Source organism: Paractinoplanes durhamensis, assembly GCF_016862175.1.
Lineage (GTDB): Bacteria > Actinomycetota > Actinomycetes > Mycobacteriales > Micromonosporaceae > Actinoplanes > Actinoplanes durhamensis.
In genome coordinates this window covers 1-111,404 of sequence record NZ_BOML01000010.1, presented here as the reverse complement: position 1 = coordinate 111,404, position 111,404 = coordinate 1, and the positions used below count along the sequence as shown (strand labels likewise).

Genomic DNA, 111,404 nt, shown 5'->3' with positions numbered 1-111,404 from the left:
CCACCTACCGCCGCGCGGGGGCGACCGAGGAGACGTCGTTCACGCTGCTCAACTGGGATCTGATCGAGGGAAGCGCCGATGACTAGCCCGACCCGCAACTGGCTCGTGCCGATGCGCGCCCGGCCCACCGACGAGCCGCATCGCGTCTCCACGCCGCTCGAGCTGTTCTTCGACCTGTGTTTCGTGGTGGCGGTGGCGCAGGCGGCCGCGCCGCTGCACCACAGCATCGCCGAGCATCACGTGCTGGACGGCCTGCGCGGCTACCTGATGGTCTTCTTCGCCATCTGGTGGGCGTGGATGAACTTCACCTGGTTCGCCTCGGCCTACGACACCGACGACGACGTCTACCGGATCACCACGTTCGTCCAGATCGCCGGTGCCCTGGTGCTGGCGGCCGGCGTCGGGCCGGCCGTCGAGGACAACGACTTCCGGGTCATCACCATCGGGTACGTCATCATGCGCCTGGCCCTGGTCGCCCAGTGGTTGCGCGCGGCCCGCTCCGATCCGCCGCGCCGCAACGTCGCGGTGCGCTACGCGATCGGCGTCACGGTGGTGCAGATCCTCTGGATCCTGCGCCTGTGGCTGCCCGAGTCCTGGCCGATCGTGCCGATCTTCGTGCTCCTGGTCCTGCTCGACGTGGCCGTCCCGGTCTGGGCCGAGCGGGCCGCCGGCGGCCCGACCACCTACCACCCGCACCACATCGCCGAGCGCTACGGCCTGTTCACCATCATCGTGCTGGGCGAGTCGATCGCGGCCGCGACGGTGGCCTTCCGCGGCGCCCTGGATGAGGGCAGCGACCACAACGGGGTGCTGTTGCGCCTGGCGGTGGCCGGTCTGGTGGTCGTCTTCGCGCTGTGGTGGCTCTACTTCGACCGCTCGGCGCACGCCCTGCTGACCACGCTGCGCACGTCCATCCTCTGGGGCTACGGCCACTACTTCATCTTCGCCGCCGCGGCCGCGGTCGGGGCCGGCCTGGGCGTGGCGGTCGACCACGCCACCCATCACGCCGAGATCTCCTCGACCCTGGCCGGCTACGCGATCGCCGTCCCGGTGGCGGTCTACCTCTTCTTCGTCTGGCTGCTGCACATCCGGCCGCACCAGTCCGGCCCGATGCTCCTGGCCTTCCCGGTCGCCGCCGTCCTGGCCCTGCTGACCCCGCTCACGCACGCTTCGCTGGAGTTGCTGGCCGTGATCCTGGTCGCCCTGGTCGCGGTGAACGTCACCCTGGGTCGCCGGGTCCCGGACCGCGTCGGCTGACCCGCGGAACGGCGAATGCCCGCCCGTGGCGCCGGGCGGGCATTCGTGGTGCGGCTGTCTGTCCTACTTGTACTGCTGGTCGACGCCGGCGACCGGGCGGCCGTCCGGGGAGAACGCGCGCTTGGCGGCCTCGCCGTCCACCGGCTCCTCGTGCAGGCGCGGGTCGTCGTCGGCGGCCGACGAGGTCGACGGGTCCGGAGCGGACGGGCTCTGGTCCGGGGCCGCCGAAGAGGCCGACTGGTCGGGCTGCACGGCCGGGTCCTCATCGAGCGCGGGCGTGGTGTCGTCGTCCGCGACCACGGCGGGGAGGACGGCCATGCCGCCGGCCGGGAGGCCGGACAGGTCGGGGCCGTCGTCGTCCGGCGTCGCCGTCGAGATGCGGTTCACCGGAAGCATGCCGCCGAGGCCGCCGAGCAGCGGAAGCCCGCCGTCGAAGGACTCCGTCTGGTCCGGGGTCGCGACCTGGCGTGCACTCGGCACCCCGCCGTTGGGCAGCAGGCCGCTGAAGACCGGCAGCCCGCCGAACATGCCGCTGAACGGCGAACCGGCCATCTGGGTGTTGGTGAACGGGAACTGCGGCCCGCCCGCGTTGTTCAGCTGCATCGCGTCACCGACCACGTCGGCGGCAGGCAGGCTGGGACGCGCTTTCCGGGCCGATTCGCCGGCCAGGGTGGGCTTGAGGTCGGCGCCGATGCGGCCGGCCTTCCAGTCGACCAGCGGGGGTGCGCCCAGGGCGGTGGTGCCCAGCGTGCTGTAGCGCAACGGATTCTCCACAGTGGCCCCGTCGGCCGACTCCAGCAGGCCGGTGAGCTGCTCGTCCGCCTGCTGTCCCGCCGACCCGGTTCCGGGCAGCAGGTCGGCCTGCGCGGGTGCGGCGGCACCGAACAGGAAGATCCCGCCCGCGACGACCGCACCGGCATACCAGAACTTGCGCACTGATTTCCTCCTGGCAATGGGAATGCTGACAACCGTGCAAACTCGGACGAATGTCGTCGGAGGGGGCAACGATTCGCCACGCGGACGGGTTCCGGCTGGCTACGATCGCGAACGTGGCTACCGAACCGATCAAGGACGCGACTCGGCGGTCACTGGTTTCCCGCTTGCGCGAGCGCAACGGTGACGACCGGCCACACTTCGTGGTCTGCGGTTCGGATGCCCTCGTGTACACCGTCGCCGACGAACTGATCAATTCGGACCGACCGCTGCGGCTCACCGTGATCACCCCACCCGATCTGCGCCCTGACGTGCCCGACTTCGACGATCTACGGGCCCGCGGTGCCCGGGTGATCACGGCCGCGCGGCTCGATGAACGCACCTTCCGGGAGGCCGGTCTGGCCGATGCGGCGGGGCTCGCGCTGGTCATGCCGGACGACATGGTCAACCTGCACGCGGCCCTCTGCGCCCGCGCCGTGGAGGGCGATCTGCGGCTGGTGATCCGGATGTTCGCCACCGGTCTCGCACAGGGTGTGCGTCGCCTCTTCGCCGACTGCGCCGTCCTGTCCGACGCCACCATGGCCGCACCCGCGTTCGTCTCCGCGGCTCTGGGCGGCGTGACACCGACCCATTTCCGGTACGCCGGACGCACCCTCTACGTGGCCCGCCGCAGCGAGGTGCCCGCCGACACGGTGGTGCTGTCGCTGACCGCCGCGGTCGGCGGCGGCCAGGTCGCGGTGCTGCCGGGCGACGACGAGGCCACCGCCCAACCACGCGATCTCGTGCTGGCCGAGGCGACCGGCCGCTCGTCGAACCCGGCCGCGGCCACCCGGCGGCTGGCCCGGGCCGGGCGGCGGCACGGCCGGCGGATGTCGCTGCGCCGCGTGATGCGGGTCGGCCTGACCCGCAAGGTCGTCGCCGCGACGCTGATCGCCCTGGTCGTGACGGCCGCGGCCGGTGCGGTGCTGGCCGACTACACCGGCGTGCACAGCGTCTGGGGCGCGATCTACGAAACGCTGCTGACCGTGTTCGGTGCGTCCGATGTGGAGCATCAGCGCAACGCGACCGCCCAGGCCGCGCAGGTCGTGCTGACCGTGGCCGGGGTCGCGCTGCTGCCGCTGATCACCGCGGCCATCGTGGACGGCATCGTGAAGACCCGGCTGGCCCGCGACCGCGGCGAGGTCTTCGGCGGGCAGTACGCCGATCATGTCGTGCTGGTCGGCCTCGGCAACGTCGGCACCCGGGTGCTGCGGCAGCTGACCGACCTGGGCGTCGAGGTGGTGGCGATCGACCTGGTGGCGGAGGCGCGCGGTGCGCTGATCGCCGACCAGCTCGGCGTCCCGTTGATCGTCGGCGACGCCTCCCGGGAGGAGACACTGCGCGCCGCCTCGATCGACACCTGCCGGGCCCTGGTCGTGGTCTCCACCGACGACGCGGTCAACCTGCAGGCCGCGCTGCACGCCCGGGCGGCCCGCAGCGACCTGCGGGTGGTGCTGCGACTGTTCGACGACGACTTCGCCACCCGGGTCCAGGACGTCTTCGACATCAACATCTCGCGCAGCGTGCCCCGGCTGTGCGCGCCGGCGTTCGCGGCCGCGCTGCTCGAGCGTGAAGTGCTCGCCACCATCCCGGTCGAGCGGCACGCGGTGCTGGTCGCCGTGGTCCAGGTGGCGGCAAGGTCCGAGTTGGACGGTGCGCCGCTGACCGACGCCGACCGGCCGCAGGGCGCCCGGGTGATCTGCATGCGCGCGGCCGGCGAGGAGTGGGTCGACTGGGACCCCGACCCGCGCCGGGTGCTGGCCCCCGGCGACGAGGTCGTGGTGGTGGCCCGCCGGGCCGGCCTGCGGGTGCTGCGCCAGCAGGCCGCCGGCCCGCCGGGCGGCGAGCTAAATACTGCCGGCGGGCAGTGACGCCACCTCGACGCCGAGCACGGCCTGCTCGTCGGGCTTCTTGGCGAGCACGTCGGTGAGATAGGACTGCACCGCCGGGGCCATGCCCACGTCCCGGCCGGCCTTCTCGGACAGCAGCCACTTGTGCTGGATGATCTGGGTGAAGATCTCCTGCGGCTCCAGCTTGCGGCGCATGCTCGCCGGCACGGCCCGCACCACCGGCTCGAACACCTCGGTGAGCCAGCGGTGGGCGGCCTGCTGCTCGTCGGTGAGCGCGCTCTCGGCCCGGTAGGTGTCCAGGTCGTTGAGCAGCTGCCGGGCCTGGTTCTCCTCGGCGTCGAGGCCGGTCAGGCGCAGCAGCCGGCGGGTGTGGTAGCCGGCGTCGACGACCTTCGGCCGGACCCGGATGCCGCCGTCCACCGTGGACATCGCCACCTCGGCCACGTCGAAGCCGAGCTCGTTGAGCCGGCGGATCCGGCCCTCGAGGTCGTGCCGGGCGTCCCGCTGGGCGATCTCCTGCTCGTAGGTGACCTCGTGCCACAGCCGTTCGTAGCGGCTCACGATGTCGTCGACCACCTGCTCCGGGTCGATCGAGTCGTGCAGCAGCTCGGCGGCCTGCAGGTCGAGACACTCGCCGAAGACGTTGACCCGCATGATCTCGATGTCCTCGCTGCGCTGCCCCTCGGACAGCTTCGGGTGCAGGTTGCCGGTCTCGGCGTCGACCAGGTAGGCCGCGAACGCGCCCGCGTCCCGCCGGAACAGCGTGTTGGACAGCGAGCAGTCGCCCCAGAAGAAGCCGGTCAGGTGCATCCGGACGAACAGGGCGACCATCGCGTCGAGCAGCCGGTTGAGCGTGTTCGGCCGCAGCACGTGCGAGAAGAGCGCCCGGTAGGGCAGCGAGAACTGCAGGTGGCGGGTGATCAGGATGGTTTCCAGCGGCTCGCCGTCGGGAGCATGCCGGTCGGTGACGATCGCCACCGCCTCGACCGACGGGAAGTCGATGCGTTCGAGGGCCCGGAGGAGGTCGTACTCCTTCTCGGCGATCCGCTCGCGCGTCTCCTTGAGGGCGTAGACGACGTCGTTGAGCTTGACGAACCGCACGATGTGGCGGGAGATGCCCTGCGGGAGAGCGACCAGATGGTCGGCGGGCCAATCCTCCAGCGGGACTCCCCACGGCAGCTCGAGGAGCGCCGGGTCGATGAGAGCGGACGTGATGCGCACGCCACCAGTGTGCCCGCCGCGGCGGCGCGTCGAGGCCGCAGGTGGCTCGTTACACAGGTGCGAGAACGCCGGATTAGTACGTTTGTCCCTGATGTGACGTGAATGGCGGTTGAGATGCGACGTAAGGCAGGCGTAGCCGCCGGGGCGTGTGCCGCCCTGGTGCTGGCCGGTGCGACGGGAATCACGGCGTGGCGCTTCGCCGGTGATGAGGGGCGCCCGGTCGGCACCTGGCACGAGGCACCCGGCGTCGCCCGTACACCCGTCGCAGTTGAAGGGGCGCAGCAAGCGGAACAGGCGCAGCAGGCCCGGCCCGGCAGCGCCGGGGCCGAGGCCCGGGCCGAGGCCGAGGTCGCGACGGCCGAAGGCAACGCGCCGGAGGATGTCCCGGACGGCGAAGAGGGCGACCGCCCGCTGGAATCCGCGGTCGCCCCGGACGGCCGGCAGCGCGTCGGGCGGCTTCTGCACGTCGACAAGCTCCTCGGCTACCTGGCGCGTGGGCGGCAGAAGGAGACCTTCAGCTACCCGGGCGCCTCCTACGTGAAGCTGCACTTCGACCGGATGGCGATGCTGCCCGGCGACTACCTGACCGTCTCCAGCGCGGATGGCACCGAGTCCTACCGCTACGACGCGCCCGAGATCCTGCCGACCGGGAACGTCGACAAGTGGGCGATGTCGGTCACCGGCGACACCGCGGTGCTGGAGATGCACCGCGCCGCCAGCCCGCTCGGGGTCGGCAACCTGCTCGGCACCCTCGGCGTCGGCGTTGACCGGGTGGCCCGCGGCTTCAGCCGGACCGAGCAGGAGAAGCAGCCGGAATCGCAGCTCATCGCGCCCGGTCGCACCGGTCGTGAGGAATCGGTGTGCGGCGCCGACACCTCGTCCGACGCGGTCTGCTACCGCTCGGCCGACCCGGTCGCCTACACCAAGTCGAAGGCCATCTCGCGGCTGTTGATCAACGGGACCGAGCTGTGCACCGGCTGGCGGGTCGGCCCCAACAACCGCATGCTCACCAACAACCACTGCCTCACCAACACCAGCGAGGCGTACGACACCGAGGTCTGGTTCAACTACCAGTGCGCGACCTGCGGCGGGTACGACGTGTTCCAGCCGACCAAGGTCTGGGGCTCGAGCGTGGTCTCCACCGACCACACGTACGACTACACGCTGTTCACGGTGGCGAACTTCGACTCGATCAAGAAGTTCGGCTACCTCACGCTCGACACCGTCCGGCCGGTCAAGGGCCAGGAGTTGTACGTGCCGCAGCACCCGGCCGGTGAGCCGACCCGGATCGCCGGTTCGCTCGGCGACAAGGCCGGCAACTGCTCGGTGACCGACAACAACTACACCGGGTACACGGCCGGCTCGGACGTCGCCTACTACTGCGACACCGAGGGCGGCTCGTCCGGTTCGCCGGTGCTGTCCCGCAAGACCAACAAGGTGGTGGCGCTGCACCACTTCGGCGGCTGCCCCAACTCCGGGGTCCGCGCCGACCTGCTCACGACCAAGCTGGCCCGCCTGCTCTAGCGTTGGGCGGTGACCTTCAAGACGCGCTGGTGGTTCGACGCTGCCCTGGTGGTGGCGTTCGTCGCGCTGACCGTCGCGCTGCTCCACGGCCATCTGCTGTCCTTCGACCAGCGGGTGGCCGACTGGTCGTTCGCGCACCAGCCGGCCCCGATCTACTGGACCGCCCGGGTCTTCAACTACCTGGGCCAGGGCGGCCAGGTGCTGATGCCGATCGGGCTCATCCTCACCGGCGTGCTGTTCTACCGCACCCGGTCGTGGCGGGCGCTGATCCCGTTCGCGGCCGCGTTCGTGCTGACCTACATCACCATCGGGCCGCTGAAGATCTGGGCCGGCCGGGCGGCGCCCCGCTTCGACGGGCCGGACAAGGCGATCATGCACAATCCGGCTGCGAGCGGCGTCGAGGCGATGAGCTATCCCTCCGGCCACATGGGCAACTCGATGGTCTGGTACGCGGTGATGGCATTGCTCCTGGCCGCGATCCTGCGGCGGCCGCTGCGCCGGTGGGAGACCCTCGCCGTACGCGTCCTGCCGGTCGCGATCCTGTTCCTCACCACGATCTACACCGGGTTCCACTGGGTCACCGACTCGGTGGCCGGCGCCCTGCTCGGGCTGTTCCTGGCCCGGCTGATCGAGCGGATCCCGGTCAGCTGGTGGGCTCTACCCAGGTCCCGGACCGCATCACCCGTTTGACCCGCAGGTCGGCGTCGAGCACCACCAGGTCGGCCCGCAGGCCCGCCTCCAGGGCGCCGGTCTGCTCGGCCAGGCCCAGCACCCGGGCCGGCGTGGTCGACGCCATCGCCGCCGCGTCCGGCAGCGAGATGCCGGCCGCCACCGCGTTGCGCAGCGCCACGTCCATGGTCAGCGTGCTGCCGGCGATCGACCCGTTGCGGGCCAGCCGCGCCACCCGATCCGCCACGATGACCTCCTGGCCACCCAGGTCGTAGGTGCCGTCCGGCATGCCGGTGGCGTCCATCGCGTCGGTGACCAGGGCGGTCCGGTCCGGTCCGGCGCTCCGGGCGGCGAACGCGAGCATGCCCGGATGCAGGTGGATGTTGTCGGCGATCAGCTCGCAGACGGCGGTCGAGGAGAGCAGGCCGACCACCGGGCCCGGCTCACGGTGGTGCAACGGGCGCATGCCGTTGAACAGGTGGGTGCCGACGGTCGCGCCGGCGGCGACGCCGGCCTGAGTTTCCGCGTACGAGGCATCGGTGTGCCCGATCGCCGCGACCACCCCGTGCTCGCGGAGGAAGGCGATGGCGTCCAGCGCGCCCGGCAGCTCGGGGGCGATGCTCACCATCCGTACCGTGCCCTCGCCCAGCTTGACCAGCGCGGACAACTCCTCGACCGACGGGTCGCGGAGGAACTCGGGGTTCTGCGCGCCGCAGCGCGCCCCGGAGAGGTAGGGCCCCTCGAAGTGCACCCCGGCGATCACCCCGGCCCGGGCCAGCGGCAGATAGGCGGCCACCGCGTCGCGCATCAGGTCGAACGGGGAACTGACCAGGCTGGCCAGCATGGTCGTCGTGCCGTGCCCGAGGTGGAAGGCGGCGGCCAGGCCGGCCTCGACCGGGTCGCCGGTGGTGAACGTGTGCCCGCCGCCGCCGTGGCAGTGCAGGTCGACGAAGCCGGGCACGATGATGTCGTCGCCGGCCCGGTTGTCCTCGGCGACCTCCAGGATCACCGGCCCGTCGAGCACCAGGTGGCCGGGGACGACGGCGCCGGGACGAACGATCCGCCCGCTGATGTGGGTCAATCCCGCTCCAGATGATCGAGAGCCAGCAGGGCCGCGCCGCGGCAGCCGGCGGTGTCGCCGAGTTCGGCCTTCGCGATCCGTGGCATCCGGTGGAAGGTGATCCGCCGGGTCAGCTCGGCCCGCAGCGGTTCGAGCAGGGTGTCGCCGGCCTCGGCCAGGCCGCCGCCGAGGACCAGGACGTTCACGTCGTAGAGGGCCTGGGCGGTGAGCAGGCCGTCGGCCAGGGCGTCGATCGCCTCGTGCCAGACCTGGGCCGCCACCGGGTCCTGGTCGATCCGGCTCACCACGTCGAACGCCGTCGCCTCCGGGTCGCCGATCAGCTCGGCGTACCGCAGGCCGATCGCCCGCGCCGACGCCGACGCCTCCAGGCAGCCGCGCGAGCCGCACGGGCAGGGCGTGCCGCCCGGCCGCACCACGATGTGCCCGACCTCGCCGGCCGCACCGTGCGCGCCGCCGTAGCCGACCCCGTCGACCACCAGGGCGGCCGCGATGCCGGTGCCGATCGCCACGAACAGCACGTGCCGTTCGCCCCGGCCGGCGCCGAGGCGGGCCTCGGCGATCCCGCCGACCCGGACGTCGTGGCCGAGCGTGGCGGGCAGGCCCAGCCGGTCGGTGATCAGCTTTCGCAGGGGTACGTCGCGGAAGCCCACGTTCGACGACCAGACCGCGACGCCGTTCTCCTCGTCGATCACGCCCGGGACGGCGATGCCGACCGCGATCGGGTTCTCGGCGCGCGCGGCCAGCCCGGCGGCGATCTCGAGGATGTTCTCGGTGACCGCCTCCGGCCCGCGGGCCGCCAGCGTCGGGTGCCGTTCCTCGTGCACGACCGTGCCGTCCGGGCGGACCAACGCGCACTTCATGCCGGTTCCGCCGACGTCGAGCGCAACGACGACGGGCCCGCTCATGTCAGCACTACCGATCGGGTCAGGTTGCGCGGGTGGTCCGGGTCGAGGCCCTGGCTGGTGGCGAGCAGGATGGCCACCCGCTGGGCCAGCACCAGGTCGGCCATCGGGTCGAGCGGGGCGCGGCCGCCGCACCAGCTGCCCAGCGCCGCGTACCCGCCGTGGTGCTTGCTGTGCACGAACGAGGCGCCGGTCGCCTCGACGTCGTCGGGCAGGCCCGCCGGGATCTCGCCGAACGCCCACACCACCCGGCGCGGCCCGGCGATCGCGATCGGCCCGTGCCGGTAGTCCATCGCCGGGTAGGCCTCGGCCCAGAAGCCGGCCGCCTCGCGGCACTTCAGCGCGGCCTCCTCGGCCAGGCCGACGGTCCAGCCGCGGCCCAGGAAGGTGATCTGGTCGGCCAGGGCCGGGTGCACCGGCAGCGGGAGGCGCACGGCCACCTCGGCGTCCGCCGCGACCGACTCGATGTCCTCGCCGAGGTGGGCGCGGAGCAGCGCGAGGGCGCTGGTGGCGAAGCGGGTCTGCACCACCGACTGCTCGTCGGCGAAGTCCAGCACGATCGAGTGGGTGGCGAGCGCGGCGGCCGGCTGCCCGCCGTCGGCGGTGATGACTGTCGCGTTCGTCAGGGTGCTCAGCAGCTCGACGACCTCGGTCGTGGTGCCGGAGCGGGTGATCGCGACCACCCGGTCGTACCGGCGGTTGGGCGGGAACTCGGAGGCCTGGAACGCGTCGGTCTCGCCCTGGCCGGCCTGCTCCCGCAGCGACGCGTACGCCTTGGCCATGAACCACGAGGTGCCGCAACCGACCACCGCGACCCGCTCGCCCCGCACCGGCAACCCCGGTGAGTCGGCGAGCTTCGCGGCAAGGCGCCAGCACTCCGGTTGGCTGGCGATCTCGACCTTGACGTACGTCATGGGCCACCCTTCGGTCTCTATGGGCAGGTCACTTCGTCGGGTGGGTCGCATCGTCGCGGCTGCGCATAAGCGCGCGGTTCCCGGCACTTTCGAGCGACATTCTGCGCGGAGGCGAGGCGCGGATGCAACCGTCATCCCCCGACCGCGCACCAGGCGAGCTTTGCTTCCCGGCCTTTCGCGCACTAATGTGCACACACTTATCACGAATCGTGCATCGGGAGTGCTTGGTGGACCGGTACGCGCGGTGGAATGCCCTGCTCGAGGTACTGGCGGAGAGCGGCCGGGTCAGCGTCGAGGACGCCGCCGAGCGCCTCGACGTGTCCCAGGCCACCATCCGACGAGACTTCGACCAGCTGGCCCAGCAACAGATGATCACCAGGACCAGGGGCGGCGCGGTCGCCAACGGCGTGTCCTACGACCTGCCGCTGCGCTACAAGAGCGCCAAGCACTCGGCCGAGAAGCAGCGCATCGGCGAGGCCGCCGCGGGCCTGGTGACGCCGGGCACGGTGGTCGGCCTGAACGGCGGCACCACGGTGACCGAGGTCGCCCGGGCGCTGGCCGTCCGCCCCGACCTGAACGCCGGCGGCGAGGGCTCCCAGCTGACCGTGGTCACGAACGCCCTGAACATCGCGAACGAGCTGCTGGTCCGCTCCCGCATGAAGATCGTGGTGGCCGGCGGCGTGGTCCGCCCCCAGTCGTTCGAGGTGGTCGGTCCGCTGGGCGGCGCCCTGCTCAACGAGGTGACGCTGGACATAGTCCTGCTCGGCGTGGACGCCCTGGACGTGGAGCTGGGCGCGGCGTCCCACCACGAGGGCGAGGCCGCGATGAACAGCCTGATGGTCGCCCGGGCCAAGCGCGTGGTGGTGATCGCCGACTCGTCAAAGCTGGGCGGCCACGCTTTCGCCCGGATCTGCCCGATCGCCAAGGTCGAGACCCTGGTGACCGACAAAGGCGCCCCACCGGCCACGGTGGCCGCCTTCCGCGAGGCCGGAGTCCAGGTCATCTGCGCCTGACTCGCTGAGCTCGGCCAGACCCACGACCCACGTGCGCTCGTTCCCGGCGATCCGGGCGCCGTCCGGGACAACGCCACCGTTCTGCGGGCCAGAGCCGGGCACGCGGAGACCGCCGGTGACGGGCTGGTCGGCATCGACACCGGAGCGTGGACCGGGCCGGCGGCTGACACCTTCCGGGACAGGTTCAGTTAGGAGCCCAACCGGTGGTATGCGGCGGCCAACGCGCTCGACACCGCCGCCGACGCCCTCATCACCTATGCCCAGACGCTGGAGTGGGCGCAGAATCGGGCCGCCGAGGCGATCCGGCTGTGGGATGAGGCGGAGACCGCAGCGGATGGCCGCCAAGCCGCGCAGGACACCCTGGAGCTGGCCCGCCGGCAGGTTTCGGCCGCGGGGGACTCGGCGGTGCGCTTTCTGAACCAGGAGGCGGACGCGGCGCCCGAGAAGCCGAGCTGGCTGGACCGGGTGGGTGACTTCGCGATGCGGGCCGGTGGGAATGCGATCAACGGGCTGGCGTCGTTCGGCAACGCGATGATCCACCACCCGGGAAACACTGCGGCGATGGTCGGCGGGCTTGCCCTCACCGCGATCAGCGCGGGCGGCGAGGGCACCGGGGTCGTGCTCGACGCGACCGGTGTGGGGGTGGTTGCCGGCGGGCCGCTCGGCGCCGTCTCGACGGCGGGGCTGGTGGCCGGGGTCGGGCTCACCGGCGTCGCCGCCACGTCGCTCATGCAGCATGCGACCGGCGACGACGCGATCACCCCGGTGCGCGGGAGTTCGCCGCCGCGGTCGGTGCCGACCAAGACGGACCGCATGAAGGAACATCTCACCGAGCGCGATCTCGACGCGGCGCGGCGGGAGCTGAACGGTGAGGTGGTCGCGACCAAGCGGAGCGGTCAGCCGTGGGACCACGTGGACGAGGTCCGCAACGCCCAGCGTGGACTCGTCCGGCGGATCGACCAGCTCAAGCGGCTGCTGGGCGACTCGCGGACCGCGGCGGGTGACCGGGCGGCGTACGAGTCGGAGCTGTCGGAGGCCAGCCGTCTCCTCGATCACTCCGAGCAGTTCGTGCCGCGTGGTTAGCATCAGTCCGCCGAGCCGGAGGTTGATGGCAGTGGGAGAAGCAGTGGATCGGTCGCTCGAGGAGATCGAGGGCGACGTCTGGGGGGAGCCGCCCGCGGGGGCCACCCGGCTCGTGGCGACGGTGCATGAATTGCGCCGGCGGCCGGTCGGTCAGCTTGCGGTCGAGGACCTCCGGACGCTGGTCGGGCAGCAGGTCGGGCTCGATGTGGTCGTGCCGATGGTGCTCGATCTGCTGGCGGCGGAGCCGCTCGCGGAGGGCGACTTCTATCCGGGGGATCTGTTGGCCGCCACGATGCGGGTGCCGGTCGAGTACTGGCGGGCGTACCCGTCCTGGGCTGCACGTTTGAGGGACATCGTCGATGCGGTCGACGTGGACGATGAGTACCTACGGCGGGAAATTTCGGCATTTCGGGGTCGTGGATATTGACGAGGCTGCCTAGAGTCTCGCGGCATGGACGCCGTACTCGAGATTGCTGGGCTGCAGAAGACTTATCGCAGCCGGAAAGGTGTGCGCCGGGCGCTTGATGGCTTCGACATGGTGGTCGAGGCCGGGCAAGTGCACGGGTTCCTCGGGCCCAATGGGTCGGGGAAGACCACCACCCTGCGTACGCTGCTCGGGCTCATCCGGCCCAACGGTGGCCGGATGGCCATTCTCGGGCAGGAGGTGCCGCGGCATCTGCCGGCGGTCGCCGGGCAGGTCGGCGCGATCGTGGAGAGTCCGCAGTTCTTCGGGAACTTCACCTCGTACGACACGCTGTCGCTGCTCGCCGACGCGGGCGGGGTGCGGCGCGAGCGGGTCGACGCGGTGCTGGAGCTGGTCGGGCTGCGGGACCGGGCCAAGGAGCGGGTGCGCACCTACTCGCTGGGCATGAAGCAGCGACTCGCGGTGGCATCCGCGCTGCTCAAGGAGCCGAAACTGCTGATTCTCGACGAGCCGGCCAACGGGCTCGACCCGGGCGGCATCCGGGAGATGCGCACGCTGATGCGCAACCTGTCCGAGTCGGGCATGACCGTGCTGCTGTCCAGTCACATCCTCGGCGAGATCCAGCTGATCTGCGACCAGGTGACGATCATCGCGGCCGGGCGGCGGGTGGCCCACGGGTCGGTCGCCGAGGTGCTGGCCAGCCACGCGTCGTCGTCGGTGCGGGTGCGGCTGGAGCCGGGCATCGACCTGCTCACCGCGGCCCAGTTGCTGCGGGCCAAGGGTGCCCAGGTGGATCTCGGCACCGACTTCTTCACGGTCGGCAACGCCGGCAACCCGGCGCAGATCACCCGGATCCTCGCCGAGCAGCAGATCTACGTCAGCGAGCTGACCCCGACCACGGCCGACCTGGAGAGCGTCTTCCTGGAGTTGACCGGCACCGCGCCGGTCGACGGGCAGAACCGTCAGGTGGATCAGGTGGCGGCGACGGCGCAGGGTGGGTGGGGTCAGTGAGCCTGTACAAAGCGGAGACGCGCCGGCTGGTCAAGCGGCGGTTCACCAAGCTCTTCACGGTCGGCGCGCTGCTGATCCTGGTGGCGGTGGCGGCCGGGGTCTTCCTCACCAACCACAAGGCCGGGCCGGACCAGATTGCCGAGGCGACGGCGAAGGCGCAGGCCGACTACAAGCAGTCGGTGGCCGGCACCGAGCAGATGAAGAAGGACTGCGCGGCGGTGCAGGGCACGTCGCGGGCCAACGAGTTCCCGCCGAACTGCGAGATCGCCGCGCCGTCCGAGTCGGACTTCAACCCGGACTGGTACATGCCGCCGACCTTCAATCTGAAGGAGAGCTTCCGGGACATGGTGACCACGATGGCCGCGGTGCTGGCGCTGGCGGCGTTCGTGGTCGGCGCGTCCTACGTCGGCGCCGAGTGGAACAGCGGCGGCATGATGAACCTGCTGCTCTGGCGGCCGCGCCGGCTGCAGGTGCTGTCCACCAAACTGGCCGCCCTGCTGGTCGGGGCGACGCTGCTGACCGTGGTGGTGGCGGCGCTCTGGACGGCCGCCTTCTACGGGATCGCCTCGGCCCGCGGCACCACCGCCGGGATGACGTCGGGGGTGTGGCAGTCGATCGGGCTGATGGAGCTGCGGGCGCTGGCCCTGGTGCTGACGGCGGGCGCACTCGGGTTCGGGCTGGCGTCGCTGGGCCGGCACACCGCGATGGCGCTGGGCGTGGCGATCGGCGTGATCGTGGTCTTCCAGTTCGGCGTGGGCGCGGTGCTGGAGATCGCCGACGCCAAGTTCCCCGAGCTCTATCTGGCGCCTTTCTGGGTGATCGCCTGGATGAACAAGCAGTACATCGCGGAGAACTACAACGCCTGCAACTACGACGTGACCGGCAGCTGTCAGCCGGACACGTTGACGATGACCTGGCAGATGGCGGGCACCGGACTCATCGCCATTCTGGTCCTCGTTGTGGGGGCCGCTATGTGGACAATGCGTAAGCGGGACATAACGTGAGGTAGCGTCGGCCTGCCGATGCGCGGGGGCTGCCGGCAACATATGCTGCGGGCGGCCCCTCGCCCTCTTCTTTGGAGCACCATGCAGCCCGCCGCCGCGGACCCTTCCGAGGAGTCCACCCAGCACATTCCGGCCCCGCGGACCGCCGAAGAGGTTGCTGCGCCGGTCACGCCGGAAATTTCGGACAACGGGCTAAGTGAGCGGGAGCGCGACATCCTCGCGTTCGAGGCCCGCTGGTGGAAGCACGCCGGCTCCAAGGAGCAGGCGATCCGGGACACCTTCGCGCTCTCCTCGACCCGCTATTACCAGGTCCTCAACACCCTGCTGGACAAGCCCGAGGCGACCGAGCACGACCCGGTTCTGGTCGGCCGCCTCCGCCGGCTGCGGGCCACCCGAGCACGCACGCGCCGTCGATAGGTTTCAGCCGGGCTGATGAGTTGAGGCGTACGCCTCGAGCCAGGCCACCTGCGTCGGGTCAAGCGAGGCCCGCACCCGCTTGCGCGCGGTCGCCACGTTCTCCGCGGTGACCGTCGACGCCTCCAGCGAATCCCGCATGGCCGCCAGCGCCGACTCCCGGATCAGCGCCGCGCAGTCGGCCGCTGAATACCCCTCCAGCGCGGCCCCCAGCTCGTCGAGATCGACCGACCTGTCCAGCGGCACCGCCTTCGACGACGCGCGCAGGATCGCGGCCCGCGCGGTCCCGTCCGGCGGCGGCACGTAGACGAGCCGCTCCAGCCGCCCCGGCCGCAGCAGCGCCGGATCGATCAGATCGGGCCGGTTGGTCGCCCCGATGACCACTACGTTGCGTAAGTCCTCGACGCCGTCCAACTCGGTGAGTAACGCCGCCACGACCCGGTCCGTGGTCCCGCCGTCGGTCGCCTGCCCGCGGGTCGGCGCCAGCGCATCGACCTCGTCGAGGAACACCAGCGTCGGCGCGGCCTCCCGGGCCCGCCGGAACAGCTCCCGCACCGCCCGTTCGCTGTCGCCCACCCACTTGCTGAGCAGCTCCGCCCCCTTGACCGAGAGCACGTTCGCCTTCCCGGTGCCGGCGATCGCCTTGACCAGGTAGGTCTTGCCGCAGCCGGGCGGACCGTAGAGCAGCACGCCACGCGGCGGCGACACCCCGAGCCGGGCGAACGTGTCCGGGTAGGTGAGCGGCCACAGCACCGATTCGGTGAGCACCTGCTTGACCTCAACCAGGTCGCCGACGTCGTCCAGGGTGACCGCCGCGACCTCCAGCGTCGACTCGGCCATCGAGGTCGGGCGCACCACGTCGAGCGCGGCCTCGAAATCGGCCATGGTCACGGTGGGTGATTCGGCGTCCTTCTGCCGCAGGGCGGCCCGGACTCCCGCTTCGCGGGCGAGAGCTCCAAGATCAGCGGCAACGAATCCGGGTGTACGGGTGGAGACCTCATCCAGGCGTACGTCCTCGGCAAGCGGCATGCCGCGAGTGAGCACACCCAGCTGTTCCCGCCGCATGGCCGCATCCGGCAGCGGCACCGCCAGTTGCACGGCGAGCAGGTCGGGCGAGCGCAGCGACGGGTCGACCGACTCGGGCCGGCCGGTCGTGCAGACCACCGCCACCCCGGCCCGGACGACCTCCTCGATCACCTGGTGGAAGACGGTGGAGATGGGCCCCGGCTCGTCGCGCGGGGCGAGCGCCTCGACGTCGGCGAAGAGCAGCACGGCCGGCCCCGGCTCGACCGCCTCCCGGGCCAGCGCCCGCAGCCGGGTGGCGGCCGCGTCGTTGGTGAGCGCCGCGAGCGACGGCGCCCAGACCGTCAGTACCCGCGCGCCGACCTGCGCGGCCACCGCCCGGACCAGGGCGGACTTGCCCGACCCGGAGGGCCCGGAGATCAGCACGCCGAGCGACACCTTGGTGCCGAGCCGGGCCAGCACCTCGCCGTGGTGGAAGCCGAGGTCGAGCAGCTCCTCCAGCTCCTTGGCCTGGGCGCGCAGCCCGGGCAGGTCGTCCAGGCTGGGCGGCGGCACCTCGGGGTCGGTGGCCGCCGGCGAGCTCGCGGCCACCGCCACCGCGCTGGTCGTGCCGCCGGCGGTGAAGTGGCCGCCGGCCCAGCCGACCACCGTGCCCGGGCTGACCAGGGCGGCGTCGGTGTCGTCGACGGCGGTGACGCTGAGCAGGGCGCTGGTGAAGCTGTAGCCCAGCCGGTTCTTCAAACTGGGGGTGACCGCCTCGACGAGCGCGCGATGGTCGCCGGGCAGGACGTCCTGCGGCAGCAGTGAGACGTCGTCGCCGGTGCTGACCACCTTGCCGAGCAGGGCGAGCCGCAGCATCTCCGGCGTGACCAGGGCGGCGATCTCGGGCGGGCCGCTGAGCGTGACCCGGCGCGCGTGCACGAGCGGCAGCTTGACCAGGGTGACCTGGCCGCCGTCGCGCAGGCCGAGATTGCCGATGATCAGGTCGTCGGCGTAGAGCAGCCCGCGGCTGGCGTCGGCGGTCCGGGTGGGGATCGCCCGGCAGGCGGTGGTGTGCCGGCCGGTCAGGCCGACCGGGTCGCCGGGTTTGATCTCCAGGGCGGCCATCACCTCGGGGTGGAGCCGCACCACGCCGCGCCGGGCGTCCAGCGGCGCCGACTGCGTGGTGACGGTCAGCGTCAGTTCATCGGCCACCGCGAGATGTCCCCTGTCGTCTAGATGTGTGGGTCCACGCTATCGCTGACACGCCCGCTGAGACCGCTCACAGCAGTGGCTCAGATTCGGCCGGATAGCTTTGCCGCATGTCACTGTCCAGCCGGCTGCGCCGTGCGCTGCCCCGGCCTACCCGCCGCCGCGTCGTCTCCGGCTCGGTGGTCCTCGTCCTGGTCGCGGCGCTGGTCGGCTGGGCGGTGTGGCCCGACCGCCCCGGCTGGACCAGCGCCGACGAGCAGATCACCGTCAAGACCGGCCCGGCCGGCGCCGAGAGCGTCGACCTGGACGCCCGCCTCTACCTGCCCCGCGACCGCTCCGGGAAGGTGCCGGCGGTGCTGCTCGCGCACGGCTTCGGCGGCACCAAGGACTCGGTGAGCGACAACGCCGAAGAGCTGGCCGACCGCGGGTACGCGGTGCTGACCTGGACCGCGCAGGGCTTCGGGCGCAGCGGCGGCCAGATCCACCTGGACAGCCCCGACTACGAGGTCCGGGACGCGCAGGGCCTGCTCGACTGGCTGGCCGCCCGGCCGGAGATCCAGCTGGACGCGACCGGCGACCCGCGGGTGGCTGTGGTCGGCGGGTCCTACGGCGGCGCGCTGGCGCTGCTGCTGGCCGGCCAGGATGCCCGGGTCGACACGATCGTCCCGTCGATCACCTGGAACGACCTGACCAAGGTGTTCCTGCAGCAGTCGGCGGACACCACCGCGACCGGCGTCTTCAAGAAGGGCTGGGCCGGCCTCTACTTCGGCAACGGCGCCGCCTCGCTGCTCCCGGACCAGCCGGTGCAGAAGAACGAGGACCCGGCCTGCGGGCGGTTCGCGGCCGACGTCTGTGCGGCCTACCTCTCGCTGGCCACCACCGGCACCGCCGACCAGGCGACCCTGGACCTGCTCCGCAAGTCGAGCCCGGCCACCGTGCTCAGCAAGATCAAGGCGCCGACGCTGCTGATCCAGGGCGAGGTGGACACGCTCTTCCCGCTCTCCGAGGCGGACGCGAACGCCAAGGGCATCGCCGCGACCGGTACGCCGGTGCGGGTCGCCTGGTTCACCGGCGGCCACGACGGTGGCGCCGGGCCGCAGACCGACCAGGACCGGGTGAAATACCTGACCGTGCAGTGGCTCGACCACTACCTGAAGGGCGAGGGTGACGCGCCGTCGGACAGCTTCACCTATTCGCGGGTGGCCGGCTTCAGCGCGCTGGACCGGGGCCTGGTGACCAACGGGTACTCGACGGAGGCGTACCCAAGCCTGAGCGGAACCGGAAGCACCCAGGTCTCGCTGGAGGGCTCGGCGCAGCCGATCGCGAATCCGCCGAACGGCAACCCGGCCGCCCTCTCCTCGCTGCCGGGCACCGGCGGACGCCTCAGCGAGCTGCTCGGCGGCGTCGCGGCTGACATCCCGGGGCAGTACGCGACCTTCGAATCCACCCCGGTGACCGGCGCGATCGAGGTGGCCGGCGCGCCGTCGATCCAGCTGCGCGCGGCCTCACCGACCGGCGAGGCCACCGTCTTCGTGAAGCTCTACGACGTCGACGAATCGGGTGCCGAGACGCTCAGCGCGGGCCTGGTCGCGCCGGTCCGGCTCACCGGCCTGCCCACCTCGATCGAGCAGGCCCAGCCGGTCACCGTGACGCTGCCGGCGATCGTCCGCCGGATCGACTCCGGGCACACCGTCCGGATCGTCGTCGCCACCAGTGACCAGGCGTTCCTCACTCCGGCGAAGCCGGTCACCTACACCGTGGCGGCCGGCTCCACGCTGACCCTGCCGACGGTGGTGGGCACGCCGATCGCCAACCCGCAGACCGTGTGGCGCTGGGTGCTCGGTGGCCTGCTCGTGGTGATCGCGCTGGGGCTCGCGGTGGTCCTGCTCGTGCGGCGCGGCCTGCGGCGGCGCCGGCACGACGAGGTCATCGAGGAGTACGCCGAGACGCCGCTGGTGGTCCGGGAGCTGCGCAAGGCGTACGCGGATGGGTTCGTCGCCGTCGAGGAGGTCAGCTTCACCGTGCAGCGCGGGCAGGTCGTCGGCCTGCTCGGGCCGAACGGGGCGGGCAAGACCACCACGCTGCGGGTGCTGATGGGCCTGACCATGCCGACCGGCGGCGACGCGCTGGTCTTCGGCCACCGGCTGATGCCGGGCGCGCCGATCCTGTCCCGGGTGGGTGCGCTGGTCGAGGGGCCGGGCTTCCTGCCGCACCTGAGCGGCTACGAGAACCTTCGCGCCTATTGGCGGGCCTCCGGCCGGCCGGAGGCGGACGCGCACTTCGACGAGGCGCTGCGGATCGCCGGCCTGGGCGACTCGGTGCATCGCAAGACCAAGAAGTACAGCCACGGCATGCGGCAGCGGCTGGCCATCGCGCAGGCCATGCTCGGCCTGCCCGAGCTGCTGGTGCTGGACGAGCCGACCGACGGCCTGGATCCGCCGCAGATCGCCGAGATGCGCCGGGTGCTCAAGCGCTACGCCACCGACGGCCGGGCGGTGCTGGTCTCCAGCCACCTGCTCGCCGAGGTGGAGCAGACCTGCACGCACGCGGTGGTGGTCAACAAGGGCCGGATCGTGGCGTCCGGCCCGGTCGACGACATCGTCGGCGAGTCGCCGTCGGTGCAGATCGAGGTCTCCGACGTGCCGGCCGCGTCCGCGGTGCTGGCGTCGCTCGGGGTGAAGTCGGTGCTTCCGGACGGGCCGTCCGGCCTGATCGTGGACATGAACGGCACGCCCCGGTCCGAGGTGGTGGCCTCGCTGGTGCGGGCCGGTGTCGACGTGGATCGGGTGGTGCCGCGACGGCGCCTGGAAGATGCGTTCCTCGCCCTGGTCGGGGACAACTCGCGGGGGAGTGGAGACCGATGAGCGCGGTTACCGGGTATCGACCTTCGGCGACGTTGCCGATCTGGGCCGAGGTGCGGCGGCAGGCGTCGCGACGGCGTACCCAATTGGCCCTGGGTTTCATGGTTTTGCTTCCGATCATCATCCTGGTCGCCTTCGAGTTCGGGGGCGGCAACGACGACGACGGCAACGGTGGTGGCGCGTTCGGCAGCCTTGTCGACCTGGCCACCTCGGGCGGCTTGAACTTCGCGCTGTTCTGCCTCGCGGTGTCGGCCGGCTTCCTGCTGGTGGTCGTGGTGGCGCTGTTCTGCGGCGACCCGGTGGCGAGCGAGGCGAGTTGGGGGAGTTTGCGCTATCTGCTGGCCATCCCGGTGCCGCGCGTTCGGCTACTCGCGGTGAAGCTGGTGGTAGCGCTCGGTTATTCGCTGGTGGCGCTGCTGACCCTGGCCTCGACCGGGCTGCTGATCGGCACCCTGCGCTATGGCTGGCACCCACTGGGCAGCACCGTGGCCGCCGCCATTCCGCCTGGTCAGGGCCTTCTGCGGCTGCTCGGCATCGTCGCCTATCTGGCGATCATCATGCTGGTGGTGGCCGGTCTGGCCTTCCTGCTGTCGGTGCTGACCGACGCGGCGCTGGGCGCGGTCGGCGGCGCGGTGCTGCTCTGGATCCTGTCCAGCATCCTCGACCAGATCACCGCGCTCGGCAGCGTGCGGAACCTGCTGCCGACCCACTACAGCGACGCCTGGCTCGGCCTGCTGTCCACCCCACCGCAGGTGGATGACCTGGTCAAGGGCGCGATCGCGGCGATCTGCTACGCCACGCTGTTCTGGTCGCTCGCGTTCTGGCGGTTCACCCGCAAGGACATCACCTCGTAGGCGTTGTGCCGCTCACACCTCGGGATTCTGCTGGCGTAGAAGACCTAAGGGCAACGTAAGGTGTTGGAAACACAACTGAATACCTCATCCAGAGGGGCAGAGGGAACGGCCCGATGAAGCCCCGGCAACCACCGCGCAGTCTCGAAGAAGAGGCCGCGCGCGGCAGGTGCTAATTCCGTCCTCGCTGCGGCAGATTGCCGCCGGGGAAAGATGAGAGGGAAGGCCTCCATGACGTCTGTCGTCAGCACCCCCAGTTCTATCGGCAGCACCTCCTTCAAATCGCCGGCCCGTGGCCTCGTCTGCCGCGCCTGTGGGGCCGAATACCCCCTGGTCGCGCAGCACGCGTGTTTCGAGTGTTTCGGCCCGCTCGAGGTGGCCTACGACCAGGACGCCCTCGCGCGGGTAACCCGTGCGCAGATCGAGGCCGGCCCGCCGAACATCTGGCGCTACGCCGGCCTGCTGCCCGCCGGTCAGGACCCGGCCACCCGGGTCAGCCTCGACCCCGGCCTGACCCCGCTGGTCAGCGCGCCCGCCCTGGCCGCCGCGGTCGGCCTGCGTGCCCCGCTCTACGTCAAGGACGACTCGGCCAACCCGACCCACTCGTTCAAGGACCGGGTCGTCTCGGTGGCGCTCACCGCCGCCCGCGGCCTCGGCTTCACCCGCTTCGCCTGCGCCTCGACCGGCAACCTGGCCAACTCGGTCGCCGCCCACGCGGCCCGGGTCGGCACGCCCAGCATCGTCTTCATCCCGTATGACCTGGAGCCCGGCAAGATCATTACCACCGCGGTGTACGGCGGTGACCTGGTCGCCATCGAAGGGTCGTACGACGACGTCAACCGCCTCTGCGGCGAGCTGGTCGAGACCGACGAGTTCGAGGACACCGCGTTCGTCAACGTGAACGTGCGCCCGTTCTACGCCGAGGGCTCCAAGACCCTGGGCTACGAGGTCGCCGAACAGCTCGGCTGGCGCATCCCGGCCCAGGTCCTCATCCCGATGGCCTCCGGCGAGCTGCTCACCAAGGTGGACAAGGCCTTCTCCGAGCTGGTCGAGATCGGCCTGGCCACCGCGCCCGAGGGTGGCTGGACCGTGTTCGGCGCCCAGTCGGCCGGCTGCAACCCGATCGCGACAGCGCTGCACAAGGGGACCGACGAGATCGTCCCGGTGAAGCCGACCGGCATCGCCAAGTCGCTGAACATCGGCGACCCGGCCGCCGGGGCGTACGCGATCGAGGCCGTCCGGCGCACCGGCGGCTGGATGGACTACGCCGACGACGACGAGATCCGCGACGGCATCCGGCTGCTCGCCGAGACGACCGGCATCTTCGCCGAGACGGCCGGCGGCACCACGGTGGCCGTGCTCAAGAAGCTCGTCGCGAGCGGCAAGCTCGACCCGGAGAAGGAGACGGTCGTCTACAACACCGGCGAGGGTCTCAAGACGCTGGACGCGGTCGCGGGTCTGGTCGGACCCACCCACAACATCAAGCCGTCGCTCCGCGGGGCCCGTGAGGCGGGCCTGCTCGGATAACTGTCGGTAATCGCATCTCTGCCTTAAGTTGAAGATTCCATCCGCAGAGGACTTGCGCACCGATCTCAGCGTCGGCAAGATGCTCTCTGCGGGAGGGCCGACGCCGTACGAGGCCCCTCACCTTCGAGCTTGGCGACAATCTCCGAGGGTGCCCAACGACCCAGTGCCGGAGGCGCTGTGCGTTCGTCCTCCCGACCAAATTCGTTAGCAATAATGGCCGCCACCCGGCAGGGTGGCGGCCATGTCCGTCTCTATCGGTCCACTCGAGTCGCCCGACGACGCCTACGGGATTGACCGGGCCAGCAGCGAGCACGACCAGCCCGACGTGCCGCTGCACACCCGCGAGGTCTTCGCGGCCCGGCTCGCCACCCCGCCCGCCGGGCACACCGCCGAGCACTTCCTGGCGCGCTTCGACGCCGAGCCGGCCGGCCACCTCGAGCTGGCCTACCCGCAGGCGGACAACCTCGGCAACGTGATGGTGGAGCTGAAGGTGTCGCCGTCGTTCCGGCGGCGCGGGGTGGGCCGTGCGCTCTGGGAGGTGGCCGTCGAGCGCGCCCGGGCCACCGGCCGGGTGCGGCTGCTCACCCAGTCGGTCCGGAGCCCGTCGAGTGTGGCCTTCGCCGCCGCCGTGGGCGCCAAGGCCGCCCTCGAGGAGCTGCGCAGCCGGCTCGACCTGGGCGAGGCCGACCAGGCCCGCTACGACGAGATGCTGGCCGCCGCGTGGGCGACGGCCGACGGCTATCGCCTGATCCAGTGGAGCGGCGTGCCACCGGAGGAGGTCATCGACGACGTCGCCGCCCTGGACTCGAGCTTCATGGCCGAGACGCCGACGGGTGACCTCGACTGGGAGCCGGAGAAGGTCGACGCCGACCGGGTGCGCGCCACCGAGGAGGGCCGGATCCGGCGCGGCCGGGTCACCTTCCACACCGGAGCACTGCACGGTGACCGGCTGGTCGCGTGGACCACGATCAACTGCGCCGCCGACCGCGGGCCGCACGCCTGGCAGAACGTCACGCTGGTCGCCTCCGGGCACCGCGGCCACCGGCTCGGCCTGCTGGTCAAGCTGGCCAACCTGGCGTACGCCCGGACGCTCCACCCGGGCCTCGAGGTGATCGACACCTTCAACGCCACGACCAACGAGCACATGCTGCGGATCAATCGGGAGATGGGCTTCCGGGTGGTGGAGTCGGCGATCCACTGGCAGCGGGACCTTTAAGGATTTTTTTTGAACGGCTTTTTCAGGAGCGGCCGTATCGGCAGGTCGGTGGGATAGCCGCCGGCGTGCAGGCCGGCCCGCTTCTCGAAGAAGTTCCGCGCGCCCCACGACCCGGTGGCCGCCCAGGACCAGCCGCACGCGGCCCAGTAGGCCGGCCAGAACAGCGGGCCGAGCACCGCGTACTGCCCGCGGTGGTGGCTCTCGTGCGCGAACAGGGCCGACCGCTCCTCGGCCAGCAGCCACTCGGCGCTGCGCCGGCACATGACCACCGAGCCGACCGTGAAGCAGGTCGCGGGCGGCAGCCGCCGGCGGTAGCCCTCGGCGACCAGCACCCCGTCCCGGCCACGACGGATCCGCGCCCCGCCGGCCAGCGCGATCAGCAGGCCCAGCCCGGTGGTGCCGTTGACCGCGGTGAGGACCGTGTGCGCCCGGGGACCCATCAGATCCGCCGGCGCATCCGCAGCTCGGTGAGGGCCGGCAGCACCGGGTGCGGCACCCGCTCGCCGGTGTCCTCGAAACCGAGCTTCTCGTACGCCCGGACGGCCCGGTCGTTGCCCGACACCACCTCGAGCATCAGCCGGTCCCGCCCGCAGGACCGGGACCAGGCGGCGACCGCCTCGACCAGCTCGGCCAGCACCTTGCCGCCCCGGTGGGCGGGGGTCACGTAGACCGCGAAGATCACCGTCTCGTCCGGGTCGTCCGGCAGGACCGTGCCGCCGGCGTGCCCGATCAACCGGGACCGGCCGCCCGGGTCGGCCACGAACTGGGCCAGCCGGCAGCCCCGCTCGGCCTGGGCGATCCGCTGCCGGTACGCCTCGTGCGGGCGCGCGGCCGCGGTGGCCACCGTCTCCAGGAAGGCGAGCGGGCTGTCGGCCAGCATTTCCAGGCGCAGCGCCCGCATCCGGGCCGCCTCCTCGGCCGCGACCCGGTGCACCCGCCAGCTCTCCACGCTGTCTTCCCTACCCTGCTTCCGCGGCTCCGGCAACCTCTTGCCGGTTACCGGACGGGGGTGGCGGTTCCCGCCCTGCCTGGGGCAAAGTGTGTCGATGGAGCGCGGAGAGGATGTCCTCCACCTCGTCGGTGACGTGGTGGTCGAGAGCGCCGATCCGTTCGACCCGGAGTCCCGGACGGCCGAGCTGCCGCGCCCGGGCGGCCCGATCGGCCCGGTCGCCGACGAGTTCGACCCGCTGGTCCCACCGTCTGGTTCCGGCCTGCGCGGGTGGTTCGACCGGTTCCGCGGCCTGCTGACCGGTTCCGCGCTGCCGTTGCTGCCGGTGGGCCTGCTGGCCGCGATCCCGATGCACTTCTTCGTCGGCCGGGTGGACGACACCGTGATCGCCGCCCCGGCGCTGCTCGACCTGCTCGGCGGGTTCGGCCTGCTGTTGCTCCCGCTGATGTGGCTCGCCTATTTCACGGTCTCCGCCCTGCCCCTGGTGATCTCGCTGGCCGGCGTCGTCGCCGTCGCGGTCTACCGGGCCACCCTGGGCGCGACGCCCCGGCCGGCCGCGGTGTGGCGTCTGGTGGGTTATCGGCTGCGCGCCCTCTGGCTGTGGTTCGCCGTCTTCGGCGTGATCACCCAGGCGCTGCCGCTGCTCCTCACCGCCGACCGGCTCGGCCCGGCGGTGGCGGCGCCGCTCGCCGTCGGGCTCACCGTGCTCTCCACCGGGGTGCTCACCTTCACCGGCGTCCTCGGCTGCGTCGTGCTGTTCGAGCGTGGGCACGGCCGGCGCCGCGCGGTGCATCTGGTCTCGCTGGCGCCGCTGGGCGGCCTGATCGTCGCGTCCCTGGCGGTCACCGTGCTGCCCCGGGTGGTCGACGCGGCCTGGGGCGGGTTCGCCTCGACGGTGGTGGCGGTGGCCACCGTTCTGCTCTGGGCGATCGCCGCGCTGGTGGCCTACTGCCAGGGCCGCCGCGCCGAGGGCCCGGTGACCAGCAGATCTCTCTACGCCGAGCTGTCCGCACCCGAGCTCGACTGAGCCTGCGGCGGCCCGCTCGCAAGGTGGCGTTTCCTTGCACTCGACCCCCGGGAGTGCTAAACAGGTGATTGGCACTCCGGACTCGTGAGTGCCAAGCAGGTCGGGGCGGTTGGGTCTCGGTCACGGCGTCGCCATCGTCGCCGCGGCACGGGGCCGGTCGTCGCGGGCTTTCCGGCTCGGCCTGAGGACGTCACATCGCCAGGTGGTGACGTCCGCAGATCTCGCAACGTGCGGGAATGCGGGGCCATCGGGCCCGGCACCGCGAATGTCCAGGAGGACACAGCCGAATGGCCAAGATCATCGCATTCGACGAGGAAGCTCGTCGCGGCCTCGAGAGTGGTATGAACCAGCTCGCCGACGCCGTCAAGGTGACGCTCGGCCCCCGTGGCCGCAACGTCGTGCTGGAAAAGAAGTGGGGCGCGCCCACGATCACCAACGATGGTGTCTCCATCGCCAAGGAGATCGAGCTCGAGGGCACCTTCGAGAAGATCGGCGCCGAGCTGGTCAAGGAGGTCGCCAAGAAGACCGACGACGTGGCCGGTGACGGCACGACGACGGCGACCGTCCTCGCCCAGGCTCTGGTCCGCGAGGGCCTGCGTAACGTTGCCGCCGGCGCCAACCCGATGGCCCTCAAGCGGGGCATCGAGGCTGCCGTGGCCAGCGTTTCCGAGGCGCTGCAGCAGCTCGCCAAGGACGTGGAGACCAAGGAGCAGATCGCCTCCACCGCCTCCATCTCCGCCGGTGACTCCACGGTCGGCGAGATCATCGCCGAGGCGATGGACAAGGTCGGCAAGGAAGGCGTCATCACCGTCGAGGAGAGCAACACCTTCGGTCTCGAGCTCGAGCTCACCGAGGGTATGCGCTTCGACAAGGGCTACATCTCGGCGTACTTCATGACCGACGCCGAGCGTATGGAGGCCGTCTTCGACGACCCCTACATCCTCATCGCGAACAGCAAGATCTCCGCGGTCAAGGACCTGCTCCCGGTCCTCGAGAAGGTCATGCAGAGCGGCAAGCCGCTGGTCATCATCGCCGAGGACGTCGAGGGCGAGGCCCTGGCGACCCTGGTGGTCAACAAGGTCCGTGGCACCTTCAAGTCCGTCGCCGTCAAGGCCCCGGGCTTCGGTGACCGCCGCAAGGCCATGCTGGAGGACATCGCCATCCTGACCGGTGGCGCCGTCATCAGCGAAGAGGTCGGCCTCAAGCTGGACAACGCCGACCTGAGCCTGGTCGGCACCGCTCGCAAGATCGTCATCACCAAGGACGAGACCACCATCGTCGACGGTGGCGGCAACGCCGAGCAGATCCAGGGCCGGGTCAACCAGATCCGCGCCGAGATCGAGAAGTCGGACTCCGACTACGACCGCGAGAAGCTGCAGGAGCGCCTGGCCAAGCTGGCCGGCGGCGTTGCGGTCATCAAGGTCGGCGCGGCCACCGAGGTCGAGCTCAAGGAGCGCAAGCACCGCATCGAGGACGCCGTTCGCAACGCGAAGGCGGCCGTCGAGGAGGGCATCGTCCCCGGTGGTGGCGTCGCGCTCGTGCAGGCCGGCAAGACCGCGTTCGACAAGCTCGACCTGGTCGGCGACGAGGCGACCGGTGCGACGATCGTGAAGCTCGCGCTCGACGCCCCGCTGCGTCAGATCGCCGTGAACGCCGGCCTCGAGGGTGGCGTCGTGGTGGAGAAGGTGCGCAACCTCGAAGCGGGTTACGGCCTCAACGCCGCGACCGGCGAGTACGTTGACCTGCTGGCCGCGGGCATCATCGACCCGGCCAAGGTCACCCGTTCGGCGCTGCAGAACGCCGCGTCGATCGCCGCGCTGTTCCTCACCACCGAGGCCGTCGTGGCCGACAAGCCCGAGAAGAACCCGGCTCCGGCCGGCGCCCCGGGCGGCGGTGACATGGACTTCTAAGTCCATGAGTTCTACGTGAAGGGCGGGCCGCTGTTGCGGCCCGCCCTCTCGCATGTCAGGCGGGGAAGCGGTGGCGGCCGGGCCGGTGCCGGCCGTTGCCACGGGCGCCGGGGCCGGCCGGGACCGGGACCGGGACGCCGGCCTGGCCGACCCGGATCAGGGCCGCGCCGAGCAGCAGGATCATGCCGCCGGCGACCGCGACCGAGACCGTGTTGACGCCGGTCAGCGCCAGTTTGCCGCCGCCGCTCGCGTCGCCGCTGGTGGCGACCGCGACCACCTTGACGGTGACCGTCGCGGTGGCGGTGCCGCCGTGGCCGTCGCTGATCGTGTAGGTGAACGAGTCGGTGCCGCCCGCGTAGCTGTCGTCCGGGGCGTACGTGACCGTGCCGTCGGAGTTCAGCACCGCCGTACCGTGCTGGGGCTTGCCGATCTTGGTGATCTTGGTGGTGTCACCGTCCGCGTCCGAGTCGTTGGCCCGCGGCTTGATCACGATCGAGCCGCCGGCCGGCACCGAGACCTTGTCGTTCTTGGCGGTCGGCGCCTTGTTCGCGCCGGCCACGGTGACGCTGACCGATGCCGAGGCGATGTTGCCGTCCGCGTCGACCACCTGGTAGGTGAAGGTGTCGGTGCCCGCGTAGCCCTTGTTCGGGGTGTAGGTGACCGTGCCGTCGGCGTTGAGCTTGACCGTGCCGTGCTTGGCCGCGCCCACCGCGGTGACCGTCACCGCGGCGCCGTTGCGATCCACCGTCGGCAGGGTGATCCGCACCGCGGTGCCGGGCTTGGCGGTGGCGGTCTTGTCCGGCACCACCGGCGGGTCACCCACGACGACCGTGACGGTGGCCTCGGCCTTGCGCCCGTCCGCGTCGGTCGCGGTGTAGGTGAAGGTGGCCGTGCCGGAGAAGCCGGTCGGCGGGGTGTAGACCACCTGGGTGCCGGTGAAGGTGACGGTGCCGTGGTCCGGCTTGCTCACCGCGGTGACCGCCAGCCCGCCGTTCGGGTCCAGGTCGTTGTCGAGCACCTTGATGGTGATCGGCTTCTCGTACGCCGTGGTCCGCTTGTCGGCCAGCGCGACCGGCGCGCCGTCCGAGACGGTGACCGTGACGGTCGCCGTGGCGGTGTCGCCGTCGCTGTCGGTCACCGTGTAGGTGAACGTGTCGGTGCCGGTGTAGCCGGCGTCCGGGGTGTAGCGGACCTTGCCGTCGACGATCGTGGCGGTGCCGTGCGCCGGCGTGCCCACGCCGCTGAGCGTCAGCCGGCTGTCGGTCACGACGGTGATGTCGACCGAGTTGCCGGTCAGGACGGCGGCGGTGGCGTCGGCCGCGGGCGGGGCCACGTTGACGGTGACCGTGCCGGTCGCGGTGTTACCGGCGGTGTCCCGGATCTGGTAGCTGAACGTGTCGACGCCGAACCAGCCGGCCGCCGGGGTGTAGACGATCTTGCCGTCGGCGGCCGAGACCGTCGCGGTGCCGTGGCTCGGGGTGCTCGCCGACACCAGGGTCAGCGCCTCGCCCTCGGGGTCGGTGTCGTTGGCCACGACCGGGATGGTCGCCGCGGTGCCCGCGGCGGTCACCACCGAGTCGTCCGTGGTGACCGGCGCGGCGTCGATCGTGATGGTCGCGGTGGCGGTGTCGGTCAGGCCCATGTCGTCGGTGAGCACGTAGGTGAAGCTGTCGGTGCCGCTGGTCGCGGTCGTCCGGTAGGTGACCGTCCCGTCCGAGTTCAGGGTGACCGTGCCGCGCGACGCGCTGCCGACCGAGGCGACACTGCGCACCTGGCGGGTGTTCGGGTCGGTGTCGTTGGCGAGGACGTCGAGGGTGGCGGTGACGCCGGGCCGGACCACGAAGGTGTCGTCGACCGCGATCGGCGCCGCGTTGCGCACGGTGATCGTGACTACGGCGGTGGCGGTCGCGCTGGACGGGTCGGCCGCGGTGTAGGTGAAGGTGTCGGTGCCGCAGAAGCCGGCGGCCGAGGTGTATGTGATCGTGTTGTTCGCGTTGACGACGACCTTGCCGTTGGCCGGCTGGGTGGCGGTGATGACGCTCAGCGTGTCGCCGTTCGGGTCGGTGTCGTTGGTCAGCACCGACAGCGTCACCGGGGTGTCGGTGTCGGTCGAGTCCGAGTCCCGCCGGGCGGTCGGCGCCGAGTTGACCACGCTGAGCGAGACGCTCGCGCCGTCGGTGCCACCCGGGTTCCCGTCGCTGACCTGGTAGTGGAACGTGTCGGTGCCGATGTAGCCGGCGGTCGGCGTGTAGGTCACGGTGCCGTCCGAGTTGACCGTGGCGGTGCCGTGGGCCGGCTGCACGTCGATCGTGACGGTGAGCGTGTCGGCGGTGTTCGCGTCGTGGTCGTTGGTCAGCACCGCGACGGTGGAGGCCACGTTGGCCGGCACGGTGACCGCGTCGGCGCCGGCGACCGGCTTGGCGTTGTCGACGGTCATGCTGACCGTGTTGGTGGCGCTTCCGCCCGGGTGCCCGTCGCTGACCGTGTAGGTGAAGCTGTCGGTGCCGGCGTAGCCGGTGGCCGGGGTGTAGGTGAGCGTGCCGTCCGGGTTGGACACCACGGTGCCGTGCGCCGGCGTGCTGACGCCGGTGACGGTGAGCGTGTCGGTGGTGTTCGGGTCACTGGCGTGGGCCAGCACGTCGATCACGGCGGCGGCGTTGGTGCCGGTCGACACCGTCACCGGGCCGGCGGTCGGCCGGGCGTTGCCGACGGTCACGGTGACCGTACCGGTCGCGGTGCCGCCCGGCTGCCCGTCGCTGATCGTGTAGGTGAAGGTGTCCTTGCCGGAGAAGCCGGCCGGCGCCTGGTAGGCGATCTTGCCGCTGGTGACGGTCGCGGTGCCGCCGTTGACGGGGGTGCTGACGCCGGTGATGGTCAGCGGGTCGTTGTTGTCGTCGGCGTCGTTGGCGAGCACGTCGATCGTCACGTCGTCGAGGTAGGCGACGGTGGCGGTGTCGTCGGCCGCGACCGGGGCGGCGTCCGCCACGGTGATGTGCACGGTGCCGGTGGACTGGGCACCCTCGCTGTCCTCGACCACGTAGGTGAAGTCGGCGGTGCCGTTGAAGCCCATCAGCGGGGTGTAGGTGATCTGGTCACCGCTGATCGTGGTGGGGCCCGCGCCGGACTGCGGCTGGCCGACCGACACCAGGTGCATCGTCTGGCCGTTCGGTTCGGTGTCGTTGTCCTTCGGCGTCACGATGATCGCGGTGCCGGCCGGGGTGCTGTAGTAGTCGGTGTTGGCGACCGGGGCGGCGTTCGCGGTGGTCACCGACACGGTCGCGGTCGAGCTGATGCCGCCGTGGCCGTCGAGGAGCTTGTAGGTGAAGGTGTCGACACCGTCCCAGGTGGACCGCGGGGTGTAGGTGACGGTGCCGTCCGCGTTGACGACCACCCGACCGTGCGCCGGGGCCTGGTCGATCTGCACGACGAGCGCGGAGTTCGCGTCGTCATCGTCGTGGTCGTTGGCCTTCACGTCGATGGTGACCGGGGTGGCGTTCGTGGTGCCCGGCGCGGTGTCGTCGACCGCGACCGGGGCCGAGTTGACCGCGAGGGTGGCGGTGGCGGTGTTGTTTGTCGAGTCCGAGTCCAGGCCGGTGCCGCTGACCGTGAGCGAGGCGACCGGGTGCGCGGCGGCGCTGCTCGCCGCGGTCGCCGGGATGAGCACGCTGTCCGTGGTGTTGGTGGCCAGGGCCGGGCGGGTGCAGGTCACGACCTGGCCGGAGGCGGTGCAGCCGCTCGGCAGGGTGCCGGGGGTGACGCCGGCCGGCAGGGTGAGCACCAGCTTGGGGGCGGGCTCCAGGTCGGTGCCGTTGTTCTTGACGGTCGCGGTGTAGGTGACCGCGTTCGGCGAGGCGGCGCGCTGCACCACGGTGGGCGCGACGGTCAGCGCGGCCTCCAGGTTGGCGTGCGGCTGCTGCACGGTCATCGAGGAGCTTCCGGTGCTGGTGCCGGCGCCACCGGTGAAGGCCGCGGTGTAGTTGGCGTTCGCGGTGTTCACGATCGCCGTGCCGGGCGCGGTGCCGGTGTTGACGCGTACCCGGAAAGTGACCTGCTTGGTGGCGGCGGGCGCCAGGTTGCCCACGGTGAACGTCGCGGTGCTGCCGGCCAGCTTGCCGTCGTCGGAGTCGGCGGCGTCGGTGACCGAGGCACCCGCGACGGTCAGCGTGCCGGGGACGTACGTGGTGCCGGTCGGGATGACGTCGGCGAGGGTGACGCCGTTGGCGGTGTCGGTGCCGTCGTTGCGCACGTCGACCCGGTACTCGACGATGTCGCCGGGCAGCAGGTCGCCGCCGTTGAGGTCGGAGCTGCTCGGCGTGACGACGACGTTCGGGGCGTAGAGGTCGGTGGTGAAGGTGACGACGCCGGGGTAGAAGGTCTCGCCGCCGGTGGTCAGGCGCAGGGTCGCGCTGGTCTCGTCGTTGCCGAGCTTGCCGGTCGCGTCGAACCGGTCGATGTCGACGCCCATCAGGTTGTCGTTGTTCGGGGTGCGGCCGGTGACCGAGGCGCCGTCCTGGCTGACCGTGCTGTTGAAGAAGTTGGTCGCCGGGTTCTTGGCATCGGACACCGAGGCCAGCGTCCTCGAGGCGGTGCCGATCTGCAGGGAGTCGCCGGTCTTGCCGCGGTCGCCCTCGAAGACGACGGTGCCGACGGTCGCCCCGACGGTGCCGGTGTGCGGGGTCTGGAAGCCGGAGACCGCGATGTCCACCTGGGTGGAGCCGTCCTTGACCACGCCGAAACCGTCGTAGACGCGCAGGCTGTGCATCGGCAGCGAGGCGTCGCGGTAGGCGATCACCAGTGCCCAGCCCGCGTACCGGTCCTTGCCGGTGCCGGACTGGATGTTCGCGACACTGTAGACACCGCTGCCGGCCCCGGAGACCAGCGGCGTGACGTCCTTGAAGCCCTGGTACGCGTTGATCCCGGTGTTGGTGAAGGTCTTCTCGGCGGTGATGTTGTTCCAGGTGGTCGGGCCCGCGGGGGTCCGCAGCAGGACCTTGTTGGTGTTGGCCGAGCTGGGCGCGGCCGAGCCGTTGGTGCCGGCGGTCGGGTCGGCACTCCAGTAGAGGCCGGCGAAGAGCACCGTGCCGCCGGACGGCAGGGTGATCGTCGCCGAGCTCTCGTTGAACGTGGTCGAGTCGCTGTCGGTGTCGTAGTTCTTCATGGCGTACGCGTTGTTGTCCAACGCGTCGCCGGTCGCCGTGCCGTTCAGGGCGGTGGTGCACCCCGAGTCGCTGGTCGAGCAGACCAGGTTGGCGTTGCCGCGCAGGATGATCGCTCCGTTGGTGTTGGCCTGGAACCGGCCGGTGAACGGATCGGTGATCGCGGCCTCGGCCTGCCGGGCCAGCAGCACCATGGTGGCAGCCAGGGCGACCGAGATGACCACCAACAGGATCAAGGACCGGCGGGGCTTGAAGCGCAGCGAAACGGCGAAGGGCATTGTCGTCCTTGGCGGAGGATGAGGATGGTGCGGGCCAAGTCTCAAGCTAGGGACGACGAAGAGCAGAACGGGTGCAGCCGATATCTCGCCAGGTAACCGTAAAAGTCAGGCTTTCTGAGGTCTGGGCCGTCCGGGCAGGCCTACCCAGTAGATGACCCCGCCGACGGCGATCGCGAGTAGGCCGGCCCGGAGCAGGACCAGAGCGTCGCTCCCGGTGATCGGCAGGGTGGCCAGTTCCCGGACGTGGATCGTCACCGTCGTCGTGGCCAGGCCGCCGCGCCCGTCCGCGATCGTGTAGTCGAAGACGTCCTCGCCGTCCTGATCGGTCTGGTAGAGCACGGTGTCGTGGGCGCCGGCCCGGATCGAGCCGTGCTCGGCCTTGCCGAGCTTGACGATGGTGACCGGGTCGCCGTCCGGGTCGCTGTCGTTGAGCGTGGGTCGCAGTTCGACGGTGTCGCCGGCCGCCATGGTGACCGTGTCGGCGTCCGCGATCGGTGGCTGGTTGGCGATCGGCGGCTCGGTCACGGTGACGATGACCGAGGCGGTGGCCACGTTGCCGTCCGCGTCGACGGCGTCGTAGGTGAAGGTGTCCACGCCGGTGAAGCCCGGTTCGGGGGTATAGGTGACCGTCCCGTCCGCGTTCAGCGTCGCGGTGCCGTGCACCGGCTTGCCGACCGTGATCACGGTGACCGGGCGGCCGCCCTGCTCGGTGCGCGGCAGCGGCACCTTGACCGAGCCGCCCGGCGCGGCGGTCGCGGCCCGGTCCGGCACCCGGGGCGGTGCGCCGACCGCCACGGTGACCTCGGCGCTGGTGCGGTGCCCGTTGTCGTCGCGGGCGTCGTAGCTGAAGGTGGCGACCCCGCCGAAGCCGTCCGGCGGTGTGTAGGTGACGGTGTCGGCGGTGGAGCTGGTCGTCCCGTTGTCGGGGGCGGTGACCGACACGATGGTCAGGGTGCCGGCCGGGTCGAGATCGTTGGCCAGCACCTTGACGGTGATCGGTGTGCGGTACGGGGTGCTCGCCCGGTCGGCCACCGCGACCGGGGTGCCGTCGCTGATCAGGACCGTGACGGTCGAGGCGGAGACCCCGCCGTGGCCGTCGTTGATCCGGTACGGGAAGTTGTCGCGCCCGGTCCAGCCATCTTTCGGGATAAAGCGAACTTTGTTGGTAGAAATGGTCGCGGTACCGTGCGCCGGCGTGCCCACCGACTCGATGGTCAGCGTCTGCCCCGGGTTCGGGTCGTCGTCGTTGGCGAGCACGTCCACCACCAGGGTCCGGTCGCCGAGCCCCGCCGCCTGGTCCGGCCGGGCCTCCGGCGCGGCGTTCGCCACCTGGACGCTGACCTGCGCGGACGCGGTGTTACCGATCGGGTCGCGGATGGTGTAGCCGAAGGTGTCGGTGCCGAAGAAGCCGTTGTCCGGGACATAGCCGACGGTGCCGTCCGGGTTGATCAGCGCGATGCCGCCACCCGGGTCGGTGACCGCGGTGACGGTGAGCGTCTGGGCCTCCGGGTCGCTGTCGTTGCCGAGGACCGGGATGTCCACCGGTGCCGCCGAGCCGGTGGTGGCGGTGTCGTCGACGGCCCGGGGCCGCCCGTCGATGGTGATCGTGACGTCGGCGGTGTCGGAGCGGCCGAGGTCGTCGGTGAGCACGTAGGTGAAGCCGTCCGGGCCGATGCTGCCGGCCGCGGCCCGGTAGACGACCGTCCCGTCGGCGGCGATCGCCCGGGTGCCCTTGGCGACCGGCCCGGCCGAGGCCACGCTGAGGTGCTGCCCGGTGTTCGGGTCGGAGTCGTTGGCCAGCAGGTCGAGCGGGGTTGGCACGTCCGGCCGCACCCGGAAGGTGTCATCGGCGGCGACCGGCGGTGCGTTGCGCACGGTCACCGTGACGATCGCCGATGCGGTGAGCCCGGCCGGATCGCGGATCGAGTAGAGGAACGAGTCGACGCCGTAGAAGCCGGTGGCCGGGGTGTAGGTGAGCGTGCCGTCGTGGTTGTCGACGACCGTGCCGTGCCCACCGGTGCCCACCACGTCCAGCGAGATCGGATCATGGTTCGGGTCGCTGTCGTTCGACGCCGGCGTGACCATCACGGCCGTGTTGGTGTCGGTGGTGACCGTGTCGGGCCGAGCCACCGGCGCCGTGTTCACCGCGGTGACCGTCACCGTCGCGCCGACGATGCCGCCGTGCCCGTCGTCGAGCCGGTAGTGGAACGTGTCCGCGCCGAACCAGCCGATCGCCGGGGAGTAGGTGATCCGCCGGTCGGCGCCGACCGCCGTGGACCCGTGGGTGGGCGGCGAGTCGACGGTGACGGTGAGCGGATCGCCGTTCGGATCGTCGTCGTCGTTGGCCAGCACGGCGATCACCACCGGGGTGCCACCGGCCGCGGTGGCGGCGTCGGCCCTGGCCACCGCCACCCCGTTGGCCACGACGACGGTGACGGTCCCGGTGTCGGTGCCGCCCTTGCCGTCGTCGATCGTGTAGGTGAAGGTGTCCGTCCCGGAGAACGCGACGTCGGGGAGGTAGGTGAGCTCGCCGGTCGTCTCCCGGGTGACCAGGCCGTGTGCCGGGTCGGTGGTGCCGGAGATCCGCAGCGGGTCGCCGTTCGGATCGGTGATCCAGTGCAGCGGGTCGATCGTGACCGCGTCCCGGTAGCCGGTGGTCAGCGGGAAGTCCGGCGCGGCCGGTGGCGCGTTGGCCACGGTCACCGTGACGGTGGCCAGGGCGGTGCCGCTGTTGCCGTCGTCGATCGTGTAGGTGAAGGTCGCGTCCCCGGCGAAGCCGGCCGGCGCCGTGTAGAGGACACCGCCCGGCAGGTAGGCGACCGTGCCGTGGTCGGCCGCCCCCACCCCGGTGACGGTCAGGTGGTCGCCGTTCGGGTCGGAGTCGTTGAGCAGCACCTGCAGCAGGTGGCTGTTCGCCCCGGCGGGCGCGGTCAGCACGTCGTCGGCGGCGGTGGGCAGCGCGTTGGCCACGTCGACGACGACGGTCGCGGTGCCGGTGCCGCCACGGCCGTCGGTGATCGTGTAGTCGAACGAGGTCCGCCCGTGGAACGTCGAGGTGGGCGTGAAGGTGACCGAGTTGCCGGTAAAGGTGACGACGCCCTCGGCAGGAGCCGGCTGGGTGATCCCGGTGACGGTGAGCGTGTCGGCCGGGTTCGGGTCCGAGTCGTTGCCGAGCACGGCCAGCGTGACCGGCGTGTTCCAGTAGGTGCTCCGCGCGTCGTCGACCGCGGTCGGCCCGGCGTTCGCGGTGGTCACGGTCAGGGTCGCGGTGGCCGTGCCGCCGTACGGGTCGCTCACCCGGTAGGTCAGCGGGTCGGCGCCGGCCCACCCGAGGCCGGGCGTGTAGGTGATCGACTGGTCGGCCTCGACCAGGGCCGCGCCGTGCGCGGGACCGCCGGTGATCGACACCGTCAGGGTGTTCCGCGCATCGTCCGGGTCGGCGTCGTCGTCGAGCACCGGCACGGTCACCGGAACGCCGTTGGTCGTGGTGGCGGTGTCGGCGACGGCGACCGGCGGCGAGTTGACGGCGAGGGTGGCGGTGGCGGTGTCGTTGCCGGCGCTGCCGTCCGCGCCGCTGCCGTCCGCGGCCAGCGAGGCGACCGCGCCGGCCGCGGCGGTGCTGTCCACCAGCGCCGGGATCGGCACGCTCGCCGAGCTCCCGGCGATCAGCGGGCCGAGCGCGCAGGTGATCTCCTGGCCGGCCGCGGTGCAGCCGCCGGGCAGGGTGCCGGGGGTGATGCCGGCCGGCAGGGTGAGCACCGCCTTCGCGGCCGGTTCGAGATCGCTGCCGGGCACGTTGGCGACCGTGGCCATGTAGGTGACCGTCGCCGGGGTGGCCGCCCGCTGCACGAACGCCGGGCTGACCGCCAGGGTGGCGGCCCGGTCGGCATGTGGCTGCAGCACCGGGGTGGCCACCGATCCGCCCAGCGCGGCGACCGCGACGCTGGTGGTGTGCCCGGAGTAGCTGACATTCACCAGGTTGGTGATCGCGTAGCCGGCCGGGGCGCCGACGTCCACGGTCACCCGGAACGTGACGTACGCCGTGCCCAGGTAGGGGATGCTCCCCAGTTTCCAGTTGGCGGTGCCCGCGCTGAACCAGCCGTCGTCGTCCCCGGTCGCGTCGGTGACGCCGCTGCCCCGCACGGTCAGCGAGCCGGGCACATAGGTGGTGTACGGCGGCACCGCGTCGGCCAGCGCCAGGTCGTCGGCGGTGTCGCTGCCGTCGTTGCGGACCGCGATCCGGTACTCCAGGACGTCGCCCGGCAGCAGATCCCCGCCGTTCACGTCGGTGCCGGTCGTGGTCGTGGTGATCTTCGGGGCGTACAGATCGATGCTGAACGTGAGCACGCCCGGGTAGTAGGCGTCGCCGGCCGTGGTCAGGGTCAGCGTGGTGGACAACTGGCCGTTGCTGAACAGGCCGCTCGCGTCGACCTGGTCGACGTCGAAGCCGAGCGTGTTCGGATAGCCCGGGTCCCGGTCGGTCACCAGGCCGCCGGACTCGCTCACCGTGCTGTTGAAGAAGTTGTTGGCGAGGTTGGCGGTGTCGTGCACGGCCTGGCCGTCGACCTGCAGGCTGTCCCCGGGAGTGCCGAGGTCACCCTCGTAGGCGACCGTCCCGATCTTGGCGTGCACGGTGCCGGCGTGCGGCGTCTCGAAGCCGGTGATCGGAATGTTCAGCGTGCCCGAGTCGATCTTGCCGAACCCGTCGTAGATGCGCAGGCTGCGCATGTCCTCGGCCGGATTCCGGTACGCGATGGCCAGCGCCCACCCGGCGTACTGCCCGGCGCCGACGGCCGCCTGGATGTTCGCCACCCCGTACACCCCGTTGCCGGCCATCAGCGCGGTCACGTCGGCGAAGCCCTGATAGTTGCCGCCGCTGGCGTAGAGGCTGGACGAGGTCACCGGCTGCCACCCGGCAACGGCCGGGGTGCTGAGCAGGACCTGGTTGCGGGTCGCCGCCGACGAGTTGGCACCCCAGTAGAGGCCGGCGAAGAGCACGGTGCTGCCCGGCGGCATGGTGATCGTCGCGGTGCTGTCGTTGAAGGTGGCCGAGCTGCCGTCCGCGTCGGTGTAGACCATCGCGAAGTCGTTGTTGTTCAGCGTCGCGCCGGAGGCGTTCCGGGCCGGGCCGCAGTTCGCGTTGGCGGTGGGGCAGGTGAGGTTGCTGTTGCCGCGCAGCAGGATCGACCCGTTGGCGTTGACGTCGAACCGGCTGGTGAACGGCGTGGTGATGGACGCCGCCGTCGCCTGGGTAGCGAACGTCGTCGCCGCCAGCAGCAGCGCGAACGCCACTACCAGGGCCGCAGTTATCCGGTGCGCCCCCACATCCGGAGACTAGGGAGTGAGTCGGGCGTGGCGCGGCGTTTCAGAGTTGTTTGCGGTACAGGAAGAACACCCGCTCGACCCGGGCGCCGACCGCCGCATCCAGCGCGCTCCGGCACAGAGTGATCACGGCGGGCAGGTCGTCGTCGGTCAACTCGGAGATCCAGAACTCGCTGTCCACAACCGCCGAACCTATCGGACCGTCTCCACAGCGTTACCCGCGGTGCCCGGGTGAACGCCCGGTGGATATTTCCTCCGCATGGGTGACACCCGCTAGCGCTACGTTGGTTGAGTGCGCGATCCCTCCGTCTCCCGTTACGCGGCCGGCCGACTGTCCCCGATCCGCCGGGTCGGTGACCTTCGGCGTCTCCGTGACGAGCAGTTCGACGTCCTGGTCATCGGCGGTGGGGTCACCGGCGCCGGTGCCGCCCTCGACGCCGCCTCCCGCGGGCTCAAGGTGGCCCTCGTCGAGGCCCGTGACCTGGCCGCCGGCACCTCCAGCCGGTCCAGCAAGCTGATCCACGGCGGCCTGCGTTACCTGGAGCAACTCGAGTTGCACCTGGTGCACGAGGCCCTCACCGAGCGCGGGCTGCTCTCCACCCGGCTCGCGCCGCACCTGGTGCGCCCGGTGCCGATCCTGGTGCCGCTGCCCGCCGCCAACCCGGCCGCCCGGGTCTGGCACCGCGGCTACTACGGCCTCGGCGTGGCCGCCTACGACGCGTTCGCCGGCATCTTCGGCACCGGCCGGGGCATGCCGCTGCACCGCCACCTGACCCGGGACGGTGCCCGGCACCTCTTCCCGAGCCTGCGGGCCGAATCGATCAGCGGCGCGATCCGCTACTACGACGGCCAGGTCGACGACGCCCGGCTGGTGGTCAACCTGGCCCGCACCGCGGCCAGCCTCGGCGCCGCCGTGGTGACCAGCGCCCGGGTGGTCGGCTTCGTGCGTGAGGCCCGCCAGGTGGTCGGCGTCCGGGTCCGCGACCTGGAGTCGCCCGACTCGCCGGAGTTCGAGGTGCGGGCCCGCACGGTGGTGGCCGCCACCGGCGTGTGGAGCGACGACATGTCGCGCATGCTCAGCGACGTCGGCGTCCGCCCCGGCCTGCGGGTGCGCGCCTCCAAGGGCGTTCACCTCGTGGTGCCCCGCTCGGCGATCACCGGCGACGCCGGCCTGATCCTGCGCACCCCCACCTCGGTGCTCTTCGTCATCCCGTGGGGCGGGCATTGGATCATCGGCACCACCGACACCGACTGGAAGCTCGACCGCTCCCATCCGGCCGCGTCCGCGCGCGACATCCGCTACCTCCTCGACCAGGTCAACACCGTGCTCGACCGGCCGCTGACCACCGATGACATCGAGGGCGTCTACGCCGGCCTGCGGCCGCTGCTCTCCGGCGAGGCCGACTCCACCTCCAAGCTGTCCCGCGAGCACGCCGTGTTCGAGCCGATGCTCGGCCTGCTGCTGGTGGCCGGCGGTAAATACACGACCTATCGGGTGATGGCCGCCGACGTCATCGACCGGGCGGTGCGGCGGCTGGGTGCGTCGGCACGCCCGTCGCGCACCGATCAGCTTCCGCTGCTCGGCGCGGACGGCTACGCCGCCGCCTGGCGGGATCGACAGGACACGGCTAGGCGGCACGGCGTCACCGCCGGGGTGGTCGAGCATCTGCTTGAGCGGTACGGAACCCTGACCGTGCACCTCCTCGCGATGATCGAGGCCGATCCGGCGCTGGCCACCCCGCTCACCGGCGCTCCGGAATACCTGGCCGCCGAGATCGCCTACGCGGCGCTCGCCGAGGGCGCCCTGCACCTCGACGACGTGCTCACCCGCCGCACCCGGATCTCGATCGAGACCGCGCATCGGGGCACCGAGTCGGCCGCCCACGCCGCCGAGATCATGGGCAACGCGCTGGGCTGGGACAAGGCGGTGCGCGAGCGGGAGGTCGAGCACTACCTGGCCCGGGTGGCGGCCGAGCGGCAGTCGCAGACCATGCCCGACGACCTGACCGCGGACGCGGCCCGGATCGGCGTGCCGGACGTCCGTGGCTTCGCCGCCGACCGCGGGGTCGACCTGCTGCAGATCGACCTTTGATCCTCGTCGACGAGCCGCTCTGGCCGGCCCGCGGGCGGCGGTGGTCGCATCTGGTCAGCGACCTGTCCTACGCGGAGTTGCACGCGTTCGCCGAGATGCTGGGCGCGCCGCGGCGCGCCTTCGACCGGGACCACTACGACATCCCGGAGCAGCGGTTCCGCAGCGCGCTCTGGCTCGGGGCGACCCTGCTGCCGTCCCGTGAGCTGGCCTTCCGGCTCCGGGCAGCGGGTCTGCGCCGCCCGAAGCACCTCAGCCGCTCAGCTCCCGTTCCAGGTTCGCCCGCGCCTTCGATTCCCACTGCGCGCGCAGCGGCTCGAGACGGTAGATCGTCGGAAGCTCCAGCAACGCCTTGAGGACCTGGGCCCGGCCGTCCTTGAACGCGTCGTCGGGCACGTGCGCGTACTCCCGCCGGATCGCCGCGGTGTACGCCGCGTACGCCTCGTCGTCACTGGCCAGGATGGCCAGGTCGGCGTCGCAGAGCAGTTCGCCGTCCGGGTCGTCGTCGCCGGTCGCGTGCCCCGCGGTCAGCCCGACCAGCCGGGCCACGTCCGAGGCCACCTCGTCCGGGACGCCGAGGGTGGCGAGCAGGCCGCCGGCGAACTCGGCGCTGTCCCGTTCGTTGGCGTCGCCGAGCGCCCGCGGGTCGTAGACCGCGTCGTGCATCCAGGCCGCCAGCAGCACCCGCTCCGGGTGCGGCGCCAGCTCGGCATACCGGCCGACCACATCGAGCACCGCCGACAGGTGCGCCACCGTGTGGTAATGCCGTTGCGGCTCCGCCCAGCGGGAAAGCAGATATTCACCGGCGGCGTCCAGATCGGCGTCATCCGCGCCCGCACCGGCTTGCCTGGCCGCTGCCCGAAACTCATCCACGAGAGAGGTCACTGCGTCTCCTTGTACGTGCCCTTCTGGCCCTCGCCTGCGGCCTGGGACCGCAGCTTACGGAGCTGCCGCTCGGTGCAGGCGGTCACGTGCGCCAATCGTGGCACGCGCGATCAGTAGGGTCGTGACCATGACGTCCGCACTGGCCCGGCTCGCTACCGGGTCTCGCACCGGGCTGGCCGCCGGTCTGCACCGGGTGCGCGGCGGCCTGATGCTGGCCGTGCAGGCCGGCGTGGCCGCGGCGCTGGCCTGGTTCGTCGCGCACGACGTCATCGGCCGCACGGTGCCGTTCTTCGCGCCGATCGCCGCGGTCATCACGCTCGCCTCCTCGGTGGGCCAGCGTGCCCGCCGCACGATCGAACTGGTGGTCGGCGTCGCGATCGGCATCGGCATCGGCGACGCGCTGATCCTGCTGATCGGCACCGGCCCGTGGCAGATCGGCCTGGTCGTGCTGCTCGCCATCCTGGTCGCCACCGCGGTCGGGGGCGGCACCCCGCTGGTCGTGCAGTCGGCCTCCTCGGCCGTCCTGGTCGCCACCCTGACCAGCACCACCAGCCTGCCCTGGACCCGTTTCTTCGACGCGCTGGTCGGCGGCGGCGTGGGCCTGGTCGTGATGACCGTGCTGCTGCCGCTCAACCCGCTCAGCGTGGTGAAGCGGGCCGCCGAGCCGGCGCTGCGGGCGCTCGCCGACGGCCTGCACGAGGTCGCGGCCGCGCTGGCCGACCGCGACCCGGACGCGATCGGAGTGGCGCTGGCCCGGTTGCGCGCCGCCGAGACCACGTTCGCCGCGTTCGCCGCGGCCGGCACCGCGGCCAGCGAGAACGTCGCCTTCGCACCGGCCCGGTGGCGGAGCCGGGGCGCCCTCGCGCAGTACGTCGACGGCGCCAAGGAGGTCACCTACGCGCTGCGGAACGTCCGGGTGCTGATCCGGCGGGTCGGCACGGCGCTCAGCGACGAGGAGCCGCTGCCCACGGTGCTGGCCACCGCGGTCGGGCTGCTCGGTGACGCCGTCGACCTGCTGCGCGCGGAGTGGGCCAAGGGCGCGGAGCCGCTCGCGGCGCGGGAGCGGGCCCTGCGCGCGGTCACCGAGGTCGCCAAGGCGTACGACGAGGGGGTCGGCTTCTCCGGTGGGGTGGTGGTGGCCCAGGTCCGCAGCACCGCGACCGACCTGCTGCGCGCGGCCGGGGTCGACTTCGCCGAGGCGCCCCGGCTGGTCCGGCGCGCGGCCGGCTGGCACAACCGCCCGCGGGTCACTCGCCGCCCGGGCCGCCGCCCACCGGCTCCAGGGCACGCCTGACCTGCTCTTGATCGCCGAGCGTCGCTGCGGGGGCGCCCGCTCCGCCCGGGGTGACTACGCTGGCTGACATGGCCGACGTTTCGCCGGGCGGGCCGCCCGACCCTTACGCCGTGGCGTACGCGCCGCCGCCCTCGCCCGACGTCGTGCCGCCCGGCGGGATCCCGGTGTTCGTCCCGGTCGGCCGCAAGACCGGCTGGCAGCGCTGGCTGCCGATGGCCCTGGTGATCAGCGGCCTCGGCCTGGCCGCCGTCGCCATGCTGTTCTTCCTCGGCGTCGACATCGGCATCGCCGGCCTCGCGGTCGGCCTGACCGCCGCCGTCCTGCCGGTCCCGCTGCTGGTGGCGAGCTTCATGTGGCTCGACCGCTACGAACCCGAGCCGATCCGCTACCTGGCCTTCTGCTTCGGCTGGGGTGCCGCGGTCGCCACCGGGGTCGCGCTGGTGGTCAACACGTTCGCCTCGATCTGGTTCGACAAGTGGGGCCTGCCGGACGCCCTGGTGGCGGTGCTGGTGGCGCCGTTCATCGAGGAGTCGATGAAGGCGCTCGGGCCGGTGCTGCTGAGCTGGCGCCGCCGGGCCGAGTGGTCCGGCATCACCGACGGCATCGTCTACTGCGGCATGTCGGCGATCGGCTTCGCCATGGTGGAAAACATCCTCTACCTCGGCAAACACGGGTATGCGACGGGCGTCGAGGAGTACGGTCCGGCGACCGGCCTGCAAAACCTGTTCCTGATCTTCATCGTGCGGATCCTGTTCACCGGCTTCGCGCACCCGCTCTTCACCTCGATGACCGGCATCGGCCTCGGCATCTCGGCCCGCTCCGGCGACCGCCGGGTGCGCTGGCTCGCGCCGATCGCCGGCCTGCTGCTGGCGATGATCCTGCACGGCACGTTCAACCTGCTGCCGACGCTCTCGGTGAGCCTCGGCCAGCCGCTGATCATGCTGTACGGCTATCTCGGCTTCATGGTGCCGTTCTTCTTCGCCGTGGTCGGCTTCGCGATCGCGCTGCGCTCCTGGGAGGGCCGGCTCACCGAGCGGGTTCTGCCGCTCTATGTGCGCACCGGCTGGTTCTCGCCGCCCGAGGTGGCGGCGCTGGGCAGCCTCGGCCGGCGGCACTCGGCCCGGCAGTGGGCGAGCCGGGTGGCCGGTCCGTTGGGCGCCAAGGCGATGCGTAACTTCCAGTTCGCCGCGACCCAGTTGGCCCTGCTGCGCGACGGCATGCAGCGCGGGCTGCACGCGACCCCGATGGGCCGCTATCAGGACCTGGCGGAGGAGCACCGGCTGCTCACCGACCTGCACACCTACCGGGCGGCGTTCACCGCGAAGGACCCGGCCACGCCGCCGGCCTTCTGGGACGGCGTCAACTACCAGCTGATGTTCCCGGACGGCGTGGCCCGGACGGTCGCGCCGCCGGAGAGCCCGGTGGTGCCGGTCCCGGTCCGGATGGCACCCGCCTACAACCCCTACGCCGCCACGCCGTACGGCTACGGCCAGCAGCCGTATTCCGCGCCGCCGGCCTACCCGCCGGTCCCCGGCTACGGCCGGCCGAGCTACGGCGGATACCGCGGCTATCCCACCCCGCCGAGCTACCCGAGCTATCCGGCCGCGGCCCCGCCCGTACACCCGCAATCGCCGCAGCTCGCGTGGCAGCCACCGCAAGCGGAGGCACCCAGCGGCTGGCCTGATCAGAGGTAGAGGCCGGTGCCGTCCGGCTCGACGCGGCTCGCCGCGACCGCATGCACATCGCGCTCGCGGAGCAGGACGTAACCGCGGCCGTGCAGCTCCACCTCGGAACGGTCGTCGGGGTCGAAGAGGACCCGATCGCCCACCACGATCGACCGCACGTTGGGCCCGACGCCCACCGCCGTCGCCCAGGACAGCCGCCGGCCGACGGATGCGGTGGCCGGGATGACGATGCCGGCGCTGGATCGCCGCTCGCCCTCGCCGCCGTCCTGACGAACCAGCACGCGATCGTGCAGCATCCGGATCGGGAGTCCGGCCTCGGTACGGGTGTCCGTGCTCACGCCTGCTGACGGTACGCCGGGCATTCCGGCCGCCTGCGAGCCGGTCCGGATGGTTTTGCCCGCGGTGCGGGAGGGAACTTTGGGGCGCCCGGCTACTACGGTGGTACGGCGTGCCGCTTTGGTGCCGTTACGGCAAGGGGGGTTGGCCGGTTGAGCCGCCTGCAGCGTGTCCGGAACAACTTGCGCAAGGCCTATGACTCGGGACGTGAATCGGTGCGCCAGGCCCGGGCCGACGAGGTGGCGGTCGATGGGCCGACCATCGACGACGATTTCAAGCCGCCGCCGCGCGAATACGAAGCGGTGCACGACTCGACGACCAGCCGGGACGACGCCGAGGTGCCGCATTCGCTGCGGATCGCGGCCGCCTGGAGCTGGCGGCTGATCGTGGTCGGCGTGATCGGCTGGGCGCTGCTGCACTTCGTCGCGATCGTCAGCATCGTGGTGGTGCCGCTGGCCATCGCCCTGCTGCTCTCGGCCCTGCTGGCGCCGGCCGTGACCTGGCTGCTCAAGCTGCACCTGCCCCGGTCGCTGGCCACCTTCCTGGTGCTGATCTGCGGGCTCGGCGCGGTGGCCGGCACGCTCACCCTGGTGATCAGCCAGTTCGTCGACGGGGTGTCCGAGCTGACCGCGAAGGCCAGCGACGGCATCCGGCAGATCCAGGACTGGGCCCGGACCGGCCCGCTGCACCTGTCCGACGACCAGGTCAACAAGGCGATCGACCAGGGTCAGACCTGGGTCAACGAGCACACCTCGCAGCTGACCTCGACCGGCATCGCGACCGCCGCCACCCTGTTCGAGGTGGTGGCCGGCATGCTGCTGGTGCTGTTCTCGCTGTTCTTCTTCCTGCGCGACGGACGCAAGATCTGGCGGTTCATCGTCCGGCTGTTCCCGCTGAACGCGCGCTGGTCGCTGGCCGACGCCGGCGACGCGTCCTGGGTGACGCTGAGCGCCTATGTGCGGGCGACCGTGCTGGTGGCGTTCATAGATGCGGTCGGCGTCGGCATCGCGCTGGTGATCCTGCACGTGCCGTTCGCGTTCCCGCTGGCCGCCCTGGTGTTCCTGGGCGCGTTCATCCCGATCGTCGGGGCGAGCGTGTCGGGCGCGGTGGCGGTGCTGGTCGCGCTGGTCGATCAGGGCTGGGTGATCGCGCTGGTGGTGCTGGGCGCGGTGATCCTGGTGCAGCAGGTGGAGGGGCACGTGCTCCAGCCGCTGATCATGGGCCGGGCGGTGGCCATCCACCCGCTCGTCGTGATCATCGGGATCGCGTGCGGGGCCACCCTGGCCGGCATCATCGGCGCGCTGGTGGCGGTGCCGCTGATCGCGGTGCTGAACACGGGTGTCCGGCGGCTGGCCCGGCGCCGGCCCGAGGTGCCGGCCGACGCGGTGGTCGTCGGCGGCGGCGGCTCGACGACATAGAAAGGGCGGGACCCGATCGGGTCCCGCCCTTTCTTACAGAGCGCGGGTCAGGCGGCGGCCACGCTGAGCGCGACCTCGTTGACGCCACGGGTGACGTCGATCGTCAGCTCACCGTTGCCGGCCCGGCTCAGCGCCCGCAGGGTCCAGGACCCCGGTGCGGCGAAGAACCGGAACACGCCCTCGGGCGAGGTGACGACCTCGGCGGTGAACTCACCGGACGAGTCGAGCAGGCGAACGTAACCGCCGCCCACCGCCTCGCCGTCGGCGTTGCTCACGATGCCGGTGATGACGGTTTCCTTCTCCAGGTCGACGCTCGCGGGGAGGGGAGCGGACTGGTCGGGGGCGGCACAACCGGCCGCGATGTTCGGAGACGTCATGGTCACGCCTTTCCGGGTTCGTCGCCGAGCGCGATCGGCACACCGATGAGCGAGCCGTACTCGGTCCACGAACCGTCGTAGTTCTTCACGTTCTGCTGGCCGAGCAGCTCCTTGAGCACGAACCAGGTGTGCGAGGAGCGCTCGCCGATCCGGCAGTACGCGATGGTGTCCTTGCTGCCGTCGAGGCCGGCCTCGCCGTAGATCTTGCCGAGCTCCTCGTCGGACTTGAAGGTGCCGTCCTCGTTGGCGGCCTTGCTCCACGGCACGCTGAGCGCCGTGGGGATGTGGCCGGCCCGCTGGGACTGCTCCTGCGGCAGGTGCGCCGGGGCGAGCAGCCGACCGGCGAACTCGTCGGGGCTGCGCACGTCGACCAGGTTCTTCACGCCGATGGCCTGGACGACCTCGTCACGGAACGCGCGGATCGACAGGTCGGGCGCGGCGGCCTGGTAGCTGGCCTTGGCGCGGGTCGGCACGTCCTTCGAATACGGACGGGCGTCGAGCTCCCACTTCTTGCGGCCGCCGTCGAGCAGCACGACGTCCCGGTGGCCGTAGAGCTTGAAGTACCAGTACGCGTACGCGGCGAACCAGTTGTTGTTGCCGCCGTAGAGCACGACCTTGTCGTCGTTGCCGATGCCACGCTCGGAGAGCAGGGCGGAGAACTGCTCCTGGTTGACGAAGTCCCGGCGGACCGGGTCCTGGAGGTCCTGCTTCCAGTCGATCTTGACGGCGCCGGGGATGTGGCCACCGTCGTAGGCGGTGGTGTCCTCGTCGACCTCGACGAAGACAACGCCCGCGGCGTCGAGGTTCTTCTCGGCCCAGTCGGCCGAAACGAGTGCGGTGTCGCGACTCATCGGTTCACTCCCTTGGTGAGGTGAGAGATGGGGGAGAGTCAGCGCACGAGGGTTCTGTCGCACCCCGCGCGGGACCCATGGAAAGTTGGGACTCGGGCTTGTGCGACGGCGCCACTGCCGGGCGATGGGAAGGAGCTAAGAATTGCTCAGCACAGTGGCCCCGTCAGATGACGGGGCAACACAGGCACGCGGCCACGCGGCACAGGTCGACCGCGCGCCTTTTCGTGAGCAAGGGGCTCATGAGATTGGACCCTACCAGCGGTTCCAGACCACGGAACAGCCTCGACCACCATCCGGGATCGAGTCGGGGGTCACAGGCCACTCGAGTTGAGCGCCACGTCCGACGCGCCGGCCGTCACCCGAAGGCCCTCGGCGGTCGGTTCGACCTTCTGAACGGTGAGTTTGAGCGGCAGCGCCGGAACCCGAAGATCAAATGCCAACTTATTGACGTACGAGTTGATCAGGCCCTTGACGAGCGCGTTGTCCGGCAGACCCTCGGCCGTCACATCGCTGAAACGCACCTGGACCACGTTTCCGCTCTTCACCGTGAACGCCGCGGTGCCGGTCACGGTGAAGGTCTGGCCGAGCGCCTGCACCGGCGCCGTACCGGTCAGCTTGCCGTTCTTGGCGGCCAGCTTCACGCCCGGCTGGCCGACCAGCTCGACGAGCTGCGGATAGTCGATCAAACCGGAGCCGGTCACCGAACCGGCCACGATGTTGCCGTTGCCGGAGCGGATCGTGTCCAGCGGGGCGGCGACGTCCTTGGCGCGTACGTCCAGAAGCTTCATCTTGATCGTGCGGTCGTTGCCCGCCGGGCCGGAGAAGTTGGCCAGCCCGATCTTGATCTCGTCGTAGTGACCGCGGGCGACCTGGGTCAGGAAGGGGAAGCCCTCGACCGTGACGTCCGGCTTCTCGCTGGTCGCCTTCTGGTTGGCGACCTGCTCGGCCACCTTGTCGCTGATCATGCGCTCGGCGTAGTTCTTACCGACCCGGTCGGCCACCGCCGCCAGGCCCGCCACGATCAGCAGCAGCACGATGAGTGTGATCAAGAGGCGCCGTCCCCACCGCCGTCGCGGTCGGACTCGTTCGCCGTACACCTCGGCCACGGGGCCTCCCGCCATCCATCGACTGTGGTGGACCGTACATGCCCGCCACCAATAGGTGGCGAAACTACTGCAGGTACCAATGAGTCAGCGCATACGCCGCCGGAGCGGTCAGCGCGAACGCGCCGAGCGGGCCCTGCATGTGCCGGGCCAGCCACAACGTGGGCGCGTCGCCGGCCAGCCGCCGCCCGGCCTCGCCGAAATTGACCGCGAGGTCGACCAGGTTGGCGATCACCGCGGCGATCAGGCCGATCACCGCGCCCTTGGCCGGCGTGAACGGCAGCACCAGCACGCTGCCCAGGGCGGCCGACGCCAGCGTGCCGAGCATCGCGCCGAGCACCACGCCGGTCGCGCCCCGCGGCACCTGCGGCGCGATCCGCGGCTTCGGGAAGATCGCGTCGGTGGCCCGGGCGACCAGCAGCGCCACGCCCGCGCCGGCGGCGCAGACCACGATCGTCTGGGTGCCGACGGTCTGCCGGGTGAGCAGGACCGGGATGGCGTACGCCACCACGCCGGCCACGATCACCAGGGTGGTCCGCCAGGAATCGGTGACCCGTTTGCGGTCCACCGCCCGGAACAACTGCCCGACCACGGCCGCGACGAAGCCGCCCAGGGTGATCAGTACGAGCGGGAACAGCCCGGCCGGAGTCGTCGACACCGCGAAGTAGTCGGCCACCACCGCGACCGCCACGCAGACGCCGGCCGTCGCCCAGACCGACGGCGGGTGCAGCGCCATGATCCAGGCCAATAGATAGAGGAGCTGCACGCCGAAGAGGACGATCGCGTACGGCCAGCGGTAGTCGGGCGCCGACGTCTGGGCGCCCAGCGCGAGACCGAGGCCGAGAAGGGCCGCGAACCCGGCGATGGCCAGCGACAGCTGCCGCCGGACCGGGACGACCTGGATCTCCTCGAACTCCTCCTCGTCCTCGGCGTCCGGCTCGGCGCCCGCGGGGGGCTCGGCATCGGGCACCGCGCCGTAGAAACCGGCTGGTGGTCGGCCCGGGCCTGAGCGCGCGATCTCGCGCGAGGCGTCGGGCTCCCAGGGGTCTTCCTGCGGCATGGAGGGGAACACGCCTGCGATGGTGCCAGACCCGGATAGCGGCACCTAATTACTCGAGGCCCGCGTGAGCGCTCCACTCGGGTAAAAGGCTGGTTACGAATCGGCCGTTCGGACACCTTACGAGCGTTCACTACATCACTTGCTCACACGATGAGGGCGCTCACCCCGATGCATCGGTTAAGGTAACGCCAGCCCACCCGTCGGTGACGCCGGGGAAACAGTCCTCCGGGAGCGGTTCGTTCACACACGACCGTGACCGGGTCACCCTAGCGGCCGCTAGTGCCGCCAAGGACGGAGGTGAGTGTGGAAATCCTTCTGTTGGTGACAGCACGTGCCGGCGAACCATCTGCCGTGCTGCCCGCGCTGGATCTGCTTCCCCACTCCGTACGCACCGCCCCTCGTGACGTCCGCACACTGGTGTCCGGGCCCAGCCCCGACGCCGTTCTGGTGGACGCCCGTTCCGAGCTCTCCGAGGCTCGCGCCACGTGCCGCATGCTGCACGCGACCGGCATCGGCGTCCCGCTCGTCGCGGTGGTCACCGAGGCCGGCCTGATCGCGCTGAACGCCGACTGGGGTGTCGACGACGTCATCCTGGCCAGCGCTGGTCCGGCCGAGGTCGAAGCCCGTCTGCGCCTGGGCGTCGGCCGGCTCAACAACGCGACCGCCGGAGCCGGCGGCTCGATCCGGGCCGGCGAGCTCAACATCGACCCGGACACCTACGCGGCCAAGCTCAAGGGCCGCCCGCTCGACCTCACCTACAAGGAGTTCGAGCTGCTCAAGTTCCTGGCGCAGCACCCCGGCCGGGTCTTCACCCGCGACCAGCTGCTGCGTGAGGTCTGGGGCTACGACTACTTCGGTGGCACCCGCACGGTCGACGTGCACGTGCGTCGCCTGCGCGCCAAGCTGGGCGTCGAGCACGAGTCGATGATCGGCACCGTGCGCCAGGTCGGTTACAAGTTCGTCGTGCCGCCGACCGGCCGCCAGCTCCCCGACAACGAGCCGGTCTCGCTGCCGGTCTGAGTGTTCCTTCGATGACGATGATCCGGTCCACGGACCGGTTGACAGCCGCCGAGGTGGCCGACGTTCTGGCGTTGGCTGCCTCGGCGGAGCTGTCGGACGGGGTCTACCCCCTGTCCGAGGATGTCGTCCTGCGGGTCCGCAACGGCGGCGGCCGCCATCTGCTGTCCTACGCCGACGACGCGCTGGCCGGGTACGCCTTCGTGGACGATTCCGGCGAGCTCGTGGTCGCCCCTGATTTCCGGCGCCAGGGCCACGGCACCGCCCTGCTGGCCGCGGCCGGCGACGGCCCGCTGGCGTTCTGGGCGCACGGGGACGAGCCCGGCGCCCAAGTTTTTGCCGAAAAAAACGGATTTGTCCGGGCACGTGTTCTCTGGCAGATGCGCCGTTCCCTCACCGACTTCACCGCCGAGTCCGTGCTGCCCGAGGGCGTGACGATCCGCGCGTTCAGCGTCGGCCACGACGAAGAGGCGTGGCTCGGCGTCAACTCCCGGGCCTTCGCTCACCACCCCGAGCAGGGCCGCTGGACCCTCGACGACCTGCGCCTGCGCGAGGCCGAGCCGTGGTTCGACCCGGCCGGCTTCCTGCTCGCCGTCGACATCGAGGACACCCTTGTCGGCTTCCACTGGACCAAGGTCCACCCGCCGTCCGGCGACGACCCGGCCCTGGGCGAGATCTACGTGCTCGGCGTCGACCCGGGCGGCCACCGCAAGGGCCTGGGCGTCGCGCTGAGCATCGCCGGCCTGCGCCACCTGGCCGACGCGGGCCTGACCCAGGCCCAGCTCTACGTCGACGAATCCAACACCGCCGCGGTCAATCTCTATCGCAAGCTGGGATTCGCGGTCTACAAGACCGACGTCAATTATCAGCGCTGACCACCTTTTCCTCTGGTGGGGTGGATGCCATGAAGGCATTCGTGCTCGGCGTGGCCGCGATCCTGATCCTCGGAGCGGCGGGCCTGCCGCCGAAGGATCCGGCACCCACCAAGAGCGGGCAGGGCGTTCCCGAGACCACTGACGCCTACCGGCTGATGCTGGCCGCGCTCGGTGCGGACGGGATGCGCAACCAGGAGGACCTGAACGACTTCAAGACCTGGCTGATCACCCGGCCGGGCGTGGTCGAGCAGGGCTTCTACGAGTCCGCGGTCAGCATTCCCGACCGGCGGATGACGCTGCTGTGGAACGGCATCTCGGACCTGCAGGCGCAGGCGGTGGCCGAGGGGGCCCGGCGCGGACTCGACATCGTCGTCAAGCCGGTCGGCTACACCCGGGCCTCGATCGAACGCGCCATCGCCTCGCTGCTCGACCCGGCCAACGCCGCCCAGCTGGGCGGCCTGCAGGTGACCTCGGTGGCCGGCCCGACGCTGGCGAACGACCAGATCACCGTGGCGGGCGTGCTGCCCGGCCGGCGAGCCGTGGCGGTGAAGGGGCGGAGAGTCGTCCCCGGGCACCCCACCGTCCCGTACTCGACCCGCTCGACCGACACCGGCGCCAAGAACGCGGGCGGGATGATCCGCGGCAGCTCGGGCGCCGGGTGCACGAGCGGCTTCGCGATCCGGCTGGCCGGCTTCACCTGGACCACCACCGCCCGGCACTGCACCGACGGCGACTGGTCGGCCTACGACCTGGACACGCCCGAGTCCCGATACGGCGACGTGCACACCGTCGACGCGGGAACCGGTAACCGGGTGCTCGCCGGGGACGGTTACTACTGGGTGTTCGACGGCGCGTGGGACAACGCCAGCGGTTACCACCTGACCGTCAACGGCCTCGCCGATGTTTCCGAGGGGAGCTCGGTCTGCAGCAGCGGCGCCAACTCGGGCGTGCACTGCGACCTGATCGTCGAGAACACCATGGTGACCTTCAACGACGGGTTCGGAACCTTCTCGTCGATCCGGGTGCACGCCCGGTCCGGGATCGCCGGCGCCCGCGGCGACAGCGGCGGCCCGATCCTCATCCCGTCCTCGGACGGGGTGAGCGCCGCCGCGGTCGGCATGCTGCAGGGCAGCCAGGAGCCGCAGCTGACCGACTGCGGCCCGATGCGGATCGCCGCGACGTGCTCGGAGTGGATCGAGTTCACCAGCGAACGAACGTTCCTCGCCAACATCGGCGCGACCCTGTTCACCGAGTCCCACGCGTCACGGGACGGACAAGGCGGGATCTCAGGGCGGTAAAGGTGACTGCAAAATGTAGGATTTTTCGGACTTCAGTCACCGGGTTCACGGAACGGACAACTCGGGCTCAGGAGAAAGCAAACTTGAAGTGCGTACGTGTTCACCGCGCGTTCATTTGTGGCCGGGAAACCGGCTACCTGGCCCTCTTAGCTTTCGGGGTGTGCCGATGAGATCGGCGCTGCACCTCACCCCGAAGGGAAATTTTCGTGAAGCTCCAGCGGTCCGGTTACCTCGCCGGTATTGCTTTGACTGCAACGCTCGCGCTTGCCGCGTGCGGGTCGGACAACACCACCGAGCCGAGCGGGAGCGACAACTCCGCCGCGGCTGCGAACTGTGGGTCCGGCAGCCTGACGGCACAGGGCTCCTCGGCCCAGAAGAACGCCATGGACGAGTGGATCAAGAAGTACAACGCGCAGTGTTCCAGCGCGAAGATCGACTACCAGGGCACCGGCTCCGGCGCCGGCATCCAGGCCTTCATCGCGGGCACGGCTGACTTCGCCGGCTCCGACTCGGCCCTCAAGGACGACGAGCAGAAGCAGGCCGACGCCAAGTGCGCGACCGGCCCGGCGCTGAACCTCCCGATGGTCGTCGGCCCGATCGCGGTCGTCTACAACGTGGACGGCGTCGACGGTCTCCAGCTGGACGCCTCGACCATCGCCAAGATCTTCGCGGGCAAGATCACCAAGTGGGACGACCCGGCGATCGCCGCGCTCAACAGCGGCGCCAAGCTGCCGTCGATCGCGATCCAGGCCGTGCACCGCTCGGACGAGTCGGGCACCACCGACAACTTCACCAAGTACCTGAGCAAGACCGCCGAGACCGACTGGACCTTCGGCAACGCCAAGGCCTGGAAGGCCCCGGGCGGCACCGGCGCGGCCAAGTCGGACGGCGTGGCCAGCCAGGTCAAGAGCACGGCCGGCACGATCTCCTACGTCGAGCTCTCGTTCGCCGAGAACAGCGACCTGCAGACCGCGAAGATCAAGAACGGTGCGGGTGAGTTCACCGCGCTGACCGGCGAGAGCGCCGGCAAGACCATCGAGGGTGCCAAGATCACCGGCACCGGCAACGACCTCAAGATGTCGATCGACTACGCCACCACCACCGCCGGTGCGTACCCGATCGTTCTGGTCACCTACGAGATCGTCTGCAGCAAGGGTTCCGCCAAGGCTGCCGACATCAAGAACTTCCTCACCTTCACCTCGAGCACCGGCGGCCAGTCGGCGCTGAGCGACCTCGGCTACGCCCCGCTGCCCGCCTCGGTCCAGTCGAAGGTCGCGGCCTCGGTCGCCACCATCAGCTGACCTGCGGAAACTAATCCCTCCGAGACGACAGCGAGCGAGCAGATGGGTGACTACCCCTCCAGCTCGACGAACGCCAGCGCCGGCGGCTCGGGTGTGACAGGACGTCACGCCCGGCCCGCCGGCACCGGCGTTTCGCCGAGTAGTTACGACGAACCCCCGATCGGCGGCGGTGGCGCCCTTCCCAAGAAGTCCCGGTTCTCGATGGAGGCCGGGTTCCGTGGCCTGTCGACGGGGGCCGGCGCGATGGTGCTGGTCATCATCGTGGCGATCGCGATCTTCCTGATCTCGAAGGCAGCTCCGGCGATCAGCGCCGACACGGTGAACTTCCTGACCTACAAGCAGTGGTTCCCGAACGACACCAACCCCAACTTCGGGATCGCGGCGCTGGCCTTCGGCACGGTGCTGTCCTCGGTGATCGCCCTGCTCGTCGCGGTGCCGATCGCGCTGGGCATCGCGCTGTTCCTCTCGCACTACGCCCCCAAGCGGCTGGCCAACCCGCTCGGCTTCGTCATCGACCTGCTCGCCGCCGTGCCCAGTGTGGTCTTCGGCCTCTGGGGCCGGGACGTGTTCATGGAGCCGGTCCGCGACTTCTCGGTCTGGCTCAACAAATACTTCAGCTGGATCCCGCTCTTCGGCGGCGACGGCCCGTTCGGCCGGTCGATCCTGCTCGGCAGCCTGGTGCTGTCCATCATGGTGCTGCCGATCGTCACCTCTCTCTCCCGCGAGGTCTTCCAGCAGACCCCCGGGATGAACGAGGAGGCCGCCCTCGCTCTGGGCGCCACCAAGTGGGAGATGATCCGCACCGCCGTCCTGCCGTACGGCAAGCCCGGCGTGATCGCCGCGGTGATGCTCGGCCTCGGCCGCGCGCTCGGCGAGACGATTGCCCTGGCGCTGACCCTCGGCACCGTCTTCAGCATCTCGTTCAACATCATCGAGAACGGCGGCAACTCGATCGCCGCCAACATCGCCAACACCTTCGGCGAGGCCAACGCCACCGGCCGCGGCGCCCTGATCGCCTCCGGTCTGGTGCTGTTCGCCATCACCCTGGTGGTCAACATGGCGGCCCGGGCGATCATCTACCGTCGTCGCGAGTTCCGGGACAGTGCCGCATGAGTCTTCTGGACAGAGAGCTTCCCGGCGTCGCCATGACGCCCGACAACATCCGGACGCAGAAGCTGCCGCTGGTCGCCAACCTCGGCGTCGCGCTCGCCGCGGTCGTGGTCTCGGCCGCGCTCGTGCTCGGCCTCGGCCTGGGCAACTGGGTGCTCGTCATCGTCCTGTCCTGGGTCCTCTACCTGGTCGGGCTGCTCTACGCGGCCGGCCGGGTCGAGGGCCGTCGCGCCGCCCGTAACCGGGCCTGGCAGTCGCTGATCTACTCGGCCTGCCTGCTGGCGATCCTGCCGCTCGCGAGCGTGGTCTGGACCCTGGTCTCCAAGGGTGCCAGCCGGCTCGACGGCAACTTCTTCGGCACCTCGATGAACAACATCGGTGCCCGCGACGCGAACGGCGGCGCCTACCACGCGATCATCGGCACCCTGGAGCAGGTCGGCATCGCCGCCCTGATCGCGGTGCCGCTCGGCGTGCTCGGCGCGATCTACCTGGTGGAATACGGCCGGGGCAAGTTCGCCGGCACGGTCCGGTTCTTCGTCGACGTGATGACCGGTATCCCGTCGATCGTGGCCGGCCTGTTCATCCTGTCGTTCTGGGTCCTGATCGTGAGCCCCTGGTTCAACAACGGGCAGCCGCGCTTCTCCGGCTTCGCCGCCTCGCTGGCGTTGTCGGTGCTGATGTTGCCGACGATCGTGCGGTCCACCGAGGAGATGCTGCGCCTGGTGCCCGGCCCGCTGCGCGAGGGCGCCTACGCCCTCGGCGTTCCGCAGTGGAAGACGATCCTCAAGATCGTCGTGCCGACCGCCCTGCCCGGCATCGTCACCGGCGTCATGCTCGCCATCGCCCGCGCGGCCGGCGAGACGGCACCGGTCCTGCTGGTTGCCGGCGGCGCCGCCGCGATCAACTTCGACCCGTTCACGGGCAACCAGTCCTCGCTGGCGCTCTACGTCTACCAGCAGGCCGGCGACGCCTCGAAGTACGCCCCGGCGCGAGCCTGGACGGCCGCGTTGACGCTGGTCGCGATCGTGCTGATCCTGACCATCGCCGCCAAGATGCTCGCCCGTCGCAACAGTTTGACCCGTTAAGAGGTGTCCCCCATGGCCAAGCGCATCGAGGCGAGCAACGTCTCCTCCTACTACGGCTCGTTCAAGGCGATCGACAGCATCTCGATGACCGTCGAGCCCAAGACGATCACCGCCCTGATCGGTCCGTCCGGCTGCGGCAAGTCCACGTTCCTCCGGTCGATCAACCGGATGCACGAGGTCCTGCCGAACGCCCGCATCGAGGGCCGGCTGACCATCGACGAGCAGAACATCTACGACCCGGACGTCGACGTCACCGCGGTCCGGCGCCTGATCGGCATGGTGTTCCAGCGCCCCAACCCGTTCCCGACGATGTCGATCTACGAGAACGTGGTGGCCGGCCTCAAGCTCAACGGCGTCAAGAAGAAGTCGCTGCTGGACGACGCGGCCGAGCAGTCGCTGAAGTCGGCGAACCTCTGGAACGAGGTCAAGGACCGGCTCAACCGGCCCGGCGCCGGCCTCTCCGGCGGTCAGCAGCAGCGTCTCTGCATCGCCCGCACCATCGCGGTCGAGCCGCAGGTCGTGCTGATGGACGAGCCCTGCTCGGCGCTCGACCCGATCTCGACGCTGGCGATCGAGGACCTGATGTTCAAGCTGAAGGACCGCTTCACGATCATCATCGTCACGCACAACATGCAGCAGGCGGCGCGGGTCAGCGACAAGACCGGCTTCTTCTCGATCGACAAGACGGGCGACCCCGGCCGCCTGATCGAGTACGACGACACCCAGAAGATCTTCAGCAACCCGACGCAGAAGAAGACCGAGGACTACATCACGGGTCGCTTCGGCTGAGCCTTCGCTGTTGGTTTTTCTCACGACAGGCGCCCTGCTCACTCCACGTGCAGCAGGGCGCTTCCGTCTTCGAGGAATTCCACGCGAGGCATCACCGGGCGTGCGGCATCACGGCGACTCGAGGCCGCGATCACTTCGGCAATTTTTTCGTACGGTCGTAATGAGTTCACGGTCGACCGAGTCGGTGGGAGCATGGCCAGCTCCTCAGCTGCCTGCGGGTGGGCCCACGTGGCGACCTCACTCTCCCCGGACACGTCGCGGGCCGTCTGCCCTTCCGGCAGGAGAGCGACGAAGAACCACGTATCGAACCGCCGCGGCTCGAACTCCGGGGTGATCCAGCGCGCCCACGGGAACAGCAGGTCGTCGCGCAGCCGCAGGCCACGGCGCTGCAGCACCTCGGTGAGGGTCAGCTCGTGCGCGGCGATCGCGGCCCGGTCCGCCTCCCAGTCGTCGGCGCTGACGTCGCCGACGATCCGCTCGTCGTCGTCCTCGCTGCCGTGCGACACGACCCCGCTCATCGAGCCGTCGCTCACCGTGCGGTCCGGCTCGCCGACCGGGCCGGCCAGCAGCACCCCGGCCTCCTCGAACAGCTCCCGGCAGGCGGCGCCGACGATCGCGCGGGCCTGCTCGTCCGGCACGCCGAGCCGGCGCGACCAGTCGGTGCGGAGCGTCTCCGGCCGGTCGGTCGGGTCCACGCCGCCGCCCGGAAACGCGTACAGCCCGCCGAAGACCATCGTGGCGGCGCGCTTCAACACGTACACCTGGAAGGTGTCGCCCTCGGGGCGCAGGAGAACGACGGTGGCCGAGGGGCGCGGGGTTTCCGGCTCGCCGCGGAACTCGAGCGCCCGCCGCACCATCGCCTCGGGGAGCGGAAAGGTCAACCTGCCGGGGTTTGCGGTCACCCCGTCGATCCTGCCCCATTCGGCGGCCGCCGGCCCGATCGCGGGTTGGTGGGTCGCGCGCGGGGTGGGGCGATACGGTAGCGATCATGACTGCACAGAAGGTGCGCTGGGGCATCGTCGGCCCCGGCGGGATCGCTGCCCAGTTCGCCAAGGACCTCCCGCTGGTCGAGGGGGCCGAACTCGCCGCCGTCGGGTCCCGATCGGCCGAGACCGCGGCCGCGTTCGCCGAGCGGTACGGTTTCGCCCGCTCCTACGGCTCCTACGCGGAGCTCGCCGCCGACCCCGAGGTCGACGTCGTCTACGTCGCCACCCCACACGCGCAGCACCTGGCCGCTGCCCTGACCTGCATCGAGGGTGGCAAGGGAGTGCTGGTCGAGAAGCCGATCACGCTCGACCTCAGCTCCGCGGCCCAGCTCGTGCAGGCCGCGCACGCCAACGGCGTGTTCCTGATGGAAGCCATGTGGATGCGGCTCAACCCGGCCGTTCGTAAGATCCACGAGCTGGTCGAGGAGGGCGCGATCGGCTGGGTCAGCGCCATCCACGCCGACTTCGGCCTGCAGGGCCCGTTCGAGCCCGAGCACCGGTTGCGCAACCCGCAGCTCGGCGGCGGCGCGCTGCTCGACCTCGGCGTCTACCCGATCAACCTGGCCCACCTGATCATGGGCGCGCCGACCTCGGTGCAGGCGTGGGCGCACCTGACGCCGGAGGGCGTGGACGAGAACACCGGCGTCCTGCTCGGCTGGCAGCCCGGCGCGATCGCGGCCCTGACCTGCAGCATCAACGGCGAGAGCCGGAACGCCGCGTCGATCACCGGCACCGACGGCCGGATCGACATCCCGCCGGGCTTCTTCGTGCCGCGGTCGTTCGTGCTGAACCGCCCGGGCCGGGACCCGGAGACGTTCGATTTCCCGTTCGAGGGCAGCGGCTACCAGTTCGAGGCGGCCGAGGTGCAGCGCAGCATCCTGGCCGGCGAGTTGGAGAGCCCCTTGATGCCGCACGCCACCACGCTGGAGATCATGGGCCTGCTCGACACCATCCGTGACGAGATCGGTGTCGCCTACTGACTAAAGTGGTCGGCATGCCGTCGAGAAAAGTCGGCGGCAAGCCGACGTCGAGCGATGTGGCCGCGGCCGCGGGGGTCTCCCGGTCCGCCGTCTCGTTCGCGTTCAACAACCCGCAGCGCATCTCGGCCGCCACCCGGGAGCGGATCCTCGCGGCCGCCGCCGACCTCGGCTACACGCCGAACACGCTGGCCCGGATGTTGCAGGCCGGCACCACCAACTCGATCGGTGTGCTGCTGCCGCAACGGCTGGCCCAGATCCTGGAGAACCCGTATTACGCCCGGTTCCTGATGGGCGTCGGGCAGATCTGTGACCAGGAGGGCTACACGCTGCTGCTCACCCCGCCGCTGCAGGATTCGGTGCTCAAGGCCATTCCGTACGCGGCGGTGGACGGCTTCATCGTCTGCGGCCTGGAGACCGAGGGCGCCGAGGTGGCCGAGCTGATCCGCCGGGACATCCCGTTCGTGCTGATCGACTCGGACCGTTACGAGAACGCCCCGAGCGTCGAGGTGGACGACCGGGGCGGTGCCCGTGAGGTGACCCGCTACCTTCTGGACCTGGGTCACCGTCGGATCGCCGTACTCTCCATCGCACCCGGACCGGACGTCGCCACCCGCGGCTATCGCGGCCCGCTGGGCCGCCGGATGACCGGAATCGAGGAGGCCCTCGCCGCCTCCGGCCTGACCATGGCCGACGTGGCCCTCGCCGAGGTGCCGGTGACCCGGGTCGACGGCTACCGCGCGACCAAGGAGCTGATGGCCCGGCCGGTGCCGCCGACGGCGATCATGGCGCTCTCCGACGTGCTCGCCTATGGCGCGGTGGACGCGTTGCAGGAGCTCGGGCATCAGGTGCCCGATGAGGTCTCGGTGACCGGTTTCGACGACCTGGCCGAGTCGGCCTGGTTCCGGCCGCGGCTCACCACGGTGCGCCAGCCCATCGTCACCAAGGGCAGAAGTGCCGCTTCGTTCCTCATCTCCGCCGTCCGGGGGGAGGACCAGCACCCCCATCAGCTCCTCGGCACGACCCTGATCGTCCGAGACTCGGCGATCAAACCGCTGATGTAACACGTGTTAGTAACCGTGTAGCGTGATCGCCTATGACTTCTTGGTGGCGCGATGCGGTCATCTATCAGATCTATCCACGCAGCTTCGCCGACCTCAACGGCGACGGCATCGGCGACCTGCCGGGCATCCGGAGCCGCCTGCCGTACCTCAGTGATCTCGGCGTCGACGCGGTCTGGCTGTCCCCCTTCTACCTGTCCCCGCAGGCCGACGCCGGCTACGACGTCGCCGACTACCGCACCGTCGACCCGATCTTCGGCAGCGTCGCCGACGCTCACCTTTTGGTGTCGGACGCGCACGATCTGGGCCTGCGCGTGATCGTCGACCTGGTCCCCAACCACTCGTCCGACCAGCACGTCTGGTTCCAGCAGGCGCTGGCCGAGGGCCCGGGTTCGCCGCTGCGGGCCCGCTACCACTTCCGCGAGGGCCGCGGCGAGCACGGCGAACTCCCGCCCAACGACTGGCCGTCCATCTTCGGCGGCCCGGCCTGGACCAGGGTCGCCGACGGCCAGTGGTACCTGCACCTGTTCGCCGCCGAACAGCCCGACTTCAACTGGGACCACCCGGCCGTCGCCGACGAGTTCCGGACGATCCTGCGCTTCTGGCTCGACCTGGGTGTCGACGGTTTCCGCATCGACGTGGCGCACGGCCTGGTCAAGGAGCCCGGCCTGCCGGACGTCGGCGGTCTCGCCGAATGGCACCTGTTCGACGTCGGCGAGAGCCCGTGCTTCGACCGGGACGGCGTGCACGACATCTACCGCAGCTGGCGGGCCATCCTCGACGAATACCCCGGCGAGCGGATCGCCGTCGCCGAGGCGTGGGCCCCGACCCTGAACCGGGTCGCCAACTACGTCCGCCCCGACGAGCTGCACCAGGCCTTCAACTTCAGCTACCTGGGCTCCGGATGGGACGTGGCCGCCCAGCGAGCAATGATCGACGACTCGCTGGCCGCCACCGCCGCGGTCGGCGCGCCGACCACCTGGACCCTGTCCAACCACGACGTGGTCCGGCACACCAACCGCCTGATGCACGTCAACAACGGCGAGGTCGCCGGCAAGAAGCCCACCGAGGTCGACCAGGTGGCCGGCCTGCGCCGGGCTAGGGCGGCGTCCCTGCTGCTGCTGGCCCTGCCCGGCTCGGCGTACCTCTACCAGGGCGAGGAGCTGGGCCTGCCGGAGGTCATCGACCTGCCGCCGGAGGTCCGCCAGGACCCGGCGTTCCACCGGGCCACCGGCCAGGACGGTTACCGCGACGGTTGCCGGGTGCCGATCCCGTGGTCCGGCACGACGGCGCCGTACGGCTTCGGCCCCGAGGGCGGCCCGAGCTGGCTGCCCCAGCCCGAGTCGTGGGCCGAGCTGAGCGTAGAGGCCCAGACCGGCGTCCCCACCTCCACCTTGACCATGTACCGCGAGGCCCTCTCCCTGCGACGCAAGGTCTTCGCGGCCGGCGACGACCTGGCATGGCGCGACGCGCCGGCCGGCGTCCTAGCCTTCGACCGAGGCAGCAGCTTCCGCTGCACGGTCAACATGGGCACGGAGCCGGCCCACATCACCACCCCCGGCGAGGTGCTGACCACCAGCGGCCCGGTAAAAACGGAGAACGGCACCACCGTCCTCCTCCCGGACACCACCGCATGGTGGTCGATCTAGCAGGAAAACGGTGAGGTGCCGCCCGCCTGCAACGGCCGACACCTCACCGTCCCGGCTTCGGCCCATACGCAGCCCGCAGCACCTTCTGGGCCAGGCCGACCCGCGGCCTTCCTCGGGACGAGTTCTTCCGGGTCATAACCCGCCTCTGCCTCGGCGAGCAGTGCGGCTTCCGCCTCGGGAGTCAGAACTGCGCCGCCCTGGTTTGCCATGTCTCCGCCCGCCTGTTCATTCCCGAGTGCCGCCCTTCGGCGAGAGCATCCAGCTTGCCCTTCTATAGTCTCAAGAAAACTAGTCTCAAGACTAGGTGAACTGGCAGAGGAATGCTGATGAGTGACTTCTCGGACTGGCGCGATGTCAAGGCGAAGGCTCGGGAAATCGATCCTCGCTGGGACGACGCGGACCGCGTCGCGCAGCGGGCGCTGATGCGCGAGCAGATGCTGGCTTTGGTCGGTGGGGCGCGGTCGGTTTCGACGTCGCCTGAGGTTGGTCCGCGGGTCAGCTGAAGAAGGGGCGGACGGCGAAGTAGGAGAGGGCGGCCAGGCCCCCTGCGCCGGGGAACGTCAGGATCCATGCCCCTACGATCTGGCCTGCCACGCCCCAGCGGACCGCGGACATCTTTTTCGTCGCGCCTACGCCCATGATTGCTGAGGTGATCGTGTGGGTGGTGCTGATCGGGGCGCCCAGCTTGATGCCGAAGACGAAGAGCAGGACGCTGGCCACCGCCTCGGCGGCGAAGCCCTCCGGTGGGCCCAGGTCGATGATTTTGCGGCCCAGGGTGCGGATGATGCGCCAGCCGCCGGCGTACGTGCCCAGCGCCAGCACCGTCGCCGACGTCCAGTACGCCCACTGCGGGATGTGCTCGGTCGATTCCTGGTAGCCGCCCGCGTACAGCGCCACCAGGATGATGCCGATGGTCTTCGCGGCGTCCTGCAGGCCGTGGCCGATCGACATCGCGGCCGCCGAGACCGTTTGGGCCCAGCGGAAACCTCGGTTGAGCTTGCTCGGGCGGCCGCGCCGGAAGGTCCACATGAGGGCGACCATGAACAGAAAGCCGGCCGTGAAGCCGACCAGCGGGGACGCCAGCATCGGGATGACGACCTTCTGGATGATCGCGTCCCAGTTGATCGTGTAGCCGGCCACCAGGGCGGCGCCGCCGAGACCGCCGATGAGGGCGTGCGACGAGGAGGACGGCAGGCCGAAATACCAGGTGATCAGGTTCCACAGGATGGCGCCGAGGACGGCCGCGAAGACCACGCCGAGGCCGGTCACCGAGCGTTGCACCTCGATGATGCCGCTCACCGTCTTGGCGACGTTCTCGCCGAAGTGGGTGCCGATGAAGTTGCCGGCCGCGGCCATCAGCAGGGCGATGCGCGGCGTCAGCGCGCGGGTGCTGACGCTGGTCGCGATCGCGTTGGCGGCGTCGTGGAAGCCGTTGGTGTAGTCGAACACCATCGCCACGGCGATCACCGCCAGGACGGCGATGAGTTCGGCAGACAAGGTCTAGGACTCCTTGACCGCGATGGTCTCGACGGTGTTCGCCACGTGCTCGAAGGCGTCGCAGGCGGCCTCCAGCTCGTCGGCGACCTCCTTCATCTTGAGCACGGTGAGCGCGTCGTACTCACCGGAGAAGAGCCGGACCAGCAGCATGCGGTAGGCGCGGTCGCCGTCGTTCTCCAGGCGGTTGATCTCGATCCAGTACTCCGCGAGGCCCTTCATCGCGCGCAACCGCGGCATCGCCTCGGCGGTGATCTTCGCCTGCTGGTCGAGCACGGTGATCAGCTCGTGCATCTCCCGGGGCAGCGACGGCAGCTCGGTCAGCCCGTACAGGTAAAGGAGGTTGCCGACCGCTTCGAGGTGGTCCATCACGTCGTCGAGCTGGGAGCCGAGGGAGTAGATGTCGGCCCGGTCGAACGGGGTGATGAAGGTCGAGTTGATCTTCTTGTAGAGGTCGTGGGTGATCTGGTCGCTGTCGTGCTCCACATCGGTCAGCCGGTCGCTGACCGATTGGACGTCCACCCCCGGCAGCGCCAGCTCGTTGAGGAGCTCGGTGCCCTTGACCAGATTCTGCGCAGCCGAGGTGAAGAGATCGTAGAAGGCCCCCTCGACGGGGCGGAAGGAGAACTTCACGGCGCGGACCTCGATCGACGGGGGTGGGATGGATCTCCGGGAATGCTAGCGGTCGCCCAGGATTCACTCGTCGTTCGCCTGGAGGCTCCGCTCAGCGATGCCCCTTTTCAGCCCCGTTTACACCGGCTCGTGGCGACGGTCCGGTCGCGGAGCGTGCGGTCGCGGGGAGTTGCGCCGGACCGCGCGGGTGGGCAGCGGGGCCCGCGGCACCCACCGGCTGACCGGGTGCCGGCGCAGGTGCCGGACCAGCCCGGCCTGGTCGGTGTCGGCGATGACGTCGACACCGGCGGCGCCCAGCTCGGTCCAGATCGCCCGGCGGGCGCGGCGCGAGCCGGTCGGCAGGCCGGTGACGCGAACCGTGCGGCCGTCCTCGTGCGCCTGACGGACCAGGGCGTTCAGCAGGTGGCGCTCCTCGGCCGAGATCGGCTCGCGGCCGTCCCAGCCGAACCGGCGGCTCCACGGCTCGCTGATCATCGGGACCAGGGTGGGCGGCGCCGACTGGGAGCCGAGGTCGTCGAAGGTGCCGTCGGCGAAGGCGTACCGGGTCTCCTGGCCGGCGAGCAGCTCGCGGACGTCGACGATGCCGGCCACCGAGACGGTGACCGCGCCCGGCACGAGGCTTCCGTCGTCGTAGTGGCTGAGCAGGGTGGCGTGGTCCCGCAACTGCTGATCGAGCATCCGGTACGCGCGGAGCAGCGTCTCCGCCTCGCGGTTGGCCCCGACGAACTCGACCACCAGCCGGAACGGCACCTGCTGGTCGAGGGCCAGGCGGCCACCGCGACTCTTGGCGCGGGCGAAGAGCGGGGTAAGAACAAGCCTTCGCAGCGTACGGCCGGGTTGCGGCCCGCCGGGACCGAGGAACAACTCGCCGTGCGGGCCGGGCGTGACCGGGACGGTGAGCCCGCCCAGGCCGCGGCGCAGCACGTCGGGCAGCGGATCGATCTGCCCGGGCTTGGCGATTGCGTGCCCGGCCGGAAGGTACGGGCCGGGGCGGCGGGACAACACGGTCCCGATCGACACCGCGCCGGCGAGTCCGGCGAGCCCGGCCAGTCCGCCGGCGATCGTCGCACCGTTCACAGCGCACCTTCCGATTCGTCCGAAACGCGTGTTTACTACTGTGTCACATCCGGTACCCGCGGCCGGGCAATGTCCCGCAGAATTCCTCCATGCCGTCGCCGACCGCGCCCACCACCGCCGACGAGTTCGAGGCCGAGCGCCCGCACCTGATCGCCCTCGCCTACCGGATGCTGAGCAGCCGGGCCGAGGCCGAGGACGCCGTGCAGGAAGCCTGGTTGCGGTACGACCGGGCGCGCGACGGCGGGCCGATCCACGACCTGCGCGGCTGGCTCACCACCGTCACCGGGCGCATCTGCCTCGACGTACTCAAATCGGCGCGGGTGAGCCGGGAGGCGTACCCCGGGCAGTGGCTTCCGGCGTACGCCGTCTCTCCTGATCTTGGGCCCGACGCCCGCGCCGAGATGAGTGACCAGGTCGGCCTCGCGCTGTTGATCGTCCTGGAGAAACTGACCCCCGAACAGCGCGTCGCGCTGGTCCTGCACGACGCGTTCGGGGTGCCGTTCGAGGATGTCGCGTCCGTGCTCGGCACCACCGAGAGCACGGCTCGCCAGCACGCGTCCCGGGCACGCCGGGCGGCCGGTCAGGGCGGCGTGCGGCATTCGGCCGGCCTGGCCGAACAGCGCGAGGTGCTCAACGCGTTCCTGGCCGCGGCGAACAGTGGCGACGTTCAGGCGCTCGCCGCGGTGCTCGCGCCGGACGTGGTGGCGATCGGTGACGGCGGCGGCCTGATCCCCGGTGTCGGCACCCGGCCGGTCCTGGGGCCGGACCGCGTGGCCCGCTTCTACCTCGGCATCCTCAGCGGCCGGGTCGGCGAGGTCGCGGTCGAACCGGTGGTGGTCAGCGGGGCGGCGGCGGTGCTCGTGCGCGGCACCTACGCCGACGGGCGACCGCTGCTGTCGGTGCTGGCCGTCACCGTCGACGACGGCCGGATCACCGGGCTCTTCAACCAGCTCAACCCGGACAAGCTGCTACTGGGCGACCTGGGTTAGGTACTTGTGGTACTGCGTGGCGAACGGCTCGCTGCCGTCGCCGAGCGCACCCATCAGCTTCGCCGCGGCCGCCTGCGCCTCGGTCACCAGGTCGTCCGGGTAGCCGAACTGCACCCGGTGCTCGTCGAACTCGTCCTCGTCGCGCAACTCGACCCGGCCCGACTCGCGGCGGCGCACCACGTCCAGGTCGAGGTCGATGATGTGGACCGTGTCACCCTCCCAGCGGGCCGGGGTGGTGATGTCGCAGTAGACCTCGCTGGTCCGCGGCCGCGGGTTGAACATGCCCGTCCACCAGGCGTGATGCGGGATGAGCAGGACGAATGGGATCTGCTCGACCGACGGGCGGCCGTGGTAGACCGACTTCGTCCCGCGCGTCACCCCGACCCAGACGCCGAGGTCGTCGGAGCCGAAGCGGCGAGCCGGATAGTCCCGGTGGGCCGAACCGTCGTACTTCGTGTAGACGACCCGGACCATGTCGTGCGGCATGACGAGAACCCTAACGGTGGTCGGCTTCTGTCGGTGGTGGCGGGTACCGTCTCTGCGTGCCCGCAGCTACCCGTAAGAAGGCGACCGCCGAGCAACTACTAGCCGCCGCGGTCGGTGCGGTCCCCGGGGGCGGTGAGCGCCCAGGTCAGCAGGCCATGGTCGCCGCCATCGACCGGGCCGTCCAGGAGCGCGAGCACCTGCTCGTGCAGGCCGGCACGGGCACCGGGAAAAGCCTCGCCTATCTGACGCCCGCCCTGCTCGTCGACGGCCCGGTGGTGGTCTCGACGGCCACCCTCGCCCTGCAGAACCAGTTGGTCGAGCACGACCTGCCACGCCTGGCCGCGGCGGTCGAGCCGGTCCTCGGCCGGCGTCCGACGTTCGCCGTCCTCAAGGGCCGGCACCACTACCTCTGCCTGGCGAAGATGGAACACGCCGACGAGGAGGAGCCCACCGACACCCTCTTCGACGACGCGCCGCCCAAGGCCACCCAGTGGCTCGGCGAGGCCGGCAAGCTGGGCAAACAGATCCAGCGCCTGCAGGCCTGGTCGGAGAAGACGAAGACCGGCGACCGCGACGAGCTCGACCCCGGCGTCGACGAGACGGCCTGGCGGCAGGTGTCCATGCCGGCCCGCGACTGCGTGGGCGCGCAGAAATGCCCCTACGGCCCCGAGTGCTTCGCCGAGGCCTCCCGGGTCCGCGCCCGCGAAGCCGACATCGTCGTCACCAACCACAGCCTGCTCGCCGTCGACATGCTCGCCGACCGGCACATCGTCCCGCCGCACAAACTGCTGGTCATCGACGAGGCCCACGAGCTGGCCGACCGGGTCTCCTCGGCGGCGCAGGCCGAGCTGACCCCCGACGCGATCGAGCGCTCGTCCCGCCGGGCCAAGCCGTTCATCCCGCCGGCCACCGCCGAGCAGCTGGCCGAGGCGGCCGACTCCCTCACGGTCGGTCTCGCCGAGTCGCCCGCCGGCCGCCTGACCGGCGGCCTGCCCGACATGTTGCGCCAGGCGGTCACGTTGCTGGAGGCGGGCACCCGGGCCGGCCTGCAGGCCATCGGCGACATCAAGAACGACGACCCCGATCCGGTACGCAAACAGCAGGCCAAGGCCGCTCTCGGCGATCTGTCGGACACCGCCCAGCGGCTGTTGGAGGAGTCCGACTTCGACGTGGCCTGGGTGGAGAAGTCCGACATGGGCAGCGGCCGCCGCGCGCTGGTGGTCGCCCCGCTCTCGGTGGCCGGCACGCTGGCTCAGGGCCTCTACGCGGACCGTACGGTCGTGGCCACCTCGGCCACCCTCACTCTGGGCGGCCGCTTCGACACGGTGGCCCGCTCACTCGGCCTGCCCGCGGCTGCCCCGTCCGTCCCGTCGGCCCGGTCGGCGGTCGCCGAGACCGCCGCGCCCGGCTCGCTGACCGCCGACGCCCCGCCCACCTCCGGCGACGGCTGGACGTCACTCGACGTCGGGTCCCCGTTCGACTACCCCAAGCAGGGCATCCTCTACGTCGCCGCGCACCTGCCCCGGCCGGCCGCGTCCGGCCTGCCCGACGCCGCCGGCGAGGAGCTGCTCAAGCTGGTCGAGGCGATCGGTGGCCGTACGCTCGGATTGTTCTCCTCCCGCAAGGCCGCCACCCAGGCCGCCGAGCTGTTGCGCGCCCGCACCGACCTGCCGATCCTGCTGCAGGGCGAGGAGGCGCTGCCGCTGCTGGTCAGGAAGTTCCGCGAGGTCAAGGAGAGCTGCCTCTTCGGGGTGATGTCCCTGTGGCAGGGCGTCGACGTCCCCGGCGACGCCTGCCAACTGGTGGTCATCGACCGCCTGCCGTTCCCGCGCCCCGACGAGCCGCTGGCCGCGGCCCGCTCGGCGGCGGTCGACGCGGCCGGCGGCTCCGGCTTCGCCTCGGTGAGCGTGCCGATCGCCGCGATCCGGCTGGCCCAGGGGGTGGGCCGATTGATCCGCTCCACCGGCGACAAGGGCGTGGTCGCGGTCCTCGACTCCCGCTTGGAGACGGCGAGGGGATACGGAGCTTTCCTGCGAAAGTCACTCCCCCCGTTCTGGTATACGACGCGACCGGACGTGGCGATGGGCGCCCTGCAGCGCTTGGGCAAGAGCTGATGCTCCAGATCGCCTGCGTGTTCCTGGTCGACGCCACGGGTGCGTTGTTGCTGCAGCTACGCGACGACAAGGCGCCGTATTGCCCAAACTTCTGGGGCTTGCCCGGCGGCGCGATAGAGGAGGGCGAGACCCCACTGGAGGGCGCGATGCGAGAGCTGTGGGAGGAGACGTCCCTGCGCCCATCAGCCCCGCTGCGCCTGTTCACCCGCCAGGACCTGCCGGACCTGGGCCGGGTAAAGCACTACTTCTACGGCCCGACGACAGCGGCTCAGTCCGATGTGGTCTTGGGCGAGGGCGCCGCGATGCTCTTCATCCCCGCAGCCGAGGCCCTGAACCGCCCACTGACTCCAGGAACAGCTGAGACGATCGACCGCTTCCTGACCTCACCCGAATACGCCCAACTCAAGAACAGCCACACATGACCGGCTTTCAAGACCGGGCACTCTAGCTGCCTCATGTAATGCGCCTGCGATCAGAGGTCGAACTTGCCGCCCTTGGTGCCGCCGGTGAAGGCCACCCACTCGGCGATCGTGAACGAGAGCACCGGGCCGGTTCGGTCCTTGGTGTCGCGGACCTCGATGGTGTCGTCGACGCGACGAACCTCGACGCACGCGCCATTTCCGCCGCTGCGCGTGCTCTTGCGCCAGTTCTGATCGAGCATGACTCACTCCTATGGCTGCAGCCCTGTGTCGAGGATCTTTTTGATCATCGCAAGGGACGCCGTGGGTGACAACGCCGATGACCTGAGCTCGTTGAAGACCACCGTACAGCGCTGTACGTCGTCACCCTCAGCGTAGAGATCGCCGGTCAGTCCCTCTATGTAGACCACGCCTCGGCTGTCGGGGAAATTAAGGATGGCGAAGCTCGACAACATGGACGCGTAGGCGCCTTCACGGAACGGGATCACCTGCACGGTGACGGTGCGCAGTTTGGCCGCTTCCAGCAACGCGGTCAGCTGGTCACGCATCACTTCGGCACCGCCGATCTGACGGTGGAGTACCGCCTCGTCCATCACGGCGACTAGCCGCAGCTGACCTTCCGTGATCAGCTTCTGCCGCTCCATCCGGACTGTCACTCGCTGTGCGATGGCGTCGGGTGTGGGTCGAGAAGCCTCACGACTCGTGATCGCCTGCGCGTACGCCTCGGTCTGGAGCAGGCCCGGAACCACGATGGTCTGGAAGTCGTGGATCTCGTCGGCTGCGGACTCCAGGCCGATGTACTGGCGATAGACCGGCGGTAGGTCGCTGTACTTGGCCCACCAGCCGCGTTGCTTGCCCTCGCGGGCCATCGACAGCAGGGTCTCGCGTAGCTCGGGATCCTGCACGCCGTACTCGTCGAGCAGTGCGTTCAGCGCCGGGCTCTTGATTCCCACCCGGCCCTGCTCGACTCGTCGCAGGGTGCTCGCAGCGACGTCGGAGGCCCCCTACCCCGGCCGCTGCGTCTTTCTCCGGGAAGGAGAGATGTGAAGCGGGACGAGCTGGGCCACATCGCCGAGCGGCCGTCGTGGGACTGCCGGTCCTGCGGAAAGCGGTGGCCCTGCGACCCGGCCCGCGAAGCCCTGCGGTCCGAGATGGGCCGCACCCAGCTGGCCATCTGGCCGCCGTACCTCGTAGAGATCTTGGAAATTTCCTGCTCCGATCGGACCGTAAGTCCACTAGATCCAACCGAGCCAGGTCGCCGCCATCGGACATATACGGTATGTCGCCACTCTTCGGAGTGGCACTGTCCGCAAGGCTTTAGCGAGTCCGTGATGCGGGATGGCAGCCAGGGTTCGAGGCCAGGAGCCACCGTGATGGGCGGCCGCTAGCGTCGCCGACGGCGTAGGCACCCGCTGGGAACTTCGCGTGTGATCATCTCGTGCGGCGCCGTCGGGCGCGGTGTTGGGGCGTGTCACCATGGCTGCCGTGATTAGTCCGGGGGTCGAGGCCCCGCCGAAGCGGCGGTGGTGGCTTGTCGGGCTGGTTTTCGGGTGGATTGCCGCGTTGGTGGTGCTCTCCGTCTGGTCGGTGCGGCATGAGCGGGCCACCGTGCCGGAACAGCGGGACATCGCGGATGCCGTGCCTGAGCTTCAGCAAGCGGCCGGCGTGCTCTTCGCGGCCGCGAACGGTGATGGACGGGCCCTCGTGCTCGGTGGGCTCGAACTGCTCGGGGACTGCCGGATCACGCCGGTGCGCAGCGGCGTCGAAGCGGCCCGCAACCTCACCATTTACGTCGGGGCCGGGCGGGCCCGAGCGGCGCTCGACGGGATCGCGGACGGGCTTCCGCGGGCGTACCAGCCGAGTGTCGTCGCCACCCGCGGCGGGACCCGGCTCGGGTTTCACGCGGACGCCGGCAACTTCATCGGGATCGACAGCAACGCCGAGGCCACGGCCAAGGTGCTGACGCTGCGGATCACCAGCGGGTGCCGGCCGGCCAGTGCCGACGTGCCGGGGGCGATCGACCCGAGCGCGGCGGCGGCGCCGGCCACGCTGGCGGCGGTGCTGGAGGCGCTCGGGGGCACGGCGGTGCCGGAGGTGCAGAGCGTCAGCAACCCGGACGGTGGGGTGGCGGCCAGCTGGAGTGCGGAGCTGGACGAACCCGCGGATCTGCCGCAGCGGCTGCGCAAGGTCAGCGTCGGCGCGACGATCATCCGCGACGACGGCAGTGCCTGGGCCTACCGGACCGGGGACAGCTCGGTGGTCGTCGTGCCGGACGGTGACCGGGTGAAGGTGACCGTCAGTCAGTAGACCAGGGCCTGGGCGTCCGGGGACGTCACTTCCTCGACGAAGACCGCGGCGCCGGCGATCCGGATGCCGGGGAGCACGTCATCCGGGGTGATGTCGCGGCGGGCCGCGCACTGGGTGCACGCCGTCACCCGGCCCGAGGACAGCAGCAGGTCGATCAGGTCGGGCAGGGGAGCGGCGTGCGGCAGCTCGAACTCGGCGGCCCGGCCCGGCAGGGCGAACCAGGTGGACTCGCCGGTGAGCCAGAACGAGACGTCCACGCCGGACGCGGCGGCGGTCGACGCGACGGTGAAGGCCTGCGAGCAACGCTCGGGAGCGTCGGCGCCGGCGGTTGCCTTGACGACCAGCAAACGTGCCATGGGGGCCAGCATAAGATGGGCCGGTCATGGTTACCGAGATCGGGTTCGTGAGCTTGCTGGTCGCCGGATTGGGCGCGCTGGCGGGTGGCATCGGCTATTTGGCCGTTCGTGTTTCCAGGGGGCGTTGGTAAGAGTGAGTGACGTGTCGGACAACCCCCTCGGCCCGCCGCCGTGGCTCAACGCGCCGCCGGTCGAGCCCTATCCGTACGAGGACACCCACGACCTGCGCAAGGGTGCAGATCTGCATCCGGCGCTGCTCGGGCTGCTCCCGTTCGTGGGGCTGTGGCGCGGGCGCGGGCAGGGCGGCTTCCCGGCGGAGGAGGACTACGACTTCGCGCAGGAGATCCGGATCAGCCACGACGGGCGTCCGTTCCTGCGCTTCGAGGCGCGGTCCTGGCTGCTCGACGGCGAGGGCAAGCCGCTCAGTGAGTGGATCGTCGAGTCGGGCTTCTGGCGGCCGGTGCTCAACGCCGCGGAGCGGGCCACCGACGAGATGGAAGCCGTGGTGATCACCCCGGACGGCACCGCCGAGCTCTACCTGGGCACGACGATCGGCCCGACCCGCCTGGAGATGGAGGCCGACGCGGTCGCGTACACACCGTCCGGCCTGCCGTTGAGCGGCGCCAAGCGGCTGTTCGGCATCGTCGATGCCGCGCTGCTCTACGCGCACGAGGTGTCGGTCGGCGAGAGCGGCCTGCGCCCGCACATGTCGGCCCGCCTCCTGCGCATCGGCGGCTAATAACCGAGCAGGTCCAGCAGGCGCGCGGTCCACGGTGACCGGGCGCGCGGAACCCCGTCGAGTGCGGTCACCTCGGCCAGACCACGCAGGGCGGATGCGAACCAGATCGCGTCCGCCCCGGTCAGCTCGTCGAGCGTGACCATCCGGTAGGAACTGCGAAGACCCACCCGGGGTGCGCGGGCCAACAGCTCGGCGGCGGTGGTGCCGGCCAGGATTGCGGCCTCCGCGGGGGGTACGGAGTGAAGCTCGTCCCCGGCCAGCCAGACCAGCGAGGACGTCGGCCCTTCCAGCGCGTACCCCGCAATCGTCACCCACAAGAGGTCGTCGCCCCCCTGAGCCCGCGCCCATCGCCGGGCCGCGAAGTTCGGCCCGTACGACAGGGTCTTGGCCTCGGCGAGTGACCAGGGCGGCCGGAGGCCGACGGCTCCGCTGACCACTCGGATGCCCGTCCGCCGCTCGTCGAGGACGGTGGCCGGGATCGCCGAGACCGCCACGTGCAGTGACTCCCGGGTCTGAATGATCCGAAGTGCGCTCGCGACGGTCACCGAGGGTAATGCTGCGACGCGCGCCGAAACGGTCGGCAGGGACAGCGGAAGATCCAGTAGGGCGGCCGACCGGGCCAGCCGGGCGAGATGCTGATCAAGCAGCCAGGGGCCGTCGGGGCGCAGGTGAACGGTCTCGAAGACGCCGTCGCCGAACAACTCGGCCGGCGACACCAGAACTCGATCGGTCACGGGCGGAGCGTAACGACGGACCGAACTATGCTCGTAACGTGTCCGCCACATCGCTAGCCGAAATGCTCCGGGAGCGCGGGCTGCGTCTCACGCCGCAGCGTCAGCTCATCCTGGAGGCGGTGCATGACCTCGGGCACGCCACCCCCGAGCAAGTGCACACCGCGGTCCGTGAGCGGGTCGCCGGAGTCAACATCACCACCGTCTACCGGACGCTTGAGCTGCTCGAAGAGCTCGGGTTGGTCAACCACACCCACCTGTCGCACGGCTCGCCGACCTATCACGCGGCGGGTGAGGATCAGCACGTTCACCTGGTCTGCCGTGGATGTGGGTCGATCAGTGAGGTAGACCCGACGGTGATGCTGCCGGTGACCGACCGGCTGCTCGCGGAGCGGGCGTTCCGGGTCGATGTCGGGCACGTGTCGCTTTTCGGGGTCTGCGGCCAATGCCAGGAAGTACCGCGCAAGGAGCTGTGAGATGACCACCATCATGGTCGAGGACCTGGATCCCACCGCCGCCGATGCCGGCGTGCCGGCGCACTATGGCGACCCGATGCGTGAGCAGCGCACCCTGGCCACGGCGGTCGGCCTGGTCGACCGCTCCAACCGGGACGTGCTGGCGGTGCCGGGCGAGGAACGGGCGAGCTGGCTGCACACTCTGACCACTCAACACTTGTCGGATTTGTCGGCTAATACGGGCTCCGAGCTTCTCGTCCTTTCCCCCAACGGGCACGTCGAGCAGCATGCGTTCGTCACCGAGGACGGCACCACCGCGTGGCTCGACACCGAGCCGGGCGCGGGCGCGGGCCTGCTCAAATACCTCGAGATGATGCGCTTCTTCACCCGGGTCGAGCCGCGCGACGCGACCGCCGAGCTCGCCGTCCTCTCCCTGGTCGGCCCGGCCGCCGCCGATCTCTTCCCCGACCTCGCGGCACCCCGGCTGAGTGCGGTGCCGGGTGCGAAGTTCGCCGCCGGCGAGGTGCCTCCGCACGCCACGAGCATTTATGACGTACGAGCGTACGAGGGTGGCCTGGCTCGCCGCGTCCCGTTGGGCGTCGACCTGCTCGTGCCCCGCTCGGCGAAGGCGGCCGTGATCGAGAAGCTCGGCGTGCCGCTGGCCGGCCTCTGGGCCTACGAGGCGATCCGGGTCGAGCACCGGGTTCCCCGGCTCGGCTGGGAGACCGACCACCGCACCATCCCGGCCGAGGCCGAGTTCACCGCCCCGGCCGTGCACCTCGACAAGGGCTGCTACCGCGGCCAGGAGACGGTCGCCCGGGTGCACCACCTGGGCCGCCCGCCGCGCCGCCTGGCGCTGCTGCACCTCGACGGGATCGCCTCCGACCAGCCGCCGGTGCAGGGCACCCCGGTGACCCTGGGCGACCGGCAGGTCGGTTTCGTCGGCACCGCGGTCCGCCACCACGAGCTCGGCCTGATCACCCTGGCCGTGCTGAAGCGCAACGTGGCCGACGACGCCGAGCTGCGCATCGGCGACTCGGTGGCGGCCATCGACCCGCCCCTCGACCCAGCCTGAAGCTCGGCCTGAAAAGCAGTGGCAGGATGCGTCTCATGACCGGGACCGTGATCACCGTTGCTCCGACCGGCGCCGAGAACAGCAAGGCGGATGTGCCCGCCCTGCCCGTCACCCTCGACGAGCTCGTGCGCACCGCCAAGGAATGCGAGGCCCTCGGCGCCTCGATCATCCACGTGCACATCCGCGACGCCGACGCCCAGCCCACCCTCGACCAGGGCCGGCTGCGGGACACCGTGGCCGGCCTGCGCGCGGCCACCGACCTGATCGTGCAGCTGTCGAGCGGCGGGGCGGTGACCGATCCGGAGTCCGACCGGCTGGCCGTGCTCGACGCCGGCCCGGAGATGGCCTCCTGCACGATGGGCACGGTCAACTTCGGCGACGGCGTGTTCCTGAACCGCTGGGAGTTCATCGTCGACCTGCACACCCGCATGCAGGAGCGGGGCATCGTGCCGGAGTACGAGATCTTCGACCTGGGCCAGCTCACCACGCTGGAGCGGCTGCTCGGCAAATACGGTCTGCCGGCCGGCGGGCACGTGCACCTCGATCTGGTGATGGGGGTGCCTGGCGGGATGCCGGGCACCGCCGCCGCCCTGGTCGCCTGCGAGCGGGTGATCCGCGATCTGCCGGCCGGGACGACGTTCTCGGCGACCGGCATCGGCCGCAGCACCATCCCGGTGATGCTCGCCTCGCTGTCGGCGGGCGGGCACCTGCGGGTCGGCATGGAGGACACGGTCACGTACGCGAAGGGCCAGGCGGTCGAGTCGAACATGCAGCTGGTGGCCCGGGCCGCCGGTTTCGCCCAGCTCGCCCAGCGTGCCCCGCTGACCACCGCCGAGACCCGTGCTCTGCTCGGTGTCGCCACGCGGTGACTCGTTTCACGCTAGCTGTAGCTAGCGTTTTGCTTGCAACAGCTAGCACTCCGAGCTAACGTCGGTCTCGTGGCCACACCCAAGGATCTGCCTCAGGACATCGGGAGTTTCATCCGTGACCTGCGGCAGACCGCGAAGATCTCGCTGCGTCAGCTCGCTGACAAGGCGGGCGTGAGCAATCCCTACCTCAGCCAGATCGAGCGCGGTCTGCGCAAGCCGAGTGCCGAGGTGTTGCAGCAGATCGCCAGCGCGCTGCGGGTGTCGACACCCGCGATGTACCTGCGGGCCGGCCTGCTCGACGGCGAGGGTCAGCAGGGGGTGCTGGCCGCGATCGCGGTCGATCCCGACCTCTCGATCGCCCAGAAGCAGTCGCTGTCGCAGATCTACGAGACGTTCCGCAACGAGAACGCCCGGCATGCGCCGCAACCCAGCGCATCCGAAACTGGCGCACCAGAGCCCGGCGCGCCCGAGACCAGCCAAGACTCTGAGGAGCCGAAATGACCGACCAGACCAAGACCCGTTTCCCCGCCCCGCTCTACGCCGCCGCCGGCGCCGGTGACCTGGCCGTCGAGCAGCTGCGCAAGCTGCCCGCCGTGGTGACCGAGCTGAGCGAGCGCGCCGCCGCCTCGCTGCGCACCTACAACGAGCAGGCCGGCGCCAAGGCCACCCAGCTGCGCGAGAAGGCCAGCACCACCGACTTCGACGCCCTGCGTGGCAACGCCGCGAGCGTGGCGACGTCGATCGCCCAGCTCGCCCAGGAGCGCGCCGTCACGGCGTACACCCAGCTGGTTGCCCGCGGTGAGCGGGTTGTCGGCACCGGCGTCGTCGAGGTCGCCGACGTGGTCAACGCCGACATCGAGACCACCGAGGAGCCGAAGGTCATCGAGGCCGCCAAGCCGGCCCCGAAGCCGCGCAAGCGGGCCATCAAGCCCGCCGACAAGTCGGCCGAGTAAAAAACATGATCAGCGGGCCCCGGCAGTTGCCGGGGCCCGCATCATAGACTCTCTCTCATGGCCTACTCCGCGCCGATTTTCTACGGTGTCGTCCAGAGCTACATCGATCTGGTCATCATGATCTTTTCGCTGATAGTTCAGGCCGTCGCGCTGATCCACTGTCTGACCCAGCGAGGCGACGGCTTCCAGGCCATCGGCACCCTGCCCAAGGGTGCGTGGGCGGCGATTCTCGCCGTGTGCATCGTGCTGACCTTGCTGGTCAGCGGCCCGATCGGCATCTTCAGCCTGATCGGCATCGGTGCCGCCCTGGTCTACCTTCTCGACGTCCGTCCCGGGCTCAAAGACCTCTCGGACGGCAAAGGCTTCTGGTGAGGCGGTTCGGGCCGCCCCCGCCGGACGGCGGTCCCCGCCTCCAGCGCCCCGACCGCACCGGCCCGCGCACCGGCCGGCCGACCCTGCCCGGTCCACCGACCGAGCTGGTCGCCACCCCGTCCGGCGTTCGTCTCGAACAGCTGGTCACCGGGGTGGGGGAGCCGGTCACCGTCTTCGGGCACGGCCTCGGCGGTGACATCGCCGGCACCCGCCCGCTGGGCAGCGCGGTGACCGGGCGCCGGGTGTTCTTCCACTTCCGTGGCCACGGCCGCTCCGACGCGCCGCCCGGCCCGTGGAGCTTCGGCGATCTGGCCGGCGACCTGCGGGCGGTGGCCGATCTGGCCGGCGCTACCCGGGCGGTCGGCGTGAGCATGGGCGCCGGCGCGCTGGCCCGAGTGCTCAGCGAGACACCCGACCGCTTCGAACGGGTGGTCTTCTACCTGCCGGCGCCGCTCGACGGCACCCGCCCGGCCGCCGCCGAGGCCCGGGTGGAGCGGCTGCTCGCCGCGGTCGAGTCGGGCGAGGCGGCGTCGATCGCCGCCGCCGTCGAGTCCGAGCTGCCGCCGGTCGTGCGCAACACCCCGACCGGCTGGAGCTACCTGCGGCAGCGGGTCGAGCAGCTCCAGAAGGACGGCTTGGCCCCCGAGCTGACCACCCTGTGGCACGAGCCCGCGGTGGCCGACGAGTCGGCGCTGACGGCCTTCCGCGGGCGCGCACTGGTGCTGGGCTGCCTGGGCGACGAGGTGCACCCGGCCGCATGGGCCGAACGACTGGCCGCCCTGCTACCGGCCGCTCAACTGCACATCTACGACCGGCCCGCGGTGCTCTGGACCAACCGATCCGAGCTCCGCGAGCGCATCTCGTCGTTCCTCAACGAGGACTAGCTGGTCAGGGCGTAGTCGACGTAGACGTCGCTGGAGAGGTTGCCGACCTTGTCCCACGCGTACGCGATGACCTCGAGCGTGTAGCCCTTGGCCTGGCCGGCCACGGCCACCGACCAGTTGCCGGACGCATCGACCGGGCGCAGAGACGCTGCGGCGGACGGCACGCTCTGGCCGTAGATGTATTTCACCCAGGCCTTGGTCGTGAAGTTGTAGTAGTAGTCCGTGGTGGCGGTCCACCGGTAGAGCTGGACGCCGACCACGTCGACGCCGGACTCGCTGTCGCTGGCCTTGCCGCGGACGGTCGCCCAGGAGGCGGCCTTGTTCGGGCTGGCCGGGACGGTCAGTGACGCGACCGGGCGGGTGGTGTCGGGGAGCACAGTCAGCGTGTCGGCGTTGCGGGCGGTGGCCTTGCCCTGGCCGTTCTGCAGGGTGATCTGCGGCGTGTGAGGGCCCTCGCCGAACCAGTGGCCGACGGTGGCCGAGGTGCCGTTGTTCAGCAGGCTGGTCTCGCCGTCGGTCCAGGAGGTCCACACCCGGGTGCTGGTGGGCAGCCCGGTGGCGAGCATGGTGCCCTGCTCCTGGTAATCCGGGTAGACGTAGATCGGCGACTTCTGCCAGGCGTACGTGCCCGGGGAGGTGGTTACCGTCACCGTGGAGCCGGTGGTGAACACGCCCGGGCCGTCCAGCGTGCCGTCGTTCAGCGTCACCGTGACCTGGTAGGGGCCGCCCAGGGCGTACTTGTGGGTGAGCGTGCTGCCGGTGCTTCCGTCGCCCCAGTTGACGGAGCGGGTGATGGCTTCCGGCGCGGTGGTGTCGTCGGTGAGGCCGCTCTCGGTCAGCGTGACCTGCTGCCCGGCCCAGATGGCGGTGGAGTCCAGAGCGTACGAGGCGGTGGGAGCGGCGTTCTCCGGGTCGTCGGCGTGGGCCGGCGAGGCGATCGAGACGGCGCCGGCGGTCAGCGCCAGGCCGAGGATTACGGGCAGTGAGCGACGGTGTGCGAGCTTCATGTGTTCCCCCGTGGTGACCCGCGCCCCCGTCCGCGCGGAGGGAGGCGAGCGGACACTACCGGCTTGCGCAGCCATCGATCAAGCCGCTTCCCGAGCGCTGGGCCGTAACTTTTCCCCCTCCCGGTTCGGTTTTCCGGACATGCGGTTATCCCCTAAATCAGTCTTTTTCGGACTCGTGGTGGTGGGCTTGCCGATCTCCGTCCTGATCGGCTGGACCCTGGCCACCCCACCCAGCAGCCCGGCGGCGATCGGCGCGGCCGGCGGCACCGGTGGTATCGGTGCCGCGGCCGGCAGCGGCGGTGTCGGCGCGGCCCCCGAACACACCCGTCCCCGGCCGGTCACCACCGTGCCGGCGTCGGCCAAGCCCAAGGTGCTGACCCCCACCCTGCTGCCGGCCAAGGCGCCCACGGCGGCGCCGGTCGCCACCACCGCGCCGCCGGTCCTGGTGATCACGCCGACCAGCATGCCGACGCTGGACATGCCGCCGGTGCCGACGCCGACCGAGATCGTCGTGACGCCGACCAGCTCGCCGAGCACGTCCGAGTCGGCCGACCCGAGCATGCCGACCGGTGACAACTGATCCGGCGCCCCGAGGCAATGGGCTGCGTCTGGCGCTGAGGCAATAGGCTGCCGAAGCGTGAACGCAGTTCGGCAGTTCCTGCAGGGCGCCTCCCTGCTCGCCCGCGGTCTCGGCCTGGTCCTGCGCAGCCCCAAGCTGCTCGGGCTCGGCCTGCTGCCCGCCCTGATCTCCGGTCTGATCTACACGATCGCCCTGGTCGTGCTGGTCGACTTCCTGCCCCGGCTGTCCCGGGGCGTGACCTGGTTCGCCGACGACTGGTCCGAGGGCCCGCGCGACCTGGCCCGGGTGCTGGGCGGCGCCGGCCTGCTCGGGGTGTCCGTCCTGCTCGGCATCCTCACGTTCACCGCGGTGACGTTGCTGATCGGCGACCCGTTCTACGAGCGCATCTCGGAGCTGGTCGAGGACCGGTTCGGCGGAGTGCCGGACGAGGTCGAGGTGAGCTTCTGGCAGTCGCTGCGCCGCAGCCTGATCGACTCGCTGCGGCTCATCGGGCTGTCCATCCTGTTCGGCGTCCCGCTCTTCCTGCTCGGCTTCCTGCCGCTGGTCGGGCAGACGGTGATCCCGGTGCTCGGCGCCACGGTCGGCGGCTGGCTGCTCGCGGTCGAGCTGACCGGCGTGCCGTTCCAGCGGCGAGGAAAGCGGCTGGCCGACCGCCGGGTCGCGCTGCGCGCCCAGCGGCCGCTCGCGATCGGCTTCGGCGTGGCCGTCTTCTGCTGCTTCCTGATCCCGCTCGGCGCGGTCCTGCTGATGCCGGCCGCGGTGGCCGGGGGCACCCTGCTGTCCCGGATGGCGCTGGGTCACCCCGTCGAGACATCACGCGCTCTCGCGGATCACCAGCTCGGTCGGTAACACCACGGCGTCCGGCAGGTGTGGCTCGCCGTTGATCAGGCCGAGCAGCTGGCGGGCCATGGTGCGGCCCATCTCGACGATCGGCTGACGCACCGTGGTCAGCGGCGGCTCGCTGTAGCGGCTGATCTCGAAGTCGTCGAAGCCGATCACCGCGACGTCGGCCGGCACCCGTCGGCCGGCGTCCTTGAGGGCGGTCAGCGCGCCGTGCGCCATCATGTCGGACGCCACGAAGACCGCGTCCAGGGCCGGGTCGTCGTCGAGCAGCTTGCGCATCGCGACCATGCCGGACTCGCGGGTGAAGTCGCCGATCTGCACGTGCTGGGCGAGACCGGCCTCGTCGAGGGTGGCGCGATAGCCGGCCAGCCGGTCGATGCCGGCCACCATGTCCTGCGGACCGGCGATGGTGGCGATCCGGCGGCGGCCGGCCGCGACCAGGTGGCGGACCGCCGAGCAGACCCCGCCGAAGTGGTCGACGTCCACGTAGGGCACCGCGGCCTCGCCGATCGGGCGGCCGCTGCAGACCACCGGGATGCCGAGCCGCACCAGCGTGCCGGGCAGCGGGTCGGCGCCGTGCATGGACGCGAACATCACGCCGTCGACGTGCCCGGCCACCGCGTACCGCTCGACGCGGTCGTGGCTCTTGGCCGAGCCGGCCATCATCAGCACCAGCTGCTTGTCGGCCGCCTCGAGCTCGCCGCCGACGCCGCGGATGATCGCCGGGAAGAAGAGATCGTCGGAGAAGACCCGGTTGGCCGTTTCCGGCAGGATCAGCGCGATCGACTCGGTGCGCTGGGTCACCAGGCTGCGGGCGGCCTGATTGGGCACGTACCCCAATTCCTCGACGGCCCGGTTGACCGCCTCGCGGATCGAGGCGGCCACCGATGTGGAGCCGTTGACGACGCGGGAAACGGTCGCCCTGGACACTCCGGCGCGTCGCGCCACCGCCTCCAGGGTCGGTCGTTCCCGCGTCACCACCAGGTCACCCCTCGCTCTCTCCCGGGGCGATGCCGTTGCGGCGGATCACCTCCCGGTACCACTTCGCGCTGTCCTTCAGCCGCCGTTCCTGGGTGGCGTAGTCGACGTGCACGATCCCGAAGCGCTTCGCGTACCCCTCGGCCCACTCGAAGTTGTCCATGAGCGACCAGAGGAAGTAGCCACGCAGATCGACACCGGCCGCCAAGGCATCATGGCAGGCTCGCAGGTGACCGTCGAGATATTCGATGCGTCGGGTGTCATGGACCTCACCGTCCGGGCCGGGCCCGTCGGGGTAGGCCGCACCGTTCTCGGTGATCAGCAGCGGGGTGCCCGGGTAGTCCTGGTGGATCCGCTTGAGCAGGCGGGTCAGGCCGGACGGTTCGATCAGCCAGTTCATGTCGGTCACCGGGCCGTCGGGCTCGCGGAAGGCGATGCCCTCACTGCCGGGCTGGTCCGGTGCCGCGGGCGTGCCGGGCTTCGCCGACACGTACGACGGCATGTAGAAGTTGATCCCCAGCACGTCGATCGGCGCGTTGATGGTCGCCAGGTCGCCGTCCTGGATGTAGGCCAGGTCGGTGAACCGGGCCATGTGGGTGAGCATGTCGGCCGGGTACTGACCCTTGAGCAGCGGGTCGAGGAACATCCGGTTGGACAGCCCGTCGATGATCCGGACGGCCTCGAGATCGGCCTTGCTGTCCGGGTCGAGCGGGAAGGCCACCGACGGGTTGAGCGTGATGCTGACACTGCGGGCGCCGGCCGAGCGCAGCGCCCGGGCGGCCAGACCGTGCCCGAGCAGCAGGTGGTGCACGGCCGCGAAGGCCGCCGCCGGGTCCTGCTTGCCGGGCGCGTGCCGGCCGCTGGCGTAACCGAGGTAGGCCGAGCACCACGGCTCGTTGAGCGTGGTCCAGGTGCCGACCCGGTCACCGAGCTTGGCGTAGACGATCTGGGCGTACTCGCCGAAGGCCTCCGCGGTGAGCCGGTTGGCCCAGCCACCGAGGTCTTCCAGGGTCTGCGGCAGGTCCCAGTGGTAGAGCGTGACCACCGGGTCGATGCCCTTGCCGAGCAGTTCGTCGGTGAGCCGGTCGTAGAAGTCGAGCCCCTTGACGTTGACCGGGCCGGTGCCGTCCGGCTGGATCCGCGGCCAGGCGATGGAGTACCGGTACGACGCGAGGCCGAGATCCGCCATCAGCGCCACGTCCTCGACGTAGCGGTGGTAGTGGTCGTCGGCCACGTCGCCGGTGTGCCCGCGGTAGACCCGGCCGGGCTCGCGGCTGAAGGTGTCCCAGATGGACGGGCCGCGGCCATCCTCCCGCGCCGCGCCCTCGATCTGGTACGACGCGGTGGCCGCGCCCCAGACGAAGCCGTCGGGGAAGGTGATCCCGGCGAGGGCCGGCTGCGCCGACGTGGACGTGACGGTTGCCGTCATGCGTTCCCCGCTTCCTGGTGTTGCGAAAGGTGTTCGCGAAGTCACTTAACCGGTTAATCATAGGGGCCGAAGGGCCCTCGACGAACCGCCGGTAAGACGAATTTAAACGGGTCAGCCGGTCCGCAAGGCCGAGATCAGCCGAGGATCTCCGGTAACCACCAGGCGATCCATCCGCTGCCGGCCCATCAGGGCGAGCAGCAGGTCGCTGGCCGGGCCGGTCGCCTGGGCCCGCGCGTGGTGGTCGTCGGTGTCCAGAATCGTGCTGGTGTCGAGCAGCGCCACCCCGGCGCCGCGCAGCCGGACGAACCACTCGTAGCCCGCGTCACCGGCCACCAGATGCACGACTCCGTGCAGGTCGGTGGGGCCTTTCCGCTTGCCGGCCGGCAGCCAGGTGTCGAGCACCTCGCTGATGCCGTCGGCGGCGAGCTTGGTCTCGATCGACGTCGGCCGCCCGGCCGCCGCCTCCGCGTCCCACCGGTGGACGGAGATCTCGTGCGCCATCCGGCGGTGCCAGAAACCCGCCTGCTTCGCCTGCGGCGCCCAGTTCCACGCGGGGAAGTCGGCCTCGACGGCGTCGAGCGTCTCGATCGTGCCGGTGAGCTCGCGGCGCAACTCGTCGAGCGCGGCATCCCACTCGGGTCGCTCGCCCTCGCGCACCGGCGCGGTGGTCGGGCCGGTGGTGACACCGCGCGGCACGGTCGCGCGCACCCAGTGGGCGAGCGTGGTGATGTGCTCGACCAGGTCGGCGCAGGTCCAGTCCGGGCAGGAGGGCACCGGCGCGGACGGGCCGGCCTGGGCCACCGCGTCCTGCAGGGCCGGGCTGTCCGCCCGCAGGGCAGCGATCCAGAACTCCTTGGTCGCGTGCAGCCTGTTCATCGCGATAATCTCCGCTTCATCGGACCGCCGATGAGTGTCCCGGCGCCTTGAGCCTAGGGTGAACGTCGTGCCTGACGTTAGTAGCCAACGCCAAATCGACGCACCCGCGGACTCCCTTGCGGCGTACACGACGCTACGCCTCGGCGGGCGGCCCGGCACGTTGACGGTGGCTGCCGAAACGGACCTTGCCGTCGCTACCGTGCGTAACGCCGCAGATCAGGGCCGTCCGGTCCTCGTTCTGGCCGGCGGAAGCAACGTGGTGATCGGCGATGCCGGCTTCGCCGGCGAGGTCCTGCTGCTGCGCACGCGCGGCATCGAGGTGGTCGACTCGCGAGCTGAGCGGGTGGTCGTCCGGGTTGCCGCGGGCGAGGTCTGGGACGACTTCGTGGAGTACGCGGTGACCAGCGGCTGGTCGGGCATCGAGTTCCTGTCCGGCATCCCCGGTTCGGCCGGCGCCACCCCGATCCAGAACGTCGGGGCGTACGGGTCGGAGGTCGCGGACACGATCGTGGCCGTGCACGCGTACGACCGGGAGCACGACACCGTCCGGGCGATGTCCCCGGCCGAGTGCGCGTTCGCGTACCGGTCGAGCGTCTTCAAGCACAGCGACCGCTACCTGGTGCTGCACGTCGACTTCCGGCTCGCGGTGTCGGCGGAGTCGGCCCCGATCCGCTACGCCGAGCTGGCCCGCAGCCTGGGCGCCGAGGCCGGTGACCGGGTGCCGCTGCGCCAGGCCCGGGACACCGTCCGGAAGCTGCGCGAGCAGAAAGGCATGGTGCTCGACCCGGATGACCGGGACACCTGGTCGGTGGGCTCGTTCTTCACCAACCCGGTGGTGAGCGCCGAGCTCTGGGCGACGCTGGGTCTCGAGCACGCGCCGCACTGGCCGGGCGAGGACGGCAGCGTCAAGATCCCGGCGGCCTGGCTGATCGAGCACGCCGGTTTCCCGAAGGGGTTCGCCGGCGAGGGCGTGGCGATCTCGACCAAGCACACGCTGGCCCTGACCAACCGCGGCGCCGGCACGACCACGGCGCTGCTCGACCTCGCTCGGACGATCCGGGCGGGCGTCGTGGCCACGTTCGGCATCGAGCTGCACCCCGAGCCGGTGCTGGTGAACTGCGAGTTCTAAGGGGTTCGGCTCACTCGTACCCGAAGACCTGGGTGTAATAAGGCAGGCCGTTGGGGCCGTAGGCGACGCCGGTGCCGATCGAATGGGCGCTGCAGTTGAGGATGTTCTCCCGGTGACTCGGGCTGGCCATCCAGGCGTCCAGCACCTCCTCCGAGGTGCGGTAGCCCCAGGCGATGTTCTCGCCGGACGGCTGTTCGTAGCCGGCCGCGTGCGAGCGGGCGATGAACGTCGTGCCGTCCTTCCATACGTGCGTGAACTGGCCGGTCTTGGCCATGTAGATGCTCTGCCGGATGGACGCGATGGTCAGTTCCTGGTCGACCGCGAGCGAGGTGCACCCGTTCGCCCGGCGCTGCTGGTTGGTCTTCGTGACGACCTCGGACATCAGCTGGGCCGGGGTGATGGCGGTGTCCGGTGCGTTCGCCGGGAGCGGCGGCGCCGGGACCCGGGCCTGCGCAGGCGTGCCGACCGCCAGCAGCGCGACGGGCGCGGCGGTGAGCAGTACGAGACGCTGTACGGCCTGGACGTGCACGGATGCCTCCCGGATTATGGTGGGCCGAGTCGCCCACCTAGGGATATCGCAGCTGTTTCCCGGCCGTAAGTCCCTTATTTGGCGGAAACCGGCATCACCCTACGCAAAAGTGTCACGCTGGTGGGATGGCCTCGTGCGCCGACCTCAGCTGTCACTCCGGTCCCTTGCCGCCGGAAACGTGCGGACGCCCTCCACGAGCCGGATAGCCCGCTAAACTGTCACTGTCCGTAAATAGACCGTGACATCACGCTATCGTGGCTTTACACGGTTGATTCCGCCGCTCGCGGTCGCGCGAACGGCGCCGAGCAAGACGCTGACCTGGACGGGCCGCCACCGGCGGATCCGGCGGACGGCCGTGTGCACAACACGGGCGTGAGCGAGGGGTGGGGGGCAACGGTGAGCACACGATGAGTCGCCTTCTCGTCGTCGAGGACGATCCGGACATCGCTCTCGCCCTCCGGCTGCTGTTCAGCCGTGCGGGCTATGAGGTGGCACATGCCGGCGACGGGCGTACCGGCCTGAAGGAGGCATACGCCGAGCATCCCGATCTGGTGGTGCTCGACGTCGGGCTGCCCGAGATGGACGGCTGGCAGGTCCTCGAGCGCCTGCGTGACGTCTCCGACGTGCCGGTGCTGGTGCTGACCGCGCACGGCCAGGAGGCGGAGAAGGTACGCGGCCTGCGCGGCGGTGCCGACGACTACCTGACCAAGCCGTTCGCCAACAACGAGCTGCTCGCCCGGGTCGAGGCCCTGCTGCGCCGCTCCTCGAACGGCCAGAACAGCTGGGCCAGTCAGGTCTACGACGACGGTCTCGTGCACCTCGACCCGACCAAGCGGCGGGTCTACGTCAAGGGTGACGAGAAGCGACTGACTCCGACCGAGTTCCGCCTGCTCAATGCGCTGGTCCGGCACGCCGGTGCGGTGCTGAGCCCGAACCAGCTGCTGACCCAGGCGTGGGACGACCCCACCGGCATCGGTCAGGAGCGGGTGAAGTTCGCCGTACTCCGGCTGCGCCGCAAGCTCGGCTGGTCCGACCCGGACGAGTCGCCCATCGAATCCGTGCGCGGGTTCGGTTATCGCTACCGCCGACCCGGCGGAGAGGCCTGACTCACAGGTGTTCTCAGGTGACGGACGTAACCGTCGATGAGAGCTGTGGAAGCCGAGCAGGAGGTAGGTAAGCGTGGAAGACCTTGGTGAAATCGTTGGCGAATTCCTATTGGAGAGCCACGAGAACCTTGACCAGATCGACCGCGACCTGGTCTCCCTCGAGCAGGAACCGGACTCGCGTGATCTGATCTCGCGGATCTTCCGGGCGATCCACACGATCAAGGGTACGAGCGGCTTCCTGGCCTTCAGCCGGCTTGAGAAGCTCGCCCACGGTGGTGAGTCGCTGCTCTCCCGGCTGCGCGACGGCGTGCAGCCGGTAACCCCGGCGACGATCACGGTGCTGCTCGCGATGATCGACGGCGTGCGGTCGATCCTCTCCTCGATCGAGGAGAACGGCAGCGAGAACGACGTCGACATCGACAGCATCCTCGCCCAGGTCCACGCCCAGATGAACGCCGGCGAAGCAGCGGCGGAGGCGGCCGCTCCGGCCGCCGCGCCCGCCGAGGACGCCGCTCCGGCCGGCGAGACGCCGGTGCCGCTCGACGAGGTGCCCGCCGCCGCGCGGCCGGCGCCCGAGCCGGTCGAGGAGCAGCGCAAGCCGATCGGCGAGATCCTCGTCGAGACGGGCGGGGCCGCGCCGCAGGACGTCGGCTCGGCACTGGCTCAGCAGCTCGAGGGCGACGAGCGCAAGCTCGGCACGATCCTTCTCGAGGAGGGCAAGGCCAAGCCGGCCGCGGTCAACGAGGCGCTGTCGCAGCAGGCACCCAAGCGCAGCATCGCGGACAGCGCGATCCGGGTCGACGTCGATCTCCTCGACACCCTGCTGAACATGGTCGGCGAACTCGTCCTGGCCCGGAACCAGCTGGTCCGCGGCGTGATGGAGACCGGCGACGCGACCCTGGTGCGCAGTGCGCAGCGGCTCGGCATGATCACCAGTGAGCTGCAAGAGGGCATCATGAAGACCCGGATGCAGCCCATCGAGCACATCTGGTCGAAGCTGCCCCGAGTCATCCGGGACCTGAGCAACTCGCTCGGCAAGAAGGTCGAGCTGGTCATGCAGGGCAAGGAGACCGAGCTCGACCGAAGCCTGCTGGAGGCGGTCAAGGACCCGCTGACCCACCTCGTCCGCAACGCGGTCGACCACGGTATCGAGGAACCCGAACGGCGGATCGCGTCCGGCAAGGACCCCGAGGGAACGCTGACTCTGCGCGCCTACCACGAGGGCGGGCACGTGGCGGTCGAGGTCGCCGACGACGGGGCCGGCCTGAACGTGGACCGCATCGCGCAGAAGGCCGTGGAGAACGGCCTGCTCCGGGCGGACCAGATCCCCAACATGGACAAGCGCGACATCATGGCAATGGTCTTCCAGCCGGGCTTCTCCACCGCCGCCAAGGTCACCAACGTGTCCGGCCGTGGCGTGGGCATGGACGTGGTCAAGACCAACATCGAGAACATCGGTGGTGCGGTCAGCGTCGACTCGACGCCCGGCGAGGGCACGGTCTGGCGACTCACCATCCCGCTGACCCTGGCGATCATCCAGGCGCTCACCGTCGACTGCGGCGAGCAGCGTTACGTCGTACCCCAGGTCGCGGTCTTGGAATTGGTCTTCATCGACGGAAATTCCACCAAGATTGAGTACGCCTCGGGCGCGCCCGTCTACCGCTTGCGCGGCAAGCTGTTGCCGCTGGTCCGGCTGGACCGGGCGCTCGGCCTCGAGGTCGGCGGTGACCAGGGCGTCTACATCATGGTGCTGCAGGCCGACGGCCGACGGTTCGGCCTGATCGTGGACCGCGTGCTGAACACCGAAGAGGTCGTGGTCAAGGCCCTCAACAGCCGATTCAAGGACATTGGCCTGTACGCCGGGGCCACCATCCTCGGCGACGGCAAGGTCGGCCTGATCCTGGACGTCTCGTCGCTCGCCCGGCGCAGTCACCTGGCCGCCGACGCCGACCGCAAGAGTCTCGAGGGTTCGTCGCGGGCCAACGCGGTCAGCGGAACCGGCGAACGGCTGCTGGTCACCGCGGTCGGTGATCGGCGGGTCGCGATCCCGCTGGACACCGTCACCCGGCTCGAGGAATTCCCGCGCGATCGGATCGAGCACGCCGGCTCCCGCGAGGTCGTGCAGTACCGCGGGCAGATCCTGCCCCTGGTGCGGCTGTCGCACCTGCTCGGTGCGTACGGCGAGGAGCCCGAGGGCGACACCGTGTCGGTGGTCGTCTACAGCGAAGCCGGACGGAGCGTGGCCCTGGTGGTGGACCGGATCGTCGACATCGCCGAGAACTCCACGACCGCGCGCCGGGACGCGGAGGAGGACGGCCTGGTCGGCACCGCGGTCATCCAGCAACGGGTGACCGAGCTGCTCGACGTCCGCCGCGCGATCCTCGCCGCCGACCCGAATTTCTACACCGATCTGGAGAACGACGAGATGCTGGTGGAGGCCTGAGATGGCGAGCCGACAGTTCGCCACCTTCGAGGTGGCGGGTCAGCTCTTCGGCGTCGAGGTGCACACGGTGCAGGAGGTGCTCTCGTACAACGAGTACACCCCGGTGCCGTTGGCTCCGCCGGCCGTCGGCGGGTTGTTCAACCTGCGCGGTCAGGTGATCGCCGCGGTGGACCTGCGGGTCCAGTTGGGCATGGCGCGCAAGGCGTTGCAGGGTCCGGTGATGAACGTGATCCTGCGCGGCGACGGCGAGCCGGTAAGCCTGCTGGTCGACAAGATCGGTGAGGTCGTGGACCTGGACGACGAGCGGTTCGAGCCGCCGCCGGACACGCTCAGCGGCCCGACCCGGGAACTCGTCGTCGGCACGTTCAAGCTCGACGGCCGGCTGATGCTCGCGCTCGACGTCAACCAGGCCGTCGACACGTACCGCGCCACCACCTGATGTACAGCCTGGTCAGCGCCCCGGTGCTCGGCTTCGACCTGACCCGCCTGGCCGGCGGGTCGGCGACGGCCGAAGTGGTGCTGCGTGGCCTGCGCTTGCAGAAGGACGACCTGCAGATCCTGGCCGAGCGGCTGCCGGATGAGGGTATCCGGGGGCCGCTGTGGGTCGAGGTGGAGAGCGCGGCCCGCCGGATGCCGTCCCTCAAGGGCATGTCGAAGGAGGACCCGGCCGGCAGCCTGGCGCTGGTCGAGCGGGCGCCGATCGGTTCGGTCGACGCGCTGCTCACCTGCCTGCGCTACGACGTGATGGCCTGGACCTGGAGCGGGACCGGCCGGGAGGCACAGCAGACCGAGACGGCCTCGGCCGCCACCGCGCTGCTGTGCGATGCCGCGGTCGCCAGCTACCTCCGCGAGGTGCTGGACAACGATTCGCGCCGGATGCTCGGCGCCGGTTGGGTGTCGGCGATGCGCAAGCTGCCGGCCGGCGCCCCGATCGACCTGGGCCCGCACCACTACACGGTGTCGGCCCTGCTGGACCGCCTGCGTTCGTTGCGGGCCAAGGATGTGAGCCGGCTGACGGCCTCGGCGGAGGACGCGCGCCGGAACGCGGGTGGCTGGTCCCCGGCCGTCCATTCGGCCTCCTGGGCCGCGTATCTCTCGGATCGGGTCCGCACCGCCGCCGCGGCGCAGATGCTGTTGGTACAGGCCGTGGACACGGCCGACATTCCGCTGGCCGACCGGGCCGGCGGGGTTTGGAACATGCTCAGCGGTGCCGTACAGGCGCTGGTGGTACGTGACCTTCTGGACACCTCCACCGCGCATCGGCTGCTGGCGCCGGTCGTCGCGGCATTGGGCCCGGCGTGGCTCGGGTGAGGGAGGTGGTCGGATGATTACGGTGCTCGTCGTCGACGACTCTGTCGTGGTTCGTCGGCTCATCGTCGACGCCCTGGGCGGCGCCGAGAACATCGAGGTCGTCGGTACGGCCTCCAATGGTCTCCTGGCCCAGGCGAAGATCGATCAGCTCAAGCCCGACGTGATCACGATGGACATCGAGATGCCGCAGATGGACGGCATCGAGGCGGTCCGGGAACTGCGCAAGCGGCACAAGCAGATCCCGGTGATCATGTTCAGCACGCTCTCCGCGGCCGGTGCCTCGGCCACGCTCGAAGCGCTCGCGGCCGGCGCGACCGACTACGTCACCAAGCCGAGCAACGTCGGCTCGGTCAACGAGTCCATCGCGGCGGTCCGGAGCGAGTTGGTCCCGAAGATCCACGCGCTGGGCGGCCGGCGACGCGTCGCACCGGGCGCCCCGCCCGGGCGTCCGAGCGCTCCCGCCGCCCCGATCCGGACCCGGCCGGGTGCCGCCCCGCCGCGGGCCGGTCTACCTCCGGCCGGTCCCCCCGGCCGTCCGGGTGCGCCGCCGTCCGGAGCGCCGCCACGTCCGGCGAAGCGCGGGACGCCCGGTGGCAAGGTCGACATCCTGGCGATCGGCTCCTCGACCGGCGGCCCCGACGCGCTCACCAAGGTGCTCACCGGCCTGCCGTCGGACATCGCGGTGCCGATCGTGATCACCCAGCACATGCCGCCGGTCTTCACCAAGATGTTCGCCGAGCGCCTGGACCGCAGCACCCCGCTGCACGTGGTCGAGGCCGGCGACGGGATGGAACTGCAGCCCGGCTGGGCCTACATCGCTCCCGGCGACTCGCACCTGGTGCTGCATCGCCGGGGAACGGCGACGCTGACGCAGCTCAGCAGCGCACCGCCGGAGAACTCCTGCCGCCCGGCCGTGGACGTCATGTTCCGGTCGGTCGCGGCCCTCTACGGGGCATCGGCCTATGCCACCGTGCTCACCGGAATGGGACATGACGGACGGGGTGGTGCGAAGGTGCTGAGAGACGCAGGTGCCGAAATTCTGGCTCAGGACGAGGCCACCTCGGTGGTCTGGGGAATGCCGGGTGCCGTGGTCGGCGCGGGCCTGGCGGACGAGGTCCTGCCGCTGGAGCGGATCGCCGCGCATCTGATCAACCGGGTGAAGACCGGCCGATCGGCGGCGGTGGCCCGATGACCCTTTCCCAAGCTGAGTTCACCTACGTCTCGACGCTCGTCCGCAAGGAAGCCTCGATCGTCCTCGCGCCGGGCAAGGAATACCTGGTCGAGGCCCGGCTGATCCCGGTCGCCCGGGCGGTCGGCGCGGCGAACGTCAACGAGTTCCTCGCCGAGCTCCAGCGCCGGCCGAACCCGGCCCACCAGCGCCGGATCATCGACGCGCTCACCACCAACGAGACCTCGTGGTTCCGGGACCGGGAGCCGTTCTTGGCGCTCACCGACGTGGTGCTGCCCGAGCTGATCAAGTCGCGGTCGGCGGCCCGCAAGATCCGGATCTGGTCGGCCGCGAGCTCCAGCGGCCAGGAGGCGTACAGCCTCGCGATCACGATGCAGGAGAACCTGCCGCCGGGCTGGACCTACGAGATCATGGGCACCGACATCTCCACCGAGATGGTCAAGCGTGCGGAGGCGGCCGAGTACAGCCAGGTCGAGATCAACCGCGGCCTGCCGGCGCAGCAGCTGGTGCAGTACTTCGAGCGTGCCGGTGCGCACTGGCGGATCACCGCGCAGCTCCGCAAGAACGTCTCGTTCCGGCTGATGAACCTGACCGCGCCGCTGCCGGCCATGCAGCCCTTCGACATCGTCTTCCTGCGCAATGTCCTGATCTATTTCGATGTCGCGACGAAGCGGACCGTACTGCAGAACGCGGCCAAGCTTCTCCGCCCCGACGGGTGGCTCTTCCTCGGTGCGGCCGAGACGACGATCGGGATCGACGACAACTACGAGCGGGTGGCCGCCGGCCGCACCTCTGCCTACCGAGTCCGTAACGGGGCGCCCGCGGGCGCCTTGAGAAGGGGATGACGACGCGATGCGCGCCATGGTGATCGACGACTCCCGCGCAATGCGCATGATCCTCAAGCGCATTGTCACGAAGCTGAACTTCGATGCGGTCGAAGCAGGCGACGGCAAGGAGGCACTGGACCTTCTGCTCGAGATGCCCGAGGTGCCGGACCTGGCCCTCATCGACTGGAACATGCCCAACATGAACGGGCTCGAGTTCGTCACCCACGTCCGGGCCGACCCACGTCTGCGTGAGATGACGCTGGTCATGGTGACCACGGAGAGCGAACAGAGCCAGATCGTCCGGGCGCTCGCCGCGGGCGCCCACGAATACGTGATCAAGCCCTTCACCGAAGGCGCCATGATCGAAAAGCTGGCCCTGCTGGGCCTCGTCCCGACCGGAGCAAACTCATGAGCGTCGAAGTCGAGGTCAATGAGGATGACCTCGCCGAGATGGTGGATCAAGTCTGGGAGTCGTACCTGGATCCGGAGGGGATCAACCCCTTCATCCCGACGTACGACGAGAACCAGCCCTCCGAGGTGCACTCCTCCGTCTCCATCAGCGGTTCCTGGACCGGACATCTGGTCTATGCCTGCTCAACCCTGGCGGCCCGTCGCGCCGCCGCCGCGTTCCTGGCCATGGAACCGGACGAGGTGAGCGAGGACGACCTCTCCGATGTGCTCGGCGAACTCGCCAACATCGTCGGCGGCAACGTGAAGGCGATGTTGCCGCCCGGCGCCCTTCTCTCCCTGCCCCAGGTGGCCCTGGCTCCCGAATCCACGGCTCGGTACCCGAACACCGAGCGGATCGGCGGCGTCTACGGCGTCTGGGAGGGCGAACCCGTGTCCATTTCCATGTGGCAGAGCCGCGCGGTCAAGAACGAGGAGGAGAGCAAATGAAGATTCTCATCGCCGACGACAGTCGGGTCATGCGGCAGATCGTGGTCCGGACCCTGCGTCAGGCCGGTTTCGGCGACCATGACCTGATCGAGGCCGCCAACGGGCGGGAAGCGTTCGACATGACGAAGGCCGAGAACCCGGACCTGGTCCTGTCGGACTGGAATATGCCCGAAATGACCGGTATTGAGGTACTTCGTCAACTTCGGGCGGCGGGCAACGCCGTGAAGTTCGGCTTTGTGACGTCGGAGAGCACGCCTGAGATGAAAGACCAGGCGGAAGCGGCCGGCGCGCTTTTTTTCATCGTGAAGCCGTTCTCAGCTGAGCGATTCGATGAGGTCTTCGCTCCTATTTTGGGATGATTACGACATGTCCGACGTCTCGGTTCTTCCTGGCAATGTGGCCGTACGCAACCTCTTCGAGGACCTGCTCGGCCGAGAGGTGACCGTCAGCCCCGGCGATCCGATCTCCGCTGAGGAGATCGCGACGGCAACGGTTGCGATTTTCACTGACACTTCACAGAACATCTACGGGGTCCTGGGGATGGACCTTCCCCTGGCGGCGAACGCGGGTGCGGCGCTCGGCCTGCTACCGGCCGGCGCGGCCGAGGACAGCATCGACGAGAAGCAGTTGTTCCCGAACCTCGCCGAGAACGTCTTCGAGCTCTGCAACGTGCTGACCAGCCTGCTCAACCGGGAGGGTGGCCCGCACATCAAGATGTACCAGGTCATCTACCCCGGCGATCCGCTGCCGGCGGACGCCCGGGCGCACCTGATGGCGCTCGGCCGCCGGGTCGACCTGTCGATCGAGGTCAACCGGTACGGCAAGGGAAAGTTGAGCCTGTCCCTGGCGCCCTGATCGGGTCGTCAGTAAGTACGTATCACGGGTCCGCCTTGGTGGCGGGCCCGTGATTTTTCATTGAGCCTTCAGTCCGGTCAAGGGCGGCGGTGGGCGAGCGGTGGGCTAAGTAAAAACTCTGTCCGGTCGAACCTTAGGTCGAGCAATGCAAACGGACAGGAGTAGTCATGACCTCGCCGACCTCGGGAATTTCGGGCACTTCAGGTACCTCTGGGGTGAGTGGGCCGAGCGCCTCCGAAAAGGCCAAGGGCAAGGAGCTCGGGGACAAGGACACCTTCCTCAAGCTGCTCGTGGCTCAGCTCAAGTATCAGGACCCCAGCAATCCGGCCGACTCGACCCAGTTCCTGGCGCAGACCGCCCAGTTCACCCAGGTCGAGAAGCTCGGCGACATCGCCGACATGCTCAAGTCGCAACGGATGATCGGCGTGAGCAGCCTGGTCGGGCATGAGGTCACCTTCATGGACGCGAACGGCGCCCGGCAGTCGGGCACGGTCTCGGCCGCAAAGCTCAACGGAGACAGCGAACCGATGCTTCGGGTCGGGAACACGGACGTGCAGCTGTCCAAGGTCATGGAAGTCCAGTCACTGGGCCAGTCGGGCGGTGCCGCCGCTGCCAATGTGGCCGGTGCCGCCGTTGCTGCCGCCGGCCTCGCCGGCTCGGCGGCCGCCGCCGCGGCCGGCCCGGTGGCACCGAAGTCGGATGACGAGGACGTCAAGCCGACCACCGGTCCCGCGACCGCCTGATCAGCGTTCCCCTCAACCGCAAAGGACTCGATTCATGCTGCGCTCTCTGTACTCCGGCATCAGTGGCCTGCACGCGCACCAGCAGATGATGGACATCACCGGTAACAACATCGCCAACGTCAACACCGTCGGTTTCAAGGCGAGCAGCGTGCAGTTCCAGGACACGCTCAGCCAGATGATCGGTGCGGCCGGTGCGCCCCAGGGAACCATGGGCGGCACCAACCCGGCCCAGGTCGGCCTCGGTGTGCGCAACGCCGGCATCATCTCGAACTGGACCCAGGGCTCGCAGGAGACCACCGGGCGCGCCGGCGACATGATGATCCAGGGCGACGGCTTCTTCATCACGCGTAACGGCAACGAGAATCTGTACACCCGAGCCGGCTCGTTCTCCTTCGACGGCAACGGTCTGCTGACCACCGCGACCGGTGAGCCCGTGCAGGGCTGGACCGCGACGGACGGGGTGGTCAACTCGGCCTCGAAACCGGGTGACATCACGATGCCGCTGGGCAGCACGATTCCGGCCAAGGCGACCACCGCGATCACGCTGAAGGGCAACCTGACCAGCGACACGACCGGGGTCGCGACGGACTATCCGAAGAACTACGCGATCCCGGTGAAGGTCTACGACAAGCTGGGCACGCCGAGCACCCAGATCGTCAACTTCCAGCAGGACGCCACCGGTGCCTACGCGGTCTACTACCCGTGGGACACCGCCACCAACAGCGGTACGCAGGTGACCGACCTGCCCACCGGTGGTGGCACCCAGCTGACCTTCGGCACTACCGAACCCGGCAAACCGGACGCGACAAGCTTCAAGATCACCAACAACTCGGACCCCAGCAATCCGTACGAGTACACCGTCGACATCTCCGACATCACCAACTTCTCCGGGCAGTCGGACGCGCGGGTGTTCGACGCGGACGGCCAGGTCGCCGGTGCGCTGACCTCACTGTCGTACACCGTCTCCGACACCGGCCAGATCGTCGGTGTGTACAGCAACGGCCTGAAGCAGGTTCTCGGCCAGATCGCCATGGCGACCTTCAAGAACGTGAACGGCCTGGAGAAGACCGGCGACTCGTCGTACCGGTCGACGGTCAACTCCGGCTATCCGCAAGTGGGTGTGCCGGCCAGCGCCGGCATGGGTCAGGTCATCAGCGGCGCACTGGAGATGTCGAACGTCGACCTCGCCCAGGAGTTCACCAACCTGGTCATCGCCCAACGCGGCTTCCAGGCGAATTCCCGGGTCATCACCACGTCCGACGAGCTGCTCCAGGAGCTCGTCAGTATGAAGCGCTAGTAGTACCACCAGACCGGCCGGCGGCCGGGACAGGCACTCACGTGTCTGTCCCGGCCGTCCGTTTTTAGCCGAAAGGCTGCACCCGTAGTGCGACCGGTTGGATCTCATCAGCAACCGTCAGGTCGCCGAAATGACATGTGAACGAGGGGCCAGGGACGGCCCGCCAGTCAGGACCACACCACCACCCAAGGACGGATGTAAGTGATCCTCGTAACCCGCATCAACGGTGCAGTGTTCGCCCTGAATCCGGATCTGATCGAGCGCGCGGACTGCACGCCCGACACGGTCGTAACGCTGGTGGACGGCACTAAGTACGTCATTGCCGAGTCCGTGCCCGAGTTCATCGACTCGGTTCGCCACTACCGCGCCTCCCTGATCGCCCAGGCGAGTCGCCTCGAGAACGAGCCCGCGCCAGTTGCCCCGTCGTCCGCTGACTCCGCTGACGACCAAGACCACGACGCCAAGGTGCTCCCGCTGCACCGGAAGGAACGCTGATGGACATCTCAACCATCGTCGGTGTAGTCGTATCCCTGGTGATCGTCTTCACCGTTCAGATCCTGGAAGGCGGTTCACCGTCCTCCATCATCCTGATCCCGTCGATGCTGCTGGTGTTCGGTGGCGCGTTCATGGCCGGTATGGCCGGTGGAGTTCTGAAGGACGCGACCGGCGCCGGCAAGCAGCTCCAGAAGGCGTTCCTCGCCAAGGTCACGCCGCCGACCCAGCTGGTCGAGAACATCGTCAAGCTGGCCGAGCGGGCCCGCCGCGAGGGTCTGCTGGCCCTCGAGGACGCGGTCAAGACCGTTGAGCACCCGTTCCTGAAGCGCGGTCTGCAGCTGGCGATCGACGGCACCGACCCGGAGGAACTGCACGACATCCTCCACGCCGAGATCGCGGCCAAGAAGAAGGCCGACAAGGCCAGCTCGAAGCTCTTCGAGAACATGGGCGGCTACGCCCCGACGATCGGCATCATCGGCACGGTCATGGGCCTCGTGCACGTTCTCGAGAACCTGAACAAGCCCGACACGCTCGGCCACTCGATCTCCGCCGCGTTCGTCGCCACCCTCTGGGGTGTGCTCAGCGCCAACCTGATCTGGCTTCCGGTCGCCGCTCGTCTGACCCGCCTCAGCGCGGTCGAGGCGGAGGAGATGGAACTGGTCGTCGACGGTGTCCTTGCTATCCAGGCCGGCTCGAACCCGCGTCTGGTTGCCCAGAAGCTGCGCAGCCTCCTCCCGCCGGACGAGGCCAAGAAGGCCGAGGCGGCCGCGAGCACGAAGAAGGCGGCATAACAGATGAGCTCAGGCGGTGGTGGCGGCAGGCGCAAGAAGGCTCATGAGGAGCACGAGGAGCACGTCAACCACGAGCGCTGGCTCGTGTCGTACGCCGACATGCTGACTCTTCTGTTCGTACTGTTCGTTGTTCTCTACTCGATGTCCGACGTCAACATGAAGAAGTTCGCTCAGCTGGCGTCCGGCCTGTCCAAGGGGTTCGGCGCGGAGAGCGCGGCGTTCTCCGGCTCCGCTTCGACCCTGGACGGCGCCGGCCAGAGTTCCGAGATCGTGCAGATCGACCCGGGTGCCAACCCGGGTGACGGCAAGACCGGCACCTCGAACATGACCGAAGCGCAGAAGGCCGCGGTCAAGGCGGCCGTCGCCGCCGAGGACCGGCTCAAGGCCTCGGCGAACGCCCAGGCGGCGACCAAGGAAGCCGAGAACCTCAAGAACATCGAGAACAAGCTGTCCGATGCACTGACCAAGGCCGGTCAGCTCAACAACGTGAAGTTCACGATCGACAAGCGGGGGCTTGTCGTCACCATCGTCACCAACGAGGTCGTCTTCGCCGGTAACCGGGCCGACCTGCAGGCGGGTGGCAAGAAGATCCTGAACGCGCTGGCACCGACGCTGGCGAAGCTGCCGAACAACATCGAGGTTGACGGCAACACCAACCAGCTCAAGGCAGTCACCACCTACTACCCGAGCGGCTGGGAGCTCTCCGCGGCTCGCGCCTCGACCACGGTCCGGTACTTCGCCGGCCACGGCATCGCCAAGAACCGGATGAGCGCGGTCGGCTTCTCCGACACCAAGCCACTGATCAGCCCGTCCGACCCACGCTCGATCACGATGAACCGCCGGGTGGACGTCGTCGTCCTCACCACGCTCCCGGCCGACCAGGCGGCACTGCTGCCGGCCGCGGCCGGCGCGGACGCCAAGCTGCACTCCGGTCAGACCACGGCGCAGGCCGCGGCGCTCGAAAAGGCAGTCGAGCAGGCGAACAGCGCCGCCGACACCGCTACTTCCACCACCACCACCACGACCACGACCAACTGAGGGGAGTCCGATTCCAATGGCTGACGAGACGAAGGATGGCGCTGCCGAGGCGCCCAAGAAGTCCAAGAAGATGCTGATGATCATTGTGATCGCGGCGGTCGTGCTGATCGGCGGCGGCGCCGGCGCGTTCTTCATGCTGAAGGGCGACTCCGCCGAGGCGAAGACGCCGACCAAGGGCACCGTGGTGGCGATCAGCGACGCGTTGACGATCAACCTGGCCGACAGCCACTACCTGAAGCTCCAGTTCTCGCTCCAGCAGACCGCTGACGTCAGCGAGGACGTGGACACCGGCGAGGCGATCAACCTGGCGATCGACGAGTACACCGGCAAGACCGTTGCCGAGCTCTCCACCGAGAAGGGCCGCGAGGCCGTCAAGGAAGAGCTCCTGGCGAAGATCATCAAGGCGTACACGACGGACGGCACGCAAGAGGTCATGGGCATCTACTACACGCAGTTCGTGACCCAGTAATCAACTGAATCGGACGGGCGGGATCACTTCGGTGATCCCGCCCATTCGTCGATTTGGGGGTAAATACGGCTCTCCGGCTCAGCGGTTCCGGAAATGAGTCGATGGGGACGGCGTGACCTCCGCAACACGATCCCCGGGCAAGATGTCGCGTCGTGGGCAGGGCGCAGGGCCGACGGCGTACGACTTCCGCCGGCCGGTGAAGCTCTCCCGGGACCACGTTCGCACGCTGCAGACCGCGTTCGAGACGTACGCGCGCAGCTGCGGCACCCTGCTGACCACCCGTCTGCGCGTGGTCAGCAGCGTCACGCTGGCCGCCATCGAGCAGCTCAACTACGACGAGTACGTCTCGTCGCTCAACAATCCCACCGTGATCGCGGTGGTCACGATGGAGCCGCTGGACGGTACGGCCTTGATGGAGATGTCCTCCTCGGCCGTGATGACCGCGATCGACCACATGCTCGGCGGACCGGGCGGCCCCCAGCCGGAGCGGCCGCTGACCGAGGTCGAGATGCCGCTGCTGCGCGGGCTGCTGGAACGCATGCTGGGCGAGCTGAGGTACGGCTTCGAGACCCTTGTCGACATTCAGCCGCGGCTCAAGGAGATCGAGTACAACGCCCAGTTCCTACGGGCGCACGCTCCCCGTGATGCCTGCGTGGTCGCCACCTTCGACCTGAAGATCGGTGCGGAGGAGTGCCTGGCCAGCATCTGCATGCCGTTCAACATGATCGTGCCGGTGCTGTCCCGGACCGAGGCGGTCGTGCTCAGCGACAAGGAACGGGCCAGCAAGGACCTGGCGCTGCGCAACCTGACCGCCGGCCTTTTCTCGGCTCCGATCGACGTTGCAGTCCGATTCCAGCCCATTCGTATGCGTACCGATGACATCGTGGACCTGCGTCCCGGTGACGTCGTGCCGCTCGGTCATCCGACCAGCCGGCCGCTCGAGGTGACCGTCAACGAGACCGTCTTCGCTCACGCAGTTCCCGGTAATCAGGGCGCCCGGCTTGCCTGTCTCGTGGTGCCGCCGCCCAAGGAGTCGTCCAAGGAGTCAGGCCGCTCATGACCGCGCCCACCATCACCGCGCCCCAGCTGGCGCTCGCCCGGAACGCCGCCGAAGCTGCCCTGGCCGTCCTGCCCACCAGCCGCGCCCTTGCCGTCGCGAACCCGGTCGCCGCCTCCGCGGAGACCGTGATCGAGGGACAGGCGATCACCGCCAAGTTCAGCGGTGCGGCCACCGGCGAGGTCGTCGTGGTGGTCGGCCAGGACCTCGCGGACGCGCTCAAGGAGAGCCCGCTCGGCGAGCTCGACCTGACCGCCGCGGTCCGGCCGGCCCTGGAGGCGGCGGCCCGGGTCTTCGGACCGGTCGTCCTCGACCCCGGCCAGGTGATGGAGCCGGGAGTCGCGCTCAGCGCGCTCGCCACCAAGGAAGACGCGGTGGTGGTGCCGCTGGTCGAGGGCGAAGAGGTACGGGCGGTGCTGGCGCTCGCGCTGAGCCCGTGGCCGAGCGGCGAACCCGGTCAGGTCGACGTGGCCCGCCGGGACCCGGCCCCGGCCGCGGCCGGCGCGGCGCTGACCCGCGGCGGCCTGGACATGCTGCACGACGTCGAGATGGAGGTCTCGGCCGAGCTCGGCCGCACCCGGATGAGCGTGCGCGAGTTGCTCTCGCTCAACCCGGGCGCGATCGTCGAGCTCGACCGGGCCGCCGGCAGCCCGGCCGACCTGCTGGTCAACGGCCGGCTGATCGCCCGGGGCGAGGTGGTCGTGGTGGACGAGAACTTCGGCATCCGGATCACCGAGATCGTCGCACCGGGCACCGAGCGGGAGTAACGGCCTTGATGGAGCTCGTCCTGCGGATCGGCTTCTCGCTGTTCGTGGTCCTGGGCCTGATGTGGGCGGTGGCACGGCTGGTCCGCCGGCCGCTGAGCGCTCGCCGGGCGCACGGCGCGCTCGCCGTCCTCAATCGGCAGCAGCTCACCCGCAACTCCGAGGTGGCCGTGGTGCGGGTGGCCGGCCGGGCGATCGTCCTCGGCATCACCGAGAACCAGGTGAACCTCCTCGGCGAGGCCGACGTCGCCGACTTCGAGAAGCACGAGCACGAGGAGCACGTACCGCTGGAACCGGCCGATCTGCCGGTCGTTCACCCGGCCGGCCCGGGCGCGAATCGCCTGGACCGGACGATCTTGGAAACCCTCCGCGACCGAACATCGAGGCGATGATGTGATGCGACGCGCGATCCTGCTTCTGTTCGCCACGTTCGGCCTGGCGCTGGTGCTGCTGCCGGCGGCCGCGTCCGCCGAGCCGAGACCGGCGCCGCCGGCCTCGGCCGTGGTGACCGTGGCGATGCCGGATCGCGTACCGCAGGCGCCGACCCCACCGACGCCGCCGAGCATCAACCTCAACGTCAACGGGACCAATCCGGACGGCAGCCGCCCGGCGTCCTCGCTGGTGATCATGCTGGGCCTCACCGTGCTCTCGGTGGCCCCGGCCCTGCTGCTGCTGTGCACGGCGTTCACCAAGGTCTTCATGGTCCTCGGGATCACCCGCAACGCGCTCGGCCTGACCAGCATGCCGCCCAACCAGGTGCTGGCCGGCCTGGCGCTGTTCCTGACCCTGTTCATCATGGGCCCGACCGTCTCGGCGATGAACGAGAAGGGCGTGCAGCCCTACCTCAAGGGCGACAAGACCCAGGCGCAGGCGTTCAAGGACGGCATCCAGCCGCTGCGCGACTTCATGTGGAAGACCACCCGTGAGGACGAGGTCGGCCTCATGATCAAGCTGTCCGGCTCGGACAAGCCGCGGAACAAGGACGACGTCGAGCTGACCACGCTGATCCCGGCGTTCGTCCTCTCCGAACTGCGGGCCGCGTTCATCATCGGCTTCGTCATCTTCATCCCGTTCCTGCTGATCGACATGGTGGTCTCCGCGTCACTCATGTCACTGGGCATGATGATGCTGCCGCCGGTCACCATCTCCCTGCCGTTCAAGCTGTTGCTGTTCGTGATGGTCAACGGCTGGGGGCTGATTCTCACGTCGCTGGTGGCGTCCTACCGATGAACTGGGACGTCCCGACCGCGGACCTCCTCGCCATCCTGCTGGGCGCCGCCCGCACCGGGGCATGGCTGATGATCAGCCCGCCGTTCAACTCCCGGTTCATCCCGGGCACGGTCAAGGCGCTGCTCTCGGTCGGGCTGACCCTGCCGCTCGCGCCGTACCTCAAGGGGACCGTGCCGAGCCTGGAGACGCCGGACATCATCGCCTGCGCCGCCCTGCAGGTCTTCGTGGGCGCCTCGCTCGGCTTCATCACGGCCCTGCTGTTCTCCGCCCTCCAGGCGGCCGGCGACCTGCTCGACCTCTTCGGCGGCTTCACCCTCTCCAGCGGGTACGACCCGCTGTCGCTCAACCAGAGCTCGGTGTTCGGCCGCTTCTACAACCTGGTCGCGGTGACCATCCTCTTCACCAGCGGGGGTCATCAGGTGATCCTGCGCGGTTTCCTGCAGTCCTTCCGCACCCTGCCGCTGAACGCCCACTACGACCTGGCCACCTTCAGCCAGCTGCTGCTCAAGGGCATCGGCGACATGTTCCTGTCGGCCATCCAGATCGCCGGCCCGCTGGTGATCGTCCTGTTCCTCACCGACGTGGCGTTCGGCCTGCTGAACCGGGTGGCGCCCGCGCTCAACGCGTTCCAGCTCGGCTTCCCCGCCAAGATCATGGTCCTGCTGCTGCTCTCCGGGCTGGCCATCACCACCCTGCCGACGGTCGTCGAGGCGCTGGTCGATCGCTCGGTCACCGCCGTACTCAAGCTGACCGGGGGTTGAGGGTGGTGACTCGTGTCCGGTGAGAAGACCGAACAGCCAACTCCACAGAAACTCAAGAAGGCCAAGCGGGAAGGCCAGATCGGCCGGACCCAGGACATCGGCGCCTGGTTCGGCATGCTGGCCGCGAGCATCATGCTGCCCCGCACCCTCGAGTCGGCGATCAAGCACGCCCAGGAGCTGCTGTCCCAGGTGCCCCAGGTGATCGAGCGCCCGGAACCGGCCCTGGCCCTGCGGATGCTCAAGGAAGCGGGCTTCGGCATCGCCTGGTCGGTGCTGCCGTTGTCGATGACGCTGATGTTCGTCGGGATCGCGGCGGCCGGCGCGCAGGGCGGCATCCGGGTCGCCACCAAGCTGTTCATCCCGAAGTTCAGCCGGCTCAACCCGCTGCCCGGGATCAAGAAGATGTTCGGGCCGCAGTCGCTCTGGGAGGGGATCAAGGCCCTGGTCAAGACGTCGGTGCTGGCCGCCGTGCTGTACAGCACGACCAAGGACACCATCCCGATCCTGATGACCGCCGGTCAGCTGCCGCTCGGCACGCTGCTGGCGGTGGTCAAGGACGCCACCATCGGGTTGATCCGGGCCGCGTCGGCGGCCGGCATCGTGATGGCCGCCGCCGACTACTTCGTGGTCCGCCGCCGCACCAACAAGCAGCTGCGGATGACCAAGGAAGAGGTGAAGCAGGAGCACAAGAACTCCGACGGTGACCCGCTGATCAAGGCCCAGATCCGGGCCCGGCAGATGGCCATGGCCCGGAACCGGCAGATGGCCGACGTGCCGACCGCCGACGTGGTGATGGTCAACCCGACGCACGTGGCGGTGGCGCTGCGGTACGAACCGACCAAGGGCGCACCCCGGGTGGTGGCCAAGGGCCAGGGCCCGCTCGCCACCAAGATCCGGGAGATCGCCACCGAGCACCGGGTGCCACTGGTCCAGGACGTGCCGCTGGCCCGGGCCCTGCACGCCGGCTGCGAGGTGGGCGCGGAGATCCCGGCCGACTTCTACGGCGCGGTGGCCAAGGTGCTGGCGTTCGTGATGAGTCTGAAGGCGCGTGGATCGGCGGCAGGCCTGCACCGCAACCCTAATTCCGCATCAACAGCCGCATAACCGAGTTTTTAGGAGATTTCCTCACATGCGTCCCTCGTACGGGGGAGACTCTGCGTGAAGGGGTGAGCTACACCCTGTGCTCGGGAAGGTGCCGTGAAGAAGCGCAACGTGAGCCGACTAGCCGTCCCCATCGGGGTCATCGGCATCATCATCATGATGGTCGTCCCGTTGCCGACGTTCCTGCTCGATCTTTTCATCGCGCTGAACATCACGGCGGCCCTTCTCATCCTTCTCACCAGTATGTTCGTCCAGAAGCCGCTCGACTTCGCGGTCTTCCCGGCGCTGCTGCTGGTCGCCACCCTGTTCCGGCTCGCGCTCAACATCAGCGCCACCCGGCTGGTGCTGCGCGACGGCGACGCCGGCAAGGTGATCCACGCGTTCGGCAGCTTCGTGGTCGGTGGCAACCTGGTCATCGGCCTGGTCATCTTCCTGATCCTGGTGATCGTCCAGATGGTCGTGGTGACCAAGGGTGCCGAGCGGGTCGCCGAGGTCGGCGCCCGCTTCACCCTCGACGCCATGCCCGGCAAGCAGATGGCGATCGACGCCGACCTCAACGCCGGGCTGATCGACGAGGACCAGGCCAAGAAGCGGCGGGCCGAGGTGGGCGCCGAGGCCGAGTTCTACGGCGCCATGGACGGTGGGTCCAAGTTCGTCAAGGGCGACGCGATCGCGGCCGTCATCATCACCGTGATCAACCTGGTCGGCGGCTTCGCCGTCGGCCTGATCCAGCAGGGCATGTCGGCCTCCGACGCGATGAACCACTACAGCCTGCTGAGCGTCGGCGACGGCCTGGTCTCCCAGGTCCCGGCCCTGCTGCTCTCGGTGGCCACCGGTCTGATCGTGACCCGGTCGGCGACCTCCGGCGACATGGGCACCAGCGTCACCGAGCAACTCGGCCAGAACAAGCTGGCCCTGCGCATCGCCGGCGGCGCCGCGCTCGCCCTCTGCGTCATCCCCGGGCTGCCCAAGGTCCCGTTCCTGATCGTCGGCGTGCTGGTGCTGGTGATCGCGCAGCGGGTCAAGGACCCGGTGCCGGAGGCCGAGGCCGCGGCGGTCGCCGAGGCGGTCGACATGCCGGCCCCCGACTCGCCGGAACAGCTGCTCGGCGAGATGCGGGTCGACCCGCTCGAGCTCGCGCTCTCGCCCGACCTGGTCGACCTGGTCGACACCAGCAGCGGCGACCTGCTCGACCGGGTTCGCGCCCTGCGCCGCAAGATGGCCATGGAACTCGGGGTGATCATGCCGCCGGTGCGCACCCGGGACGACCTGGATCTCCCGCTCTCCTCGTACGCGATCCGGATCTCCGGGGTGGACGCCGGCACCGGCGAAGCCCCGCCCGGCACGGTGCTGGCGATCGGCGACGGGCTGCAGGGGCTGCCCGGCCGTGCCGGTGTCGAACCAGTCTTCGGCCTGCCCGGCAAGTGGGTACCGGCCGAACTGCACTACCAGGCCGAGCTCTCCGGAGCGACGGTCGTCGACCGGGCCAGCGTGATCATCACGCACCTGGCCGAAGTGGTCCGCAGCAACGCGAGCCGGCTCCTCGGCCGCGAGGACGTCCGGGCGCTGACCGAGATGGTGAAGCGCACGCACCCGGTCGTCGTGGAGGAGCTGACCCCGGCTGTCCTCAGCCTCGGTCAGATCCAGAAGGTGCTGCAGGCCATGCTGGACGAGGGCGTGCCCATTCGCGACCTGGTCCGAATCTTCGAGGCGCTCTCGCTGAGAGCGAAGATCTCCGTCGACCAGGACAGCCTGGTGGAGTCGGCGCGAGCCGCGCTCGGCCCGGCCATCGCCGCCCAGTACGTCACCGGCGGCCGGCTCACGGTGATCACCCTCGACCCCATGCTCGAGCAACAACTGCTCGAATCGTTGCGGCCCAGCGAGACGGGAGCCTTCATGGCGATCGACGGTTTGCGCGCCGAGGCGATCGTCAGCGAGGCCGCCCGCCTGGCCGAGACCGCCGAGCAACAGGGCCTCTCGCCCGTGCTCGCCTGCTCGCCACAGCTGCGGCTTCCACTGATGCGTCTGCTACGCGCCGGTTCACGCCGGGTGCAGGTGCTGTCGTACGGCGAAATCTCTGGTTCCACAGCACAGATCGAGACGATAGGGGTGGTGAACGGTGCCTACGCGGGTGCTGCTTGAGGGACCGGCCATCGAGCCACTGCTGGCTCAGGTACGCGATGAGTACGGCTCCGGTGTCCGGATCATCTCAGCCGACAAAGTCCGCAGTGGCGGAGTCGGGGGCTTCTTCGCGAAGCAGCATTACGAGCTATCCGTGGAGGTGCCGGACCCGAACGAGGACAGGACTGACATGGCGAAACGGAGTACGAACCCGGATAACGGCCACACGCTGGAACGATTGCTGGAACGGGCCGAATCGCAGGACCGACTGGACGAACCGGGACGCCCACAGGCGGCCCGGACGGTGACGCCGGCCGCTTTCGGCCAGGCCCGGCCGGGGGAGACGACATTCTCCCGCCCGGCGGCCCGGCCGGCCGCGGGGCCGGCTGCTGGGCCGGAGACCAACTTCGGCGCCGACGAGGGCCGGGGTGCCGCGCACAGCGACACCAACGCGGCGTTCGCCGAGCTGATGGCCGGCCTGGAGACCACCGGGCACGCACCGATGCCGGAGGCCGAGCGGAATCCGCCCCGGCCGAAGGCGGGGGTGCCACTGCGCGGCGAGGACGCGCCGACGGTGCGCCCGTTCCGGCCGGCCGCGACCACGGAGGCACCGGTGAACCACCCGCCCAAGGCGACCGCACCGGTCGTGTCGGCCCCGCCGGCTCCGGCCGCCGAGCCGACGGCGCACGTCGCGCAGCACGCGCAGCCCCAGCCCGGTCCGGCCCAACCCAGTCTGGCCGATCGGATCGGCGGCCTCGGTGCCAGCGCGGTCGAGGTGGACGAGCCGCCGGTGGAGGAGACGATCGAGACGCCGGTGATCTCGGCGGCCGAGGCCTTCGGGCTGAAGCCGATCACGCCGGCGTCGCAGCCGGCCGTGGCCGCACCGATCGCCGACAGCGACCCGGTGATCCGCAACCTGATCTCGGTCGGCATGCCGGAGGCGATGGCCGGCCAGATCACCGGGGCCGACACGTACGCGGGGGTGCTGAGCGTGCTGGCCGCGCGGCCCTCGGCGCCGGGTATCCCGGACGGGCCGGGCGAGATCCTCGTCCTGGCCGGGGACATCAACCTCGGCGTACCCATCGCTCGTCACCTGCTGGACCAGATCGGCGTGCCGGAGAACCACCTTCTCCTCGCCGCGCCGACCACGGCCGGCACCGGGCTGCACTCGTCCCGGCTGATTCCCAACCGGGAAGCGGCCGAGTCCCGGGTGGACAAGCTGCACAACGCCGAGCAGGCCTGGGTCGTCGTGCTGGACGCACCGGTGGGTGGCACCGACCCGCTCTGGGTCAACGAGATGTGCGACGCGATCGGGGCCACCGCGGTCTGGGCGATCGTCGACGCCACCCGCAAGACCGCCGACACGGCCCGCCACCTGCGCACGCTCGGCGAGGTCGAGTCGCTGGTGGTGCACGGCGTGGAGCTGACCCAGGACCCGGCCTCGGTACTCGGCCTGGACCTGCCGATCTTCTCGCTGGACGGTAAGCAGGCCACTCCGCACGCGTGGGCCGCCATGCTCTGCGCGCGGATCGCGACCGACGTGATGCCGGTGGCGGCGCCGCCTCGGCGGGCGTCGCGTCCGGTGCGGTAATGATCCGTCCGTCGGTCCTGCTGTTCGCATTCGTGATCAGCGCGCCTGCGTTGTACCGGTACGTGCTCGATCAGCTGGACCTCACCGACGTCATGATCCGGTTCATCATCGCGGTGCCGATCGCGGCACTGCTGCTGGCCGCATTGCGATTCGTGACGGCGGGGTACGGGCGGAACGGCGATGGTGGGGAAGCCACCGCTGTCACGCCCACCCCGGTCGACGTGCGCGAGGCCTAGAAGCACAAAGGACGGCGCCGGCGAACACCCTCTCGGGTGTTCGCCGGCGCCGCTTCTATTTATGCGTGGATGTCGAGCCGGCTGTTGCCCGGTGCCCGCCGCGGCGCGGTGGCCGGTTCGGTCGTCGGCGGCGCGTCGTTCCCGCCCGGGCCGTTGCCGCGGCGTCCGCCACCGGGGTAACCGGGCGCGTTGAACTGCTGCCGGGTCTGCTCCTGCTGGGCCGTGCCCTGCCGCAGGTCGAGCGTGCAGTTGCCGAAGCCGGAGTCCTCCAGCTCGCGGCGCAGGTCGCTGAGCGCGTTGCGCAGCGCGTCGGTGCCCGCGTCGGTAGTGCCGGTGAGCTGCAGATTGATGTCCCCGTTGCGGATCTCGGCCACCACCTGGACCGGCCCGAGGTCGGCCGGGTGCAGGTGCACGGTCAGCCGGTGGATGCCGTCGGCATCCAGACGCAGCGGGATGATCCGCACGGCGACCTGGGCGGCGGCCGGCGGTGGCGGTCCCTGCGGGCTGGGCGGCGGGGTGCCGGCCGCCGGGGCGGCCGGGGCGGTGGCTTGCGGTCCGGAGACTCCGGCAATGCCGGCCTGACCGAGTACGCCGGGATTGGCGGTCCCGTCGGTGGCGACACCGGGGGTCGCGGCCGGCGCGGGCGGCAGGCCGGTCGCCGGCCCGGTCGTGGCGTCCGGAGCGGCCCGGTCGGGGGCGGCGGTCGTCGGCGCGGTCGCGGTGTCCGGAGCAGTCGGCTGCTGGTTCTGGTCCGGGGCGGGACCGGTCGGTGCCGGAGCGGTCTGGGCGGCGGCGTCCGCGGTCGCGTTCGCCGGCGCGGCGGTCGGCGGGGCCGCGCCGGTCACGGCGGTCGCCTGCAACGCCTGGTCCGGGGCGGGCCCGGTCAGTGGGCCGGCGGTGGCGGTGGCGGTGGTCGGGGCGGGGGCGGTTTCGGTGGACGGTCCGCCCGCCTTCGCGAGCTCGGCCGCCAGGGCGCCCGGCAGAGCCGGACCGTTCGCGGGGTTCGCGCCGGTCACCGGCTTGCCGGCGGCGTCGCGCAGGGTTCCGGCCGGCACCGCCGCGGCCTCGGCCGGGGTGTTGGTGACGGTCTCCTGCGGGCCGGTCGTCGTGGTGGTCGCGTTCGCCGCGGCACCGGTGGCCGGGGCGGCAACGGCCGGCTCACCGGCGGGCGAGATCCCGCCGACGGCGGCGGTCTTGGCTTCGGCGGCGGCTTTGCCGGCATCCGGCGCCGGAACTTGCGGTACGGGTACGGGTACGGCCGCGACCTGGCCGGTCATCGCGGCCGCGGACGCGGTGGTGGTGGCGGCGGCCGCGGTGGCCTGCGCGGCGTCGGTCGCGGCGGCGTCGGCCGGCTTGGCCTCGTCGGTCTTCGCGGCGTCGGCCGGCTTCGCGTCCTCGGTCTTGGCGGTGTCCGTCGTCTTGGCCTCGACCGGCTTCTCGGCCGTCCCGACGGTGTCGTCCCGGCCGGGGGTGGCGTCGGCGCGGTCGCGGTCCTGGTCCACCCTGCTCTGGTCGGCCCTGCTCTGGTCCGCCCTGCTCCGGTCGGCCCGATCGGTCCCGGTGCGGTCGTCGGCGGCCCGGTCGGCGCCGTCCCGGCCGGTGGTGCGGCGGCTGTCGGCGCGATCCGTGTCCACCCGGTCGGTATCCGGCCGGTCGGTATCCGCCCGGTGGTCGGCCGCGCGGCGGGCGGCGTCGGCCCGGTCCGCGGTGTCGCGTACCTGGGCGCCCCGGTTCGCGGCGGCCCGGTCCTCGGCCGACCGGTTCGCGGCCCGGTTGGCGGCGGCCCGATCGAGCGCGGCCCGCCCCGCGGCGACCCGGTCCGCCTCGACGCGCTCGGCCCGCTGGGTGGCGGCCCGCTCGGTATTGTCCCGGCCGGCGGTCCGCTCCGGGCCGGCGTCGTCCTCGCGATCCGGCCGGCCGAGCTCGGCCGAGAGCGCCGAGCCGAACTCCTCGCCGTCGCCGCGTTTGCCATGCGTCCGCCGCGCGGCGTCGGCCGCGGTCGTCCGATCGGTACCGGAGACGGAACTCGGCATCTTCATGCGGATCTCCTGCTCTGAAGTGGTTCAGTGCGTCTTGGAGGTCAGCCGCCGAGGGCGGCGAGAGCCTTCTGGACCTTCGGCACGTACGCCTGGGTCTCGGCGAACGGCGGGATGCCGTCGTACTTCTTCACCGCGCCACCGCCCGCGTTGTAGGCGGCCAGCGCCAGCGGCACCGACTTGAACTCACGCAGGTTGCGGGCGAGCAGCTTGGCCCCGCCGAAGATGGCTTGCTCGGGGTCGAACGCGTTGTCGACGCCGAGGCCCTTGGCGGTGGACGGCATGAGCTGCATCAGGCCGCGGGCGCCGACCTTGCTGACGGCCTGCGGGTTGTAGCCGGACTCGACCTTGGCGACCGCGGCGAGCAGCTTCGGCGAGACGCCGTACTTGGCGCCGGCCTTGACGAACAGGTCGCCGTACGGGACGCCGGGCAGCGCGCCGGAGTTGGCGAGAGCAGCCGGGCGCACCGAAGCCATGTTCTGGGCCGCGACCGTGGCCGAGTCGCCGACCACCCGGCGGATCTGGGTGGGCGTCTCCCAGACTTTCTGGATCTTGACGTGGTCGCCGGGCTTGGGCGCCGCGATCATCTTGTTGTCGCCGAGGTAGATGCCGACGTGGTCGACCGGCGAGTCGAAAGCCAGGATGTCGCCCGGCTTCGCCTCGGCCAGACTCGCCACCGGCTGGCCGGCCTTGGCCTGCTGCCACGAGTTGCGGGGCAGCTGGATGCCCAGGTCGGCGTAGGTCTTCTGGACCAGGCCGGAACAGTCGAGACCCTTGTCCGGATTGGTGCTGCCGAAGACGTACGGCGTGCCGAGGTATTTCTTCGCCGAAGCCACCACGTCGTCGCCGGAGGTGCCGCCGCCGATGGTCGGCAGCGGGGCGCCGGTGGCGTCGGTCAGCGCCGACGCGAACGACTTGTCGCCCGGCTTGCTGATCACCGTGCCGGGCGCGATCTCCGGGGTGGGCGGAGTAAGGCCGAGCTGACCCTGCAATTGCTGGATGCGGGAGAGAACCCCGCTGACGCCCATCGTCGGCATCTATGGCTCCCCTAGGCGAGACCGCGAGCGGCGTTACGGGCTTTGGAGGTGGTGGCCAGCTCGTCCAGCGACGCCTGGTCGGTGCGCAGGTCGTGGACCCGGACCATCTCGGCGTGCCGCTCGGCCATCATCTCGACGGCCCGGCGGCGCTTGGCCGCGTCGGCGAGAACGGCCAGCCGCTCCCGCTCGACCTCCTCGGCGTCGGTCACCATGCGCTGCGCGTCAAAGAGACAGGCGGCCAGCGACTGCCGCGCGACAAGCGAGGCAACCATGGCCCGAGCCGACCCCTCAGAGGGCGCTTCCGCGCCAACGAGTTGAAGAGAACGACGCTTGACAAGGGCCTGGGCGTCGCGGATCTCGGCACGCGACTGATTGACAGCACCACGGGCAGCGTCTTCTTGAGCCTTGCGAGCACGAAGAACAGGTGCAAGTCCAAAAATCCGTTTCAAGGTGTACGCCTCCAAGCGCTAATCCGGGCAGAACTCCTCAACCATGGCTTCGGCCCAGACCGCGTTCCGCTGAGTGCTGCACCCGAGATGCACCCCGCTTTTTTGCAGCCGCCCGCCGTCCTCGCCGGCCGCGGGGTTGGGGCAGCGAGGCACTGGCGGGGTGTGGGTTGGGGCGGGTGAGGCCCTGCCGGGGTGTGGGTTGGGGTGGGTGAGGCCCTGCCGGGTGTGGGTTGGGGCGGTGAGGCACTGGCGGAGTGTGGGTGGAGTGGCTGAGGTACTCGCGAGGTGTGGGTTGGGCTTGGCGGTGCCCGCCCAGCTCGGGACCCACGGGGTACTTGGT

At 70.3% G+C, this 111,404-nt stretch carries 108 protein-coding genes, 2 pseudogenes and 1 riboswitch (1 of these 111 running past the window's edge); of the genes and pseudogenes, 75 read left to right on the top strand and 35 right to left on the bottom strand.

The annotated features are described in order from the left end of the window. Together Adu01nite_RS05640 and Adu01nite_RS05635 are read left to right on the top strand one after the other, a co-directional pair. Positions 1-86, top strand: the end of a protein-coding gene (locus tag Adu01nite_RS05640; RefSeq protein ID WP_203725437.1) for a GNAT family N-acetyltransferase. It extends 346 nt beyond the left edge of the window; 86 of the gene's 432 nt are visible here — the last part of the coding sequence; its start codon lies off the left edge, out of view; its stop codon occupies positions 84-86. After that, positions 79-1,257 (top strand): low temperature requirement protein A, encoded by a 1,179-nt coding sequence (locus Adu01nite_RS05635; protein WP_203725436.1) that lies wholly within the window; start codon positions 79-81, stop codon positions 1,255-1,257. Before Adu01nite_RS05640 ends, Adu01nite_RS05635 begins: the two co-directional genes overlap by 8 nt. A 63-nt stretch (positions 1,258-1,320) precedes the next feature. On the opposite strand, the gene Adu01nite_RS05630 is transcribed toward Adu01nite_RS05635, so the two are convergent. Next, positions 1,321-2,193 carry a hypothetical protein gene (locus Adu01nite_RS05630; protein WP_203725435.1) on the bottom strand — a complete coding sequence of 291 codons (873 nt, stop codon included), beginning with the start codon at positions 2,191-2,193 and terminating at the stop codon, positions 1,321-1,323. A 113-nt stretch (positions 2,194-2,306) separates the two neighbouring features. Between Adu01nite_RS05630 and Adu01nite_RS05625 the strand changes: the two genes are divergently transcribed. Then, entirely contained in the window at positions 2,307-4,100 is a 1,794-nt protein-coding gene (locus tag Adu01nite_RS05625) for a potassium channel family protein (RefSeq protein WP_239132157.1), read from the top strand. Here Adu01nite_RS05625 and Adu01nite_RS05620 read toward each other — a convergent pair. Next, positions 4,077-5,300 carry a DUF4032 domain-containing protein gene (locus Adu01nite_RS05620; protein WP_203725433.1) on the bottom strand — a complete coding sequence of 408 codons (1,224 nt, stop codon included), beginning with the start codon at positions 5,298-5,300 and terminating at the stop codon, positions 4,077-4,079. The two genes, Adu01nite_RS05625 and Adu01nite_RS05620, sit on opposite strands and share 24 nt — an antisense overlap. A 114-nt stretch (positions 5,301-5,414) precedes the next feature. On the opposite strand from Adu01nite_RS05620, the gene Adu01nite_RS05615 reads away from it, so the two are divergent. Beyond that, a complete protein-coding gene (locus Adu01nite_RS05615) occupies positions 5,415-6,824 on the top strand; it encodes a trypsin-like serine peptidase (RefSeq protein ID WP_203725432.1) in 1,410 nt (469 codons plus the stop codon). A 9-nt stretch (positions 6,825-6,833) separates the two neighbouring features. Beyond that, positions 6,834-7,514: a phosphatase PAP2 family protein gene (locus Adu01nite_RS05610; RefSeq protein WP_203725431.1), complete on the top strand. Its 681-nt coding sequence runs from the start codon at positions 6,834-6,836 to the stop codon at positions 7,512-7,514. On the opposite strand, the gene nagA is transcribed toward Adu01nite_RS05610, so the two are convergent. The 3 genes from nagA to Adu01nite_RS05595 are packed head-to-tail and all read right to left on the bottom strand — an operon-like array spanning position 7,468 to position 10,390. Beyond that, positions 7,468-8,574, bottom strand: a complete 1,107-nt coding sequence (gene nagA / locus Adu01nite_RS05605; RefSeq protein WP_203725430.1) for an N-acetylglucosamine-6-phosphate deacetylase — start codon at positions 8,572-8,574, stop codon at positions 7,468-7,470. The genes Adu01nite_RS05610 and nagA overlap by 47 nt on opposite strands. Next, positions 8,571-9,479, bottom strand: coding sequence for an ROK family protein (locus tag Adu01nite_RS05600; RefSeq protein WP_203725429.1), 909 nt, complete (start codon positions 9,477-9,479; stop codon positions 8,571-8,573). The genes nagA and Adu01nite_RS05600 overlap by 4 nt, the downstream gene beginning before the upstream one ends. Beyond that, positions 9,476-10,390 carry an SIS domain-containing protein gene (locus Adu01nite_RS05595; RefSeq protein WP_203725428.1) on the bottom strand — a complete coding sequence of 305 codons (915 nt, stop codon included), beginning with the start codon at positions 10,388-10,390 and terminating at the stop codon, positions 9,476-9,478. The genes Adu01nite_RS05600 and Adu01nite_RS05595 overlap by 4 nt, the downstream gene beginning before the upstream one ends. Positions 10,391-10,617: 227 nt before the next feature. Here Adu01nite_RS05595 and Adu01nite_RS05590 point away from each other — a divergent pair, with 227 nt between their 5' ends. The 7 genes and pseudogenes from Adu01nite_RS05590 to Adu01nite_RS05565 all read left to right on the top strand — a co-directional run bounded on the left by Adu01nite_RS05590 (position 10,618) and on the right by Adu01nite_RS05565 (position 15,342). Further along, complete coding sequence (locus Adu01nite_RS05590; RefSeq protein ID WP_203725427.1) at positions 10,618-11,403, top strand: DeoR/GlpR family DNA-binding transcription regulator; 786 nt, start codon at positions 10,618-10,620, stop codon at positions 11,401-11,403. A gap of 18 nt (positions 11,404-11,421) precedes the next feature. Continuing rightward, positions 11,422-11,724: pseudogene (locus Adu01nite_RS48815) on the top strand (putative T7SS-secreted protein); the annotation flags it as partial. An 84-nt stretch (positions 11,725-11,808) separates the two neighbouring features. Further along, positions 11,809-12,486 carry a polymorphic toxin type 28 domain-containing protein gene (locus Adu01nite_RS05585; RefSeq protein ID WP_203725426.1) on the top strand — a complete coding sequence of 226 codons (678 nt, stop codon included), beginning with the start codon at positions 11,809-11,811 and terminating at the stop codon, positions 12,484-12,486. Positions 12,487-12,529: 43 nt separating this feature from the next. Continuing rightward, positions 12,530-12,913, top strand: coding sequence for a contact-dependent growth inhibition system immunity protein (locus Adu01nite_RS05580; RefSeq protein WP_239132156.1), 384 nt, complete (start codon positions 12,530-12,532; stop codon positions 12,911-12,913). Positions 12,914-12,937: 24 nt separating this feature from the next. Continuing rightward, complete coding sequence (locus Adu01nite_RS05575; RefSeq protein ID WP_203725424.1) at positions 12,938-13,921, top strand: ATP-binding cassette domain-containing protein; 984 nt, start codon at positions 12,938-12,940, stop codon at positions 13,919-13,921. Beyond that, positions 13,918-14,925 carry an ABC transporter permease subunit gene (locus Adu01nite_RS05570; RefSeq protein WP_203725423.1) on the top strand — a complete coding sequence of 336 codons (1,008 nt, stop codon included), beginning with the start codon at positions 13,918-13,920 and terminating at the stop codon, positions 14,923-14,925. Before Adu01nite_RS05575 ends, Adu01nite_RS05570 begins: the two co-directional genes overlap by 4 nt. Positions 14,926-15,006: 81 nt before the next feature. Then, positions 15,007-15,342, top strand: a complete 336-nt coding sequence (locus Adu01nite_RS05565) for a DUF3263 domain-containing protein (RefSeq protein ID WP_203725422.1) — start codon at positions 15,007-15,009, stop codon at positions 15,340-15,342. Positions 15,343-15,345: 3 nt separating this feature from the next. Here the strand turns inward: Adu01nite_RS05565 and Adu01nite_RS05560 are convergent, their stop codons facing one another. Next, positions 15,346-17,556, bottom strand: a complete 2,211-nt coding sequence (locus Adu01nite_RS05560) for an AAA family ATPase (RefSeq protein ID WP_203725421.1) — start codon at positions 17,554-17,556, stop codon at positions 15,346-15,348. A 107-nt stretch (positions 17,557-17,663) separates the two neighbouring features. Between Adu01nite_RS05560 and Adu01nite_RS05555 the strand changes: the two genes are divergently transcribed. From Adu01nite_RS05555 to Adu01nite_RS05540, 4 genes are all read left to right on the top strand, one after another. Next, positions 17,664-20,417 (top strand): alpha/beta fold hydrolase, encoded by a 2,754-nt coding sequence (locus Adu01nite_RS05555; RefSeq protein ID WP_203725420.1) that lies wholly within the window; start codon positions 17,664-17,666, stop codon positions 20,415-20,417. Then, positions 20,414-21,268, top strand: coding sequence for an ABC transporter permease (locus Adu01nite_RS05550; RefSeq protein ID WP_203725419.1), 855 nt, complete (start codon positions 20,414-20,416; stop codon positions 21,266-21,268). The genes Adu01nite_RS05555 and Adu01nite_RS05550 overlap by 4 nt, the downstream gene beginning before the upstream one ends. 81 nt (positions 21,269-21,349) lie before the next feature. Further along, a riboswitch (SAM riboswitch) is annotated at positions 21,350-21,485 on the top strand. 11 nt (positions 21,486-21,496) lie between these two features. After that, complete coding sequence (gene thrC / locus Adu01nite_RS05545; protein WP_203725418.1) at positions 21,497-22,792, top strand: threonine synthase; 1,296 nt, start codon at positions 21,497-21,499, stop codon at positions 22,790-22,792. Between the two features lie 241 nt (positions 22,793-23,033). Continuing rightward, the gene (locus Adu01nite_RS05540) at positions 23,034-24,008 is read left to right on the top strand and encodes a GNAT family N-acetyltransferase (RefSeq protein WP_203725417.1); all 975 of its coding nucleotides are present in this window, start codon (positions 23,034-23,036) and stop codon (positions 24,006-24,008) included. On the opposite strand, the gene Adu01nite_RS05535 is transcribed toward Adu01nite_RS05540, so the two are convergent. Both Adu01nite_RS05535 and Adu01nite_RS05530 read right to left on the bottom strand, forming a co-directional pair. Then, positions 24,005-24,448 (bottom strand): hypothetical protein, encoded by a 444-nt coding sequence (locus tag Adu01nite_RS05535; RefSeq protein WP_203725416.1) that lies wholly within the window; start codon positions 24,446-24,448, stop codon positions 24,005-24,007. The two genes, Adu01nite_RS05540 and Adu01nite_RS05535, sit on opposite strands and share 4 nt — an antisense overlap. Further along, positions 24,448-24,909 carry a GNAT family N-acetyltransferase gene (locus Adu01nite_RS05530; protein WP_203725459.1) on the bottom strand — a complete coding sequence of 154 codons (462 nt, stop codon included), beginning with the start codon at positions 24,907-24,909 and terminating at the stop codon, positions 24,448-24,450. Before Adu01nite_RS05530 ends, Adu01nite_RS05535 begins: the two co-directional genes overlap by 1 nt. 145 nt (positions 24,910-25,054) lie before the next feature. Here Adu01nite_RS05530 and Adu01nite_RS05525 point away from each other — a divergent pair, with 145 nt between their 5' ends. Next, positions 25,055-25,984 (top strand): hypothetical protein, encoded by a 930-nt coding sequence (locus Adu01nite_RS05525; protein ID WP_203725415.1) that lies wholly within the window; start codon positions 25,055-25,057, stop codon positions 25,982-25,984. A 287-nt stretch (positions 25,985-26,271) separates the two neighbouring features. Beyond that, positions 26,272-27,894 (top strand): chaperonin GroEL, encoded by a 1,623-nt coding sequence (gene groL / locus Adu01nite_RS05520; protein WP_203725414.1) that lies wholly within the window; start codon positions 26,272-26,274, stop codon positions 27,892-27,894. A gap of 55 nt (positions 27,895-27,949) precedes the next feature. On the opposite strand, the gene Adu01nite_RS05515 is transcribed toward groL, so the two are convergent. From Adu01nite_RS05515 to Adu01nite_RS05505, 3 genes are all read right to left on the bottom strand, one after another. Continuing rightward, on the bottom strand, positions 27,950-33,328 hold the full coding sequence (locus Adu01nite_RS05515) for a beta strand repeat-containing protein (protein WP_203725413.1): 5,379 nt from the start codon (positions 33,326-33,328) through the stop codon (positions 27,950-27,952). A gap of 105 nt (positions 33,329-33,433) precedes the next feature. Further along, positions 33,434-38,653, bottom strand: coding sequence for an Ig-like domain-containing protein (locus Adu01nite_RS05510; protein ID WP_203725412.1), 5,220 nt, complete (start codon positions 38,651-38,653; stop codon positions 33,434-33,436). A 40-nt stretch (positions 38,654-38,693) separates the two neighbouring features. Continuing rightward, the gene (locus tag Adu01nite_RS05505; protein WP_203725411.1) at positions 38,694-38,831 is read right to left on the bottom strand and encodes a hypothetical protein; all 138 of its coding nucleotides are present in this window, start codon (positions 38,829-38,831) and stop codon (positions 38,694-38,696) included. A gap of 111 nt (positions 38,832-38,942) precedes the next feature. Here Adu01nite_RS05505 and Adu01nite_RS05500 point away from each other — a divergent pair, with 111 nt between their 5' ends. Continuing rightward, a complete protein-coding gene (locus Adu01nite_RS05500; protein WP_203725410.1) occupies positions 38,943-40,742 on the top strand; it encodes a glycerol-3-phosphate dehydrogenase/oxidase in 1,800 nt (599 codons plus the stop codon). Then, positions 40,739-41,095: a DUF4031 domain-containing protein gene (locus Adu01nite_RS05495; RefSeq protein WP_379130637.1), complete on the top strand. Its 357-nt coding sequence runs from the start codon at positions 40,739-40,741 to the stop codon at positions 41,093-41,095. Before Adu01nite_RS05500 ends, Adu01nite_RS05495 begins: the two co-directional genes overlap by 4 nt. On the opposite strand, the gene Adu01nite_RS05490 is transcribed toward Adu01nite_RS05495, so the two are convergent. Next, complete coding sequence (locus Adu01nite_RS05490) at positions 40,992-41,624, bottom strand: HD domain-containing protein (RefSeq protein WP_203725409.1); 633 nt, start codon at positions 41,622-41,624, stop codon at positions 40,992-40,994. The two genes, Adu01nite_RS05495 and Adu01nite_RS05490, sit on opposite strands and share 104 nt — an antisense overlap. 127 nt (positions 41,625-41,751) lie before the next feature. Between Adu01nite_RS05490 and Adu01nite_RS05485 the strand changes: the two genes are divergently transcribed. Together Adu01nite_RS05485 and Adu01nite_RS05480 are read left to right on the top strand one after the other, a co-directional pair. Next, positions 41,752-42,918, top strand: coding sequence for an FUSC family protein (locus Adu01nite_RS05485; RefSeq protein ID WP_203725408.1), 1,167 nt, complete (start codon positions 41,752-41,754; stop codon positions 42,916-42,918). Between the two features lie 68 nt (positions 42,919-42,986). After that, positions 42,987-44,612 carry a PrsW family intramembrane metalloprotease gene (locus Adu01nite_RS05480; protein ID WP_203725407.1) on the top strand — a complete coding sequence of 542 codons (1,626 nt, stop codon included), beginning with the start codon at positions 42,987-42,989 and terminating at the stop codon, positions 44,610-44,612. Here the strand turns inward: Adu01nite_RS05480 and Adu01nite_RS05475 are convergent. After that, positions 44,603-44,965, bottom strand: coding sequence for a GroES family chaperonin (locus Adu01nite_RS05475; RefSeq protein WP_203725406.1), 363 nt, complete (start codon positions 44,963-44,965; stop codon positions 44,603-44,605). The genes Adu01nite_RS05480 and Adu01nite_RS05475 overlap by 10 nt on opposite strands. Before the next feature lie 135 nt (positions 44,966-45,100). On the opposite strand from Adu01nite_RS05475, the gene Adu01nite_RS05470 reads away from it, so the two are divergent. After that, the gene (locus tag Adu01nite_RS05470; RefSeq protein WP_203725458.1) at positions 45,101-46,357 is read left to right on the top strand and encodes an AI-2E family transporter; all 1,257 of its coding nucleotides are present in this window, start codon (positions 45,101-45,103) and stop codon (positions 46,355-46,357) included. 47 nt (positions 46,358-46,404) lie between these two features. Here Adu01nite_RS05470 and Adu01nite_RS05465 read toward each other — a convergent pair whose 3' ends face one another. The 5 genes from Adu01nite_RS05465 to Adu01nite_RS05450 form a co-directional block, all read right to left on the bottom strand. Further along, positions 46,405-46,734, bottom strand: coding sequence for a DUF1416 domain-containing protein (locus tag Adu01nite_RS05465; protein ID WP_203725405.1), 330 nt, complete (start codon positions 46,732-46,734; stop codon positions 46,405-46,407). 2 nt (positions 46,735-46,736) lie between these two features. Continuing rightward, a complete protein-coding gene (locus tag Adu01nite_RS05460) occupies positions 46,737-47,585 on the bottom strand; it encodes a sulfurtransferase (protein ID WP_203725404.1) in 849 nt (282 codons plus the stop codon). A 163-nt stretch (positions 47,586-47,748) separates the two neighbouring features. Beyond that, on the bottom strand, positions 47,749-47,826 hold the full coding sequence (locus Adu01nite_RS48810) for an Ms5788A family Cys-rich leader peptide (protein ID WP_369076807.1): 78 nt from the start codon (positions 47,824-47,826) through the stop codon (positions 47,749-47,751). 70 nt (positions 47,827-47,896) lie between these two features. Beyond that, complete coding sequence (locus tag Adu01nite_RS05455; protein WP_239132155.1) at positions 47,897-48,634, bottom strand: LmeA family phospholipid-binding protein; 738 nt, start codon at positions 48,632-48,634, stop codon at positions 47,897-47,899. A 121-nt stretch (positions 48,635-48,755) separates the two neighbouring features. Then, complete coding sequence (locus Adu01nite_RS05450) at positions 48,756-49,748, bottom strand: hypothetical protein (RefSeq protein ID WP_203725457.1); 993 nt, start codon at positions 49,746-49,748, stop codon at positions 48,756-48,758. A 303-nt stretch (positions 49,749-50,051) separates the two neighbouring features. On the opposite strand from Adu01nite_RS05450, the gene Adu01nite_RS05445 reads away from it, so the two are divergent. The 7 genes from Adu01nite_RS05445 to pstB all read left to right on the top strand — a co-directional run bounded on the left by Adu01nite_RS05445 (position 50,052) and on the right by pstB (position 57,223). Beyond that, positions 50,052-50,768, top strand: a complete 717-nt coding sequence (locus tag Adu01nite_RS05445) for a winged helix-turn-helix transcriptional regulator (RefSeq protein WP_203725402.1) — start codon at positions 50,052-50,054, stop codon at positions 50,766-50,768. Positions 50,769-50,779: 11 nt separating this feature from the next. Next, positions 50,780-51,640, top strand: a complete 861-nt coding sequence (gene mshD, locus Adu01nite_RS05440; RefSeq protein WP_203725401.1) for a mycothiol synthase — start codon at positions 50,780-50,782, stop codon at positions 51,638-51,640. A gap of 29 nt (positions 51,641-51,669) precedes the next feature. Further along, on the top strand, positions 51,670-52,938 hold the full coding sequence (locus Adu01nite_RS05435) for a chymotrypsin family serine protease (RefSeq protein ID WP_203725400.1): 1,269 nt from the start codon (positions 51,670-51,672) through the stop codon (positions 52,936-52,938). A gap of 206 nt (positions 52,939-53,144) precedes the next feature. After that, positions 53,145-54,239: a phosphate ABC transporter substrate-binding protein PstS gene (gene pstS / locus Adu01nite_RS05430; RefSeq protein WP_203725399.1), complete on the top strand. Its 1,095-nt coding sequence runs from the start codon at positions 53,145-53,147 to the stop codon at positions 54,237-54,239. 42 nt (positions 54,240-54,281) lie between these two features. Continuing rightward, complete coding sequence (pstC, locus tag Adu01nite_RS05425) at positions 54,282-55,352, top strand: phosphate ABC transporter permease subunit PstC (RefSeq protein WP_203725398.1); 1,071 nt, start codon at positions 54,282-54,284, stop codon at positions 55,350-55,352. After that, positions 55,349-56,434: a phosphate ABC transporter permease PstA gene (pstA, locus tag Adu01nite_RS05420; protein ID WP_203725397.1), complete on the top strand. Its 1,086-nt coding sequence runs from the start codon at positions 55,349-55,351 to the stop codon at positions 56,432-56,434. The genes pstC and pstA overlap by 4 nt, the downstream gene beginning before the upstream one ends. A gap of 12 nt (positions 56,435-56,446) precedes the next feature. Next, a complete protein-coding gene (gene pstB, locus Adu01nite_RS05415) occupies positions 56,447-57,223 on the top strand; it encodes a phosphate ABC transporter ATP-binding protein PstB (RefSeq protein WP_203725396.1) in 777 nt (258 codons plus the stop codon). Between the two features lie 38 nt (positions 57,224-57,261). Here pstB and Adu01nite_RS05410 read toward each other — a convergent pair whose 3' ends face one another. Beyond that, positions 57,262-58,080 carry an NUDIX hydrolase gene (locus Adu01nite_RS05410; protein WP_203725456.1) on the bottom strand — a complete coding sequence of 273 codons (819 nt, stop codon included), beginning with the start codon at positions 58,078-58,080 and terminating at the stop codon, positions 57,262-57,264. Between the two features lie 131 nt (positions 58,081-58,211). Here Adu01nite_RS05410 and Adu01nite_RS05405 point away from each other — a divergent pair, with 131 nt between their 5' ends. From Adu01nite_RS05405 to Adu01nite_RS05390, 4 genes are all read left to right on the top strand, one after another. Continuing rightward, positions 58,212-59,189, top strand: a complete 978-nt coding sequence (locus Adu01nite_RS05405; protein WP_203725395.1) for a Gfo/Idh/MocA family protein — start codon at positions 58,212-58,214, stop codon at positions 59,187-59,189. A 14-nt stretch (positions 59,190-59,203) separates the two neighbouring features. Further along, positions 59,204-60,250 carry a LacI family DNA-binding transcriptional regulator gene (locus tag Adu01nite_RS05400; protein ID WP_203725394.1) on the top strand — a complete coding sequence of 349 codons (1,047 nt, stop codon included), beginning with the start codon at positions 59,204-59,206 and terminating at the stop codon, positions 60,248-60,250. 32 nt (positions 60,251-60,282) lie between these two features. Continuing rightward, complete coding sequence (locus Adu01nite_RS05395) at positions 60,283-61,896, top strand: glycoside hydrolase family 13 protein (RefSeq protein WP_203725393.1); 1,614 nt, start codon at positions 60,283-60,285, stop codon at positions 61,894-61,896. A gap of 326 nt (positions 61,897-62,222) precedes the next feature. Further along, the gene (locus tag Adu01nite_RS05390) at positions 62,223-62,399 is read left to right on the top strand and encodes a hypothetical protein (RefSeq protein ID WP_203725392.1); all 177 of its coding nucleotides are present in this window, start codon (positions 62,223-62,225) and stop codon (positions 62,397-62,399) included. On the opposite strand, the gene Adu01nite_RS05385 is transcribed toward Adu01nite_RS05390, so the two are convergent. The 3 genes from Adu01nite_RS05385 to Adu01nite_RS05375 all read right to left on the bottom strand — a co-directional run bounded on the left by Adu01nite_RS05385 (position 62,392) and on the right by Adu01nite_RS05375 (position 65,100). Then, on the bottom strand, positions 62,392-63,393 hold the full coding sequence (locus Adu01nite_RS05385; protein WP_203725391.1) for an inorganic phosphate transporter: 1,002 nt from the start codon (positions 63,391-63,393) through the stop codon (positions 62,392-62,394). The genes Adu01nite_RS05390 and Adu01nite_RS05385 overlap by 8 nt on opposite strands. A gap of 3 nt (positions 63,394-63,396) precedes the next feature. Continuing rightward, positions 63,397-64,023 (bottom strand): DUF47 domain-containing protein, encoded by a 627-nt coding sequence (locus Adu01nite_RS05380; RefSeq protein ID WP_203725390.1) that lies wholly within the window; start codon positions 64,021-64,023, stop codon positions 63,397-63,399. A gap of 117 nt (positions 64,024-64,140) precedes the next feature. Next, positions 64,141-65,100, bottom strand: a complete 960-nt coding sequence (locus Adu01nite_RS05375; protein WP_203725389.1) for a PI-PLC domain-containing protein — start codon at positions 65,098-65,100, stop codon at positions 64,141-64,143. 89 nt (positions 65,101-65,189) lie between these two features. On the opposite strand from Adu01nite_RS05375, the gene sigJ reads away from it, so the two are divergent. After that, positions 65,190-66,089 (top strand): RNA polymerase sigma factor SigJ, encoded by a 900-nt coding sequence (gene sigJ / locus Adu01nite_RS05370; RefSeq protein ID WP_203725388.1) that lies wholly within the window; start codon positions 65,190-65,192, stop codon positions 66,087-66,089. On the opposite strand, the gene Adu01nite_RS05365 is transcribed toward sigJ, so the two are convergent. Next, positions 66,069-66,575: a DUF402 domain-containing protein gene (locus Adu01nite_RS05365; protein WP_203725387.1), complete on the bottom strand. Its 507-nt coding sequence runs from the start codon at positions 66,573-66,575 to the stop codon at positions 66,069-66,071. The genes sigJ and Adu01nite_RS05365 overlap by 21 nt on opposite strands. Before the next feature lie 56 nt (positions 66,576-66,631). Here Adu01nite_RS05365 and Adu01nite_RS05360 point away from each other — a divergent pair, with 56 nt between their 5' ends. After that, positions 66,632-68,689, top strand: a complete 2,058-nt coding sequence (locus Adu01nite_RS05360) for an ATP-dependent DNA helicase (RefSeq protein WP_203725386.1) — start codon at positions 66,632-66,634, stop codon at positions 68,687-68,689. Continuing rightward, positions 68,689-69,111, top strand: coding sequence for an NUDIX hydrolase (locus Adu01nite_RS05355; protein ID WP_203725385.1), 423 nt, complete (start codon positions 68,689-68,691; stop codon positions 69,109-69,111). Before Adu01nite_RS05360 ends, Adu01nite_RS05355 begins: the two co-directional genes overlap by 1 nt. 50 nt (positions 69,112-69,161) lie before the next feature. On the opposite strand, the gene Adu01nite_RS05350 is transcribed toward Adu01nite_RS05355, so the two are convergent. Together Adu01nite_RS05350 and Adu01nite_RS05345 are read right to left on the bottom strand one after the other, a co-directional pair. Further along, a complete protein-coding gene (locus tag Adu01nite_RS05350) occupies positions 69,162-69,350 on the bottom strand; it encodes a DUF397 domain-containing protein (RefSeq protein ID WP_203725384.1) in 189 nt (62 codons plus the stop codon). Between the two features lie 9 nt (positions 69,351-69,359). After that, positions 69,360-70,061 (bottom strand): DUF5753 domain-containing protein, encoded by a 702-nt coding sequence (locus tag Adu01nite_RS05345; RefSeq protein WP_203725383.1) that lies wholly within the window; start codon positions 70,059-70,061, stop codon positions 69,360-69,362. Between the two features lie 532 nt (positions 70,062-70,593). Here Adu01nite_RS05345 and Adu01nite_RS05340 point away from each other — a divergent pair. Beyond that, a complete protein-coding gene (locus Adu01nite_RS05340; RefSeq protein WP_239132152.1) occupies positions 70,594-71,415 on the top strand; it encodes a hypothetical protein in 822 nt (273 codons plus the stop codon). Here the strand turns inward: Adu01nite_RS05340 and Adu01nite_RS05335 are convergent. After that, positions 71,409-71,783 (bottom strand): DsrE family protein, encoded by a 375-nt coding sequence (locus tag Adu01nite_RS05335; protein WP_203725382.1) that lies wholly within the window; start codon positions 71,781-71,783, stop codon positions 71,409-71,411. The two genes, Adu01nite_RS05340 and Adu01nite_RS05335, sit on opposite strands and share 7 nt — an antisense overlap. A 14-nt stretch (positions 71,784-71,797) precedes the next feature. Between Adu01nite_RS05335 and mtfM the strand changes: the two genes are divergently transcribed. Both mtfM and Adu01nite_RS05330 read left to right on the top strand, forming a co-directional pair. Further along, positions 71,798-71,902 (top strand): small membrane protein MtfM, encoded by a 105-nt coding sequence (gene mtfM / locus Adu01nite_RS48380; RefSeq protein WP_275407434.1) that lies wholly within the window; start codon positions 71,798-71,800, stop codon positions 71,900-71,902. 11 nt (positions 71,903-71,913) lie between these two features. Then, positions 71,914-72,510 carry a heme-binding beta-barrel domain-containing protein gene (locus Adu01nite_RS05330; protein WP_379130657.1) on the top strand — a complete coding sequence of 199 codons (597 nt, stop codon included), beginning with the start codon at positions 71,914-71,916 and terminating at the stop codon, positions 72,508-72,510. On the opposite strand, the gene Adu01nite_RS05325 is transcribed toward Adu01nite_RS05330, so the two are convergent. Next, positions 72,507-73,244 (bottom strand): aminotransferase class IV, encoded by a 738-nt coding sequence (locus Adu01nite_RS05325; RefSeq protein ID WP_203725380.1) that lies wholly within the window; start codon positions 73,242-73,244, stop codon positions 72,507-72,509. The two genes, Adu01nite_RS05330 and Adu01nite_RS05325, sit on opposite strands and share 4 nt — an antisense overlap. Before the next feature lie 62 nt (positions 73,245-73,306). On the opposite strand from Adu01nite_RS05325, the gene Adu01nite_RS05320 reads away from it, so the two are divergent. From Adu01nite_RS05320 to Adu01nite_RS05290, 7 genes and pseudogenes are all read left to right on the top strand, one after another. Beyond that, positions 73,307-73,717 (top strand): Fur family transcriptional regulator, encoded by a 411-nt coding sequence (locus Adu01nite_RS05320; protein ID WP_203725454.1) that lies wholly within the window; start codon positions 73,307-73,309, stop codon positions 73,715-73,717. A gap of 1 nt (position 73,718) precedes the next feature. Next, entirely contained in the window at positions 73,719-74,771 is a 1,053-nt protein-coding gene (gene ygfZ / locus Adu01nite_RS05315; protein WP_203725379.1) for a CAF17-like 4Fe-4S cluster assembly/insertion protein YgfZ, read from the top strand. A 26-nt stretch (positions 74,772-74,797) separates the two neighbouring features. Then, the gene (locus tag Adu01nite_RS05310) at positions 74,798-75,640 is read left to right on the top strand and encodes a beta-keto acid cleavage family enzyme (protein WP_203725378.1); all 843 of its coding nucleotides are present in this window, start codon (positions 74,798-74,800) and stop codon (positions 75,638-75,640) included. Between the two features lie 69 nt (positions 75,641-75,709). Continuing rightward, positions 75,710-76,061: pseudogene (locus tag Adu01nite_RS05305) on the top strand (helix-turn-helix domain-containing protein); the annotation flags it as partial. A 76-nt stretch (positions 76,062-76,137) separates the two neighbouring features. Next, complete coding sequence (locus tag Adu01nite_RS05300) at positions 76,138-76,593, top strand: hypothetical protein (protein ID WP_203725377.1); 456 nt, start codon at positions 76,138-76,140, stop codon at positions 76,591-76,593. Between the two features lie 57 nt (positions 76,594-76,650). Beyond that, on the top strand, positions 76,651-76,965 hold the full coding sequence (locus tag Adu01nite_RS05295; protein ID WP_203725376.1) for a DUF2516 family protein: 315 nt from the start codon (positions 76,651-76,653) through the stop codon (positions 76,963-76,965). Beyond that, entirely contained in the window at positions 76,962-77,849 is an 888-nt protein-coding gene (locus tag Adu01nite_RS05290) for an alpha/beta fold hydrolase (protein ID WP_203725375.1), read from the top strand. The genes Adu01nite_RS05295 and Adu01nite_RS05290 overlap by 4 nt, the downstream gene beginning before the upstream one ends. On the opposite strand, the gene Adu01nite_RS05285 is transcribed toward Adu01nite_RS05290, so the two are convergent. Further along, positions 77,846-78,856 carry a PKD domain-containing protein gene (locus Adu01nite_RS05285; RefSeq protein WP_203725374.1) on the bottom strand — a complete coding sequence of 337 codons (1,011 nt, stop codon included), beginning with the start codon at positions 78,854-78,856 and terminating at the stop codon, positions 77,846-77,848. The genes Adu01nite_RS05290 and Adu01nite_RS05285 overlap by 4 nt on opposite strands. A gap of 187 nt (positions 78,857-79,043) precedes the next feature. Between Adu01nite_RS05285 and Adu01nite_RS05280 the strand changes: the two genes are divergently transcribed. Then, on the top strand, positions 79,044-79,436 hold the full coding sequence (locus Adu01nite_RS05280) for a hypothetical protein (protein WP_203725373.1): 393 nt from the start codon (positions 79,044-79,046) through the stop codon (positions 79,434-79,436). A 57-nt stretch (positions 79,437-79,493) separates the two neighbouring features. Next, a complete protein-coding gene (locus tag Adu01nite_RS05275; protein ID WP_203725371.1) occupies positions 79,494-80,285 on the top strand; it encodes an EI24 domain-containing protein in 792 nt (263 codons plus the stop codon). Here Adu01nite_RS05275 and Adu01nite_RS05270 read toward each other — a convergent pair. The 3 genes from Adu01nite_RS05270 to Adu01nite_RS05260 form a co-directional block, all read right to left on the bottom strand. Continuing rightward, entirely contained in the window at positions 80,250-81,260 is a 1,011-nt protein-coding gene (locus Adu01nite_RS05270; RefSeq protein WP_203725369.1) for a LacI family DNA-binding transcriptional regulator, read from the bottom strand. The two genes, Adu01nite_RS05275 and Adu01nite_RS05270, sit on opposite strands and share 36 nt — an antisense overlap. A 4-nt stretch (positions 81,261-81,264) precedes the next feature. Further along, positions 81,265-82,686 carry a GH1 family beta-glucosidase gene (locus Adu01nite_RS05265; protein ID WP_203725367.1) on the bottom strand — a complete coding sequence of 474 codons (1,422 nt, stop codon included), beginning with the start codon at positions 82,684-82,686 and terminating at the stop codon, positions 81,265-81,267. Between the two features lie 111 nt (positions 82,687-82,797). Continuing rightward, on the bottom strand, positions 82,798-83,562 hold the full coding sequence (locus Adu01nite_RS05260; protein ID WP_203725365.1) for a maleylpyruvate isomerase family mycothiol-dependent enzyme: 765 nt from the start codon (positions 83,560-83,562) through the stop codon (positions 82,798-82,800). Between the two features lie 58 nt (positions 83,563-83,620). Between Adu01nite_RS05260 and Adu01nite_RS05255 the strand changes: the two genes are divergently transcribed. After that, on the top strand, positions 83,621-84,691 hold the full coding sequence (locus Adu01nite_RS05255) for a UDP-N-acetylmuramate dehydrogenase (protein WP_379130678.1): 1,071 nt from the start codon (positions 83,621-83,623) through the stop codon (positions 84,689-84,691). Between the two features lie 10 nt (positions 84,692-84,701). On the opposite strand, the gene Adu01nite_RS05250 is transcribed toward Adu01nite_RS05255, so the two are convergent. Then, positions 84,702-85,220: a CAP domain-containing protein gene (locus tag Adu01nite_RS05250; protein ID WP_203725361.1), complete on the bottom strand. Its 519-nt coding sequence runs from the start codon at positions 85,218-85,220 to the stop codon at positions 84,702-84,704. A gap of 407 nt (positions 85,221-85,627) precedes the next feature. Between Adu01nite_RS05250 and Adu01nite_RS05245 the strand changes: the two genes are divergently transcribed. The 25 genes from Adu01nite_RS05245 to Adu01nite_RS05125 all read left to right on the top strand — a co-directional run bounded on the left by Adu01nite_RS05245 (position 85,628) and on the right by Adu01nite_RS05125 (position 107,542). Beyond that, positions 85,628-86,326, top strand: coding sequence for a response regulator transcription factor (locus tag Adu01nite_RS05245; RefSeq protein ID WP_203725359.1), 699 nt, complete (start codon positions 85,628-85,630; stop codon positions 86,324-86,326). A 73-nt stretch (positions 86,327-86,399) separates the two neighbouring features. Beyond that, positions 86,400-88,769, top strand: a complete 2,370-nt coding sequence (locus Adu01nite_RS05240; protein ID WP_203725357.1) for a chemotaxis protein CheA — start codon at positions 86,400-86,402, stop codon at positions 88,767-88,769. A gap of 1 nt (position 88,770) precedes the next feature. Next, a complete protein-coding gene (locus Adu01nite_RS05235) occupies positions 88,771-89,208 on the top strand; it encodes a chemotaxis protein CheW (protein WP_020513051.1) in 438 nt (145 codons plus the stop codon). Continuing rightward, positions 89,208-90,080 carry a hypothetical protein gene (locus Adu01nite_RS05230; RefSeq protein WP_203725355.1) on the top strand — a complete coding sequence of 291 codons (873 nt, stop codon included), beginning with the start codon at positions 89,208-89,210 and terminating at the stop codon, positions 90,078-90,080. Before Adu01nite_RS05235 ends, Adu01nite_RS05230 begins: the two co-directional genes overlap by 1 nt. 13 nt (positions 90,081-90,093) lie before the next feature. Beyond that, positions 90,094-91,272 carry a protein-glutamate methylesterase/protein-glutamine glutaminase gene (locus Adu01nite_RS05225; protein WP_203725354.1) on the top strand — a complete coding sequence of 393 codons (1,179 nt, stop codon included), beginning with the start codon at positions 90,094-90,096 and terminating at the stop codon, positions 91,270-91,272. Then, positions 91,269-92,114, top strand: coding sequence for a CheR family methyltransferase (locus Adu01nite_RS05220; RefSeq protein ID WP_203725352.1), 846 nt, complete (start codon positions 91,269-91,271; stop codon positions 92,112-92,114). The genes Adu01nite_RS05225 and Adu01nite_RS05220 overlap by 4 nt, the downstream gene beginning before the upstream one ends. 16 nt (positions 92,115-92,130) lie before the next feature. Then, positions 92,131-92,508, top strand: a complete 378-nt coding sequence (locus Adu01nite_RS05215; protein WP_239132149.1) for a response regulator — start codon at positions 92,131-92,133, stop codon at positions 92,506-92,508. After that, positions 92,505-92,993 carry a chemotaxis protein CheX gene (locus tag Adu01nite_RS05210; RefSeq protein WP_203725348.1) on the top strand — a complete coding sequence of 163 codons (489 nt, stop codon included), beginning with the start codon at positions 92,505-92,507 and terminating at the stop codon, positions 92,991-92,993. Before Adu01nite_RS05215 ends, Adu01nite_RS05210 begins: the two co-directional genes overlap by 4 nt. Beyond that, positions 92,990-93,352: a response regulator gene (locus tag Adu01nite_RS05205; protein ID WP_203725346.1), complete on the top strand. Its 363-nt coding sequence runs from the start codon at positions 92,990-92,992 to the stop codon at positions 93,350-93,352. The genes Adu01nite_RS05210 and Adu01nite_RS05205 overlap by 4 nt, the downstream gene beginning before the upstream one ends. Before the next feature lie 7 nt (positions 93,353-93,359). After that, positions 93,360-93,848, top strand: a complete 489-nt coding sequence (locus tag Adu01nite_RS05200) for a hypothetical protein (RefSeq protein ID WP_203725344.1) — start codon at positions 93,360-93,362, stop codon at positions 93,846-93,848. Positions 93,849-94,063: 215 nt separating this feature from the next. Beyond that, positions 94,064-94,591 carry a flagellar hook assembly protein FlgD gene (locus Adu01nite_RS05195; protein ID WP_239132148.1) on the top strand — a complete coding sequence of 176 codons (528 nt, stop codon included), beginning with the start codon at positions 94,064-94,066 and terminating at the stop codon, positions 94,589-94,591. 34 nt (positions 94,592-94,625) lie between these two features. Beyond that, on the top strand, positions 94,626-95,888 hold the full coding sequence (locus tag Adu01nite_RS05190; RefSeq protein WP_203725342.1) for a flagellar hook protein FlgE: 1,263 nt from the start codon (positions 94,626-94,628) through the stop codon (positions 95,886-95,888). A gap of 201 nt (positions 95,889-96,089) precedes the next feature. Beyond that, on the top strand, positions 96,090-96,383 hold the full coding sequence (locus tag Adu01nite_RS05185; RefSeq protein ID WP_203725341.1) for a flagellar FlbD family protein: 294 nt from the start codon (positions 96,090-96,092) through the stop codon (positions 96,381-96,383). After that, a complete protein-coding gene (locus Adu01nite_RS05180) occupies positions 96,383-97,174 on the top strand; it encodes a flagellar motor protein (RefSeq protein ID WP_203725340.1) in 792 nt (263 codons plus the stop codon). Before Adu01nite_RS05185 ends, Adu01nite_RS05180 begins: the two co-directional genes overlap by 1 nt. A 3-nt stretch (positions 97,175-97,177) precedes the next feature. Next, a complete protein-coding gene (locus tag Adu01nite_RS05175) occupies positions 97,178-98,212 on the top strand; it encodes a flagellar motor protein MotB (protein ID WP_203725339.1) in 1,035 nt (344 codons plus the stop codon). 16 nt (positions 98,213-98,228) lie between these two features. Next, positions 98,229-98,681: a flagellar basal body-associated FliL family protein gene (locus Adu01nite_RS05170; protein ID WP_203725338.1), complete on the top strand. Its 453-nt coding sequence runs from the start codon at positions 98,229-98,231 to the stop codon at positions 98,679-98,681. A 112-nt stretch (positions 98,682-98,793) separates the two neighbouring features. Beyond that, complete coding sequence (locus Adu01nite_RS05165) at positions 98,794-99,741, top strand: flagellar motor switch protein FliM (RefSeq protein ID WP_239132147.1); 948 nt, start codon at positions 98,794-98,796, stop codon at positions 99,739-99,741. Further along, a complete protein-coding gene (gene fliN / locus Adu01nite_RS05160) occupies positions 99,738-100,505 on the top strand; it encodes a flagellar motor switch protein FliN (protein WP_203725336.1) in 768 nt (255 codons plus the stop codon). Before Adu01nite_RS05165 ends, fliN begins: the two co-directional genes overlap by 4 nt. A gap of 8 nt (positions 100,506-100,513) precedes the next feature. Continuing rightward, on the top strand, positions 100,514-100,894 hold the full coding sequence (locus tag Adu01nite_RS05155; protein WP_239132158.1) for a FliO/MopB family protein: 381 nt from the start codon (positions 100,514-100,516) through the stop codon (positions 100,892-100,894). 4 nt (positions 100,895-100,898) lie between these two features. Beyond that, complete coding sequence (gene fliP / locus Adu01nite_RS05150) at positions 100,899-101,732, top strand: flagellar type III secretion system pore protein FliP (RefSeq protein ID WP_239132146.1); 834 nt, start codon at positions 100,899-100,901, stop codon at positions 101,730-101,732. After that, positions 101,729-102,493: a flagellar biosynthetic protein FliR gene (locus tag Adu01nite_RS05145; RefSeq protein WP_203725330.1), complete on the top strand. Its 765-nt coding sequence runs from the start codon at positions 101,729-101,731 to the stop codon at positions 102,491-102,493. Before fliP ends, Adu01nite_RS05145 begins: the two co-directional genes overlap by 4 nt. 12 nt (positions 102,494-102,505) lie before the next feature. Then, entirely contained in the window at positions 102,506-103,597 is a 1,092-nt protein-coding gene (locus tag Adu01nite_RS05140) for an EscU/YscU/HrcU family type III secretion system export apparatus switch protein (protein ID WP_203725328.1), read from the top strand. A gap of 108 nt (positions 103,598-103,705) precedes the next feature. Beyond that, the gene (gene flhA / locus Adu01nite_RS05135) at positions 103,706-105,736 is read left to right on the top strand and encodes a flagellar biosynthesis protein FlhA (RefSeq protein ID WP_239132145.1); all 2,031 of its coding nucleotides are present in this window, start codon (positions 103,706-103,708) and stop codon (positions 105,734-105,736) included. 169 nt (positions 105,737-105,905) lie between these two features. Next, positions 105,906-107,306: a hypothetical protein gene (locus tag Adu01nite_RS05130; RefSeq protein ID WP_239132144.1), complete on the top strand. Its 1,401-nt coding sequence runs from the start codon at positions 105,906-105,908 to the stop codon at positions 107,304-107,306. Beyond that, the gene (locus tag Adu01nite_RS05125) at positions 107,306-107,542 is read left to right on the top strand and encodes a hypothetical protein (RefSeq protein ID WP_203725323.1); all 237 of its coding nucleotides are present in this window, start codon (positions 107,306-107,308) and stop codon (positions 107,540-107,542) included. The genes Adu01nite_RS05130 and Adu01nite_RS05125 overlap by 1 nt, the downstream gene beginning before the upstream one ends. Before the next feature lie 59 nt (positions 107,543-107,601). Here the strand turns inward: Adu01nite_RS05125 and Adu01nite_RS05120 are convergent, their stop codons facing one another. The 3 genes from Adu01nite_RS05120 to Adu01nite_RS49235 are packed head-to-tail and all read right to left on the bottom strand — an operon-like array spanning position 107,602 to position 111,064. After that, a complete protein-coding gene (locus Adu01nite_RS05120; protein WP_203725321.1) occupies positions 107,602-109,581 on the bottom strand; it encodes a flagellar hook-length control protein FliK in 1,980 nt (659 codons plus the stop codon). Between the two features lie 41 nt (positions 109,582-109,622). Beyond that, a complete protein-coding gene (locus Adu01nite_RS48375; RefSeq protein ID WP_203725319.1) occupies positions 109,623-110,615 on the bottom strand; it encodes a transglycosylase SLT domain-containing protein in 993 nt (330 codons plus the stop codon). Between the two features lie 11 nt (positions 110,616-110,626). Continuing rightward, positions 110,627-111,064 (bottom strand): flagellar FliJ family protein, encoded by a 438-nt coding sequence (locus Adu01nite_RS49235; protein WP_203725452.1) that lies wholly within the window; start codon positions 111,062-111,064, stop codon positions 110,627-110,629. Positions 111,065-111,404: the final 340 nt, after the last annotated feature.

What these genes read in the sequence shown, in the direction of transcription:
- Adu01nite_RS05635 (WP_203725436.1), top strand. Translation starts at nt 79, where the DNA reads ATGACTAGCCCGACCCGCAACTGGCTCGTGCCGATGCGCGCCCGGCCC.
- Adu01nite_RS05615 (WP_203725432.1), top strand. Translation starts at nt 5,415, where the DNA reads ATGCGACGTAAGGCAGGCGTAGCCGCCGGGGCGTGTGCCGCCCTGGTG.
- Adu01nite_RS05600 (WP_203725429.1), bottom strand. Translation starts at nt 9,479, where the DNA reads ATGAGCGGGCCCGTCGTCGTTGCGCTCGACGTCGGCGGAACCGGCATG.
- Adu01nite_RS05595 (WP_203725428.1), bottom strand. Translation starts at nt 10,390, where the DNA reads ATGACGTACGTCAAGGTCGAGATCGCCAGCCAACCGGAGTGCTGGCGC.
- Adu01nite_RS05575 (WP_203725424.1), top strand. Translation starts at nt 12,938, where the DNA reads ATGGACGCCGTACTCGAGATTGCTGGGCTGCAGAAGACTTATCGCAGC.
- Adu01nite_RS05565 (WP_203725422.1), top strand. Translation starts at nt 15,007, where the DNA reads ATGCAGCCCGCCGCCGCGGACCCTTCCGAGGAGTCCACCCAGCACATT.
- Adu01nite_RS05555 (WP_203725420.1), top strand. Translation starts at nt 17,664, where the DNA reads ATGTCACTGTCCAGCCGGCTGCGCCGTGCGCTGCCCCGGCCTACCCGC.
- Adu01nite_RS05550 (WP_203725419.1), top strand. Translation starts at nt 20,414, where the DNA reads ATGAGCGCGGTTACCGGGTATCGACCTTCGGCGACGTTGCCGATCTGG.
- thrC (WP_203725418.1), top strand. Translation starts at nt 21,497, where the DNA reads ATGACGTCTGTCGTCAGCACCCCCAGTTCTATCGGCAGCACCTCCTTC.
- Adu01nite_RS05540 (WP_203725417.1), top strand. Translation starts at nt 23,034, where the DNA reads ATGTCCGTCTCTATCGGTCCACTCGAGTCGCCCGACGACGCCTACGGG.
- Adu01nite_RS05535 (WP_203725416.1), bottom strand. Translation starts at nt 24,448, where the DNA reads ATGGGTCCCCGGGCGCACACGGTCCTCACCGCGGTCAACGGCACCACC.
- Adu01nite_RS05530 (WP_203725459.1), bottom strand. Translation starts at nt 24,909, where the DNA reads ATGCGGGCGCTGCGCCTGGAAATGCTGGCCGACAGCCCGCTCGCCTTC.
- Adu01nite_RS05525 (WP_203725415.1), top strand. Translation starts at nt 25,055, where the DNA reads ATGGAGCGCGGAGAGGATGTCCTCCACCTCGTCGGTGACGTGGTGGTC.
- groL (WP_203725414.1), top strand. Translation starts at nt 26,272, where the DNA reads ATGGCCAAGATCATCGCATTCGACGAGGAAGCTCGTCGCGGCCTCGAG.
- Adu01nite_RS05515 (WP_203725413.1), bottom strand. Translation starts at nt 33,328, where the DNA reads ATGCCCTTCGCCGTTTCGCTGCGCTTCAAGCCCCGCCGGTCCTTGATC.
- Adu01nite_RS05485 (WP_203725408.1), top strand. Translation starts at nt 41,752, where the DNA reads ATGACGTCCGCACTGGCCCGGCTCGCTACCGGGTCTCGCACCGGGCTG.
- Adu01nite_RS05480 (WP_203725407.1), top strand. Translation starts at nt 42,987, where the DNA reads ATGGCCGACGTTTCGCCGGGCGGGCCGCCCGACCCTTACGCCGTGGCG.
- Adu01nite_RS05475 (WP_203725406.1), bottom strand. Translation starts at nt 44,965, where the DNA reads ATGCCCGGCGTACCGTCAGCAGGCGTGAGCACGGACACCCGTACCGAG.
- Adu01nite_RS05465 (WP_203725405.1), bottom strand. Translation starts at nt 46,734, where the DNA reads ATGACGTCTCCGAACATCGCGGCCGGTTGTGCCGCCCCCGACCAGTCC.
- Adu01nite_RS05460 (WP_203725404.1), bottom strand. Translation starts at nt 47,585, where the DNA reads ATGAGTCGCGACACCGCACTCGTTTCGGCCGACTGGGCCGAGAAGAAC.
- Adu01nite_RS48810 (WP_369076807.1), bottom strand. Translation starts at nt 47,826, where the DNA reads ATGAGCCCCTTGCTCACGAAAAGGCGCGCGGTCGACCTGTGCCGCGTG.
- Adu01nite_RS05450 (WP_203725457.1), bottom strand. Translation starts at nt 49,748, where the DNA reads ATGCCGCAGGAAGACCCCTGGGAGCCCGACGCCTCGCGCGAGATCGCG.
- mshD (WP_203725401.1), top strand. Translation starts at nt 50,780, where the DNA reads ATGACGATGATCCGGTCCACGGACCGGTTGACAGCCGCCGAGGTGGCC.
- Adu01nite_RS05435 (WP_203725400.1), top strand. Translation starts at nt 51,670, where the DNA reads ATGAAGGCATTCGTGCTCGGCGTGGCCGCGATCCTGATCCTCGGAGCG.
- pstC (WP_203725398.1), top strand. Translation starts at nt 54,282, where the DNA reads ATGGGTGACTACCCCTCCAGCTCGACGAACGCCAGCGCCGGCGGCTCG.
- pstA (WP_203725397.1), top strand. Translation starts at nt 55,349, where the DNA reads ATGAGTCTTCTGGACAGAGAGCTTCCCGGCGTCGCCATGACGCCCGAC.
- pstB (WP_203725396.1), top strand. Translation starts at nt 56,447, where the DNA reads ATGGCCAAGCGCATCGAGGCGAGCAACGTCTCCTCCTACTACGGCTCG.
- Adu01nite_RS05410 (WP_203725456.1), bottom strand. Translation starts at nt 58,080, where the DNA reads ATGGTGCGGCGGGCGCTCGAGTTCCGCGGCGAGCCGGAAACCCCGCGC.
- Adu01nite_RS05405 (WP_203725395.1), top strand. Translation starts at nt 58,212, where the DNA reads ATGACTGCACAGAAGGTGCGCTGGGGCATCGTCGGCCCCGGCGGGATC.
- Adu01nite_RS05400 (WP_203725394.1), top strand. Translation starts at nt 59,204, where the DNA reads ATGCCGTCGAGAAAAGTCGGCGGCAAGCCGACGTCGAGCGATGTGGCC.
- Adu01nite_RS05395 (WP_203725393.1), top strand. Translation starts at nt 60,283, where the DNA reads ATGACTTCTTGGTGGCGCGATGCGGTCATCTATCAGATCTATCCACGC.
- Adu01nite_RS05390 (WP_203725392.1), top strand. Translation starts at nt 62,223, where the DNA reads ATGAGTGACTTCTCGGACTGGCGCGATGTCAAGGCGAAGGCTCGGGAA.
- sigJ (WP_203725388.1), top strand. Translation starts at nt 65,190, where the DNA reads ATGCCGTCGCCGACCGCGCCCACCACCGCCGACGAGTTCGAGGCCGAG.
- Adu01nite_RS05365 (WP_203725387.1), bottom strand. Translation starts at nt 66,575, where the DNA reads ATGCCGCACGACATGGTCCGGGTCGTCTACACGAAGTACGACGGTTCG.
- Adu01nite_RS05355 (WP_203725385.1), top strand. Translation starts at nt 68,689, where the DNA reads ATGCTCCAGATCGCCTGCGTGTTCCTGGTCGACGCCACGGGTGCGTTG.
- Adu01nite_RS05350 (WP_203725384.1), bottom strand. Translation starts at nt 69,350, where the DNA reads ATGCTCGATCAGAACTGGCGCAAGAGCACGCGCAGCGGCGGAAATGGC.
- Adu01nite_RS05335 (WP_203725382.1), bottom strand. Translation starts at nt 71,783, where the DNA reads ATGCTGGCCCCCATGGCACGTTTGCTGGTCGTCAAGGCAACCGCCGGC.
- mtfM (WP_275407434.1), top strand. Translation starts at nt 71,798, where the DNA reads ATGGTTACCGAGATCGGGTTCGTGAGCTTGCTGGTCGCCGGATTGGGC.
- Adu01nite_RS05320 (WP_203725454.1), top strand. Translation starts at nt 73,307, where the DNA reads ATGCTCCGGGAGCGCGGGCTGCGTCTCACGCCGCAGCGTCAGCTCATC.
- ygfZ (WP_203725379.1), top strand. Translation starts at nt 73,719, where the DNA reads ATGACCACCATCATGGTCGAGGACCTGGATCCCACCGCCGCCGATGCC.
- Adu01nite_RS05310 (WP_203725378.1), top strand. Translation starts at nt 74,798, where the DNA reads ATGCGTCTCATGACCGGGACCGTGATCACCGTTGCTCCGACCGGCGCC.
- Adu01nite_RS05300 (WP_203725377.1), top strand. Translation starts at nt 76,138, where the DNA reads ATGACCGACCAGACCAAGACCCGTTTCCCCGCCCCGCTCTACGCCGCC.
- Adu01nite_RS05295 (WP_203725376.1), top strand. Translation starts at nt 76,651, where the DNA reads ATGGCCTACTCCGCGCCGATTTTCTACGGTGTCGTCCAGAGCTACATC.
- Adu01nite_RS05285 (WP_203725374.1), bottom strand. Translation starts at nt 78,856, where the DNA reads ATGAAGCTCGCACACCGTCGCTCACTGCCCGTAATCCTCGGCCTGGCG.
- Adu01nite_RS05265 (WP_203725367.1), bottom strand. Translation starts at nt 82,686, where the DNA reads ATGACGGCAACCGTCACGTCCACGTCGGCGCAGCCGGCCCTCGCCGGG.
- Adu01nite_RS05260 (WP_203725365.1), bottom strand. Translation starts at nt 83,562, where the DNA reads ATGAACAGGCTGCACGCGACCAAGGAGTTCTGGATCGCTGCCCTGCGG.
- Adu01nite_RS05245 (WP_203725359.1), top strand. Translation starts at nt 85,628, where the DNA reads ATGAGTCGCCTTCTCGTCGTCGAGGACGATCCGGACATCGCTCTCGCC.
- Adu01nite_RS05235 (WP_020513051.1), top strand. Translation starts at nt 88,771, where the DNA reads ATGGCGAGCCGACAGTTCGCCACCTTCGAGGTGGCGGGTCAGCTCTTC.
- Adu01nite_RS05230 (WP_203725355.1), top strand. Translation starts at nt 89,208, where the DNA reads ATGTACAGCCTGGTCAGCGCCCCGGTGCTCGGCTTCGACCTGACCCGC.
- Adu01nite_RS05225 (WP_203725354.1), top strand. Translation starts at nt 90,094, where the DNA reads ATGATTACGGTGCTCGTCGTCGACGACTCTGTCGTGGTTCGTCGGCTC.
- Adu01nite_RS05220 (WP_203725352.1), top strand. Translation starts at nt 91,269, where the DNA reads ATGACCCTTTCCCAAGCTGAGTTCACCTACGTCTCGACGCTCGTCCGC.
- Adu01nite_RS05215 (WP_239132149.1), top strand. Translation starts at nt 92,131, where the DNA reads ATGGTGATCGACGACTCCCGCGCAATGCGCATGATCCTCAAGCGCATT.
- Adu01nite_RS05210 (WP_203725348.1), top strand. Translation starts at nt 92,505, where the DNA reads ATGAGCGTCGAAGTCGAGGTCAATGAGGATGACCTCGCCGAGATGGTG.
- Adu01nite_RS05205 (WP_203725346.1), top strand. Translation starts at nt 92,990, where the DNA reads ATGAAGATTCTCATCGCCGACGACAGTCGGGTCATGCGGCAGATCGTG.
- Adu01nite_RS05200 (WP_203725344.1), top strand. Translation starts at nt 93,360, where the DNA reads ATGTCCGACGTCTCGGTTCTTCCTGGCAATGTGGCCGTACGCAACCTC.
- Adu01nite_RS05190 (WP_203725342.1), top strand. Translation starts at nt 94,626, where the DNA reads ATGCTGCGCTCTCTGTACTCCGGCATCAGTGGCCTGCACGCGCACCAG.
- Adu01nite_RS05180 (WP_203725340.1), top strand. Translation starts at nt 96,383, where the DNA reads ATGGACATCTCAACCATCGTCGGTGTAGTCGTATCCCTGGTGATCGTC.
- Adu01nite_RS05175 (WP_203725339.1), top strand. Translation starts at nt 97,178, where the DNA reads ATGAGCTCAGGCGGTGGTGGCGGCAGGCGCAAGAAGGCTCATGAGGAG.
- Adu01nite_RS05170 (WP_203725338.1), top strand. Translation starts at nt 98,229, where the DNA reads ATGGCTGACGAGACGAAGGATGGCGCTGCCGAGGCGCCCAAGAAGTCC.
- fliN (WP_203725336.1), top strand. Translation starts at nt 99,738, where the DNA reads ATGACCGCGCCCACCATCACCGCGCCCCAGCTGGCGCTCGCCCGGAAC.
- Adu01nite_RS05155 (WP_239132158.1), top strand. Translation starts at nt 100,514, where the DNA reads ATGGAGCTCGTCCTGCGGATCGGCTTCTCGCTGTTCGTGGTCCTGGGC.
- fliP (WP_239132146.1), top strand. Translation starts at nt 100,899, where the DNA reads ATGCGACGCGCGATCCTGCTTCTGTTCGCCACGTTCGGCCTGGCGCTG.
- Adu01nite_RS05145 (WP_203725330.1), top strand. Translation starts at nt 101,729, where the DNA reads ATGAACTGGGACGTCCCGACCGCGGACCTCCTCGCCATCCTGCTGGGC.
- Adu01nite_RS05130 (WP_239132144.1), top strand. Translation starts at nt 105,906, where the DNA reads ATGGCGAAACGGAGTACGAACCCGGATAACGGCCACACGCTGGAACGA.
- Adu01nite_RS05125 (WP_203725323.1), top strand. Translation starts at nt 107,306, where the DNA reads ATGATCCGTCCGTCGGTCCTGCTGTTCGCATTCGTGATCAGCGCGCCT.
- Adu01nite_RS05120 (WP_203725321.1), bottom strand. Translation starts at nt 109,581, where the DNA reads ATGAAGATGCCGAGTTCCGTCTCCGGTACCGATCGGACGACCGCGGCC.
- Adu01nite_RS48375 (WP_203725319.1), bottom strand. Translation starts at nt 110,615, where the DNA reads ATGCCGACGATGGGCGTCAGCGGGGTTCTCTCCCGCATCCAGCAATTG.